The following is a 110,690-nucleotide window of genomic DNA, read 5'->3' as shown; positions in this document are numbered from 1 at the left end:
TGCTTGCCGTTGACGTACCAGGTGGAACCCGGGTCGTCGCCGACGAGCAGCGTCCCGAGACCGGGAGTGACGCCGCGCTCGGCGAGCGCCGCGACCCTCTGGGCCAGTTCGGCCTTGATGGTCGCGGCGGTCGCCTTGCCGTCGAGTCGCTGTGCCGTCACGTTCTGGGGTGCCACTACTGCTGCAGCCCGTCGTACAACGGGAAGTTGTCGGCGAGGGTCTTGACCCTTCCGCGCAGTGCTTCGATGTCGGCCCCACCCTTCAGGGCGGTCGCGATCACCTCGGCGACCTCGGTGAACTCCTCGGCGCCGAAGCCGCGCGATGCGAGTGCGGGCGTGCCGATGCGCAGTCCAGACGTCACCATCGGCGGGCGCGGGTCGAAAGGCACCGCGTTGCGGTTGACCGTGATTCCCACCGAGTGGAGAAGGTCCTCCGCCTGCTGTCCGTCGAGCGGAGAGTTCCGCAGGTCGGCGAGCACCAGGTGGACGTCCGTGCCGCCGGTGACGACGGAGACGCCCGCCGCTGCCGCATCGGGCGCAGTGAGGCGGTCCGCAATGATGCGCGCACCCTCGATTACGCGCTGCTGGCGCTCCTTGAACTCGGGTGCGGCCGCAGCCTTGAGTGCCACCGCCTTCGCCGCGATCACGTGCATGAGCGGACCACCCTGCTGGCCGGGGAACACCGCAGAGTTGAGCTTCTTGGCAAGCTCGGTGTCGCGCGACAGGATCATGCCCGACCGCGGTCCGCCGAGCGTCTTGTGGATCGTGGTCGACACCACGTCCGAGTGGGGCACGGGTGAGGGGTGCAGACCGGCCGCCACGAGCCCGGCGAAGTGAGCCATATCCGTCCACAACTTGGCGCCGACCTCGTCCGCGATGGCGCGGAACGCCGCGAAGTCGATGTGACGCGGGTAGGCGGACCAGCCCGCGATGATCACGTCGGGGCGCTCGGCGAGGGCCTGCTTGCGGACCTCATCCATGTCGAGCCGGTGCGTGGTCTCGTCCACGCCGTACGCCGCGACCTCGTAGAGCTTGCCCGAGAAGTTGAGCTTCATGCCGTGCGTCAGGTGACCGCCGTGCGCGAGCGACAGGCCCATGATCTTGTCACCGGGGTTGATGAGCGCGTGGAGCACGGCCGCGTTGGCGGTTGCGCCGGAGTGCGGCTGGACGTTTGCGAACTCGGCGCCGAACAGCGCCTTGGCGCGGTCACGCGCAATGTTCTCGGCGACGTCGACCTCTTCGCAGCCGCCGTAGTAGCGGCGGCCCGGGTAGCCTTCCGCGTACTTGTTGGTGAGCACCGAACCTTGAGCCTGCAGCACGGAGCGGGGCACGAAGTTCTCGGAGGCGATCATCTCGAGGTAGGTCTGCTGACGTCCGAGCTCACGGTCGAGGACCTGGGCGATCTCGGGGTCGAAGTCCTGCAGGGTCGCGTTCATGACCGCTGCGGTGGCGCTGGAGTCGGTGCTCATCGGTGTCCTTGTCTGTGGCGGCACACAGGCCGCCGGTTGTCCGGTGACCTTGGCCCAGGCGGACGACCAACAGTCGATACGATTCGGTGCCGCTCCCCCGTGGTGACCCACTTCGCCAGTCGCGACGGGCGTCAGTCTAGCAACGCGGCACGGCGGCGCGCGAGCGGCTGGGGGCGCTAGCCCGTCAGCTGCGGCGGACGCGTCGCTCCCACCAGCGCGCGTCCATCAACGGCCGGGACAGCCGGATCGCCGTGCCGCGCGTCACCAGCCACGCGAAGCCCAGCGCACCTACCGCCAGCACGCCGAGCCACGCGGCCTCGGGCATCACGTCGGGCAGCCCATGCACCCGGCTGGGGTAGAGCACGAGGGGATGGAGGAGGTAGACCGGCAGGGTCGCTGCGCCCACGCTTGCGAGCCATGGCTTGGCGAGCCCCGTCAGTGACAGCACGCTCACGGTGAGCGCGCCGCCGATGGCGAGCACCAGCGCGCGTTGGGCCAGCCCCAGCGGCTCCCAGACGCCCAGATCCTCGTACCCGGAGCTCAGGAACAAGGTCGAACGGTTGAGGTCCTCCTGCGTGCGCCACGACCAGGCGAAGGCCACGGCGAGCGCAGTGGCGGCGGCGACCCGCACCCCTGTCCGCCGCAGCTCGGGCCACCAGGAGTCTCGCCACGTCAGGCCGGCGACGAAGAACGGCAGGAACGCGACGATCCGGGACAGCGACAGCTCGCTGCCGACCCAGCCGACCATGCCGATGAGCAGAGATCCGGCCACGGCAAGGCCGACTGCGGCCGCCACCGGGATCTTCTGCAGCGCGGGAGCGGCGATGCGCCACACGAGCAGCGCCATGAGGTACCACAGAGTCCAGGCCGGAGTCAGCAGTGACAGCGTGAAACCGCCGTCCGTCAGCACCGCGCGCCACGCCGCGTGGAGCAGCGAGAAGATCACGTACGGCAGCAGCAGTCGCAGCACGAGGTCGCGCGGCGACCACCGCGTCGAGTAGCGCGTCACATACCCGGATACGAAGACGAACGCGGGCATGTGAAACAGGAACACCCATTGCAGCACCGTCTCGGCCAGGTGCCCCTCGAGCGGCTCTATTGCATGGCCGAACACCACCAGGACGATGAGGATGCCGGCGGCGGTATCGATTCCCGCATCCCGCTTCGAGGCAGGGGTGCGGTCGGGTTGAACGCTCGGTCCCGTCATGGCAGTGAGCGCACCTCCCTCGTCCCCGGCTCGCGCGGACCGGACCTCAGGCACGCTGCGGCGTCAGTTGTCGCCGCGCACCGCGTTGTCGTCGAGCTCGTCCGAGACCACGGCACCGGCCTCGAGCACCTTCTTGAGGTACGCGTACGTGAGGTCGCCAGCGACCTGGTCGAACTGATGCTCGTAGCCCGCCTTGTTGTAGAGCGCGATGTTGTGCTTGGAGTTCTGGCCGGTGAAGACCCAGACCTCCTTGGTCGTGTCAGGCAGGTGACCGAGCACGGCGAACAGCAGCTGAGTGCCGATGCCCTGACCTTGCAGATCGGGAACCACGGCGAGCCGTCCCATTGTCGCCTTGTCGCCTTCCAGCCCTACGCGGATGGAGCCGATGAGGCGGTGGCCCTGCCACGCGCCGAGCGTCACCACGTCCTCGGACTCCAGGTCGACCTGCAGCTCCTCGACGGTCTGGGTGAGGGCGGGGATGTTGGGGTCGTCGTACAGCTGCGCCTCCGTGACGAAGGCGGCACGCCGCACCGTGAGGAGCTCCCCCACGTGCTCGACCCCGATGACGTCTATGCGCACTCCGTCTGACTCAGCCATGGGTCAATCGTGGCATGCCCGGCAGTGCACGGCTCACCCGACTCGCACTCTCGTTCAGTACTTGGCCGTGAAGGACCAGATCCACGGGGACTTGCCGCCGACGACCTTGCTGCGAATGGTCTCGGCCCCGGTGATGGACTTGGTCTGGCCGGTCGACGAGGTGGCGGTCACCTTGGTCGCGGCCGCCATCGACGAGCCAGAGGTGCGCGAGGTCACCTTGATCGACACCACGTTGCTCATCCCGAACATGCTGCTGGCCTGTGCCTGGGTCAGCGTGCGCGTCCACGCCTTGTTCGGGTTGCGAGACTCGAGCGACCACTTGTCGTCGACTGCCTTGAGATACCCGGGCTGCGAGACCCAGATGTCATCGGAGTTTTCGGTGCGACCTCCGGACGAGGAGAAGTAGTACGTGGTGGCGATCGCGCCGCCGTACTTCAGCACCTTGCCGTCCCTGCCTGAAGATGATGTGGTCGCGTTCACCGCGCTCATCCACCGCTTGCCGTAGTAGGCATCGGTGCCCTCGTTCTCCTTGCGCCAGCCTGTGAAGTTCTGGCTGCGGGTGTCGTCGTAGAGGTGGCAGACGCAGTTCTCGCTGTAGGACTGCATCTGGCGAAGCGCGTAGCCGCGGGCGACGATCGCCTGCGCCTGCAGCGCGTCGGGGTCCCACGAGGACGGCATCTCCGCGATCCCGTACAGGTACTCGGAGTTGAGCTCGGTCCAGTTGGACACGATGAGCCGCGGGTAGGTCTCAGACGGCACCCGGATCACCATCCGGCCGTGCCGGTAGTCGCCGTGCGTCGCCCTGTCCCCGTTGGTCTTCAGCAGCTGGACGTAGGGGTTCTCGCTCGAGGTCGACTGGTAGAAGTCCGTGGCCTCCCACTGGAACTGGAGCTGGCGGGTGGCGCGCTGCCGCGAGCCGTCAGCCCGTTCGACGACGATCTCGTTGTCTCCATTGGGGCGGACATCGCGGATGATCGTGAGCTTCTCGCCCTTCTTGCCCGTCCACGTGTCGTGGGAGCCAGCGTCACCCTCGTTGTAGAACATGAGGCGCCACTGGCCGCCGGTGGTGGAGCTCGAGCCGGGTGAGTTCACCACGAGGACCACGCGGTCCCGGCTGTCCGAGCCGGACCCGAAGATCTCCGTCTTGACTTCCTTGTCGGAGTTGACGGTCGCCACAGTGGTGCCCTGGTAGTAGTGCCTGAGGATGTCCCCTGCGCTGCGGCCGTCGACGGCCATGCCCTGGGCCCCGTACTGGGACATGCCCACGCCGTGGCCGAAGCCGGCACCCTTGATGGTGAACGACTTGGGGATGTTGGCCGGCACCACCACGTCGGGGCTTCCCGACAGGCGGTAGAAGAACGCGGCCGTCGCCTCGCGCGTGACGCCGTCGTACGGCCGGAAGGTGCCGTCGCTCCATCCGGTGGAGATCCCGGTCTTGTCGAGCCACACGATCTCCTCGTAGAAGTCCGTGTTGGTGGGCGTGATGTCCTTGAATGGCGACTTCGCCGGGAGCGTGACCGTCGGCTCGCCCTCGTAGCGGTACAGGAAGGCGGCCATCGCGTCGCGTGTGATGGTGTTGAACGGACGGAACTCCGTTCCCCCGCTCACCTCCCAGCCGTTGGTGATGCCCTGCTTCTCGAGCCACACGATCGCCTCGTAGAAATCGGTGTTGGTGGGCGTGATGTCCTTGAACGGCGACTTCGCCGGGAGCGTGACCGTCGGGCTGCCCTCGAGCCGGTACAGGAACGCGGCGAATGCGTCGCGAGTCACCTCGGCCCGGGGCCGGAACGTGCCGTCCGAGTACCCCGTGGTGATGTCTTCCTGAGCCAGCCAGGTGATCTCCTCGAGGAATGCGTGCGAATCCGGCACGTCCTTGAACCTTGCGGGCGCCGCAGCGGACGCGGCAGACGCCATCGCAGGCACCAGCAGGACGGCGGCGACGGCGGCCGCGACGGCACGACGGAGTCGACGGGGAGTGGGTGAGGTCACGGATACCACCTTGCACAACGCGGTTCAGGGGACGCCCCCAAGACGAGGCGCACTCTCAAACAGTTCCCGTCGACGCGGGATTGCGTGACAGATGTGACCAGTGTGACACGTGAACTCGAAAGCGCAAGGGATCGGCTGCACGGGGCGGCAAGTGCAGATCAGTAGTCTGGGGCCCATGGAATCCACGGATACGCGCTACGTGCTGAGCCTGTCGTGCCCCGACGGGCCCGGAATCGTCCACGCGGTGTCCGGCATGCTGGCCGAGCACGGTGGCAACATCACCGAGTCGCAGCAGTTCGGCGATCCGGACACTGGGCTGTTCTTCATGCGTGTCGAGGTCTCGAGCCCCGCCGACCGCGGTGCGCTCTCCGATGCTGTTGCAGCTCTCGCGGACACGTTCGGCATGTCCTGGAAGCTCGATGTGGCCGGCCGGAAGATGCGTACCCTCCTGCTGGTGTCGAAGTCGGCGCACTGCGCGAACGATCTGCTGTTTCGCGAACGAGCGGGAACGCTGCCCGTCGATGTCGTAGGCCTTGCGGGCAACCACACGACGCTCGCCGACCTCGCCTCGTTCTACGGCAAGCCCTTCCATCACATCCCAGTGAGCGCCGAGACCAAGCCCGAGGCCGAGCAGCGATTGCTCGCGCTCGTCGACGACCTGGACGTCGAGCTGGTGGTGCTCGCCCGCTACATGCAGATCCTCTCCCCCGCGCTGTCGGAGCAGCTCCATGGCCGCGCCATCAACATTCACCACTCGTTCCTGCCCAGCTTCAAGGGCGCTCGCCCCTACTTCCAGGCCCATGACCGCGGCGTGAAGCTGATCGGTGCGACAGCCCACTACGTGACGGCGGACCTCGACGAAGGGCCGATCATCGAGCAGGAGGTGGACCGCGTGGACCACTCCCACACGCCCGAGACGCTCACCGCCGTGGGGGCCGACGTGGAGCGGCGAGCGCTGGCTCGGGCCGTCCGCTGGCACGCCGAGCACCGGGTGCTGCTCGACGGCCACCGCACCATCGTCTTCAACTGACGCCTCCGGACGCCACGCGTCTACCAGGGACCTCGGTCCCGGGACGCGCCGCTACGCGCCGTCGCCGGCGCCACGCGGAGTGATGCGGCATTCCTCACACTGGGTTGACCGGCGTTCGCCGCGCTCCGCAGACTCTCGGAACAGAAGCCCTCCGCGGGCACATGGACCGAGCAGCAAGGGATGGCGACCAGCGTGAACACCACACAGCTCCGACGGCGAGGCCTCGCGACGACTGCAGTGGTACTCGCGTTCGCACTGACCGGCGTGACCGCGCCGGCGGCGCATGCCGCGACGGGCGCCACCGCCACCGGCGGCGAGGTCATCCTCGAGGCGACCAACGACTACCGTGCCGACGCTGGCCAGCCTGGCCTGACGCGGGCCGGGCTCATCGACAACGTCGCACAGCGCTGGGCGGAGCGGCTGCGCGCCGACCGCAAGCTGGCCCACAACCCCTCGTACTCGTCGCAGATGCCCTCGACTGGGCGCTGGGCGGCTGGCGAGAACGTCGCGATGGCATGCGGGCAGGGTGGAGCCAAGCAGGCCGCGGAGACCATGATGCGCGGCTGGTTCAAGTCCGACGGCCACCGCAAGAACATGGAGAACTCCCGCTTCACGCACATCGGGATTGGCTTCGCCTACAACGCCAGCACCGACTGCGGCTACGGCGTGCAGAACTTCGGCGGCTACGCGCAGAACTTCTTCGACGTGCCGCGCACGCACTTCTTCTACGACGAGATCGAGTGGCTCGCGGAGAAGCGCATCACCACCGGGTACGCGAGCGGCGAGTTCAAGCCGCGTGACGATGTCTCCCGCGAGGCCTTCGCGGCGTTCCTCTACCGTCTGGCCGGCAGCCCGAGCGTCTCGCTGCCCTCACGCTCGCCTTTCAAGGACGTCTCGCCGAGTGCGCCGTTCTACAAGGAGATCGTGTGGCTGTCCCGCGAGGGGATCACGACGGGCTGGTCCGACGGCACGTTCCGGCCGCGATCTGACATCTCTCGCGAGGCCATCGCGGCCTTCCTCTACCGCTTCGAGGGCGAGCCCACGGTGCGTTCCACGACGGCGACGTCCTTCGCGGACATCAACAGGCGCTCGGCCTTCCTCAAGGAGATCAGCTGGCTGGCCGAGTCCGGCATCACGACCGGGTACTCGGACGGAACCTTCCGGCCGTTGGCTCCGGTGACGCGAGAGGCCACCGCGGCCTTCCTCGAGCGCGCGGCGAGCTAGCAGACTCGCACGAGCTCCGGTCAGGCCAGGCCGATGGCCGTCCGCGCCGTCGTGCTGGCGGCTGACACTGCCTGATCGCGCGGCACGCCGGCGCTCACGCACACCTCGATCGCGCGTCGCAGCGTGAGGGTGGAGCCGGCAAGGGTGTCGGTGCCGGCGAGCACCGCGCGTCCGTCACGCACCTCGACGTCGCGCGACCCGAGCCGATACTCGCCGTCGGCTGCCGCCGCAGCGGCCATGGCATCGGTCACGAGCACCATCCGGCCGGGCGCGGCCCGGAACAGCGCGGCGACCAGCGAGGGATCCACGTGGACGCCATCGGCGATCACCTCGATCCTCACGCGTTCGTCGGCCAGGGCTGCGCCGACGGGGCCGATCTCACGAGCCGCCACTGCAGGCATCGCATTGAAGGCATGGGTCACCAGCGTCGCTCCCCGATCGAACGCGTCGCGAACCAGCGCCGCGCCGGCGTCGGTGTGACCGATCGCCACCGTCACGCCTGCCTCCACCAAGGTCTTGATCGCGTCGAGGGCGCCGGGAAGCTCCGGTGCGAGCGTGACCTGCCGCAGATCTCCGCCGGTCGCATCCAGGAGCCACCGCACCTCATCGGGAGTGGGCAGTGCGAGGCTGCCCGGGTCGTGAGCACCCTTGCGCGACGCCGCAAGGAACGGCCCTTCGAGATGGATCCCCAGGATCCCTGGGTCCTGCTCCATGGCCCGGCGCACGACGCCGATCTGGCGCGCCGACTCGTGCCGCGGCAACGACACCAAGGACGCCACCAACGTACCCGTCCCCGCCTCCCGGTGGGCGGCCGCCGCGGCGAGGGTGCCGTCGACGGTGTCCCCGAACGCGTGCCCTCCGCCGCCGTGGCAGTGAATGTCGGTGAGGTCGGTCATGGTGCTAGATCCCCTGCCAGTCGGGCTTGTGGCGCTGCGCCCAGCGGTAGTAGTCGAGGTGCCTGAGAGACGCGGCTGCCGCCTCGTCGAGGATCACCGTCACCCGTGCGTGGAGTTGGATGGCCGAGCCGGGCATCGACGCCGTCACCGGACCCTCGACCGCGGCCGCCACCGCATCGGCCTTGCCCTCGCCGAAGGCGAGCAGCACCAGGTGCCCGGCTCGCAGGATGGTGCCTAGCCCCTGCGTCACGCAGTGCATCGGCACGTCGTCGGGTGAGTCGAAGAACCGTGCGTTGTCGCGGCGCGTGCGCTCGGTCAGGGTCTTGACGCGGGTGAGCGACGCGAACGATGAGCCCGGCTCGTTGAAGCCCAGGTGCCCCGTGGTGCCGATGCCGAGCAGCTGCAGGTCGACGCCGCCATGGCTCAGCAGCTCATGCTCGTAGCGGTCGCCAGCGGTCGCGATCCCCGTAGCGCCGCCGTCTGGAACGTGCACGCGGGCGCGGTCGAGTCCGAGCGGCACGGTGACCTCGCGGTCGATGACCTCCGCGTACGACTCGGGGTGTCCGACCGGCAAGCCGACGTACTCGTCGAGAGCGAAGGCGGAGACCTGCGAGAAGTCGACGCCAGCGGCGCGGTGCTGGGCGAGCGCCGCGTACACCGACAGCGGCGTCGACCCGGTGGCCACCCCGAGTGTGAAGGCGGGCCGGGCGCGCACCGCTGTGGCGATGTGGTCAGCGATGACCTGTGCGCCCTCCTCCTTGGACCCGAACACTAGTACCTCAGCCACGACCCACCTCGAGCTTGGCGGCGCCGATGGCCGCGATGGGCTCGCCGTGCGGCGCGAGGACTATCCGCGCCCCCATGTCGAGCGAGGCCAGGAACGGCGATGACGCCTCCCAGCCGCGAATCACCCTGCGGGCGCCATCGAGCAGCTCGTACCGCAGGCCCGTGAGCCCGCCTCCGAGCATCACGCGGTCCACGTCGAGGGTCAGCACCAGCACGCGTACCGCGGTGGCGACACCGTGCATGAGGCCGGCGCGGATCTGCTGCGCGCGAGCATCTCCGGCGCGGGCGGCCGTGAGCACGTCCACGGCGGCGGCACCGTCGCGTCCCCATTGGAGCACCATCCCGCTGCCGGAGGCGTAGGTCTCGAGACCCCCGGGCAACCCGTCCGCTCCGACGGGGCCGGACGGATCGATCGAGATGTGCCCGATCTCGCCCGCCGCGCCTCTGCCGCCCCGCCAGAGCCGGCCGTCGAGGATGAGCCCCGCTGCCAATCCGGTGCCCACGTTGAGGTACGCGATCGAGGTGGTCGCCCCTCCCAGCAGGTGCCACGCGCCGAGAGCCGCAACGTTCACGTCGTTCTCGACGGCCACGGGCACCCCCCACCGCTCGCCCAGCACGTCGGCGAGCGCTAACCGCTCGACATCGAGATTCAGGGCGTGCTCGACAACTCCGCCTCGCACCGCCCCCGGGATGCCGATGCCCACGCCGGCGGCGTCCGCGATGCTTACCCCGGCATCGGCCGTGACGGCGTCCACAGCCGCGCAGGCGGAGGCGACCACGCCCTCCGCGCCCCGTATGACGGGCAGGCGGCGGCGCGCGAGAAGAGCGTCATCGTCTCCGAGCAGCACGGCGTCCACCTTGGTGCCGCCGATGTCGAGGCCGATGCGTGCAGTGCTCACGCGAGCACCTCCACCAGCGCCGCGCCCACGAGTCGTGACGCTCCGAAGGTCGCGATGTCCGCGAGGTCTCCGTCGAGGTCCGGCCAGCCCATGTCGACCACGAGCGGGTCACGAGCCCGGAGCTCGCCCACCACCTCGCGGATCCAAGGGTGGCGATGATTGTCCTTGCCGACCACCACGACCAACGCCTCGGGTGGGACCGCGTCCACCGCAACCTTGTCGTGCGGACCGAGGACGGCGTCCGCCGTGACCCCGGCCGCGAACGGCCCCCACGGGGCGTCGCCGACCGCGATGTTCGCGACCGGCTCGAGCCGAATCCAGTGCACGGGCCCTCCCTGCTGTGCTCGCGCGGCGATCCGCGCCCGTGCCCGCTCGGTCAGACGGAAGGCGCGTCGCAGGGTGCTGCTGTCCACCACTGTGCTGCTGTCCACTACTGTGCCGTAGTCCAGGCCCGCTGACGTGCTCGGAGGACCCCCCGCATCGGCCTGCCGGGCATCGAGGGCTCCCACCATGGCGCCGATGCGCGCGCAGGCGTCCACCAGCCGCTCAGCGGGGAGGACGCGCTGGGCGATCGCTTGGTCGATGGCACGGACGATCGCTTCGACCTCATCATCAGTGTTGGCCGTGCCGAGGCACAGCAGGTCGCAGCCGGCCGCGAGCGCACGGACGGCCGCGGCGGGGATGCCGATCTCTCCGCAGGCGCCGACCATGTCCAGAGCGTCGGTGACGATCACTCCGTCGAAACCCATCTCGCCCCGCAGCAGGTCCTCAAGGATGCGCGCCGAGAAGGTCGCCGGATGGTCGGGGTCGAGCGCGGGCATCATGATGTGCGAGGTCATGATCGCCACCGCTCCCGCGTCGATCGCGGCCGCGAAGGGTGCGAGCTCGCGCGCCCGGATGGTCGCGAGGTCCGCGGGGACGGTCGGCAGCGTGACATGGGAGTCCTGCCCCGTGTCCCCGTGGCCCGGGAAGTGCTTGGCGCACGCGGCGATGCCCGCCGCCTGTGCACCGCGGGTCCACGCGGCCCCGTGGCGACCCACCAGCGCCGCGTCCGCTCCGAAAGAGCGCACCCCGATGACGGGGTTGCGGACGTTCGAGTTGATGTCGACATCCGGCGCGAGCGTCAGGTTGACGCCGGCCGTGCGTAGCTCCTGCCCCACCCGCTCTCCGACCGCGTGCGTGAGCGATTCGTCGTCCAGGCGTCCTAGCACCGCGTTGCCGGGGAACGGAGACCCTTCTCGCTGGTGGAGCCGCGAGACGTCGCCGCCCTCCTCGTCCATCGAGATCACTGCGTGCGGATTCGCCGCGCGGATGCGCGACGTGAGGGAGCGCAGCTGCTCGGGCGACCCGACGTTGGTGGCGAACAGGCACACCCCGCCCATGCCGTCGCGCAGCCGCCTCTCGACCCACGCGGGCAGATCGGTCCCCTCGAAGCCGGGCATCAGCGTCGCCAGTGCGCTCACCCCTTCACCGCCCCGCTGACTGCCATCGCGAGCCTCCGCCGGGAACCGGCACCGGTGCCTACAGCAGGCCGAGCTCTCGCACGGTATCGCGCTCCTGCACGAGCTCCGCGACCGAGGCATCGATCTTCTCGCGAGCACCGGGCGCGATGTCCAGACCCTGGACGACCTCCCACGCGCCATCCTTGGCCACAGCCGGGAAGGACGAGACGAGACCTTCCGGGACCCCATACGACCCGTCGGACGGGAGCGCGACCGAGGTCCAGTCACCCTCGGGCGTGCCGTTGACCCAGTCGTGCACGTGCTCGATCGTCGCATTCGCGGCGGACGCGGCGGATGATGCGCCGCGGGCCTCAATGATGGCGGCTCCGCGCTTGGCGACGGTGGGCACGAACTCGTCGGCGACCCATGCATCGTCGCTCACGACCTCGGCCGCAGGACGGCCGCCGATCGTGGCGTGCGCGATGTCGGGGTACTGCTTGGCCGAATGGTTGCCCCAGATGGCGACCTTGCGAATCTCGCTGACGGGCGTACCGGTCTTGGCGGCGAGTTGCGCAAGCGCACGGTTGTGATCCAGGCGCATCATCGCGTTGAAGCGATCAGCCGGGACGTCCGGAGCGTGAGCGGATGCGATGAGGGCGTTGGTGTTGGCGGGGTTGCCCACCACGAGCACGCGAACATCGTCTGCGGCCCCTGCGTTGATCGCGCTCCCCTGCGGACCGAAGATGCCTCCGTTGGCCGCGAGCAGGTCGCCGCGCTCCATGCCCGGGCCGCGGGGACGAGCGCCCACCAGCAGGCCCACGTTCACGCCGTCGAACGCCGCCGTCGGGTCGTCGAAGATGTCCACGCCAGCGAGCAGCGGGAACGCGCAGTCGTCGAGCTCCATCGCCGTGCCCTCGGCAGCCTTCATCCCCTGGGGGATCTCAAGCAGGTTCAGCTTGACGGGCACGTCCGCGCCGAGCAGCTGGCCCGAAGCGATGCGGAACAGCAGGGCGTAGCCGATCTGGCCGGCGGCGCCGGTGATGGTGACGGTGACGGGTGTGGTGCTCACTTCGGTGTGACTCCTTGGGGTGAAGAGGTGCGGTGCCTACTTGAGGCGGGCCGCAAGGTTCTGGTCGAGGGTCGCGAGGAACTCCTCGGTGGTCTGCCACCCCTGGTCGGGGCCGACGAGCGCAGCGAGGTCCTTGGTCATGGCGCCGGACTCGACCGACTTCACGATGACGTCCTCGAGCGCCTCGGCGAAGCCAGTGACCTCGGGCGTGCCGTCGAGCTTGCCGCGGTGCCGCAGGCCCCCGGTCCACGCGAAGATCGAGGCGATGGGGTTGGTGGAGGTGGGCTTGCCGGCCTGGTGCTGGCGGAAGTGGCGGGTCACGGTGCCGTGCGCGGCCTCCGCCTCCACCGTCTTGCCGTCGGGCGTCATCAGCACGGACGTCATCAGGCCCAGCGACCCGAACCCCTGTGCCACGGTGTCCGACTGGACGTCGCCGTCGTAGTTCTTGCAGGCCCAGACGTAGCCGCCCTCCCACTTCATGGCAGCAGCCACCATGTCGTCGATCAGGCGGTGCTCGTAGGTGAGTCCGGCCTTCTCGAAGTCGGCCTTGAACTCGCGCTCGAACACGTCCTGGAAGATGTCCTTGAACGCGCCGTCGTACTGCTTGAGGATCGTGTTCTTGGTCGACATGTAGACCGGGTAGTTCCGCTGCAGTCCGTAGGCGAACGAGGCGCGGGCGAAGTCCTCGATGGACTTGTTGAAGTTGTACATGCCCATGAGCACGCCGCCACCCTCGGGCATCTTCACGATCTGGTGCTCGATGGGCTCCGAGCCGTCGTCGGGCGTGAAGGTGATCATCGCGGTACCGGCGCCGGGGACCTTGAAGTTGGTGGCCTTGTACTGGTCGCCGTGCGCGTGGCGGCCGATGATGATCGGCTTGGTCCAGCCGGGCACCAGGCGGGGGATGTTCGAGATGATGATGGGCTCGCGGAACACGACGCCACCGAGGATGTTGCGGATGGTGCCGTTGGGGCTGACCCACATCTTCTTGAGGCCGAACTCCTCGACGCGGGCCTCGTCGGGCGTGATGGTCGCGCACTTGACGCCCACGCCGTGCTTCTTGATGGCGTTGGCCGCGTCGATGGTGATCTGATCGTCGGTCGCGTCGCGTGACTCGATGCCGAGATCGTAGTACTCGAGGTCGACGTCGAGGTAGGGGTGAATCAGCCGGTCCTTGATGAACTGCCAGATGATCCGCGTCATCTCGTCGCCATCGAGCTCGACGACCTTGCCTTCGACCTTGATCTTCGTCATACGTGTGCCTCACGGGTTCTTGGGAGTGGGGTATCTGCTCTCCAGGCTAGTACATGGGGTTCTCACGGCCCGCCGGTATCGCTCCGCGCCGCCCTCGTGCCAGGATGCGCTTGGACGCACAAGCCAGCCCCTATCGACGGAGGACAAGACATGACAGATCCAGAATCGCGCCCGGGCAGCCCCGACCCCACGGCCGACGCGGCGGCAGAGCCCGTCGACCACCAGTTCGAGCAGGAGCTCGAGGACGATTCCTGGCTGGAGGAGCCGGCGGGCGCGGGACTCGTGACCCGCATGCTCGCCGAGGCCGCGGGCACCTTCATCCTGGTCTTCCTCGGTGTCGGCGCCGCACTGTTCGCCAATGCGCTGGGCTGGGGCCCGCTCGGAATCGCCCTCGGCTTCGCGGTCGCCGTCGTCATTGCCATGGTCGTGTTCGGCGGCGTCTCGGGTGCCCACATCAACCCCGCGGTCACCGTGGGCATGTGGATCAGCGGCCGCTTCCCGGGCCGCGACGTGGTCTCGTACGTGATCGCCCAGATCGTCGGCGGGATCGCGGCAGGCGCGGTGCTGGTCGCCCTCAGCTCCTCGCACCCCGAGATCGCCAATGGACGAGAGTTCATGAGCACGGCCGCGAACGGCTACGGCGAGAACTCGCCGATCGGCTTCGGACTCGTCGCCGGCCTCGTCGTGGAGGTCATCATCGCGGCCCTGCTCGTCGCGGTCGTGCTGGCGGTCACGTCACTGCGCTCGGGCGCGAGTGCGGGCGCCGCCCCGTTCTCGATCGGACTCACCTTCGGCCTGCTGGTGATGCTCGCCATTCCGTTCACCAACGGTGCCCTGAACCCTGCCCGAGCCACCGGAGCCGCGCTGTTCGCGGACGCCTGGGCGCTGCAGCAGCTGTGGGTCTTCTGGGTGGCTCCACTCGCGGGAGCCGCGATCGCCGGACTCCTGTTCCGCGCGTTCGGCCCCGAGGAGGACCTCATCATCATCGAGAGGGTCGAAGAGATCCACGTCATCGAGGACTGACAGCGGTCACTCTTCACGGCCCGGTCGCGCACGGCGCGGCCGGGCCGTTCGTCTGCCCGATGCGGTCGCCGGGTTCGCCCGCCGGCTCCGATGGCAGCGCTGCAGCGAGGCTGGCGCAGCGGTGCGGCTATCCCAGCGGCGTCGTGAGCCCCAGGAACACGAGCGCCATCGCGAAGGCCACGAGCACCATCACGTCCACGTAGCGGCGCCTCACCGAAAACGAGCGTCCGGCCCGCAGCGTGAGCCGGGTGACGGCCCCCACGAGAGCGAGCACAGCGAGCATCAGCACACCCGCCTGGACATCGATGAGCGCCCCCACGCCGACGACGACGACCGCCGCGACGAGCGCGACACGGGCCGTCCGGCTGGAGGCGAGCTCGGTGCCCGGCATCAGTGAAAGAAGTGCCGGGTGCCGGTGTGATAGAGCGTGATCCCGGCCTCGTGAGCGGCGTCGATGACCTCGCCGTCCCGCATCGAACCGCCGGGCGAGACGACAGCCCGCACGCCAGCATCGGCCAAGACCTGCAGTCCGTCGGCGAAGGGGAAGAAGGCGTCGGAGGCCGCGACCGAGCCGCGAGCACGCTCGGCCCCCGCACGCTCCACGGCAAGCCGGCACGAGTCGACCCGGTTGACCTGCCCCATGCCGATGCCCACGGCGGCGCCGTCGGTGGCGAGCAGGATGGCGTTCGACTTGACCGAGCGGCACGCGATCCACGCGAACTCGAGGTCCGCCAAGGTGGCCTCGTCCACGGCGGGACCTGCCGCCAGCGTCCACTTGTGGGGTGCGTCTCCCGTCGTGAAGTGGTCCGCCCACTGGACGAGCAGCCCCCCGCTGATGCGGCGCCATTCCTGGTCGAAGCCGCTGTGATCCACTTCAAGCACGCGCAGGTTCTTCTTGGCCTGCAGCACCTCGAGGGCCCCGTCCTCGTAGGCAGGCGCGGCCACGACCTCTGTGAACACCTGTGAGATCTGCTCGGCCGCCGCGACGGTAATGGGGCGGTTCGAGGCGATCACGCCACCGAAGGCGGAGACGGGGTCGGTCTTGAGTGCGCTGGCGTGAGCTTGCGCGATGTCCTCACCCACGGCGATACCGCACGGGTTGGCGTGCTTGATGATCGCGACGGCGGGGCGGTCCTGGTCCCAGGCCGCACGCAGCGCAGCGTCGGCGTCGACGTAGTTGTTGTACGACATCTCCTTGCCGTGGAGCTGGCGGGCGTTCGCCAGGCCCGTCCCCCGCGCGGTTCGGTCGCTGTACACCGCCGCTCCCTGGTGCGGATTCTCGCCGTAGCGCAGCGTGCTCAGGCGCTCGAAGGAGGCGGCCGTCCACACGGGCAGGTCAGTCTCCTCGTCGCCCACGACCTCGGTGGTCATCCAGGAGGCGACGTGGATGTCGTAGTCCGCCGTGTGTCGGAACGCGGCGGCCGCGAGCGACTGTCGCGCGGCGAGGGTGAAGCCACCGCCGCGCACCGACTCCAGAGCGGAGTCGTAGCCCGCAGGATCCACGAGCACCGCCACGGAGGCATGGTTCTTGGCGGCCGCGCGCACCATCGATGGCCCGCCGATGTCGATCTGCTCGATCGTGGCGTCCTGGCTCGCGCCCGATGCGACGGTCGCGGCGAACGGGTAGAGGTTCACCGCGACGAGGTCGAAGGGCTCAATGTCGAGCTCCTCGAGCTGCGCTCGGTGAGTCTCGAGGCGGCGGTCGGCGAGGATGCCGGCGTGGACCCGAGGGTGCAGGGTCTTCACGCGCCCGTCGAGGCACTCGGGAAAGCCGGTGAGGTCCTCGACGCGCGTGACCGCGACGCCCGCATCGGCGATCCGCGTCGCGGTGGAACCGGTGGAGACGATCTCGACCCCCGCATCGACCAGGCCCCTGGCAAAGTCCTCGATGCCCGTCTTGTCGTAGACGGAGATCAGTGCCCGCCGTACCGGCTGCTGGTCGCTCATGCGTCGCCCTTCGTGTCTTTCAATGTTGCAGTGCCTACAGTCACCCGTCGTCCCTCGACGGTCCATCCCTCGCGTGCCATCCGCCCCACCGTGACGGTGACGAGGCCGCGCTCGACGTTCTTGATGCGCTCGTGGAGGGTCGATTCGGTGTCATCATCCCAGACCTCGACCGCCGCCTGCGCGATGATCGGCCCGGTGTCCACGCCCTCGTCGACCAGCATGACGGTGCAGCCGGTGACCTTCGCGCCGCCGACGAGCGCGTCGCGCACCCCGTGCGCGCCCGGGTAGGAGGGCAGCAGCGCAGGATGGGTGTTGACGATGCGTCCGCCGAACCGGGCGAGGCTCGGGGCCCCGATGAGTCTCATGAATCCTGCCAGCAGCACCAGGTCAGGCTCGTGCCGCGCCACCTCGTCGGCGAGTGCGCGGTCCCAGGCCTCCCGATCCGGGAAGTCCGCGAGGGCCACCACCGAGGTGGGAACGCCCCACTCGGCTGCGGCCACCAGACCCGCCGCGTCTGCGCGGTCCGAGATCACGGCCACCACGCGAGCGCCGTACGACGCGTCTTGCTGTGCGTCGAGGACCGCGCTCATGGTGGACCCGGCCCCGGAGATCAGCACGACCAGGCGCGCGGGAGTGGGCGGGTTTGTCACGGGCCGAGCCTATCGGCATGCTTAGGGCACAACCATCAGGAGGACCGCCGTGGCCGAGGACCAGACCCGCGAGAGCCGCCTGCCCCCGGGGGCACGGCGGGACAGTGGGGTGTTCATGGCGCTGCTCGCCGCAACCGTGCTGCTGTACATGATGTCGATCCCGATCGCCTTCGGCGTGATCGGCACCAGCATCGCTGCCGCGTTCTTCGGCCTCCGCGCGCTCTACCGGTCGCGGGCGACGTCTGAGATCACCACCTTCCGGTGGGCGATGAGCTCGGGAGTGGTCCTGTGCGGCTTCGCAGCCTTCATGGGACTGACGCTGGTCCTGTTCCGGGAGCCAGTGCAGGAGCGCCAGGACTGCATGGCGCGCGCCCTCACTCAGGCTGCGGAGAGCGCATGCGACCGGGAGTACGAGGAGGGCGTCGAGCAGACCGTCCAGGACGCGTTCGACCGCGTGGGCATCACGCGACCGTAGTCGCCTCCCGGCGCGACCGCTGTCGCCCGCGGGCGCGCCGCTCCAGCAACGCTGAGGGCACGCGCAGCGCGAGCGTCCCCGTCACCAGGCCCGCAATGGTGAGTGCGGCTACGGCCGCGGTCGCCACGACGACGTCGGGCCCCACCGTCTCGAGCCGCGCGGGTCCGGCCGCGCCGCTCGTCGCCGCGAAGGCGACCGCGGCTGCCGCGCACACGAGGCCAGCCGCGACCGCATCGGCCGCCGCATCCTGTCGCCACGACAGCGCCGGCCGTCGCACCGTCAGGCGCGCGAGCAGTGCCGCGAGCGCCAGCAGCACCGGCGCCCACACCAGCAACCCGCCCGCCGTGGAGGGCAGCGCCCCGAGCACGGGGAAGGCGGGCAGCACGTCCACGCTGATGACGCTCGGGGAGTACGCGGTGTCGAGCCCCACCGCGAAGCCCGGGCCCGCGAGCCACGCCACCATCCACACGATCATGGTCGGCACGTACGCGAGTTGGGCGATCGCGAGCACCACCGCGCTCACCAGGTCAAGGTCGAGGCTCGTGGCGACATCGCCGATCGCGTGCCTGCCGGCGACGCCCCAGACCGCCCCGGTCACCGCAGCCAGCATGATCATCACGAGAGCCGACCCCGCCCCGCGCCGCGCACCCGCCCGGGCCCAGACGGGCACCCGTGCGAGCCACGCCAGCTGCACGCCGTGAGCCCTCCAAATGCCCACGGCGGTGCCGACCGCCGCGACGACGACGGCCACGACCGTCGCCCCCACGACGTGGGTGCGCTGCGAACCGTCGACGAGGGACGCGATGGTCCCCACCCCGGCGGCGTAGGTCGCGACCGCGAGCGCCCAACTTCCCCACGTACGTGCCGCGAACCGGCGCGCGAGGGCCGCCAGGATCGCTCCGCACAAGAGCGTCAGCCCCAACGGGACCAGGCCCACGACCGCGTCTCCCACGTGGACGGGCACCCCGTGACCGAGCAGCCACAGACCCGTCGCCACTGAGGTCGCACCGCTCCATTCGGCCCCGCCCACGCCGTCGGAGGGCGCGGAGGCCGCCACCGCGAGGCTGGGGGCGAGCAGCGCGAGGTACGACAACGCCAGACCCTGGAGGCCCGTGAGTATCCCCCCGAGCCACGCGGGTGCGGCGCGCACTGCCGCCACCGCGCGGCCCGCGAGGACGCGCAGATCTGTGGCGAGGGAACGGGTCGACATGTGTCAATGGTCGCCCGGCGCCACGGCGAAACCCCGGACCGGCTCGCGGAATCCCGCGAGCACGGCGCGCTGCGTGACCTTCCCGCGTGCGCTGCGTGACCTCCCCGCGCGCGCTGCGTGACCTCCCCGCGCGCGCTGCGTGACCTCCCCGCGCGCGCTGCGTGACCTCCCCGCGCGCGCTGGAGGGACATGAGTGCAAGAAGTCCGCGTCTGGCGACACTCATGTCCCTCCAGGGCACGCCGCTGCAAGCCAACACTCCGCGCGGGCGTGGACACGCCAACGGCCCGGGCCGCCATCACATGGATGGCCGCCCGGGCCGTTCGGCCAAGCCTTACGCCTTACGAGGCCGTCAGGATCTGCCTCATGAGCTCAGCGGTCTCGGTAGGCGTCTTACCTACCTTCACGCCCGCGGCCTCGAGGGCCTCCTTCTTGGCCTGCGCCGTGCCGGCCGAGCCGGAGACGATCGCGCCGGCGTGGCCCATAGTCTTGCCCTCGGGGGCCTCGAAGCCCGCGACGTAACCCACGACCGGCTTGGTGACGTGGCTCTTGATGTAGTCCGCCGCGCGCTCTTCCGCGTCGCCGCCGATCTCGCCGATCATGACGATCGCGTCCGTGTCCGGGTCGTTCTCGAATGCTTCGAGGCAGTCGATGTGGGTGGTGCCGACGATGGGGTCGCCGCCGATTCCCACGCAGGTCGAGAAGCCCAGATCCCGCAACTCGAACATCATCTGATAGGTCAGCGTGCCGGACTTCGACACGAGTCCCACGCGACCGGAGCCGGTGATGTTGGAGGGGGTGATGCCCACGTTGGACTGGCCGGGAGTGATGAGCCCGGGGCAGTTGGGCCCAATGAGCTGTGTGCCCTTGGACTGCGCATAGGCGAAGAACTCGGCGGTGTCGGCGACCGGCACGCCCTCGGTGATGATGACGGCGAGACGGATGCCGGCGTCAACTGCCTCGACGACCGCACTCTTGGTGAACGCGGGCGGGACAAACAGGACGGTGACGTCCGCGCCCGTCTCAGCGATCGCATCGGCCACCGAGCCGAACACCGGGATCGAGCGCGAGTCGCCCTCGATCTCGAAGTCGACTGTGGTGCCGGCCTTGCGCGGGTTGACACCCCCGACGATCTGCGTGCCGGAAGCCAGCATGCGCGCCGTGTGCTTGGAACCCTCGGAGCCGGTCATGCCCTGGACGATGACCTTGGAGTCAGAGTTGATGAAGATCGACATGCTCAGTCCTTTACGCGTTGGCGAGCTCGGCGGCCTTGGCCGCGGCTCCGTCCATGGTGGGGGCGATGGTCACGAGCGGGTGGTTCGCAGCGGCGAGGATCTCGCGGCCCTCGTCGACCGAGTTGCCGTCGAGCCGCACCACGAGTGGCTTGGTGGCGGTGTCGCCCAGCTGGTCGAGGGCGCCCACGATGCCGTTAGCGACCTCGATGCAACTGGTGATGCCGCCGAACACGTTGACGAAGACGCTCTTCACCTGGGGGTCGTTCAGGATCACGTCGAGGCCATTCGCCATGACGGCCGCCGAGGCGCCGCCGCCGATGTCCAGGAAGTTCGCGGGCTTGACGCCGCCGTGCTGCTGGCCCGCGTAGGCGACCACGTCGAGGGTCGACATCACGAGGCCCGCACCGTTGCCGATGATCCCGACCGAGCCGTCGAGCTTCACGTAGTTGAGGTTCAGCGCCTTGGCCTTCGCCTCGAGCGGGTCGGCTGCGTCCTTGTCCTCGAGGGCGTCGTGGTCCTCGTGGCGGAATCCCGCGTTCTCGTCGAGGGTCACCTTGCCGTCGAGCGCGACGATGTCGCCGTCCTCGGTGAGCACCAGCGGGTTGACCTCGACGAGGGTCGCGTCCTCCTCGGCGTACACGGTCCACAGCTTCTGGATCGCCGATGCGACGGGCTCCTTGAGGTTCTCAGGAAAGCCGGCGGTGTCCACGATCTCCTGGGCCTTCGCGGCGTCGATCCCGACCAGCGGGTCCACTGCGACCCGGGCGAGTGCCTCGGGGCGCTCGACCGCGAGGACCTCGATCTCCACGCCGCCCTCCACGGAGCACATCGCGAGGTAGCGGCGCTCGGAGCGGTCCAGCAGCACGGAGAAGTAGAACTCCTCGGCGATCTTGGCCCCGGCCGCGACCATCACGCGGTGAACGGTGTGACCCTTGATGTCCAGCCCCAGAATCGACTCGGCAGCCACCTCGGCCTCGTCGGGCGAGTGGGCGAGCTTGACGCCGCCAGCCTTGCCACGGCCACCGATCTTGACCTGAGCCTTGACGACGACGGTGCCGCCGCCCAGCTTCTCGGCGGCGGCCTTGGCCTCCGCGGGGGTCTCGGCGACGATGCCGGGCAGCACGGGCACACCGTGCTTCTCGAACATGTCGCGCGCCTGGTACTCGTACAGGTCCATGTGCGTCCTTGCTTTCGCGATGGGCGCGCGCACAACGCGCGCGGTGGTTCGGTGGTGCCCAGCCTAACGGCCGCGTGTGTCCAGCCCGTAACGTCTCCCGCCTGGTGAGGCCGGCGACGGAGCCCGAAAACGACCCTCGTCGGACGTGACGCGTTCTGGTAGCGTTCCCGCCGTACGAGGTACGACACATCATTCAAGGTGAGGGCCCATGCCGATGACCCGATTCCCGATGTCGCACCGCGCGACCCCAGTGCTATCCGTGGCGGGGCTCGGGCTGCTCGTCGCAGCGCTCGTCGTCTCCCCCGCATTGGCCGCCGTCGACTGCGACGGCCTCGCGGCCGACGCCGCGGACTACGAAGCGGAGCTGGGCTGCGCGTCCCAGGCGATCGAGGGCACGCAGACCATCACACTTACCGACAGCTTCACCGTGCCGGTGACCGCGCTGAACCGGTACGTCGGCAGCCAGCCGCTCACTGTCGAAGGTGAGGGCGAGGGCATCACCATCACCGGACCTGGTCGGGACAGCGGCGATGCGCCCGATGGAGCGGCCACGTTCCTCGAGGTAAGCACGGGCGTCTCCGGCCCGGTGCTTCAGGACGCACCGCTCGACGAGGTCATCCCCGCGCCGTCAGGAACCGACCCCGACATCACCGTGCGCAACCTCACGATCACCGACTTCTCCGGCGCAGGCACGATCGCCCACACGTCCTACGGGACGCTGCACCTCGTCGACGTCGACGTGGTGGGCAACGGCTTACTCGCCACGCCGGGCGGCCAGGGCGGGTTCCCGGCCGGCGCGGCCGTCGCCGCGCTCGGGGACATCGTCATCTCGGACTCCCTGTTCCAAGACAACTCGGGTGCGCTGGGGGGTGCCGTGAGCAACTGGCCCGTACTCGTGTCTCCTGGTCCGGGCCAGGACGACCCGCAGGGACCGCCGACCATCACTGCCTCCGGCTCGGTCTTCACCGGGAACGAGGCGGTGGCCGGCGCCGCGATTTTCTCCTTCGGCAATACCGACGTATCCGACTCGTCGTTCTCCGACAACGTCGCGGAGACCGGCGGCGCGGTCGCATCCTTCGGGACGTCCGCAGTGATCTCCGACTCCACGTTCCGCGACAACGTCGCGACGACGCTGAGCGCGTCCGAGGGCTACATCGAGGGCGGCGCTCTGGCGGTCGACGGCAAGGTGACGATCTCCACCAGCGAGTTCACCGGCAACGCCAGCGAGGGAATCGGCGGCGCGATCGCCTTCAGCGTGGGTGCCGATAACGACGGGACGTCGCTGACGATCACCGACAGCCTGCTGGCCGGCAACGCGGCCGTCTCCGCCGGCGGCGCCGTCTGGTTCGAGGGCGCCACTGAGGTCACCGGCTCCACCTTCATGGACAACACCTCCGAGGAGGGGCCGGGGGCGATCGCGGTGATGGCCGACGGTCAGGACGTCTCCGTCGCCAACTCGACAATCGTCAATAACGCTTCGGATGCCGCCGCGCCCGCCGTGGCTGTCGACGGAGCGGGCACCGTCGGCGTGACCCACGCGACGTTCGTCGCCAACAGTTCCGCGGGAGACGCCACCCATCTGGGCGTGCGCGACGCCGCGAGCACCACGCTGACGGCCAGCCTGTGGGTGCCCGCCGGCGAAGTGCCTGCCTGCGACATCGCCGGCGAGCTCGACACGGCCGCCAACTTCGATCAGGACGGGACCTGCACCGCAGGCTGGTCCGGCCAGGGCGACGTCGGCGAGGGGCTCGTCCTCGAGCTGGGTGAGGCCCTAGACAACGGTGGGCCGACGCCGACGGTATTGCCTGCGGCCGACAGCCCGGTGGTGGACGCGGTGCCGGCCGGCGTCACCGCCGCGTTGGTCGACCAGCGCGGCGTGACCCGGCCGCAGGGCGCGGCCAAGGACATCGGGGCCGTGGAGCTCGAGACCGACGCGTCGACCCCAGCGTCGCTCATCGAATTCCAGATCCCCACCGATGGGGGAACTCTTCACGGGACGGCGGGCCCCGCCCTCGCGGTCACCGACATCGTGGCGATCCCCACGGGTGACCTGGACGTCCCGCCGCCGCCCGACACCGCCCTGCCTTACGGTGCCGCCGGATTCACGGTCGCAGTGCCCGAGCCCGGCGACTCAGTGACCGTCACGCTCACCGCGCCGCGGCCATTCACGACTCTGCTGAAGTCCACGGACGGCGCATGGAGCGAGGTCAACGGCGCGGCCTTGAGCGACGACGGCACCACCGTGACCTACACCCTCACCGACGGTGGCGAGCTCGACGAGGACGGCGAGGCCAACGGTCTCATCGTCGATCCGGTCGCGCTGGCTCTTCAGGCCACGTTCACGGGCTGACAGCGGACACGCGACCTTCCCGCCGACGTCCCACCCGGGGTCACTCCCCGCGGGTCACTCTCCGCGAGTCACTCCCCGCGAGTCACTCCCCGCCGTAGGCGTCTCCGCGGCGCACGAAGCCTGCCTCGTAGGCCGCGATCACTGCTTGAGTGCGATCCCGCACGCCCAGTTTGGTGAGGATCGCGGCGACATGGGACTTCACTGTCTCCGCCGAGACGAACAGCCGCGCGGCGATCTCGGAGTTCGACAGGCCTCGGGCCAGCTCCCGCAGCACGTCCTGCTCGCGGTCTGACAGCTCCGGCAGCTCGCCGTCCGCCGAGTGGGCGAACTTCTCGATCAGCGCGCGGGTCGAGGAGGGAAAGACCAATGACTCCCCCGCCGCCACCACGCGCACTGCCTCGATCAGCTCTGCAGGGGGGACTCGCTTGAGCACGAATCCCGCAGCACCCGCCCTCATGGCCTCGAAGACGTAGTCGTCGACGTCGAACGTCGTGAGCACCAGTACCTTGGCGGACGCTCCAGACTCCACGATGAGCCGGGTGGCCTCGAGACCGTCCATGCCGGGCATGCGCACGTCCATCAGCACCACGTCTGGGGCAGCGCGCCGCACCTCATCGACAGCCTCCGATCCGTTCGCCGCCTCGCCCACGACCTCCCAACCGGGCTCGGACCTGAGCACGGCCCCCAGGCCCATGCGCACGAGCGGGTCGTCGTCGACGATCAGGATCTTCATGCGCCCACCCTGGCACGCACCCTCGACCACCGGCAGCACGCCTCGCTGCCGTCCACGGCGTCCTCAGGCGCGGCGAGCGCTATCCCGAGCGGCAGCAGCACCATCACCTCGTAGCCGCCGTCCTCGGAGGGGCCGATCAGGCTAGCGCCACCCACGAGAGCTGCCCGGTCGCGGATGCCCGCGATCCCGCGTCCCATCGCGGAGCTCGGCGGTCGCAGCGCCGCGAGCGGTGCCGCACCCGCCGCTCCGGGCCCGTTGCGCACCGACACTGCCAGAGCATCCGGCAGGGTCGCCACGTGAAGGTGGATGGCCGCTCCGGGCGCGTGCTTGGCCGCGTTCGTGACCCCCTCGCGCACGATCGCGTACGCGGCACGGGACAGCGCTGCCGACACGGGCTGGGCGTCCAGGCGCAGGTCCACGGTCAGTCCGGCTCCGCGAGCCTGCTCGACGAGTCTCGGCACGTCTTCCAGAGTCGGCACCGGCGCGCGCGACTCGGCCTGGTTCCCGCTGATCGCAGCGATGATCCGGTCCAACTCGCCCATCGCCGCGCGGCCCCGCTCCTCGATGTTGCGCAGCGCCTGCCGTGCGAAGACGGGATCGGTCTCGAAGACGTGTGCTCCCGCTCCCGCCTGCACAATGTTCATGGTGATCATGTGGCCGATGCTGTCGTGGAGCTCCTGGTCGACCCGCACCTGGGTCTCGGCGAGCTCGGCTCGTTCGGTGGCCGCGGCCATGCGCTCGCTCAGGCTGGGGCCGAGCACCGCCCGGGCCAGCACGGCGACGAGGCTCGCGTAGTGATGTGACGCCCAGGCGAACATCGGGACCGCAAGCGCCACCACGGGGGTCCCGGCCAGCAGCCAGAAGGCCGCCGTGTCGACCACGGCGCGTCCCGAGGGGTCCTCGGAGCCCGGACCGGCCACCATGCCGAGCGAGTACGCGGCGGCGGTCAGCCACGCGGCCACGAGGGTAGCGGGCACCACGATCGCAGAAAGTGCGAGGACGAATCCGACGGGACCGAGCACGATGCGCATCATGAGCCACGCGAGAGTGCGCCACCCCTGTGAATCGTGAAGCAGCGCGAAGCCCCAGTTCCCAGCGCCGGTCAGGGTGGGCGCCTTGCCGGGCTCCCGCAAGCGGTACAGGCGCGGCGGCGGCTCGGCGATGTCCGCACCGAGCAGGGAGTTCGCAGTCGCCCTTTCGAAGTCGCCGATGGGTCGCAGCGTCCACTGCACCACGGCGGCGATCGCCACGCCGATCCAGATGACCGCAAGCGCGACGCTGGCCAGGTACATGGTGACGGTGTAGGTGAACCACACGATCGCCACGGGCAGGCCCAGCAGCAGGTACGTGATCTCTCGCCACGTGCGAGCCCGCCACGTGAGCGCGAAGTAACTGCGGATGAGGGCCATGGCCCCATGGTGCCCGCCGCGGGCCTTGGATGCCGACAACGGCGCGGCGACGGGCGCGGCCGCGGCCCCTACCCTGGTGTCCGTGCCCGCTCCCGACTCCGCACCGCCGCAACCGGCTGCCAGCCCGCGCCACATCGGCACCGGTCCTTCGCGCCGCGCCCGCCGCTGGCAGTGGGCCGCCGCCGTCGGGTCGCTCGTCGTCGCCGGTGTCGCCGCCACGTATGCACTCAGCGGCGGAGGCGACCCACAGGCCTCGGGCCCTCCGGCATCGTCCCCGGCAAGCTCAGCCGCCGCTGAGTCGGCCACCCCGACGCCCAGCCCGTCTGCCGGCACCGAGGTCACACCGGGCGAGATCGTGGTCACGGCGCCCTCCGAGGGCATCGCGCTGTACGACGCCGCAGGCGCCGCCACCCCGTCCGACGAGCTGGGTCCGTGGACGCCGCTCGGATCCCCGACCACCCTGCTCGGCTTCGACCGCGAGGTCGTCGCCGGCGAGGAGTGGATCCAGGTCGAGTTGCCCGGCACACCGAACCATCGCACGGCCTGGGTACGAGCGGCCGATGCGTCGGTCACCTCTAGCGATGCACGCATCGACGTCTACCTGGCGGAGCGCGAGGTCGAGCTCACGGTCGCCGGTGAGTCATCAGTGATCGCCGAGGCGGTGATCGGTCAGGACGCCTCGCCGACTCCGCTCGGCGTCTTCTGGGTCACCGATGCGCTCGATTTCACCGCCAACCCCACCGGTGTCTACGGCGCGTACGCGCTGGGGCTCAACGGATGGTCGGAGACCCTCGAAGAGTTCGATGGCGGGCCACCGCAGATCGCGGTGCATGGCACCAACGAGCCCGGCCTGCTGGGACAGGCCGTCTCCAACGGGTGCGTGAGGCTCACGAACGACACCATCACCGAGATCGCCCGCGCCGAGGGCGTGGGCGTGGGCACGCCCGTCGTGGTCCACACCTCCCGCGCGCCCTAGCGCGTGTCAGATCGCGCCGAACCGCTCCGCGGTGTCGCGAATCGAGCGCGCCGAGGCCTCCAGCGCCACCCGCTCCGATTCGTCCATGGGGGTGTCGGCATGGTGCTCGATGCCGTGACGGCCGATGACCGCGGGGAGCGACATGCACACCTCGCCCACACCCGGGTAGTCGATGAGGGTCGACACCGGCATGATCCGGCGCTGGTCACCGAGCACCGCCTCGACGATGCGGGCCCCAGCGACCCCTATGGCGTAGTTGGTCGCACCCTTGCCCTCGATGATCGTGTAGGCCGAGCGCATCACATCGTGATGGATCTGCTCGCGCCTCTCCGGGGTCATGACGATGTTCCCGGCACGGTCGCGCCACTGCCCGAGGGGTTGGCCCCCGACGGTCGCGGAGGACCACAGCGCCACCTCGGAATCGCCGTGCTCACCCGCGATGTAGGCGTGCACGTTGCCCACCGCGACGTGGCATGCCTGCGCCACCTGGTGACGCAGGCGTGACGTGTCCAGGGCCGTTCCCGAGCCGAACATGCGCGCAGGGTCCATGCCCGTCTTCTTGATCGCCGCGAGAGTCACGACGTCGACAGGGTTGGTGACGAGGATGTAGATCGCGTCGGGCGCCACCCGCATGAGCGGAGGCAGCACCTTGTCCATGAGCGAGATCGTCGCCCCCGCGAGGTCCATGCGGGACTGTCCGGGCTGCTGCTTGGCACCGGCCGTGACGACCACCACGTCGGAACCCTCGACCACGCCGACGTCGTCCGAGCCGAGCACTGTGGCCTCGGGCATGAACTGAATGCCCTGCGCGAGGTCCAGCGCTTCCGCCTCGACCTTGGCCTTGTTGATGTCGTACAGGGCGACGGTCCGGGCGAATCCGCGCATCAGGCCGGCATACGCGAGCGTCGCGCCCACCGCACCCGCGCCGACGATGGACACCTTCGAGGTCTTGGCTTCCACTGACTTCTCCATCCGTTGGGGCATCACGGTCAGCGTAGCGACACTGGCGACGCCCGTCAGGCGGCGTCCAAGTCCACGCACCAAGCGGCTCCCACCGGCTCGGGGTTGAAGCCCTCGGCGAAGACCTCGACCCCATCGGTCGCGTGGACCTCGAGCCAGTACTCGGTGTCCAGGCACCACTTCCCAGGGTTCATGACGAGGCGTCCTCCGAGCTCCTCGCTGGGGCCCCAGTACGTGCCCGTCTCGAGGGGATCCCCTTCGAGAGTCCGCACCATCATGGCGATCGCGGCCCCGTCGCAGACCCGCACAAGGCTCGCACCCGACCGGGCACGTGCGCGCTCGAACATTGTCCGTTCGCTCTCAGACATCTCGTTCGCGTTGTCGCACCGCGGGTGGGACAGCACCACACCACCGGCCACATAGTCGACGTCCTCGCACCCATCGGTGGCACCGCTGTCGAGTCCGGGGTTGACCAGCGCAGCATTGACACGGACGAGCAGGCCGAGGTCGATCAGCGGAACCGTGCGATCCACCTCCAACCGGCCGTGTGATGTGAGCTGGCCGCAGGCGCCCTCTTGGGAGGCGACCTCGGTGGCATCCGCGGTGACGGATCCATCGGATCGGAGAGGAACCGTCAGCGCCGCGATCAGCGCCACTAGCGCGATCGCGCCGCCCAGCAACCACCAACGCCTCATGATTCCCCCTCGCCCGTGTGAGGGAACCGTAGTGCCTGCGTCGGGCGGCCCGCTAGAGCTTGTCGAGCTTGTTGAAGCGCAGCACCAGGCGTTTCACGCCCTCGGAGCCAAAGTCGACCTTCGCCACCGCGTTGCGTCCGCTGCCCTCGGTGCCCACCACCTTGCCCATGCCGAACTTGTCGCTGATGACGCGGTCGCCGACCTCGAAGCCCACGTCGGAGGCGCCGCCGGGCGGGCTCGGCGGGATGCTGCGTGTCTGCACGGCACCTGCACGCGAGTACGCGTTGCCGTCCTCGCGATCCTGCGATGCGCCATAGCCCATCGACGACCACCCGCCGGAGCCGCGCCGCTCGGTCCGCGCGCGCAGCGACGCCATCGACTGCTCGGAGCGCGACCACTCGATCAGCTCGGCGGGAATCTCGTCCGCGAAGCGGGACACTCCGAAGTACTGCGGCGCGCCCCAGCTCGAGCGCACCTCGGCGCGAGTCAGATACAGCCGCTCGCGGGCGCGAGTGAGGCCCACATAGGCCAGGCGGCGCTCCTCCTCCATGTCCTTCGGCAACCCGGACTCGATCGAGCGCATGTGTGGGAACGTGCCGTCCTCCATGCCAGTGATGAACACCACCGGGAACTCGAGTCCCTTGGCGGTGTGGAGCGTCATCAGCGTCACCACTCCCCCGCTGCCATCAACGTCCGGGAGTTGGTCCGCGTCCGCCACCAGCGCGACCTTCTCGAGGAACTCGGGAAGCGTGCCCTCGGGGTTCTCCTCCGAGAACTCACGTCCCACTGACACGAGCTCCATGATGTTCTCGATGCGGGACGCGTCCTGAGGGTCTTCCGATGCGCGATACGCCGAGATCATCCCCGAGCGATCCGCGATCGCATCCAGGACGCCAGCCGGTCCGTTGTCCGCCGCGAGCGCGCGCAGGTCGTCCATGAGCGACACGAAGCTGCCGATCGCGCGCACCGCCCGCGCCTGCAGACCCGCCTCGTCCGCCCACCGCAGCGCAGCGCCAAAACTGACGGGCACATCGGCCGTGGTGCGCTCGCGCCGCAGGCGGTCGATGGCCTCGACGGCGGTGTCGCCGATGCCACGCTTGGGGGTGTTGATGGCGCGCCGCATCGCGACGTCGTCGTCCTCGTTCACGACCGCGGAGAGGTACGCAAGGGCGTCCTTGACCTCCTTGCGGTCGTAGAACCGGGTGCCGCCCACGATCTTGTACGGGACGTCGGCAGCGGCCAAGCGCCCCTCGATCGCACGGGACTGAGCGTTGGCGCGGTACATGATCGCGACATCGGCAGGCGCCACGGCATCTTCGCGAATCAGCCGGGCGATCTCGTCGGCGATGTACTTCGCCTCCTCCTGCTCGGTGTCCCCCGCGAAGGCGCGGATGCGCGCGCCCGCGCCGGCGTCGGTCCACAGATTCTTGGGGGGCCGGCCCTGGTTGTTGGAGATCACCGCGTTGGCGGCGGTGAGGATGTTCTGCGTCGAGCGATAGTTCTGCTCGAGTCGCACGATGTGCGCGTTCGGGTAGTCCTTCTCGAACTCCAGGATGTTGCGGATCGTCGCGCCTCGGAAGGCGTAGATCGACTGGTCTGCGTCACCCACCACGGTGAGCTCGCCGGGAGGTACTCCGCCGTCGTCCTCGCGGCCCACGAGCTCGCGCACCAGCACGTACTGCGCGTGGTTGGTGTCCTGATACTCGTCGACGAGCACATGGCGGAACCGCTCCCGGTAGCGCTGCGCGATGTCCGGGTGGCGCTGCAGCAGGTACACGGTCTTGACGATGATGTCGTCGAAGTCGACGGCGTTCGCGGCCTCCAGGCGGCGCTGGTACTCGCCGTACGCGCGGCCCGCGGCGTGCTCGATGCTGAACTTGCTCGCCATCTCGGTCGCGGCCAGCGCGGTGGCCGGGTCGATCAGCTCGTCCTTGAACGTCCCGATGCGGTTCAGCAGCGCCTTTGCTGTGAACTTCTTGGGGTCGATGTCCTGCTCCTTCATGACGAGCTTCATGAGGTTCTGGGAATCGGCGGAGTCGTAGATGGAGAACGAGGACTTGAGACCAGCCGCCTCGTAGTCGGCACGCAGGATCCGCACACACGCGCTGTGGAAGGTCGCGACCCACATGCCGCGGGCCTCTGGTCCCACGAGCGCAGCGACGCGCTCGCGCATCTCGCCCGCCGCCTTGTTCGTGAACGTGATCGCGAGGATCTCGTGAGGGCGAGCGCGCCCGGCCTCGAGCAGGTAGGCGATGCGGTGCGTCAGCACGCGCGTCTTGCCGGAGCCGGCGCCGGCGAAGATCAGCAGCGCGCCGCCTTCGTGCAGCACCGCCTCCGCCTGGGCAGGATTCAGCCCCTCCACGAGGGGGGAGTGAGAACGGTCGGCAATATCGAAGAGCGCATCCATGACCCGACGAGTCTAGGGCGTGGCACCGACTGGCGAGGCCGGGCGCAAGACACCCGCGACCGCTATCGTGCCGTCATGCGATTCGTCGGCACGGCCGCGCTCCTGTTGGTGCTGGTCGGCTGCTCATCGGCCCCCATCATCGACACTGACGGATGGGCGCCACCACAGTCGGACGTCACCAAGGTGGAGTGCGGGGACCTGCTGGACGAGTGGGGCGCCGGCGAGGAGGAGTCGCCCGATGTGTGCTGGACTTTCGAGGAGAGCACGGGCCTCGACGACCGCTTCGCCGCCATGGTCGACGACTTCTCGGACCACGCAGGCGCGGAGCCCTCCGGCGCGCCAGAGTGCATGAGCAGTTCGGATGTCGACGTCAGCGCGGTGGGCTGCCAGGCCCAGTGGGACAACGACGGCGGCGTGGTGGTGCTGAGCACCAGCCTGACGCTCAACGGGTTGATCGCGGAGATGGAGGCCGGAACAGACGTCGACGCCTCGACCCCCCGGCTGTATGAGATCACGCTGTGGACCTCGGAGGAACCGCTGGAGTCCGACCCGGCGATCGGCGACTTCTATGAGCCACTCGCCGACTGACGGGGCAGGCCCGGGTTAGCCCCGGCAGGGGGCGGCGACCGCGCCGTGACGCTCGAGCGCCACCAAGGCGGTATCCGCCGCGCTCCTCACGTCCGCGTCGTCGTCGTACTTCGCCAGCCCCAGCAGCAGCCGCCACACCTCTCGATCGGCCGGTGCGCGGCCGGCCGTCGCGAGGATCGCGAAGCACCGCGCCGCCGTCGCCCGCACCGGGGCGCGAGGGTCGCAGGCGAGGCGCTTGAGCTCCGGCACCATGAGCACGAGCTCGCCGATGCGGCGGGACCGCATCGCGTCGCGCGCCGCGCGGTCCTGCTCGGGCGAGGGGCCGATGCGGGGGGCCGGCTCGGTCGCTTGGTGATGGCCGACCCAGAACGCCAGCGCGCGCAGCCGTAACTGGGACTCGTCGTGTCGCGTGCTCGCGCTCGCCGTCATCCGTCTCGCCATCGCCATGTTGGGCCTGCGTCCCCCGGGGTGCGCCGTCGGGCGCTCCTGTGGGGCAGACACTACTTTCGAACCGCATCGTTTTCAAGAGGTGAAGTACTTCCCCTGCGAGCGGCCGATGCGGGGTCAGGCGGTGAGCGGACGCGCTTCGGCCCGGCCCGCGAACTGCGGCAGCACGTGCCGCTTCATGCTGGCAAGGAGCTCGGCCGCGACCGGGGTCGGGTCGACTGCAGCACGCACCGTCCATCGGCGATCGAGTCCATCGCGCTGGAGCTCACCCAGCCGAGCCATGAGCCCGCCGCCGTGGACGAAGTCGTGCGCGTAGTACATGCCGGCGTCGGGCTGATCGGGCAGGGCGGGCTCGCTCGCGCGCCACTGCTCCCACTGGACCCGGCTCACCGCCACCACGTTGACGTCGAACTGGTATCGGCCGACGGTGTTCCAAGCGGCGGGCACGAAGGCCAGTCGCAAGTGCCACACGCGGCTGGGATAGTCGAAGCGACCGTCGCCGCCCTCGAGGCCCCATTCGCGCAGCGTGGGTGCCACCTGATGCTCCATCATCGCGCCGTAGGTCTGACGCGCGCTGGCAGCGGTCTCGACTGGCGGGAGGGAATCCCGCACCCGTCGCGCGACGCTGCGCTGCACCTTGGGCAGGCTCATGGTTCTCTTTCTACACAACACAGACGAAAGCCGCATGTCGGGCTATGCCCGACATGCGGCCTCGCAGTGGATTGACCTAGGCGCTGTACCCCGCGCGCTGGGTTCCGGACCGGCGCGAGCGACCGCCGCCACCGCCGCCACCGGAGCGGCGCGCGGCACCGCCAGGCGCGCTGGTGCGTCCGCCCTGGCTGCGTCCGCCTTGGCTGCGGGTGCCCTGGCTGCGGGCGCCCTGAGGCTGGCGGATGGGCGTCGCCGTGGGCTTCACGAACGGGGCGACCTCACCCACGAGCTTCACCACGGCATCGGTCGTCGCGGAGACGGACTGCGGCTCTGCGGTGATCTTGGCACGGCGCATGAGCTGCTGCGAGTCGCGGCGCTGCTCCGGAAGCACGACGGTGACGACGTCGCCGTCGCTGCCGGCCCGAGCGGTGCGGCCCGAGCGGTGCAGGTATGCCTTGTGCTCGGTGGGCGGGTCCACGTGCACCACGAGCTCGACCCCGTCCACGTGCACGCCGCGGGCGGCGACATCCGTGGCAACGAGCACGCGGTGCGTGCCCTCGGAGAAGTGCGCGAGGTTCTTGTCGCGCTTGGCCTGCGACAGGTTGCCGTGCAGGTCGACCGCCGGAATACCCGCATCGGACAACTGCTTGGCCAGTCGCTTGGCGTGGTGCTTGGTGCGCATGAAGAGGATGCGACGGCCGGTGCCGGAGGCGAGTGCGTGCACGACGTCCCGCTTCGCATCGGCCGAGGCGACGTGGAAGACGTGGTGGGTCATGGCCGCGACGGGCGACTCGGCCGAGTCCACCGAGTGGGTGACCGGGTTGGAAAGGAACCGGCGCACGAGCTTGTCCACGCCGTTGTCGAGCGTCGCAGAGAACAGCATGCGCTGACCCTTGCTGGGCGTGGACGTCATGATGCGGGTGACACCGGGCAGGAAGCCCAGGTCCGCCATGTGGTCGGCCTCGTCGAGAACGGTGATGTCGACCGAGTCGAGCTTGACATGACCCTGCTTCATGAGGTCCTCAAGGCGGCCGGGGCAGGCCACCACGATGTCGGCGCCGCGGCGCAGCGCGACCTCCTGGCGGTGCTGCTTGACGCCGCCGAAGATCGTGGTGGTGGTGAGGCCGTATGCGGCCGCGAGCGGAGCGATGACCGCTTCGATCTGCGTCGCGAGCTCACGAGTCGGGGCGAGGACAAGGCCACGCGGCCGGTTGGGCTGGGCCCGTCCGCCCTTCTCTCCCAGGCGCGCAGCCATGGGGATCGCGAAGGCGAGGGTCTTGCCGGAGCCGGTGCGGCCGCGGCCCAGGACGTCGCGCCCCGACAGAGTGTCGGGCAGGGTGTCGACCTGGATGGGGAAGGCGTTCTTCTTGCCCTCCGCGTCGAGGAGATTCGTGATTTTGGTGGGCACGCCAAGAGTGGCGAAGGTGGTGTCAGACAAAGCGGGTGCCTTTCGGGCAGTGCGCCAGTGCTTGCCGCGCGACAGCGCGACGGGTCCGTGAAAGTCACGGCACCAGCGTTGGTGGCGAATCGCGCGGGGTCGCGCGTCCGTTCGCCGAAGAGATTTTCTACGAGCCACGCTGCCGTGTCCACAAGTGGGACCGGCTGCGGCGAGAAGGAGAAGCCATCTGCGACGCAGGAGGACCGGGGATGGTCCTGCAAGTGACACCAGCATAGCAGGCCCGACGCCCGAACCCCAGCAGGCCCTTAGACGATGCGGCGTTGGGCGGCCCAATGGGCGAGTTCGTGGCGGTTGGTCAGCTGCAGCTTGTGGAGCACCTTGCCCACGTGCGTCTCGACGGTCTTGATCGAGATGAACAGCTTCTCCCCCACCTCGCGGTACGTGTAGCCGCGGGCGATCAGCCTCATCACCTCCTGCTCGCGCGCGGTGAGCTTGTCGAGGTCCTCATCTGCATGAGCCACCTCGCCGCCCGCCGCGCCGAAGGCATCGAGCACGAACCCCGCAAGGCGAGGTGAGAACACCGCGTCGCCCGACGCGACGCGCCTGACTGCGTCGGACAGGTCCGGGCCGGAGATGGACTTGGTGACGTAGCCGCGCGCGCCGGCGCGGATGACGGACACCACGTCCTCGGCAGAGTCGGACACGGACAGCGCCAGCACCCGGGTGCCGTCGATGCGGCCCTTGAGATCCGCGAGCACGTCGAGCGCGCCGCCGCCCTGGCCACCTGGCAGGTGCACGTCGAGGATCACCACCTGGGGTCGTGCGTCGAGGACCTCCGCGACGGCCGAGTCCACGTCGTGGGCCTCGCCCACCACCTGGATGTCGTGGTCCAGAGACTCACGCACCCCCACACGGATCACGTCATGGTCGTCCACGATCACCACTGTCACGCTCATCGGGAATCTCCTCTTGGCATCACGATCATCACCTCTGTCTTGCCGCCGGGCGTGCTGCGCACCTCGGCCCCGCCTCCGTGGCGGGCCACCCTGCCCACGATCGACTGGCGGATGCCCAGTCTGTCCTCCGGGACGGCACCGGGATCGAACCCCGGCCCCGAATCGCGCACGAACACCTCATAGGAGTCGGCGGTGAGCTCCGCGTAGACACTGATGGGCTCCAGGCCGTGACGCGCGGCGTTGGTGATGGCCTCTCGTGCTGCCTGCACTGCGGCCCCCAGCCACTCGTCGGTGGGCGCATCGCCCACGCACACCGTATCGATAGCGACGCCGTGAGCGTCCTCGACCTGAGCTACGGCGTCCTTGATCGCGCTCGCCACAGACTCCTCGACGCTGGGGCGGTCCTGGTACAGGTACGCGCGCAGATCCCGTTCCTGCGCACGCGCGAGCCGAGAGACGGAGTCGGGGTCGCTCGCCCGGGCGCGGATCAGCGTGAGCGTCTGGAGCACCGAATCGTGCAGGTGCGCGGCGATCTCAGCGCGCTCGTGCTCGCGGATGCGCTCGTCGCGCTCGATCCCGACCTGCCGGATGAGCCGCAGCCACCATGGTGCCAGCAGCAACGCCCCGCCCGCCGCGATGACGAGCGGCGTCACGATCGCCCTCACCACGCCGTTGTCGGTGAAGTCCCACATGGCGAACCACCACATCGCGCCGATGCCCAGCAGCAACCCCACGAGCAGCCGCAGCCACGCGTCGCGGCGGAAGATCCCCGCGACGTCGAGCCGGCGAGCATCCTGTCCGAACACCCCGTCGAGAGGGCTCCACACCACTCCGAGTCCCGCGAGGTAGACCACGAGCGGCACCGCCCACGTGGGGAGGTCCTCGGTGCCCCACCGCCCCGCCGCCAGCACGGCCGCCACGGTGAGCAGCGCGAGGCCTCCCAGCACCTTCCATGCGGTCGGCACGCCCTGGTGGCGCGCGAGTGGCGCGGCCACCGGGCGGTGCGCCTGGGTCGTCATGGAGTCATCGTCACACAAAGTGCCCTCGCGCGGCCCCGGCTGACGCGCATCTCAGGGTCGCTCCCTCACGAGGATCAGGGGCACAGTCAGGGGGGTACCTCATAGCGCCGCGGCAGCTCGAAGAGAAGACTGGAACCAGCAGCGACGTCCACGACGTCACGACCACACGAGGAGAGACATGACCGAGCAGCCGCAGCCTCAGAAGGAGGCAGCGTTCTTCACCGCGATCCGCCAGTGGGGCCTCACCCGCGGCCAGAACGGTGTGGTGGGCGGAGTCGTCGAGGGTCTCGGCGCCCGCGTGGGGATGGCAGCCGTTCCCGCACGTCTGATCGTGGTGCTGGCATGGTTCCTGATGTCGGGGTTCGTCATGCTCGCCTATGCAGCGGCATGGGGATTGCTGCCCGACCGGCGCGGCAACATCATCATCCAGAACTTCGGCAGGGGCGTCACCAATGTGGGCGCACTGCTGGGCATCGCGGTGCTGACGCTGTTCGGCTTCGGCTCGCTCAGTAGCGGACCGCTGATCGGCCCGTTCGGCGGGGGCGCCGACCCGTGGATCTGGGACAACGTTCTCGGCAACGGCGACGTGCCTGGGTTCGCACGGGTGCTCGTGGTGCTGCTCGCCATCACCATCCCGCTGCTCGTGCTCTCCGGGGTCATCGTGCTCATCGTGTGGCTCGTCAAGCGCTCCAAGAGCGACCCGCCCTCCGGCGGCACGCAGGGCTGGGCCGCCATGCCCGATGCGCCCGCCGGCTCGGGCGCAGCAGGCGCGGCCGATGCGGGGGTCGCGGCCGGCACAGCAGGCGCCGCCGGCGCAGCAACGACTCCGCCCCCAGCTCCCACGCCCGCCGAGGACGGCGGGACCGGTACGCCGTCTGCCGAGCGAGCCCGCGCATCGGCCGCCGGAGATGCCTCCACCTACTCTCCGCAGCCATGGGAGCCCGCCCTCACGCCGGGTGACCCGCGCCTTGCGGGCGGTCCCGCCACTGCCTCATTCCCCACGGCAGAGCGGGTGCCGCCGGTCCCGCCTGCTCCGCCCGTGCCCCCGGTGCCACACGCGCCGTACAGCCCTCCCCGCCCCCGCGTACCGGGACCGGGCAAGGGCGGCTACCTCGCCTTCCTGGGGGTGCTGCTGGTCTCCGCGGCCGTCGTCATCGGCGTCGACAGAGCGGACCGGCTCGCCGTCAACCCGGTGCTCGCGTGGGGCGCCGTCGTGACCGTGGGCCTCGGCGCCGTGCTGATCGTCGTCGCGCTCACGGGACGCAAGCTCGGCTTCCTAGGGTTCCTCTCCGTCGTCGCCGTGGTGGCGGGCGTCCCGCTCGCGGCGAACGCTGCGGAGATCCGCTCCGCCTATGACGAGCCGTGGGGATGGTGGGAGGTCGAGATGGCGATCAGTGAATCCACTGCGGAGCCGACCGAGGAGGCCGTCCCAGTCGAGCCGAGCGCGGACCTGACCGAACCCTTCGCAAGCGACTACACCCAGGTATCGATCCCCTCCGGGTGCTGGGCCCTGTCGTCGTCCGACGATCCCGGCGGGGCCAGTGATCCGCAGTGGTGGAGTGACAACGGCCAGACCAGCATCCGCCTGAACGATGTCATGGAGGACGAGACCCTCGAGATAGGTGAGGGCGCGACCAGGATCACCGTCCCGTCAGGAACCAGCGTCGAGGTCTCGCAGACGGACGACGTGTACCTGGTGTGGGAGGAGCGCGACCTCGTGTGCGACCTTCAGTACGCGTTCTCGGACGTCACCGGCGACTGGCTGTCAGCGACCAACCCGGGAGACCCGGTGGTCACGATCGAGCCCACCGGCGCAGGTGCCGCCGTCTTCATCCAGGAGGAGCAGTCATGATGACCATCGCCGATCCCCGCCGGCGCGCGGGCCAGCGCATCTCCAGCGCCCTGTGGGGGCTGCTCGTGGCCGGAGTGGGAGTGATGTTGATCGCGTCGTACTCCGGGTACGACATCGACCTTGAGCTCGCGGCCATCATCGTGCTCGCGGCCATCGGAGGTTGGCTGCTGCTGTCAGCGGCCGTGTCCGGCATCGGCCGCAAGCGCGAGATCTCCCGTGCGACCGCCCCGACGGTCGAGGAACGGGTCGATCCCGCTCCCTCGTCCGAGGTCCGTGCCGCGGAATGGCACGGGGATGCGTCGCGCCCGGATGACAAGGCGGACCGCGACGACAGCGAGAGCCAAGGTGACGCTGCGGACACGGAGGTCGACACGACTGCCGAGCTCCCCACGGACGGCGAGCCCCCGCGCGCGTGAACGCGACACTCAGCGCCCGCTAGGAGCCGCGGACCGTCCGGATCCGACACTCAGCACCCACGAGGGCGCTCAGACAGAGTGGGCGCTGGGGCGCGGACCTACTCCCACTCGATGGTGCCCGGCGGCTTGGACGTCACGTCCAGCACCACGCGGTTGATCTCCGCCACGTCGTTGGTGATGCGGTTCGAGATGTGCGCGAGCGTCTCGTAGGGCACGCGAGTCCAGTCGGCTGTCATCGCGTCCTCGGACGAGACCGGGCGCAGGACCACGGGATGCCCGTACGTGCGGCCGTCGCCCTGGACGCCCACGGAGCGCACATCGGCGAGCAGCACAACGGGGCACTGCCAGATGTCCTGATCAAGCCCGGCCTTGGTGAGCTCCTCGCGCGCGATCGCGTCCGCGCGACGCAGGATCTCGAGGCGGTCCCACGTGACCTCGCCGATGATCCGGATCCCCAGGCCGGGACCGGGGAAGGGCTGGCGGCCCACGATGTCCTCGGGCAGGCCGAGCTCGCGGCCCACGGCGCGCACCTCGTCCTTGAACAAGGTGCGCAGCGGCTCGATCAGCGAAAACTGCAGGTCGTCAGGAAGCCCACCTACGTTGTGGTGGCTCTTGATGTTCGCCGCGCCCTCGCCGCCGCCCGACTCGACCACGTCGGGGTAGAGCGTGCCCTGAACCAGGAACTCAACCTGCTCGCCGTGCGCGCCAGCCTCCTCGACCACCTGGCGTGCGGCGTCCTCGAACACTCGGATGAACTCCCGGCCGATGATCTTGCGCTTGGTCTCCGGATCGGAGACGCCCGCCAGGGCGGTGAGGAATCGCTCCTTCTCGTCGCGAATGATCAGCCGCACTCCGGTCGACGCCACGAAGTCCTTCTCGATCTGCTCGACCTCGCCTGCGCGCATGAGGCCGTGGTCGACGTGGATGCAGGTGAGCTGGTCACCGACGGCACGTTGAACGATCGCGGCGGCAACTGCGGAGTCCACGCCCCCCGACAGCGCACAGATGACGCGCTTGTCGCCCACCTGAGCGCGGATCAGCTCGACCTGCTCGTCGATCACGTGTCCGCTGGTCCAGTCGGCGCGCAGGCCCGCGACGTTGAACAGGAAGTTCTCGATGGCGCGCTGGCCGAGCGGGGAGTGCTTAACCTCGGGGTGCCACTGCATGCCGCACATGCGCCGCTCGAGATTCTCGAAGGCGGCCACGGGTGCACCCTCCGTCGTGGCGAGCACCGTGAATCCCGCCGGGGCTTCCTGCACCGAGTCGCCGTGGCTCATCCACACCTCTTGGGACTCGGGGCTACCCGCGAGCGCCGTGCCCGCGACCGAGACCGAGGCCTGCGTGCGCCCGTACTCCCGCAGACCCGTCTTGGCGACCGTCCCGCCCAACGCGCGAGCCATCTCCTGGAAGCCGTAGCAGATGCCCATCACCGGCACGCCGGCCTCGAACAGCGCGGGGTCGATGCGTGGGGCGCCCTCGGCGTACACCGATGCGGGCCCGCCCGACAGGATCACGGCCCGTGGGTCCTTCGCGAGCATGTCGGCGGCGCTCATGGAGTGGGGAACGACCTCGGAGTAGACGTCGGCCTCGCGCACTCGGCGCGCGATGAGTTGCGCATACTGCGCACCGAAGTCGACGACGAGGACGGGCCGATGCTGGGTGTCGGGCATGGGTCAGACCTCCTGTCCGGCGCGCACCTCGCGGGTGACCCGGCTCTCGATGAAGAAGGACAGCAGCGGGACCACGCCGCCCAAGAACAGGGTCGCGAGGCGGCCGTAGTCCCAACGCGCCCGCGACCACAGCTGCCACACGGTCACCAGGTAGACGATGTAGATGAAACCGTGCACCTGGGCGAGCGCGGAGAAGTAAGGGTCCCAAGACTCGGGAGTCGCGAGCGCGGGGATGTATCGCAGCATGGCGAGGAAGACGATGATGAGCAGGGTTCCGGTGATGAAGGCCATCACCCGGTAGCGAAGAAGGACGCCGGGCGTCACCTCCGTCACGGTCGCCTGGGTCGCCCTGGGCTCAGTTGCGGGATCGGTCACGTGTGTCCTCCGTGGGGCTCGTCCGCCGCGCTGGCCGAGTCGAGGGCCTCGCGCGCACGGAAGCCATTGTCCCGTATCCACCGCGCCGCGATGAACGCGAAGAAGGCCCCGAACAGCCACCACTCGAGCGCGTAGGCCAGGGACCGGAAGTCCACCGAACGCTCAACCTCGGGAGCCGGCAGCGCACGCAGCCCCTGCTCGGGCGCATCGGCGTTCAGCAGGGTGCCGTACAGCGGCGCCTCCCAGGCTTGAGCGAAAATGGCGGGTGACAACCGGTCGGCCCAGAACGCCCCCTCGGGAGCGGCCTCGTCCGGATCCGGCGCGGGCGCAGCACCTTCACCCGAGCGCAGGTATCCGGCAACGCGCCTGTCAGCGGGCGCACGCGAATCGAAGTCGGCGACCTCGTCGGGCGACAACCAGCCCACGACCACCGGCAGAGTAGCGGGCTCCCCTGACCCCGTCGCGTCCGCCGCGACGGTGAAAGGCCGCACCACGATCACGGCGGGAACGCCGTCGATCTCGCGGTTCGGGATCAGGGCCGCATCGTCGGCGGCGAACTGTCCGTCAGCCCAGACCGCTCGGCCCTGCTCGGAACCGGGAGTCGTGGCCGGGGCGGCGACCTCCGCGATCGCCACCGCAGGGTCGGGCTGGCGCACCTCCCCCTGCTCCGAGGCTCGGCCCCACTGCCACCACCCGAGGACGCCGCAGACCACGATGGCTGCCATCGCGAACGCCGCCACGGGGACCACGCGAGCCCAACGAATCCTGCGCACCACCGTTACGAAGGCTCGCGAGTCTCGGCGTGCACGAGCGCGGCGTCAGCGGCCGTGGGCGAACCGGCCTCGATCACGCTGACCCGGTCGCGGCCACCTGCCTTGGAGGCATAGAGGGCCTCGTCCGCCCTCCGGATGGCGTGGTGCGGGCTGCCGTCGTACTCCCCTTCGGTGAGGCCGATCGACACGGTGATCGAGTGCTCATGGCCCATGCATGCGACGGAGACGCCGCCGATGGCCGCGCGCACCCGCTCCATCGACACCAGCGCGTCGGGCAGTTCCGCATCGGTGATCACGAACACGAACTCCTCACCGCCCCATCGTCCCACCGAGTCGGTGACGCGCACGCTCGCGCTGAGACGGGACCCGATATCGGCGAGGACGCGATCCCCGCATGCGTGTCCGTACCTGTCGTTAATGTCCTTGAAGTGATCCAGATCCGCGATCGCGAGGCAGTACGGCTCTCCTCCCTCTACCGACAGCCGCTCGAGGCGCTCCATCACGGGCCGGCGGTTCGCCAGGCCCGTGAGCACGTCGGTGTTCGCGAGGTACTCGGCACGCGCGGCCAGCTCGGCTGCGCGCCGGCGTGCGCGCTCGGCCCGGAAGTGGCTGAGCGCCGCCAAGATGAACAGGATGCTCGAGGTGAGCAGAGCATTGACCGAGAACAAGGCGTTGAGCAGAACGGGCGGCATCTGCACGATCGCGCTCGACGCCGGCAGCAGGAACTGGCATGCAAGGAACCCGAAGAGCGCGACGAAGGCCCAGACCCACCGCAGCACCCGCTGCGCCTCGGTGAACACCATGAACACCAGCTGCGCGCCGAGCAGCATGAACAGGTGCAGGCCGGCGTCCCAGCCCACGTACGCCGAGGCCACCAGGAGCTGCACGACGGCGGCGCCCAGCGTGAGCAGCGCCGCACCGAGCTGGCGCCCGAGCCTCGCCAGCAGGATGCACAGCACGTAGATGACGCCCATGGCGAGGTTGAAGACGATGAGCGGCGCGAAGGTCGACAGGTCATAGGTGATGAAGAACGCGGCATAGGACAGCGTCAGCAGCAGAGCGAGCAGGGCGATGCCGTGCGTCGTCGACACCGAGCGGCCGGGTTCACCGGTGAGCCGCCCGACGCGGCGGTCGAGCAGCCGCTCCACCGCATCGCTCAGATGCCGGCCCCGTGCCCTGCGCTCACGGTCCCCACCCATGGATGTCCTCCCGATCGTCTGCGACTCGCTCCGCCGGCGATCGCCTGGTACGAGCGCAGAGGCCTTAGCCTACTTCGCGTGATCGGCTAGCTCCAGGGGACGGCACGAACGCGAGGCCTCAGTCCCGCGCCGTCACCGCGACGCTCGCACCGAGCACCCGATTGCGCCCGGACTCCTTGGCCTCGTACAGCTTCGCGTCGGCGAGGCGCAAGGTCTCCTCCTTGCCGGCGTGGCGGCCCGCATGGGCCACGCCCGCAGAGATCGTGACGGGCTCGAGGAATGCGTCCGCCCCGTACTCGTCCGCCATCGCCCGCCGAGCATCCTCGATCACTCCCACCGCAGCGCCGAGGGACATGTGAGGCAGCACCACGAGGAACTCCTCGCCGCCCCACCTCGCCACGGTGCCGCGAGAGCCCACCGCATCCACCAAGGTCCTCGCGACGTTCGACAGCACGACGTCGCCGGCGCCGTGCCCCAGGCGATCGTTGATGCGCTTGAAGCGATCGAGGTCCAGGAGAGCGAGCGCGTACTCCCCTGAGCGCACCGCGTCCGAGAGGAACGGCCCGATGCCGCGACGGTTGTAGACCTCGGTCAGCGCATCCGTGCGAGCCGCTACGTGTGCCTCGGCGAGGAGCTCGTCGTTGCGCCGCCTCTCGCGCACGAAATAGTGGTTGTTGAACAGCGCCAGCACGGAGACGATCATCACGACCACGAGCACGTTGCCAACCGAGGCCCCCGTCAGCCAGTTGTCGCTCACCGCGACCTCCGGCACCTCGAAGTCCGCTGCGAGGTACATGCGCACCAGCACGAGCGCGGCGACGGCCGTGATCGCGGCCGCGACCCGCCACTGGCGCGGAGGGAAGAGCACGAACGCGAGCGCGCCGACGGTCAGCAGCGGCAGGGAGAACCCTGCCTCGGTAGAGAACAGCCACGACAGGTACCCGAACTGGACAATCGGCAGCACGAGACCCGTGATGGAGGCGGCAATGTAGTGGCGGCGTCGATTGAGGTCCACGCACACGATCCAGCCGCACACCATCGCCAGGTGTGTAAGAGCGGGCACGAGGGTGGCGGGCGGGTGCGCCACGGCGATCGCGACCACCCACGGAAGACACACGGCTGCGCTCATCAGGAAGAACCGGTTGGCGCCCATGACGGACCGCGACCGCACGGGGTCCAGTCCACTGACGCCCGAGTTCAAGATGATGTTGAAGGCGCGCCGCCAGGGCCGCCGACCCAAAGTGCCCGTCATCTACCCGCCTCAGCTCCCGGTTCACGACAGGCCGATGCCACGGCGCAACCCCCGTCACGTGCACCGCTGTGTCGGCCGCGGTCGGTGGCCCGAGTGTAGGCGAGCACCGCGACACGGGAGGGTGGACGTGTGGCGTGTTGCACATCGTCGTTCCTGGCAAGCATATGTGCGGGACCTCAGTCGCACGCGCGCATTCGACATGCGTGGAAGGATGGAAGCCGTGTCCACAAGCATCTACATCGCATCCGCCGAGGGCCACACGGGCAAGTCCACGATCGCCCTCGGGATCACGGCCCTGCTCGCGCGCACGGTAGGACGAGTGGGCGTGTTCCGCCCGGTCGCACGCGTCGCGGACGGTTCCGACTACGTGCTCGACCTCCTGCTGGGTCACGACGGCGTCGATCTCACCTACGAGGACAGCGTGGGTGTGACGTACGACGACGTGCACGCCGACCCCGAGAAGGCACTCGCGTCCATCGTCTCGCGTTTCCACGAGGTGGCGAAGAAGTGCGACGCAGTGGTGATCGTCGGCACCGACTACACCGACATCTCCGGTGCGGCGGAGTTCGAGTTCAACGCCCGTATCGCCGCAAACCTCGGCTCTCCAGTCGCTCTCGTGGTGCACGGGCTCGACCGCACTCCCCACGAGATCGCCCAGGTGGTCGAACAGTCACGCGCCGAGCTAGAAGAGCATCACGCGAAGGTCGCAGCCGTCTTCGCGAACCGCTGTAACCTGGAGCAGCTCGACGAGGTGCGCGCGGTGCTGCCCGCAGATGTGGGCGTGAGCGCGCTTCCCGAGGAGCCCGTGCTGGTCGCCCCGTTGCTCTCGGCGCTTGTCGAGGCGGTCGACGGCACTCTCGTGGTCGGCGACGAGTCGATGCTGTCACGCGAGGTGCGCGACGTGATCGTCGGCGCAATGATGCCCGAGCATCTGCTCGAGCGGCTGCGCGAGGGAGCCGTCGTCATCACCCCCGGTGATCGATCCGACGCCCTGCTCGCGCTGCTCGCCGCACACTCCGCGGATGGCTTCCCCGCCCTCGCGGGCATCATCCTCAACGGGGGGTTCGAGTCCTCGACGGCCATCCGCAGACTTGTCGAGGGCCTCGGGTCGTCGCTGCCCATCATCGAGACCGACCTCGGCACCTACGAAACGGCGCGGCGCGCCTGGTCGACCCGTGGGCGCCTCGCGAGGGAGTCGACTCTCAAGGTCGACACGGCACTGTCCATGTTCGAGCGCTACGTCGACTCGTCCGCGCTGATCGACGTCCTCGACGTCGCCCGCACTGACGTCATCACCCCGTTGATGTTCGAGTACGACCTCCTGGACCGCGCGCGAGCTGCCCGCCGGCACATCGTGCTTCCCGAAGGCTCGGACGACCGGATCCTGCGCGCAGCGTCGACCCTGCTGACCCGCGGGGTCGTCGACCTCACGATCCTCGGCACGGAGGCCTCGATCCGCGCGCGAGCGTCGGAGCTCGGCCTGGAGATCGACGATGCCCGCATCGTCTCGACGGACGACGAGGAGCTGGTCAGTCGCTTCGCGGACATCTACGCGGATCTGCGCTCTCACAAGGGAGTCACCGTCGAGCAGGCGCGAGAGATCGTGCAGGACGTGAGTTTCTTCGGCACGATGATGGTGAGCGAGGGTCTCGCGGACGGCATGGTCTCCGGCGCGGCCCACACCACCGCCCACACGATCACCCCTTCGTTCCAAGTGATCAAGACAGCACCCCACGTCTCCATCGTCTCGTCCGTGTTCCTCATGTGCCTGGCCGATCGGGTGCTCGTGTACGGCGACTGCGCCGTCAACCCGGACCCCACTGCGGAGCAGCTGGCCGATATCGCGATCTCCTCGGCCGAGACCGCCCGCCAGTTCCACATTGAGCCTCGGGTGGCAATGCTGTCGTACTCCACGGGTTCCTCGGGCACCGGCTCCGACGTCGACAAGGTCAGGGAGGCTACCCGCATCGTGCGCGAGCGCCGGCCGGACCTGCTGGTCGACGGCCCCATGCAGTACGACGCGGCGGTCGAACCGTCCGTCGCCGCCAAGAAGGCGCCCGACTCTCCGGTCGCGGGGCGCGCCACCGTGCTGGTGTTCCCCGATCTCAACACCGGCAACAACACCTACAAGGCCGTCCAGCGATCCGCCGGCGCGGTCGCGATCGGGCCTGTCCTTCAGGGCCTGCGCAAGCCGGTCAACGACCTGTCCCGCGGCGCTCTCGTCCAGGACATCGTCAACACCGTCGCGATCACGGCGATCCAGGCCCAAGAAATGGACAGCGAGGAGACAGACGCGTGAGCGTGAACTACGAGGGGACCGCGCTGGTCCTCAACTGCGGCTCGAGCTCGGTGAAGTATCAAGTGGTCGACACCACCGTCGAGGAGCCGCTCGCCAGCGGGCTCGTCGAGCGCGTCACAGACCACTCCGAGGCAATTACCCAGATCATCGAGTCGCTCTCGGCATCGGATTCGGCGGTGGACATGGACGCCCTCACCGTCGTGGGGCACCGCGTGGTCCAGGGGGGAGCGGAGTTCTCGGCACCCACCATCATCGACGACGACGTCGAGCGCGAGATCGCGAAGCTGTCGACGCTCGCACCGCTGCACAACCCTCCGAACCTGGCAGGCATCACCGCGGCACGGAAGGTCTTTCCCCAGCTTCCTCACGTGGCGATCTTCGACACCGCCTTCCACTCCACCCTCCCCGAAGCCGCATACACGTATGCCATCGACCGCAGGGTCGCCAAGGAGCATGGCGTGCGTCGCTACGGCTTCCACGGGACGTCGCACAGCTACGTCACGCGCGAGACGGCTCGGCTCATGGACCGCGGCGTCCACGACCTCTCGCTGATCGTGCTGCACCTCGGCAACGGAGCCTCCGCGGCGGCCGTCCAGGGCGGCCGGTCGATCGACACGTCGATGGGCCTCACTCCGCTCGAGGGCCTGGTCATGGGCACGCGCTCAGGAGACATCGATCCCGCCGTGACGCTCCACCTGGCACGCACCGCCGGAATGTCGATCGACGAGGTCGACGCGCTGTTGAACCGCCGTTCCGGCATGCTGGGCCTCACCGGCTACTCGGACATGCGGGATGTCTGGCGCGTCGCCGACGAGGGCTCACATGATGCGCGGCTGGGGCTCGACGTCTACTGCCGTCGGATCCGCGGGTACGTAGGCCAGTACTACGCCCAGCTGGGACACCTCGACGCCGTCGTCTTCACCGCGGGCGTGGGCGAGAACGATGAGGGTGTGCGGCGCGAGTCCCTCGCGGGCCTCGCGGAGCTCGGCATCGAGATCGACCCCGAGCGCAACGCCGGACGCAAAAAGCAGCCGACTCTGATCAGTCGTGATGGCTCTCGTGTCCAGGTGTGGGTCGTGCCCACCAACGAAGAGCGCGAGATCGCGCTGCAGTCCGTCGCTGCGGTGACCTGACACCAGCCCCCCAAGGTCCCGCCTCCGGAGAGGAGTGTGGGCCATCTCACACGTCCATGCACGTGTGCCGTCTTGTCGCTCCCCTAATCTGAGAAGACAGATGCCGGCTCCCGGATGGAGCGCTGAGAAATCGATGTCTGCCTGCACCCGGGGCATCGAGACGGAGGACCCTTGATCGACGTCAGTACGTGGACCGCACACGCGAGCCGCATACCCTCCGATGACTTCCTCGCCGGCCTCGACCGCCGCTGGCGCGAGAGCCTCGCGCACGAGCCCGGCCCTTGCGTCTGGGGCAACTCTCCTCTGCACGCGCTCGTCCTGGCCCACGCGGACCGCGCCACGCACAGGCGTCGGCTGCGCACCGTCTTCGTCGGTCACGGCGAGTGCGAGCGAGGAGGCGAGGGTCACGGCTTCTCGCCCATGTCTGACCTGATCCCGCACGACCGGTACTCGCCCGAGGTCGTCGCGGCGCGGCACACTGGCGTCGAGTCTCCGCTCGCACAGGCGCTGATCACGGCGAAGGGCGACCCCAACTTGACCGCCGTCACCGTCTTCACGGAAGAGCAGTTCACGTCGGTCGACTCCTACGACGAGCACTCGACCTCAAGCCTGCAGCCCGAGAGTCACGGCGTGGTGATCCCGTTCCTCTACGCCTCCGAGGATGAGTCCGAGGACGACGCCTACGAGCGCGAGGACCTGCTGCGCGCGAACGGCTTTGCGAGCTACACAGTCGACGTGACAAGGATCGACAAGGACCCCGTGGGCACGCACCGTGCGCTCGCCGTGGTGCTGGAGGACGTGTTCGACGAGATCGCGCAGCTCAAGGCGGATGCCGCAGCTCTCATCCTCACCCAGGACCCGCTGTGGCCCGTGGTGGTCGTGCGAGCCCCGCGCGCATGGGATCCGCTCGCCACCGCATCAACCGGACGAGGCCGAGGCTTCGCTGCGGCGTAACGCCGCCATCCGCTGACGGGCCGCGGTCGGCAATCCCGGGGCTGGAGCACCGCTGAGCTCGGCGTCCCGCGGGGTCAGCTTGTCCAGCCTCATGGAGCTGCGCGAGGTGCGAGCGGAGAGCGGACGGCGCCAGCGCGACTACCCTTGACGGGTGGCTCATCTCCTCGGCGCTCAAGCGCTTCACGTCGACTTCGGAACGGGTACGGTGCTCGATTCCGTGACCGTGGGCCTTGACGACGGCGATCGAATCGGCATCGTCGGCTCCAACGGCGCTGGCAAGTCCTCCCTCATGAAGATCCTCGCTGGCCGTCTCGAGCCGCACGAAGGCATCGTCACCACCTCGCGGGGCACCCGCATCGGCGTTCTCGACCAGTCCGACCACGTCGACCCACAGATCACGGTCGCGCAGGCGATCGTCGGCGACGCCGACGAGCACGAGTGGGCCTCCGATCCGCGCATTCGCGACGTCATGGCAGGGCTCGTGCCCGACCTTGCGGCCGATGCGGTGGTGGGCGACCTTTCTGGCGGCCAGCAGCGCCGGGTCGCCTTGGCGCACGTGCTCGTCGACGATCACGACGTCGTCTTCCTTGACGAGCCCACGAACCACCTGGACGTCGACGGCGTCGCGTGGCTCGCTGAGCACCTGAGTCGCCGGTGGGCGCGCGGCCGCGGTGCACTGGCGGTGGTCACCCACGACCGGTGGTTCCTCGACGCAGTGACCACTCGCACATGGGAGGTCCACGACGGTGAGGTCGAGGTCTACGAGGGCGGCTACGCCGCATACATTCTTCAGCGCGTCGAGCGCGACCGCATCGCCTCCGCGACCGAGTCCAAGCGCCAGAATCTGCTGCGCAAGGAGCTCGCGTGGCTGCAGCGTGGTGCCCCAGCCCGCACCACCAAGCCCAAGTTCCGCATCGACGCCGCGAACGAGCTGATCGCGGACGTCCCGCCCATCCGCGACTCCATCAAGCTGAACCGCATGGCCGCCTCCCGGTTGGGCAAGGACGTCGTCGAGCTTATCCGCTGCACCGTGCGCTACCCAGCGAACGACGGCAGCGCCGATGCGGACGGCACGGGCGGCGGCGAGGTCGAGGTCCTCACGGAGATCGACTGGAACATCGGCCCCGGCGAGCGCACCGGCATCCTGGGCGAGAACGGAGCGGGCAAGTCGACGCTGTTGAAGCTCATCACGGGCGACCTTGAACCCACCTCGGGCCGGGTCAAGACCGGCTCGACCGTCAAGGTCGCCACTCTCTCGCAGCAGCTCGCGGAACTCGAGGAGCACTCGGGCGAGCGGGTCTCTGCGGTAGTCAAGCGGTTCTCTTCCGTCTCTCTCGCCGATGGCAACGAGATGACGCCCACGCAGCTGCTCGAGCGACTGGGTTTCACGCCTGTGCAGCTGAAGACGCAGGTGGGACGGCTATCCGGGGGCCAGCGCCGACGGTTGCAGCTGCTGCTCGTGCTGCTCACGGAGCCCAACGTGCTGGTGCTCGACGAGCCCACCAACGACCTCGACACCGACATCCTCGCGGCGATGGAGGACCTGCTGGATTCGTGGCCGGGCACCCTCATCGTGGTGAGCCACGACCGTTACCTCATGGAGCGCGTCACCGACCAGCAGTACGCGGTGATCGATGGTGGGCTGCGCCACCTGCCCGGCGGCGTCGACGAGTACGTCGAGCTGTCGCGCGAGCGCCGCGCCAAGACGGGCGGCGTGGGGTCTTTCGGAGGCCAGACCTCGGCGACGGGATCGGGCGGAAGCCCGGCCCCCGCATCGGCCTCCTCCCCCGCTCTCGATGGAGCGGAGAGGCGAGTGCTCGAGAAAGAGCTCGCCGCCGCCGAACGCCGCCTGGGCAAGCTGATGCGCGACACCAAGGATGTGCACGCGAAGATGGCCGATCACGACCAGGCTGACTTCGAGGGGCTCGCGAAGCTCACCGAGAGGCTGCGCAGCAACGCGGTCGAGACGGCCGCGCTCGAGGAGCGGTGGCTCGAGCTGGGCGACCAGCTGGCCGAATAGCGCTGCCCTAGCTTCGCGCCATCGCGCGCATCGCTGGCGCGCTGGCCGCGCCCAGCTCACGCCACCATCCGTATGCCTCGTCGTAGCGCTCGACCAGAGCGGTCGCGGGTTCGATGGTGTCGCCGCTGGTGACGTAGTCGCCGATGCGGTGCCAGCCATCGACCGATGCGTGCGACAGCGCCGCCGCGAAGGCGGCGCCGTATGCCGCCCCTGGGTGGCCGCGCAACGTGCGCAATGGTTCTCCCAGCACGGACGCCAGGATCTGCTTCCACAGCAGCGATGTCGCGCCGCCGTTCGTAACCGAGGCACGCTCCAACGCGATGCCGCGCTCGGCGAAGACGTCCGCGTTGTGGCGGAATCCGAACGCGATCCCCTCGAGGGCACCCCTGAAGATGTCGGCGCGCTCGTGACCGAGGTGCAGGCCCGCGATGACGCCGCGCAGGTCGGGATCGTTGAGCGGGGACTTCTCGCCGAGGAAGTACGGCAGCACCAGCACCTCGGCCGGTCGCCGCGAGGCGGCCAGCGCGTCCATGGCGGCAAGATCGTCAACCTGCACCATGCCCTGTACCCAGCGCACCAGCGAGCCGCTCGCAGCCATGCAGCCATTCGGCAGCCACAGCCCGGGTGCGGCGTGTGTGTCCAGATAGAAGCGCTCGTCCGTCACGGCGTCGCGAGTCACTGCGAGGATGTCCCCGGCGCCCCCGAGCTTGACGAGCCAGTCGCCGGGAGTGGCCAACCCGGCACCCACAGCAGACAGCACGTGGTCCGCGCCGCCGACCACGAGCGCGATGTCCGTCGACAGCCCGGTGCTCTGCGCGGCGTCATCGGACAGCGTGCCCACGACGTCGCCGGCAGTCCTCACCGGGGCGAGGACGCGCTGCGCATCAGCAGCCTGCACCGCTGGCTCGTACATGTCGCCCTCGAGGGTGAACAGTCCCGATTCGATCGCCCAGTTCAACTCGACGTGTGGCTGCGCACCCAGCGACATCAGCACCCAGTCGTAGGAACCGACCACGTGGCGAGTCGCGTCCCACACCTCGGGCTGATGCCAGCTCAGCCATCGCAGAGTCGGGGCGACCGACTGCTGCGTGACGGGCGACCCGGTCCGCAGCAGTGTCGCGACCGGATCGAGCTCGTCCTGGAATGCGCTCACCTCGAGCCTGGCGCGCGCATCGTTCTGAAGTATGGCCCGCCGCAGCGGGGCGCCGGTGGCGTCGACTGCGACCACGGCAGGCACCATGCCGGTGGTCGCGATGGCTCGAATCGAGGCGGGCCCCACCTCGGCCGACAGCTGGGCGACCAGCGTGAGCGCGTGCTCACGCCACTGGTGGGGATCCGCCTCTGCCCACCCGGGCTGATCGCTCCACAGCTGGTTCGGCGCGTGGGCCTGGGCGATGATGCCCCGGTCCGGGTCGAAGACCACTGCCTTCATGCCGGTGGTGCCGATGTCCAGGCCGATGGTGCGGTATCCGCTCATGAGCGCCGTGCCCGCTTCATGAGGGGGTTCGCACTCGCGCCCGCGCGGCGTCGACGAATCGGAAGGCGCGGTCGCGGTCGACCGCGTTCCAGGTGTAGCCGTCCACCTTGAGCGACGACCCCACGATGCAGCCATCGGCGATGGTGAGCATCTGGGCGATCGTCTCGGCACGTGCGCCGGTGTTCAGCAGCACCGGCGCGGCGCCGTCGACCGCGTCGACGACGGCGCGCAGCGTCGAGGCGTCGGGCCCCTCGCCCGCCATGGGGCCGGAGACGAGGATCGCGTCCGCGAGGGACGAGACAACGGTCGAGCGCGCTACCTCCGGCGCCGTGCGGCTTCCGATCGGTGAGGCGAACTCGGGGGTCACGTTCATGAGCACCGCGATGTCGCTCGCATCCAGGCGCCGGCGCTCCCGCAGCACGGCCGCGGCGTCGGTCTGCCACAGCCCCATGTCGGACTCCCACACCCCGGTGACGACCTCGCGTAAGAACGCCGCGCCGGTAGCCACGGCCGCCGCGAGGGCGATTCGGGGGTCCCATAGGAAGTCGACGCCGAACGGGATCGTTGCGGGGCGGCACTCGGTGACGATGCGCGCCATCACTGCGGCCGATTCGGGGCCGGCGTGCAGCTCGTACGGCCGGTCGTTTTCGTTACAGAACATCACCGCGTCGAAGCCCGCGTCGACGAGCACATCGACGTCGCGGTGCACGTGCTCGACCATCCGTTGCACGCCGCCATCGGCGTCGTACAGAGGAGTCCCCGGCAGCGCGGGCACATGCGCCATCGCGATCAGGGGCTTGCCCACGTCCGGGAAGATCGAGGAAAAGCGTGATGCGGTCATGACGGAGCTCCATTCAAGTGATGGTCGCCGTCGGAATCGACGGTGACGACGGTCACGCCGGCCTCACGCGCGGCGTCGAGGGTCGGGTGGGACGATGCGTCGGTCACGATGAGGGCGACGTCGGCCAGATCGGCGACGCACACCAGGAGCACCTGACCGAGCTTGGTCGAGTCTGCGCCCACGATCACGCGGGACGAACGGGAGACCGCGGCGCGCTTCACGCTCGCCTCCTGCGGGTGATACTCCGTGAGCCCGCGGACAGCGTCCACGCCTGCCACGCCCGCCACGTAGGTGTCGCAGTTGTAGCGGGCGATCATCTGCTCCGCGTCGTGGCCGATGATGCTCAGCTCGCCCGCCCGTACCTCACCCCCGAGGAGGATGACGCGGGTATCGGGCTCGTCCGCGAGCGCGGTCGCCACCACGATCGAGGGTGTCAGCACGGTTAGCTCCAACCGGCGCCCCCGCAGCGCATACGCCACGGACGCGACGGTCGATCCGGAGTCGAGGAACACGGTCTCGCCAGGACGCAGGGCATCGGCGATCGCGTGCCCGATGCGCCCCTTGGATCCCACGGCGTGCCCCGCCCGCTCAGGGTAGGGCGGCTCGAAGCCGGTGCCGCTCGCAGCGATGACGCCCCCGAAGATGCGCCGCACGAGGCCCGCCTTCTCCAACGCCTCGACGTCGCGGCGAATCGTCATCTCGGAGACGCCAAAGTCAGTGGCGAGCGTGGCGAACGCCGCCTCGCCCTGCTCGGCCACGATCTGCCCGATGCGCGTGCGCCTGGCGTCGACATCCATCACTGCCCCCTTGCCCCTTGGTTGACGCCGACGGCATCGGCGATCCGTGAGGTCAGGATGTCGTAGTCCGCCTGCTGACGGGACAACGCGCCGGGAACATCGAGCGTCAGCACCCCGCGCTCGGCCATCAGCCACCGGCCCGCCACCATGGTGTGGGTGACGGAGGCACCGCTCGTGCCATAGACGAGAGCGGCCTCAAGCGACTGCGCGCCGACGGGGCCACGGGCGATCTCTTGTGTGGGAACGGCGATCAGGTCCGCGACCGCCCCGGGCATGAGGCTGCCGTCGGACTTGCCTCCGGCGATGGCGCGCTGCCCACCCAATGTCGCGATCTCGAGGATCTCCCGTGGGGTGACCTGGTTGGGAACTTGGGAGGCGAAGGCGGCCAACTTGCCCAGCGTGCGCATCTCCTCGAACAGGTCCGCATTGGTGTTGTTGCACACGTTGTCGGTGCCGAGCGCGACGGTGACACCGTGATCGAGCGCCTCCCGGACTGGGGGCGCACCGACGCCCGACTGCATCGCCACCGAAGGCACCAGCGCCAGCGCCGCGCCCGTGCCGGCCAGCAGGGAGAGGTCCTCCACGCGCAAGGAGGTGCAGTGCGCCAGGATCGTGGGGACGTCGAGCATTCCCATCTCGACCAGCCGCTCGACCGCGCTGCCGCCGCCGTTCTCCGCGCACCACCGGTCCTCCTCGCTGGTCGTGGAGAAGTGGGCGTGAAGGCCCGCGCCAAGGCGCTTCGCGGTGGCCAGCTCCGCCAGCATGGCCTCCGGTTGGTTGTCCACGAAGAAGGCGTGCGGCCCCAGCCACCCCTGCACCACGCCCGAAGCGTCCACGATCGACTCGGCGAACGCCTCAGCGGCGGCGAGCTCTCGCTCGCGGGCGGCGTCGTCGCCGAGCTCGACGATGCCCCATGCAAGCCGGGCACGCAGGCCCGAGTCGACCACGACCGGGGCGATCTCGTCGGCGAAGAAGTACTGGTCCGCGAAGGACGTGATGCCGTGGCGAATGAAGTCGGCGCACGAGACCGCGACCGATGCGGGGACCAGCTCGGGCGTCAGGAACGCCTCACGTGTCCTCAGCACCTGGAGAAAGCCCTCCATGGTAAGCAACGAGGTCCCCTCGGCGACGCCGCGCATCAGGGACATCGGCGTGTGCGCGTGAGCATTCACCAGCCCAGGCATCACCAGCGCGTCGCCGAGGTCGACCACGTGGGGGCCACGGGGCCGGGCGCCCGCGATGGCGCTGACGTCGACGATTACCCCATCGCGTATCTCGACGGCACCGCGGGATAGGACAGTCCCCTCGCCGTCGTTGACCCATACGTGGTCCGCGACGACCGTTCGTGTGCTCGTGTCTCGGGTGATGGCACTCATGCCGCTTCCTCTCCGCCCGCCATGATGCGGCCGATTCGATCTCGGGTGGCCTCGCTCCGGTCGAAGGGGCCCACGAGCCTGCCGTCGTACATCACGGCGATCCGGTCGCTCAGCGCGAGCACCTCATCGAGTTCGGCAGAGACGAGAAGGATGCCGCAGCCCTCGTGTCGCGCTGCGGACAGTGCCGAGTGCACAAACTGGATCGAGCCGACATCAAGCCCACGCGTGGGCTGGTTAGCAATTACTACCCGAGGAGAGGCGTCTAGTTCCCGCCCGATGACAACCTTCTGCAAGTTGCCGCCCGACAGGGAGCGCACGGGATTGGCGGGCGCGCCCCCGCGCACTTCGTAGTTGTCGATGATGCGGCGTGCCAACTGTCGGCGGTTGGCGCGCCGAATTGCACCGCGGCGACTGTACTCGCCGTCCCTGAAGTGGGTGGCGACGGCATTCTCTTCGAGAGTGGCATCGAGATTGAGACCCACGTGCATGCGGTCGGAGGCGATATGCGCTAGCCCGGCTCCTCGCACCGCGGCGGGCGTCTGCTTGGATATGTCCTGGCCACACACCACGATGCGGCCCGCCTCGGGGCGCGTCAGGCCGGCGATCGTGTCGACAAGTTCGTCCTGACCGTTGCCGTCGACACCAGCGATGCCGACCACTTCTCCCGCGCGAAGTTCGAGGTCGACCCCCACGAGCCCGGTACTGCCCTGCACCGATGGTGCCCTACTGACGCCCTGGACGGCGAGCACGACATCACCTGGCGGCTCATCGGCCAGGTCGGTCTCCAACAGGACCTCGCGACCCACCATCATTCGGGCCAGTTCGGCGTTCGACGTCTCACGTGCTCGCACCTCGCCGACAATCCGTCCGCGGCGCATGACCACGATGCGGTCGGCGACCGACTGAACCTCGGGAAGCTTGTGCGAGATGAATACAACAGACCGGCCCTGCGCGGCGATGGTCCGCACCATGCCGATCAGCTCCTCAGCCTCCGCTGGCGTGAGGACCGCCGTCGGCTCATCGAGAATCAGCAATTGGGCGTCGGCTGCGAGCGCCTTGAGGATCTCCACCCGCTGCTGTGCTCCGACGGGAAGGTCCCTGACGGGTGACCTGGCGTCGAGTCGCATGCCGGAGTCGTCAATGAGCTGCTGGACGCGTCGGACAGCGCTCGCATCGTCATAGAAACCCCGGTGCCGGGGCTCGCGCCCCAGCAGCACGTTCTGCGCAACCGTGAAGCCTGGGACAAGCGCGAAATGCTGCTGGACCATGCCTAGCCCCGCGTCGATCGCGTCCTGCTGGCTACGAATCGTGACCGGTGCGCCGTCGACCAACACCTCGCCTGCATCGGCGTCGTGCACGCCAAAGAGCAGGTGCATCAGCGTGGATTTGCCGGTGCCGTTCTCCCCGATGAGCGCGACGACCTCGCCAGGTGCCACCTCAAGCGAGACGTCCGCGACGGCGAGCACGCCGGAGGCGGCGAAGTACTTCCGCATCCCCCGAAGCTCGAGCCGGGGCGTATCGCTTGAGGTGGCTGACATGGTGTGTCTCCCGTTCCTAGCCGGCCGTTTAGCCCGAGACGCCGAGTTCGGCGCAGATTTCGCTGGACGCGTCGTTCAAGGCGTCGCACACCTCGAGCTCGCCGCTGACGATGTCATCCTGCAGCGACGTGATCTCTTGCATCAGGTCGGGGACCTGCGATGCCATCGCCTCTGGTCCCTCATCTGCGAACGTCGTCGAGCCATCGAGCCAGCTCAAGCCGGAGAATCCTTCGCCAATGCCCGCCTGCACGAATCCGGGCGTGAACGCGTCGTTCATAGCGGACTCGATGAGCGCATACGTGGTGACGTCCACGCGCTTCATGACAGAGGCGATCACGGTGCCGGGAGCGTCGTCGTCCTGGTTGAGGTCGACGCCAATCGCGAAGTTTCCGGTCTCTTCGGCCGCCGTGAAGACCCCCTGACCGGATAGCCCCGCGACGGCGAACACGATGTCGGTACCGCCCTGGAACAGCCCCAGCGCGGCTTCTTGGCCGACAGCGGGGTCTCCGAACTCGCCATTCAGGTACGTAGGAGTGACCTCACACTCAGGACATGCATCGAGCACCCCCTGCCGGTACCCGTAGTAGAACTGGTTGAGGCCGGGATTGTCGATTCCGAGTACGGCACCTACTTCGCCAGTCTCGGTGAGGCTTCCGGCCGCATACCCACCTAGATAGCTCGCGTCCTGCATGTTGATCGAGTAGGCCTGGACGTTGTCCGGCAGCTCGCCTACGTGAATGTCGCTGGGCACGCCGAACAGCTGGTCCGGGTTCTCTTCGGCCACCGCGAGCAGAGATTCCGTGTCGAGCCCCGGCGCGAGGATGATGTCAGGCCGCGTCGCGACAGTCGAACGCAACACGCTCTCCTGCTGCGACACTGACTCGGCCTCGACCACCGCACCGGTGACACCGAGTTCGGACTCGGCTCGTTCGGCGCCGGCGATCGCGGTATCAATGAATGAGCCGTCGCCTGCCGCACCGGGCGTCACGAGGGCATAGGTGAAGTCGGCAGGTGTGCCTTCTTCAGAGGGGCTGGACTCTGGTGTAGCGGAACTGCTGGCACAGCCGGCGACAAACGCGAGCGCAGCTGCGCCAGCGAGGGTGGTGATCAGTGGGCGTGACGTTCTCATGGTTGTTCTCCTTGTCGGGTGGGCGCCGGCGGGGCCGGCTCGGAATTTCCCTCCGCTGGTTGGGTTGGAGGTCTGGTGCGCCACCGGATGCGGCTCGAGTGACGCCAGAGGTGGAGAAGCGATTGGCGTGAGGTAGTGCGTACGCCCACGAGGATCAGCGCCACTAGGGCCGCGCCTTGAGGGATGAACTGGGTGACGCTGCCGGGGACGCCGAACTCTTGGAGTCGGATCGACGCGGCAGCGGCAAAGCCGAACACCATTGCCGCCGGCGCGATGTAGGCCGCCATATTGACCGCGAGCAGCGCCGCTGTGATACCGATCCACCCGCGGTCGGAGCTCATATTTCGCGTGAACAGTCCCAGGTCGCCCACCGACAGGTAGGCGCCTTCCAGTCCCGCAATCGCGCCCGCCGCCAGGAGCGTCCGCAACTGCGTGCGCTTGACGTTGATGCCTGCGCTCGCCGCCGCAGCCGGGGCGTCTCCCACGGCGACAACGTGGCGGCCCGCGCGCGTCCGTAGGAACAGCACGACCGCTAGCGCCACCAGGAAGGCGCCGTACACCAACACGTTCATGCCGCCGAGCATGCGGCCCAATAAGGGCAGGCTGGAAAGAACTGGGATCTCCACCGCCCCGAGCGTCTCAATGTCTGGGTTGTAGGTGCCCACCCCGTCGAGGAACGCCCTCATGAAGAAGACCGTCGCTTGTAGCAGCAGCATGTTGAGGCCAATGGCGAGCACCACCAGGTCGACGCCGAGGCGGTCCGCCATCGCCATGACGAAACCGATGAGCGACCCGAATGCTGCCGCGGCGACGACGCCGACCACTACGTTGCCCGTAGCCGCCGTCACCAGGATGGCGACGAAAGCCCCACCCAGCACTTTTGCCTCGATGGCGAGGTTGAGTATCCCTACGCGCGCCGAGAGCAATGAGGCGATCGCCGCGAAGAGGATGGGCGTTGTCAGGCGCAGGCCGGAATTCATGAAGTCTGCCCACCAGCTCATGGCTGTGCCTCCGTTCGGGTGGCGCGTGGCTTCCCGTTGTCAGATGGCGCACGGTCGGGTGTGCCGACGCCGGACGACGAGCCATCCGGTGGCTCGCTGCGCGGAGACACGCCCGCGACAAGTGCTTCGGCTCTACCCTCGTCGATGAGCTGATTCGCTCTTCGTCTGTCCCGCCATCGTTCGATTCGCGTCAGCAGCGGGTGCTGCGCGGCGACAAACACGATCATGAGCGCCAACACCGTCGAGCCGATCTCGCGAGGCACGCTCAGCTGAATCTGCAGGCCGTTGACTGCTCCCACGGTGATCCCCGCATAGAGGGTGCCGACGATCCCGGCGCCAATCGCGCTGACGCCGCCCAGGATCGCAGCAGTCAGACCGGTGAACCCGGTGCCATCGCTGAAGCCTTCGATGACCCGGTAGTTGACGCCGAGCACTTGGACGCCGCCGCCCAGACCCGCCAATGCACCGCCGATCAGCCCTGCACGCAGCACCGCCTTCTTGGAGGACATCCCGACATAGTGTGCGAACAGCGGAGCCTCGCCGCTCATGCGCTGCTCGTAGCCCGCGGGAGTGCGGTTGAGATGGAACCACACGGCGCCGCACGCGATGATCGCGAGCACGAAACCGAGACCGAACTTGGTGGAGGTATCCCAAACGGGAAGCCTGGCACTCTCTGCGATCGACGGGGTGTAACCGACGCTGGAGGCCTCGGCGCGCAGAGGATAGTTGACAAGGAAGTTCAGCAGCAAGCCAGCCATGGTATTGAGCACGATGGTGACAATGAGCTCGTTCACGCCCAGGAAGATGCGGAGAACGGCGGGGATCAATCCCCACAGTGCGCCGGCGGTAGCCGATGCTATGAGGGCAAGGATCGGGTGAATGCCGCCTGGAGCGTTCACCCACGCGCCCACCACTGCTGCGGCGAGCCCACCGAGCGCGTACTGACCCTCCTGTCCGATGGAGAACAACCCTGCTCGCAATACCACTACGGCGCCCAGCGCACAGAAGATGATGGGGGCGGCGAGGCTGAGGGTCGAGCCGAGGTTGCAATATTCAGTTGTGCAACTGAAACCCGCGTCGACGACTGTGCGTGCGGCGGCCCAGGGAGACTCTCCGAGTGCAGCAACCCCGATGGCACCCACGAGCAGCGCCGCGATCGTGGCGAGCATAGGCATGCCGACGCGGCGGGCTGCTCTCGCGAGATGCTCTCGGCTCAGGTGGAACATGTGAAGGATTCTCACAGTCCCGTGTTGCGGATTCACGCACTGCGCGTTACTGGCGTGTAAATCTTCGACGGCCGCCCACGAGAGCCCGGCGTCAGCGTGTCAGTAGGTCAATCAACTCCTGCGCAGCGCCTCCCGCAACTTCATCCGCCCGCCGGTGTTCAGCACGGCCCCGGCGTACACCCGGCCCGCGAGCCACGTCAGCGCCGGGATCGTGATGAGGCACAGGCCCACCGCCAGCAGGATCTCCCACGTCTCGATCGCACCGAACGCGGAGCGCATGGGCACCAGGAACGGCGCGAAGAACGGCACCTGGGTCAGGACCGTCGTGACCGTGCCGTCGGCACTGCTGGGCACCAGGTAGATGGCCAGATAGAGCGGCACCATCAGCAACAGAATCATCGGCGTCGAGATCGATCCGATGTCCTCCTGGCGGGAGACGAGCGCGGCAAGCCCCCCGAACAGGATCGTGAACAGCGCGAAGCCCAGCACGAACCACACTCCGAAGTTCACGAGCAGCTGGCCCACTCCGAGCTCGAGCTGGTCGAGGAACTCCAAGTACCAGGCCGCGAAGAGCAGGGGGATGACCATCGCCGCCGCCTGGGCCAGCGAGTAGAGCCCCACGCCCAGAATCTTGCCGCCCAACAGGGTGGAAGGCCGGACGGTCGCAAGCAGGATCTCCACCACGCGCGAGGACTTCTCCTCGACCACGCCCATCATGATCACGGATGCACTCTGAACGAGCACGAAGAACAGCACGAAGACCACCGCGAGCCCCGAGAAGAACGCGCCCGGCTCGAATCCGCCGTCATCGTCGCCCAGGGTAGTCACCGTTGGCGTGGCCTGCGCGAGCGCCTGGCTCACAGCGTCGGGGTCGCCTCCGAGATCCGTCACCTGCGCGTCAAGCGCCGCAGCCTGGGTCGCCGCAGTCAACACCGCCTCCAGCGACTCCTGCATGCTCTCCACGAAGAGCTCGGGAGACTCGGGCGGCCCCACGATGAGCCCCACGGCCTCATCCGTCACCTGCGGCTCGGCCGGCGCTTCGACGGCGTCGAACACCGCATCGAAGTCCTGAGCCGCGGCCGCAGCCTCGAGGTGCGGGATCAGCTCGCTCGCGGTCGCGGAGTCCACCTCGACCACGTCGGGCCCGTCGTCGCCACCCACGATGAAGGGCTTGAGGATCAGCGCGGCCGCCACGACTACCACGAGTATCAGGCCGGACGAGATCAGGTTCGCCTTGGACAGGGTTCGGGTGCGGAACTCGCGCTTGGCGATCAGCCACAACATGCTCACGCCGCCTCCTCTGGGGCACTCACGACATCGCGGAACAGGTCGGTCAGGGTGGGGCGTACTGGCGAGAACTCCGTCACGGTGCCGGCCTGGACGGCGGAGGCGAGCACGGCCTGAGCAGCCTCCGCCGACTCGGCCTCGACCAGCCAGCGACCCGGTGCAAGCTCGCTGACCTTCGCTCCTGGCGGCACGACCGGCGATCCGCTGCCGGGGGAGAGCCCGAGCGTCCATTGGCTCGTGTCGGTGGACCGCAGGTCGTCGATAGCGCCGGAGGCCACCATGCTTCCGCGCGCGACGATTCCCACGCGATCGCTGAGCTTCTCCACGAGCTCGAGCTGATGCGACGAGAAGATCACGGGCACGCCCTGGTCGGCCTGACCCCGCAGCACGTCGCTCATGACGTCCACGGCCACCGGGTCGAGGCCCGAGAACGGCTCGTCGAGCACGAGGATCTCTGGCTCATGCACCAGGGCCGAGGCCAGCTGGACGCGCTGCTGGTTGCCCAACGACAGCTTGTCAACCTCGTCGCCGCGGCGCTCGTCGACCCCGAGCACCTGCGTCCAGTGCTCCATCGCGGCGGTGGCGCGTTCACGACCGAGGCCATGGAGGCGCGCCAGGTAGACGAGCTGGTCGCCGACCTTCATCCGGGGATAGAGTCCGCGCTCCTCGGGCATGTAGCCGATGCGCCGGCGCACTGCAGCATCGACCGTCTTGCCCTGCCACCTCACCTCACCGGCATCGGACCTCAACACCCCGAGGATGATGCGCATCGCGGTGGTCTTGCCCGCCCCATTGGAGCCCACGAAACCGAAGATCTCACCAGCGGGCACATCGAAGGAGACCTCGTTCAGCGCCCGCAGCGGGCCGTAGTACTTGGAGAGGGAATCGATCTCCAGTGCGCTCACTCGTGCTCCTCGGCTGGTGTGGCGGGGCGGGTTCCACCATAAACGAGAACGATCATGCGAGCAGGCTGACAGGTGAACGTCGCGCGATGTAGGACCTTTGACCGCGCGCAGCGCGCTCGCCGATGCAATGCTGGAGACATCAGTCACCCACACGGAGGCCCCATCATGACTCATCACGCCTGGCACGCCCGGACCAACGAGGAAGCATCGCCTGAGGAGATCGGCGCGATCGACCGCTGGTGGAGGGCCACCAACTACCTGAGCGTGGGGCAGATCTACCTGCTCGACAACCCGCTGCTGCGGCAACCCCTGCACCGCGACCACGTCAAGCCGCGCCTGGTGGGCCACTGGGGCACCACCCCGGGGCTGAACTTCCTCTACGCGCACCTGAACCGCATGATCAAGGCGCGCCAGCAACCGACCATGTACATCATCGGTCCGGGTCACGGCGGGCCCGGACTGGTTGCCTCAAGCTTCCTCGACGGCACCTACACGGAGACCTACCCCGACATCTCGTACGACGAGGCCGGCGTCAAGCGTCTCTTCAAGCAGTTCTCGTTCCCGGGCGGGATCCCCTCCCACGTAGCCCCCGAGACCCCTGGCTCGATCCACGAGGGAGGAGAGCTCGGCTACGCGCTGAGCCACGCCTACGGGGCGGCGTTCGACAACCCGGACCTGCTGGTCGCAGCGATCGTGGGAGACGGCGAGGCCGAGACCGGCCCGCTGGCCACGAGCTGGCACTCGAACAAGTTCATCAACCCCGCCTCCGATGGCGTGGTACTGCCGATCCTGCACCTCAACGGCTACAAGATCGCGAACCCCACGGTGCTCGCCCGCATCGGAGAGGACGAACTGGACGCGCTGATGCGTGGCTACGGCCACAAGCCACACGTGTTCACTGCTGGCTTCGACGACGAGTCGCACGAGTCGATCCACGCGCGCTTCGCCGCGATCCTCGACAACGTCATGGACGAGATCGCTGCCATCAAGGCCGAGGCTGCGGACAACCCGGACATGGACCGCCCGATGTGGCCCATGATCGTGTTCCGCACTCCCAAGGGCTGGACGTGCCCCGATTCGATCGATGGCCAGAAGACCGAGGGCTCGTGGCGCTCGCACCAGGTGCCGCTGTCCAATGCGCGGGATACCGATGCGCACCTGAGCACCCTCGAGAGCTGGCTTCAGTCGTACGGCCCAGACGAGCTCTTCGGCGAGACGGGGGCCCCGCTGCCGGAGACCTGCGAGATCGCGCCGGAGGGTGAGCTGCGCATGTCCGCGTCGCCCCACGCGAATGGAGGCTTGCTGCTCAGAGACCTGAAGATGCCCGACTTCCGCGACTTCGGGGTCGACGTGCCCACCCCGGGGTCAGGCCCGGCCGAGGCCACCAAGCAGCTCGGCCTGTTCCTCAAGTCGGTGATCGAGAACAACCCAGACAACTTCCGCATCTTCGCTCCGGACGAGCTCGCCTCGAACCGCCTGCAGTCGGTGCTCGAGGTCACGGACAAGGTGTGGAACGGTCGGCGCGAGGACGACGACGGTGCCAACACCGCGTCCTCAGGACGGGTGATCGAGATGCTCTCCGAGCATCAGTGCCAGGGCTGGCTCGAGGGCTACACGCTCACCGGCCGGCACGGCCTGTTCACCTCGTACGAGGCGTTCATCCACATCATCGACTCGATGTTCAACCAGCACGCGAAGTGGTTGAAGACGGCGAACGAGCTGCCGTGGCGACGGCCCATCGGTTCGCTGAACTACCTGCTGTCGAGCCACGTGTGGCGCCAGGACCACAACGGGTTCTCGCACCAGGATCCGGGGTTCATCGATCACGTGATCAACAAGAAGGCCGAGGTAGTCCGCGTCTACCTGCCCGCAGATGCGAACACGCTGCTCAGCACCTACGACCACTGCTTGCGTTCGCGCGACTACGTCAACGTGGTCATCGCGGGCAAGCAGCCTCAGGCCCAGTGGCTGACCATGGACCAAGCGATCGACCACTGCACGCGTGGACTCGGCATCTGGGAGTTCGCCTCCAACGTGCCTGTCGGCGAGGAGCCAGATGTGGTGATGGCCGCCGCTGGCGACGTGCCCACCATCGAGATCCTCGCGGCGATCGACATCATCCGGCGTGAGCTCCCCGAGCTGAAGGTGCGCATGATCAACGTGGTCGATCTGATGCGCCTGCAGCCGGAGGAGGAGCACCCGCACGGCATGACGGACCGGGCCTTCGATCAGCTGTTCACCACCGACAAGCCGGTGATCTTCAACTACCACGGCTACCCGTGGCTGATCCACCGCCTCACGTACCGCCGCACGGGTCACGCGAACCTGCACGTGCGCGGCTACAAGGAGGAGGGCACCACGACCACGCCCTTCGACATGGCGATGATGAACGACATCGACCGTTATCACCTGGTGATGGACGTCATCGACCGCGTGCCGGGTCTCGGCACCCGGGCGGCGTCGTTGCGCCAGGACCTGTTCGATCGCCGTCTCGCTGCCCGTCGGTACGCACGCGAGCACGGCGCGGACCTGCCCCAGGTAGCGAACTGGACCTGGCCGGATGCTGACGAGGAGAGCAAGAAGGCCATGGCCGCCGCCGACTCGACCGGTGGCGACAACGAGATGGACTAGCGGTTCCCGCACGATCTGCTTGATCCGCGCATCGGCCGGTGCCCTCTGGCGCCCGGCCGATGCGCGGGCCCCGTCTCCTCGCGACGCGCCCTAGTCTCGCGCAGCGGGTCTATAGCAGCGTGAGTTCCGCTTCTGGTTCTGGCTTTGGTGGGACCACCTGTTGTTGGTCCCGGGGCGGCGCGGGATCAGCGCGATGCTCCCGGGCCGAAAGTTCCCCACCTGTCTCCGTTTGGGGCCGTGCGTGGTCGCTGGCCGACTCCTTGTGCGACGCCGCCTCATCGGGCGGTCCCGTATCGGCTGTTCCGGCGTTGTCGAGTTCGCGTTTTTCTTGGTCGGTGATGCCGTATCTGGCTCTGCCACCCAGGCGGGGCTTTCGTGCCGGGTCGACGGAAGTGGGCGGGATGAACCACACCTGGTCGTGGCTCGCTTTGATGTCCCAGGCGCCCCACTTGTCGCGATGAATAGTGTGGTGACAGGCGACACACAGCATCACGCCGTTGGATAGGTCCGTGGGGCCGCCGTCCCTGTCCCACCACTTGATGTGGTGGGCCTCGCAGTGACTCGGCGGTGCCCCACACATCGCACAACCCCCGTCCCTCTCGAGCAGGGCCACACATTGCGCGGGGCTGAAGCGGCGCTTCTCCTGGCCCACGTCCAGCTTCTGGCTCTCACCGCCGAGCACGACCGGCACATATTCGGCGTCCACTGCCATTCGACGCAACTCGGACACGGGAATCGCAGCCGCAGCCCCGTCGACGCTCGCCGCAGTGTCGCCACAGTTCTCGAGCAACTGGTCCAGGGTCATGCGCACAATCACCTTGGTGGTCGCATGAGCGATCGGGGCCTGATCACAGCCGAGCATGTGACGCGCGAACGTCGCCAACGCATCGGCACGGATCTGACCGGGCATACGCGTGTCATCGGCGAGCGGGTCGCCCTCGCGACGGCGACGCAGAGTGGCCTTCACCACCGACTCCAGCGCCGCACGGATCGGTGCGGCGGTGACGGGGTCCAGAATCCCGGAGATCCGCACTGCACCATCGGACTCGTCCTTAATCACCAGATACCGCGCCTTCGCCAAACGCTTCTGCCTCTCCTCGGCATCCCGGGAGACCATTCCGTCACGCCAGCGCATCACGATCGGCGCGAACTGCTCCGCGCTGAGGCCCGGCGCGCGCTCCGCCAGCCTCCGTTCCGCCAACGCCACCTGATCACGGCTTGCCGCATCAGCTACCGAGTCGAGCATCCGGGTGATCTGCGCGGCGTGATCGACACTGATCCGCCCCGTCGCCAACGCTTCAGCGACGACCGGATACGTCGGCTCCTCCGGCTCCGGGGCCGCCGCCCCGGTCACTTTGGCCTCGTCCTCGCGGCGCTTCTGCTGCTGCGCGTCGGCCATGGCCTGCCCGGCACGAATCAACCGTTCGGCCTCACGCCTGGACCCGCCCGTGGCCGCAGCGATCTGCTTAGCCGGATCAGGAAAGCCCTGCTTGCGTGCTAAACCCGTGGACCCGAGCTCCGGGCCCGACAGCCGCGCTATCTGCGCACACGCCGCCGCCAACAACAGATCCGCATCCCGCTTCACATCCGTCGCGCACGCTTGCATGGCCAACGCCGCCTGCTCCGACAACACCTGACCGGCCATCAGCGACCGAGCCTCACCCAACGCGCCGCGCGCCCGCTCAAGGGCGTCTACCAACCCAGCCGGCGCATCGGCCGACTGCAATGGAGACTGCCCGTTCGAGGTCATATGGCAAGCAAATCAGCGCCCTCTGACATTCCAAAACCCCTGGCAGATATCTGTGGATGGACCACGGACACCGCCCGCGCAGAGGTGCGCACGCCCAACTAACCCGCGCTATCCACAGGCCCCAGCCCGCGCACGTACTCGCGAATGAGTAACACGCCAGCAACGGTCGCCTCGTCACCGTGCTCGTGCGCGGAGGCGCGCAGCTCGCGCGGGTCGATGCCCCAGTTCTCGAGATCTCCCGAGTGGCCGATGAGCCAGCGCTCGACCGCCTCGGGATCTGCCTCCGGGTGAAACTGGATGCCCAACGAATTGCCGTACGCGAAAGCCTGATGCGGGGTGGCCGCGGTAAAAGCAAGGCTCGTCGCACCATCGGGCAGAGTCACGATGTCGCGGTGCCAATGGAGCGTGGGCGCCCCTTCCAGGTGCCGGAGCGGAGTGTTCCGTGCCTCCCGGGTGAGCGTCACTGACGCGAACCCGACCTCTCGCTCGCCACGGCGAACCGTCGCACCCAGCGCGAGCGCCATGATCTGTGCGCCCAGGCACACGCCCACAGTGGGACGCCCCTCCCGCAGGCGCACATATACCAAGTCATGCACCTCGCTCAGAACTGGGTACCGCGAGACATCCGCTGCATCGATTGGCGCGCCCAGCACGACGACAAGGTCCGCCGTGGCCGCAGGAGCGAGGTCGTCGACGCCCACCTCGAGGTACCGCAGCTCGTACCCGTGGGCTGTGATCTCCGGCTCCCACACGCCCAGATCCTCGAACGCCACGAACCGGATCACGTCGCATCGCATGGCGTCACTGTAGCGAGCCGCCGGATGGCCAATGCGGTTGCCCGGTTGCCCAGCGGCGCGCCGCACCGCGCCTTGCGCCGTCCGCTTGCGAATTCGCGAGACGGGACGGACCGGCAGACAATGGTGTTGTGAAGTTGAAAACAGACCGCGGGGCCCTGACCCCAGCAGCGTGCACCGAGGTCGAGAGGTGAGGCGGAGTCCGTCGTTCCCCCGCTCAGGCACGACCGAGCGGGCGAGGACGAGTGTGCGTGAGCCATACCGGCACGGGGCGCTGACCTTTCGGACGATCCGCGACCTCCCTCACCGCTCCTCGACGTCGCCCACCTTCCTACTCGTGCATGGGATTGGCATGTCGCATCGGTATCTGTCGCGGCTGCACGGTGCGCTCGGTGCGAAGGCGACCACTGTCTCTCTCGACCTGCCAGGCCACGGGGGCTTGCCCAAGCCGGGGTTGGACGTCGATGTCCCCCTCATGGCACGCGGAATCGCGGGAGCGATCGAGTCTCTCGACGTGGGCCCCGTCGTGGTGATCGGCCACTCGATGGGTGCGCAATGGGTCGCCGAGCTGGCTCATCAGCGTCCCGATCTCGTCAAAGCGGTGGTGCTCATCGGTCCCGTGGTCGACTCGCGGCGCCGGACTCTGCCCGCCCAAATGGCGGCACTCGCTCGTGACACGTTCGGCGAGTCTGCGCGCGTCAACGGGATCGTCGCCACCGATTACTTCCGCTGCGGTGTCCCCTGGTACCTGGCCCAGGCTCGGCACATGCTCCGCTACGCCATCGAGGACACTTTGGAGCAGCTCACCGCGCCGGTGCTCATCATCCGCGGCGCCCGCGACCCCATCGCAGGATCCGAGTGGTGCAGACAGCTCGGCGATCGGGCGGCCGGCTCGCGCCTCGTGGAGATCCCGCGCCACCACCACGTGGTTCAGGAGAGTGCACCGCGCGAGGTGGCCGCCGCGATCCAGTCCTTCGTCACGGACCTGGCCCCGGCCCCGAGCGAGCCCCGGCCATGACCGGCGTCGTGCGATCAGGCGCGTGGTGGGCGCGCGACTACCTGTATGCCCTCGCGTGGCAGTCACGCGCGCTCGTCAATCGGACCGATCCGCGGTCCTTCCTGACCGGCACACGCACACCAGTCGTGGTGCTTCCGGGCATCTACGAGACGTGGAAGTTCATGCAGCCTCTGATCGAGCGGCTCCATGAGCGTGGCCATCCGGTGCACGTCGTGAAGAAGCTGCATCGCAACCACCGGCCCGTCGAGGATGTGGCCGAGCACGTGGCCGCCTACCTCGAGGATCACGGGCTCCGCGACGTCATCCTGGTCGCGCACAGCAAGGGCGGACTCGCTGGCAAGCTCGTCATGGTGAGCGCGGGCGGCGAGCGCGTGCGCGGGATGCTCGCCATCGCGACGCCGTTCGGCGGCTCTCGCTACGCCCGCATGATGCCGGTGGCCTCGCTGCGTGCCTTCTCGCCGCGCAACCCGTCCATCACCGAGTTGTCCCAGCACGAGTCCGTGAACTCGCGGATCGTGTCCGTCTACGCGGCGTTCGACCCTCACATTCCCGAGCGCAGCGAGCTTCCGGGCGCCCGGAACGTCTCCCTCGACACCGGCGGCCACTTCCGGGTGCTCGCGCACCCCGGGGTGCTTGCCGCATTCGCGGCGCTCGAAGAGTGACGAGCATCGTCTTCGCACCTTCATCGTCGCCCGGACGGCCGATGCGTGGGCGGAGGAGGGCCGGCACGTCACCCCCGGCGAAGCCCGAGTCCGCTACCCCTCGGCCCTGCGCGTGTGGATCCGCTCGCCCTCCTCGTTGAAGATGCTGATCACCCGCGCCGGCTCGTCACCAGCAGCCATCATGGTGTGCGGCACGCGCGTGTCGAACTCGGCCGCCTCGCCGGGCTCGATCACCAGATCCTGCTCGCCCAGCAACAGGCGCAGCCGCCCCGACAGCACGTAGAGCCATTCGTGCCCGTCGTGCACGCGCTGCTCGGGCGGCGCGTCCACTGGCGCGTAAGTGATGCCGTACGCGCGCATGGAGGAGGATTCGGGCGCGAGCGGCACCATCACGTGGCCCTCCCGCCGGATGGCCGGCCGCCGCACCCGCGGGTCGCGATCGGCGGGCGGCAATAGGTCGTCAACCCGGATCCCCAACTGGCGAGTCAGCGGCACCAGCAGCTCGAGGGACGACTGTCGCTTGCCGGACTCGAGCCGCGACAGCGTGCTCGCCGAGACCGATGCGCGCACGGCCAGGTCATCCAGCGTCCATCCGCGGGCCTGGCGCGCGGCGCGCAGCCGCGGACCTACTTGCGCGAGCTCATCCATGCCAACACTCTTGCACATTCCGCAAGGAGACTTGCACGTCGGCCTCGCGCAAGCGAGGCTCGGACCATGACACCACCACTGCCTTGGGACGCCATCGTGATCGGCGGCGGCGCCGCGGGACTGAGCGCCGCGCAGATGCTCGGCCGTTCCCGCCGACGCACCCTCGTGATCGACGCGGGCCGGCCCCGCAACCGCTTCGCCACTCACATGCACGGCATCTTGGGCCACGACGGCCTCGACCCGGCTGACTTGCTCGCCAAGGGCCGTGTCGAGGTCGAGCGCTACGGCGTCGAGGTCCGGACGGGCTCCGTTGAGACGGTCAAGGACGAGGGCGACACCATCGCCGTGACCCTCGACGGCACCGCCACCATGGACAGCACAGTCGAGCACACCCGCGCCATCGTGTTCGCCACCGGAATCACCGACGTCCTGCCTGACGTCCCTGGTCTCGCCGAGAGGTGGGGAACCACCGTGGCGCACTGCCCGTACTGCCACGGGTGGGAGGTGCGAGACCGGCGAATCGGCGTCTTGGTCGCCCATGCCGGCCAGGTCCACCTCGCGTACATGGTGCGCCAGTTGAGCGACTCGGTGATGGTCTTCGCCCAGGACCCGGGCCTCGTCGACCAGTCCGAGCGCGAACGGCTGGCCGCCCGGGGCGTCCAGGTCATCGACTCGGCGGTCACCGGCCTTCACGGCACCGCCGCCGGCAGCCGCGTCGCCACGGCTCCCGACCTGACCCACGTCACCACCGCCGACGGCGCTACCCACCAGGTCGACGCGATCTTCACCGCTGGCGTGCCCCACCCCCACGACCACGCCCTCAACCCGCTTGGCCTGAAGCGCACCGACGGACCGGGCACGAGCGTGATCGCCACGGAGCTCGACGGCGCCACCAGTCACCCGCGCGTCTGGGCAGCAGGCAACGTGGTCAATCCGATGGAGAGCGTTCCGATGGCAGCGAGCGCCGGCGCCGTGGCGGGCGCCCGCGTGAACGCCTTCCTCGTCACCGAGGACTTCGACATCGCCCTCGGCTCTCCCGACATGGACCCTTCCGCCTTCTGGGAAGGCCGCTATGCCGATTCCGAGCGCTCCTGGTCGGGGAGCGTGAACCCAACCCTCGCATCGGCCGTCGCGGACCTCCCGCCTGGCTCGGTCCTCGACCTCGGCTGCGGCGAGGGCGCCGACGTGATCTGGTTCGCCCGCCAGGGCTGGGACGCGCGTGGCCTCGACATCTCCCCCACGGCGATCGCCCGGGCGCGGGCGGCGGCGGCCGATGCGGGGGCTGAGGCATCCTTCGAGGTCACCGACCTCGCGGGCTGGCAACCGGCGCAGGCTTACGACCTCGTCACCGCATCCTTCTTCCACTCCCCCGTGGAGCTGCCACGCACCGAGGTGCTGACCCGCGCATCGGCCGCCGTGAAGCCCGGAGGCCACCTGCTGCTCGTGACGCACGTCGCACCACCGCCGTGGGCCGAACCCGAATGGACGCGTCACCACACGTTCCTATCGGCACGGCAGGAGGCCGATGCGCTCGGTCTCGACGCGGACGAGTGGGACGAGGTGCGAGTCGAGGAGGTCGAGCGCGAAGTCACCGACCCCGACGGCCGGCCTGCGACGCTCGCCGACGGCGTGGTGCTGATGCGTCGACGCTAGCCGGCAACCGAGCGACCGGATCAACCATGTTGCTGGCGGTCGCTGCCGCGTGGCCACATGCGAGGCCCTCAGTTGGTCCGGCTGTTCGGCGCGAGCACCGACGCGTTGGCGCTTCTCAGGAGGCGAAAGCAGAGACCGGCACTACCGCGCGAGAGTGAGAATCTCCGCGCCGTCCTCCGTGATGGCGATGGTGTGCTCCGTGTGAGCGGTCATGCCACCGGTCGAGCTGCGCAGCGTCCACCCGTCGTCGTCGACCACCAGCTCGTCGGTGTCGGCCATCACCCACGGCTCGAGCGCGAGCATGAGCCCCGGCCGCAGCTTGTAGCCGCGCCCTGCACGCCCGGTGTTCGGCACATGCGGGTCCTGGTGCATGCTGGAGCCGATCCCATGGCCACCGAACTCCCTGTTGATCGGGTAGCCCGCCTCGCTCAGCACGGTCCCGATGGCGTGCGACAGGTCGCCGATGCGCGCCCCTGGGCGCGCGGCCGCGATACCCGCCGCCAGCGCGCGGCGGGTGGCCTCGATCATCGCGAGTGTCTCGGGCGGCTGAGTCTCGCCGACCACGAAGCTGATCGCGGCGTCTGCCGCCACCCCTCGCAGCAGCACCGCGAGGTCCAGAGTCAGCTTGTCGCCGTCCGCGAGCACGTAGTCGCGCGGCCGGGCGTGCAGCACCGCGTCGTTCACTCCCGTGCAGATGTAGTAGCCGAATGGCCCGCGACCGAAGGACGGGGCGTAGTCGACGTAGCAGGACTGGGCGCCAGCGTCGAGGATCATCTGCTTGGCCCACTGGTCGATCTCCAGCAGGTTCGTGCCGACGGAGGCGCGCTCGCGCAGCGCCTCCAGGATGCTGCCCACGAGCGCGCCGGTGTCGCGGGCGCGAGCGACCTCGGCGGGGCTCATGATCTCGATCATGCGGGGCGGCTCACGCGGGGTTGTAAGGAGACACCACGATGTCCACGCGCTGGAACTCCTTGAGGTCCGAGTAGCCCGTGGTCGCCATCGAGCGGCGCAGCGCACCCATGATGTTGGTGGTGCCGTCGGCCCGGTGACCGGGCCCGTTGAGGATCTCCTCGAGGGTGCCCGCCGTGCCCACCTCGACGCGCTCACCGCGAGGAAGCTCATCGTGGTACGCCTCTTGACCCCAGTGGAAGCCCCCGCCGGGAGCGTCCGAGGAGCGAGCGAGCGCAGCCCCGATCATCACCGCATCGGCCCCACATGCGAACGCCTTGACCAGGTCGCCGGACCGCCCGAGCCCACCGTCCGCGATCACGTGGACGTAACGGCCGCCCGACTCGTCCAGGTAGTCACGGCGCGCGGCCGCGACGTCGGAGACCGCGGTTGCGAGCGGAGCGTGAATGCCCAGCGTGGTGCGCGTGCGCTGCGCCGAGCCACCACCGAATCCGGCGAGCACGCCCGCGGCTCCGGTGCGCATGAGGTGCAGCGCGGCCTGGTACGTCGCGGCTCCACCCACGATCACCGGCACGTCAAGGTCGTAGATGAACTTCTTGAGGTTGAGCGGCTCGGACTCGGCCGAGACGTGCTCGGCGCTCACGGTGGTGCCGCGGATCACGAACAGGTCCACGCCGGCCTTCAGAACTGTCTGGTAGTGCTCCTGGGTGCGCTGCGGGCTGAGCGCCCCAGCAACAGGCACGCCGGCCGCACGGATCTCCTGGAGGCGCGCGGTGATCAGCTCGTCCTTGATGGGCTCGGCGTAGATCTCCTGCATGCGCGCAGTGGCCTCGTCGGGACCAAAGCCGGCGATCTGCTGGAGCAGTCCCGTGGGGTCCTCGTAGCGGGTCCACAATCCCTCGAGGTCGAGAACGCCCAGTCCGCCCAGTCGCCCCAGCTCGATCGCGGTCGCTGGGCTCATGACGGAGTCCATGGGCGCCGCGAGCACGGGGATGTCGAACTGGAACGCGTCGATCTGCCAGCTCAGGCTCACCTGCCGGGGATCGCGCGTGCGCCGCGAGGGCACCACCGCGACGTCGTCGAAGGAATATGCGCGCCGGCCTCGCTTGCCGCGTCCGATCTCGATCTCATTGCTCACCGGCACAGCCTATCCGGCCTGCCGTGTCAGTCGAGCGTGGGAGAGTGATGACCATGAGCTGGCTAGACGCGACCATGGTGGGCTTCGACACCGAGACCACTGGCATCTCCACCGAGCGCGACAGGATCGTGAGCGCCGCGATCATCACGCGCACAGGCGAGGAGGTCAGCGCGCGCGACTGGCTGATCGACCCCGGCGTCGAGATCCCCGCGCGCGCCACCGAGGTCCACGGCATCACCACCGAGCGGGCGCGCTCGGAAGGCATCCAGCCGGCCGATGCGCTCGAGGAGATCGCGTCGGCTCTCGCCCAGGCGCTGGTCGCCCGGGTACCGGTGGTGGGCTTCAACGTCCAGTACGACCTATCGATCCTGGAGGCCGAGCTGGCACGCCATGGACTGCCGTCGCTCGCGTCACGAGTGCCCGCCGGGGTGCGGCCCATCGTGGACCCGTACGTGCTCGACCGACACCTGGATCGCTACCGCAAGGGCAAGCGCAAGCTCATCGACCTGTGCACGCTGTATGCCGTGCCTGTCGTGGCAGACGATCTCCACTCCGCAGACGCGGATGTGCTCGCCACCCTCGAACTGGTGCACGCCCTCGCCGCCGCGTACCCGACCATCCGCGAGGTCGACCTGGACGCTCTGCATGAGCAGCAGCAGTCGGCGCATCGGGAATGGGCGGTGGGCTTCGCCGCGTGGCTCAAGTCACGCGGCCGCACGGACGACCTGCCGCGGCCCGATTGGCCGGTGGCCATGTCTGCTGCCCCCGGGGACACCGCCGTCCCGCTCGACCTGACTCCCTCGGCTGAGACGGCTCCTGCCCCGCCCGCTCCTGCGGCCCCGTCTGAAGCGGCGGCGCCCGCGGTCGCCAGTGCGCCCGAACCCCGCAGTGCCCCCGAACCGCGCAGCGCCCCCGAACCGCGCAGCGCCCCCGAACCGCGTCGTGCGCCCGCCATCCCCGCATCGGCCCCACCGCAGGCGGGCGACGAATCGCTCTTCTAGGCACCTGACCTCCGCGGGCCTCGCCCCGAGATAGCGTGGGTCACAAGCCCATGGAGGTGGCGATGACGCCTACGGACACGAACCACGGACCGCTCGCAGACGCGAAGGCACAGCTGGCCCAGGCGGTCGAGCACCTGGGCTGCGAACCCGGCGTCCATCGGATGCTCGCGACCAGCCGCCGCGAGATGGCGGTCTCGGTGCCGCTGCGCCGCGACGACGGCACCGTCGCCGTCTACGATGGCTTCCGAGTGCAGCACAACTTCTCCCGCGGCCCCGCGAAGGGCGGCCTGCGGTTCTCCACCGCAGTCGACCTCGACGAGGTGCGGGCCCTTGCGATGTGGATGACATGGAAATGTGCGCTCGTCGACCTGCCGTACGGCGGCGCAAAGGGCGGCGTGGCGATCGAGCCGCGCGACCACTCGCTGTCCGAGCTCGAGCGGGTGACGCGCCGATACACGTCGGAGATCCTGCCCATCATCGGACCGGAGATCGACATCCCCGCGCCCGACATCGGCACCGACGAGCGCACCATGGCCTGGATCATGGACACCTACTCGGCCTCGGTGGGCCACACGGTCCCTGGCGTCGTGACCGGCAAGCCCATCAGCCTGGGCGGCTCGCTCGGGCGTGCCACCGCCACGTCTCGCGGCGTCGCGCATATCGCGCTCATGGCCATGTCCCTGCGAGGCATCGAGCCCCAGGGCGCGACGGCGGCGATCCAAGGCTTCGGCAAGGTGGGCCGCGGTGCCGCGCGGTTCCTCGCCGATGCCGGGGTGCGCGTGCAGGCCATCAGTGACGTCGACGGTGCCGTGTGGGCCGAGCAGGGCCTCGACGTCCAGCGGCTCGGCGCACACGCGGACGAGACGGGAAGCGTGGACGGTTTCGAGGGCGGCGAGCAGATCGATCCGGCAGGTCTCGTGATGCTCGACGTCGACCTCCTGGTGCCCGCCGCCGTGGAGGGCGTGATCACCACCGCGAACGCAGACCGGGTGCGCGCCAAGGTGCTGGTGGAGGGCGCCAACGGCCCGACCACCTCCGGTGCGGACGCGATCCTCGGCGACAGCGATGTGCTCGTGGTCCCCGACATCCTCGCGAACGCGGGCGGCGTGATCGTCTCCTACTTCGAGTGGGCGCAAGCGAATCAGGCCTATCGATGGACCGAGCGTCAGGTGAGGGACCGGCTCGAGGAGCGGCTCACGCGCGCATGGCACGACGTCGTCGAGTACTCCGGCGTGCACCGCATGTCCTATCGACAGTCGGCGACAGCACTGGCCGTGGAGCGAGTGATCGAGGCTCACGAGCTGCGCGGCCTCTACCCCTAAGCGCTGCGCGCTGGAGGGACATGAGTGCTCTCGCTGGGCCAGAACCTACACTCATGTCCCTGCAGGGCGACAAGTGCGGGTCAGGAGACCAGCACGCGCCACAGCATGGTGAGCGACACCAATACGATCAGCACGCGCAGCACCATCGGGTGGACCCGCAGCAGGATGTGCGAGCCGACATAGGCGCCGATGAGTTGCCCCGCGATCATCACGCCGCCCACGAGCCACAGCACCTGGCCAGCGAAGATGAACACGATGAGCGAGGCCACGTTGGTGGCGAAGTTGAGCGTCTTCGCGATCGCGGTCGACCGCCGCAGCGGCAATGCGCGTAGCGCCACGCCTGACAGGGCGTACAGCGACCCGGTCCCGGGCCCGAAGGCGCCGTCGTAGGCACCGATCGCCGGCACGATCGTCGCGTCATACGTTGCCGCGCTCATCCGCTCGTGCGCGGGTGGCCGGTGCGAGCGAGGCACGAAGAGGAAGTAGGCCGCGACGAGCGCGAGCACCACGATGATGACGACCTCGAGCGAAGAGACGGGCACGAACAGGATCGCGATGGTGCCGAGCACGGATCCGACGAACGCCCACAGCATGGGCCATCGAACGTCTGCCCATCTCACGCCGTGGCGGCGTATCACCTGATAGGTCGCCATCCCAGTGCCGGCCGGGGCTTGCAGCTTGTTGGTGCCGAGCGCCTGCAGGGGAGGCACTCCCGCGAGCAGCAGCGCGGGGACGGTGATGAGCCCGCCGCCACCCGCGAGGGTGTCGAGGCATCCCGCGAGGAGCGCCACCACCGCGAGAACGACGAGCGCCTGCCAGGTGATCTCCACCGGCTAGCGCTGTGTGCTCAAGCGCGGCCCTGGTAGTTCGGCGCAGCGACGGTCATCTGGATGTCATGGGGGTGCGACTCCTTGAGCCCCGCCGGGGTGATGCGCACGAACTTGCCGCGCTCGCGCAACTCGTCGATGGTGCGCGCTCCGACGTAGAACATCGACTGGCCGAGCCCGCCCACGAGCTGGCGAGCGACGTCGCCGAGCGCCCCCTTGAACGGCACGCGGCCCTCGATGCCCTCGGGGATCAGGTCGTCGTCGCTGGGCGAGTCCGACTGGAAGTAGCGGTCCTTGGAGTACGACACGCGGCCGCGCGAGGCCATGGCCCCCATGGAACCCATCCCCCGGTAGCTCTTGAACTGCTTGCCGTTGACGAGCACCAGGTCGCCGGGGGCCTCCGCACAGCCGGCGAACAGCGACCCCAGCATCACTGACTCCGCTCCCGCCACGAGCGCCTTCGCGATGTCGCCCGAATACTGCAGGCCGCCGTCGGCGATGACGGGTACCCCTGCGGGGCCGGCGGCCTTGTACGCCTCGTAGACCGCCGTGATCTGCGGCACTCCCACGCCGGCGACCACACGTGTGGTGCAGATCGATCCCGGACCCACGCCCACCTTGATCGCGTCGACGCCCGCGTCCACCAGCGCCTGCGCACCGTCGCGGGTCGCGACGTTGCCGCCGATGACCTGCACGCGGGATGTGGCGGGATCTGACTTGAGGCGAGTGATCATGTCGATCATGGCCTGCGCGTGGCCGTGAGCGGTATCCACGACAAGCGCGTCAACGCCCGCCTCGACCAGGGTGACCGCGCGCTCCCACGCGTCACCGAAGAACCCGACGGCGGCCGCGACGCGGAGTCGCCCGTGCTCGTCCTTGGTCGCCTTGGGGTAACGCTCGGTCTTGACGAAGTCCTTGACCGTGATGAGCCCAGTGAGGCGCCCGGCGTCGTCCACCAGCGGCAGCTTCTCGATCTTGTGCTCACCCAGCAGGTGCGCGGCCTCGTCATTGCTCATGCCCTGGCGGCCCGTGACGAGAGGCATGGGCGTCATGGCCTCGTGGACCTTGCGCGACTCGAACTCGCGCGGGTTCACGAATCGCAGGTCGCGGTTGGTGATGATGCCCAGCAGCGTGCGGTCCTCGTCCACCACCGGCAGGCCCGAGACCCGGTACTTGCCGCACAACGCGTCGAGCTCGGCCAGCGTGGCGTCCGGACGCACCGTCACGGGGTCCAGGATCATGCCCGACTCGGATCGCTTGACGATCTCGACCTGGTGAGCCTGGTCCGTGATCGACAGGTTGCGGTGAAGCACGCCGATGCCGCCGTGGCGAGCCATCGCGATCGCCATGGGCGCCTCGGTGACGGTGTCCATGGCTGCGCTCAGCAGTGGAAGCTCGATCCGGATGTCACGCGTGAGGCGCGTGGACGTGTTCACCTCGGACGGAATGACGTCGCTCTGCCCCGGCAGCAGCAGCACGTCGTCGTAGGTGAGTCCTGTGAATGCAAAGGGGTCGTGATCAGCGCTCGCCATGGGCAAAGTCTACGGCTCGTGCCGACGCTGCCGCGCACGCGCCTTCACGTGAACGTGCTCATCTCATCCGGTGTCGACCCCGTCACCCACCCCCCATCGTCGCCCCGCGATCTCGGGGGTAGCCAAGCGGCCCGGCGAGGGGTATGAATGGAGGTAACTAGCACATCGTTATCAGTTTGTTATCGGGGCTTGACGTTTCCGATTCGTCCGGATTACGGTGATTGCACCAGTCGCATTCGGCTCAAGGACGAACCGGAGTGAAGACACGACCCGAGGTAGGAGCGCCATGGACAACGTCGCCAAATTGCCGGCACCGACTCAAGATCAGTGGGAGTGGCAGTACGAAGGTGCGTGCCGCGACGCGGACACCGACCTCTTCTTCCATCCCGAGGGCGAGCGGGGTGCGGCGAGGCGCCGCCGGGCCGAGGCGGCCAAGGAGTACTGCCAGCGCTGCCCCGTCCTCGACACGTGTCGCGAGCGCTCGCTCAAGGCGCGCGAGCCGTTCGGCGTGTGGGGGGGACTCAGCGAGGACGAGCGTCACGCCATCCTGGCCGGCCGTCTCAAACAAGCCAGCTAGACGCGCAGTTCACCCGCGCATCGGGTAAGACATGAGAAAAGGCCCCGGGGAATCCCCGGGGCCTTCTCTTGTGTATCCGACGTCTAGGAGACGACGCCCAGCAGGTCGCGCGCCGACAGGATGAGAACATCCTCGCCGGCGTACTTGACCTCGGTGCCGCCGTACTTGCTGTAGATGACCTTGTCACCTACCGCGACGTCGATCGGAATGCGGTTGCCGTTGTCATCGACACGACCCGGGCCCACCGCGAGGACTTCACCCTCCTGGGGCTTCTCCTTGGCGGTTTCCGGGATCACGAGGCCAGAGGCGGTGGTCTGCTCGGCTTCTGCCGGCTTGACCACGACCTTGTCCTCAAGAGGCTTGATAGAGACCGACACGCGGACCTCACCTTCCATTCATCCAAGTTCGATACGTGGATCGCGGCCCTCATCGCTCCCTGCCGTCGCGGGGGTCAAGGTGCGGTTCGGGTGCCACGTACTCCGTTCGGAGCAATCTCAGATTAGCACTCGCACTTGGCGAGTGCTAACTCTGCGACGTTCGCCTCGCGAGAAGCACAGCGTGACAGGATCGAGCCATGGACGCCGCCACCGCACGCCTGCTCGTGTCGCCCGAGGGGCGTGCGCTGATCGACTCCCTGCCGCCCTATGACAGTGCCCGCTCAATGTCCCTCGGGGCCGAGCTGCGAGCACAGGGGGCGGACGCAGCACTGGTCGCCGCCGCGCTCACACAGTCTCGCCTGAGGGCCGATGCGCGGGCCAAGTTCGGCGACTTCGCGTCCGGCATGCTGTTCACTCAGGACGGCCTGGAGCAGGCCACCAGGCTCCGGGTGGCGGCCGAGCACGCACGCCGCTACCGCGACGCCGGCGCGCACCGCGTGCTGGACCTGACGGCAGGCATCGGTGCCGACGCGATGGCACTGGCCGCGATCGGCCTCGACGTGACGGCCTTCGAGATCGACGAGGCCACCGCGCTGATCGCCGATCACAACCTGCGCCACTGGGGCCCTACTCGTGTGGTGCTCGGCGATGCCATGGAGCTCGCGCCGCAGGTCGATGCCGACGGAGTGTTCGCCGATCCCGCCCGGCGCACCGCGCGGGGACGCCGACACGATCCACGCGACTACGCGCCGCCGCTCGGGCAGGTGCTGGCGCTGCGCGAGCGCTTCCCGGCGCTGGGCGTGAAGGTGGGACCCGCGATCGGCCACTCTCACGTCCCGGCCGGGGTCGAGGCCCAGTGGGTGAGCGTGGACGGCTCCGTCGTGGAAGCAGCGTTGTGGTGTGGCCCCCTCGCCCAGCACCCGGGCCATGCGGCGCTGGTGATGTCCGCAGAGGGCATGCACCGGATCGCCGGCACCACCGAGCGCGCCGACGCCGGGCCCCTCGCCGAGTTCGTGTACGAGCCCGACGGTGCGGTGATCAGGGCCGGTCTGGTCGGCGAGCTCGCCACGCGCATGGACGCCTGCCTCCTCGACCCGACCATCGCGTACCTGACCACCGGCTCCCCCGCCGAGACCCCCTTCGCTCGCGGCTACCGGGTGCTCGAGTCGATGCCGTTCAAGGTCAAGGGGCTCGCGGCAGCGCTGCGCGTGCGCGGCGTGGGCACGGTCGATATCAAGAAGCGCGGGGTCGACGTGACGCCCGAGCAGCTGCGTCCCCAACTGAGGCTCAAGGGCGACGCACGCATGACGGTGATCATCACGCGCGTCGCGGGACAGCGGACGGCGCTGCTCGCGGAGCCCGTCTAGCAGGTTGGATGAGGCACGTCGACCGCAACGGGCCACTCACCGCCCGGCGGGGCGGCCCCCACGAGCACGTCGGCCAGTCCGTCCAGAGCCGAGGAGCTGCGGCCGTACAGACCCACGTAGACGTCGGCCTGGGAGTCCGTCAGACCCCACGGCCCGCCCATTGCGACCACCACGTCGGCGCTGCCGCGGGCTTCGTCGCCACCCAACAAGAAGACTGTCGTGCCGCCGTCGCCGACACTCACTCCGTGCGCCTCAAGTGCCCGCGCGAGAGTGGCGCGGTCGTGGTCGTAACCGCCTGAGATCGTTACGGTGTCCCCCAGCCACGCGGCTGAGCAGTCCTGTGCGGCCACGGTCGCGCCCTCAGCCGACAGCGCGCGCGCATAGTCGGCTCCGTCATCGGGCTCCGGCTCGAGTCCCGACTGCCATCGGGCCAGCAGGATCGTCCGCGCCGCGGCCTCGTCCAAGCGCTCCCGCGGCACAGTCCCATCCTCGACGGCAGTCACGATGGCGTCACGCGCCACGCGAGCGTCGGGCGGCATGAGCAGCAGGTCCGCCCCGGCGGCCAGCGCCGCGACGGCCGCCTGGCCCGGCCCATGGGTGTCCTGGATCGCACCCATGTTCAGCGCGTCCGTGACCGCGACTCCGTCGAAGCCCAGCTCGTCGCGTAGATACGCGTACGCGGCGGGCTCCAGCGTTGCCGGGCCCGCTCCCCATTCGGGCAGCGCGACGTGCGCCATCATCACGGCAGGCGCGCCAGCGTCGACTGCGGAGGCGAACGGCGCAAGGTCACGCTCCTCCAGGCCAGCCAGCGTCTCCCGTTGCACGGGCAGCACCTGGTGCGAATCCTGCGCCACCGAGCCGTGTCCCGGGAAGTGCTTCACGACCGGCACCAGGCCGCCGTCGATGAGACCCGCGAACGCCGCGTTGACCGTCGCGGACACGCGGGCCACGTCCGACCCGGCCGAGCGTGCGCGGATGGTCGGATCCGCCAGCCCGACGGTCGCATCTGCCACCGGGGCGAAGTCCACGGTGAAGCCCATGGCGCCCATGTCGACCCCCGCCTGACCGAAGGCGCTGCGGACCGCGTCCTTGTCGCTCGCGGCCCCCGCAGCCATGAAGCTCGGGAGGTCGGGCATCAGCCCCCGTAGCCGCGACACCGTGCCACCCTCCTGATCCACGCCGACCAGCGCACCCCAGTCGCGGCCTTCCGCGGCCGCGCCGGCCTGCGCGGCCGCCGTGACGGCGCGCACTCCGTCGCCGTCCGTCACGGCATCGGCCATCACGATGACCCCGCCGAGAGCAAGGTCGGCCACCAGCGTCTCCGTCGCCTCCGGGGAGGGCGACGACACTGACGCGACGATAACCTGGCCGGCCGCGTCCGCGAGCGACAGTCCGCTGGCCGTCGCGAGCGCGGCGTCCCACTCCGCGTCCGTGGGACCCCAAGCGATGTCGGGCTCGGAGGGGGTGGGCGAGGGCCGGGGGGCGGCCGATGCGGTGGGCGACTCGGTCGTCACCGCTGGGGGGTGGGACGGTGTGACGCTGGCGAAGCTCTCCTTGAGCTGCGCCGCGGGCCACCACGCGACGGAGATCAGGCCCGCCGCCACCAGCGCGGTGGCGGCGGCCACGATCAGGGCCGGCCGTCGCGAAGGCACTGCACTACACGGTGACGGTGGTGAGGGGCATGGACGAGTCGACGCCGACGCCGAGAGAACTCGGGGCGCCGCCACGGCGCGCCACCGCGGACCCGAGCGCCGCGATCATCGCGCCGTTGTCGGTGCAGTAGCGGATGGGAGGGATGCGCACGTCGATGCCGGCGGCCTGGCCTCGAGAGGTCGCCATGTCCCGCAGCTGCGAGTTGGCGCTGAAGCCGCCGCCGATCACCAGCGTGTCGACGCCGTGCTCGCGGCAGGCATTCAGGGTCTTCATCATGAGCACGTCTGCGACCGCGTCCGCAAACGAGGCTGCGACGTCCGCGAGCGGGATCTCGCGGCCGGCGTCGCGCTCGGCCTCGACCCACCGCGCCACGGCCGTCTTGAGGCCGGAGAACGAGAAGTCGTAGGCGTGCGTGGTCTTGAACTTGGGCGCCGTGAGCGCGCGGGGGAAGGGGATGGCCGTGGGGTCGCCGTCTCGGGCCAGGCGATCGATGTGCGGGCCGCCCGGGTAAGGCAGGCCGAGCAGCCGGCCCACCTTGTCGAAGGCCTCCCCCGCGGCGTCGTCGAGGGTGTGTCCCAGTTCGCGCACCGTCACGGCCGAGCCCTCGATCAGCAGCAGCGACGTGTGACCACCGGATACGACGAGCGACATCACGCGGTCAGGGAACTCGCCATGCACGAGCTCGTCCACCACGGCGTGGCCGATCACGTGGTTGACCCCATACAGCGGGCGCTCGAGCGCGAGAGCGAGGGCTTTGGCCGCGGCGTTGCCCACCATGAGCGACCCCACCAGCCCTGGTCCGGCCGCGACCGCGATGGCGTCCACGTCCGCGAGGGTACGATCCGCCCGCGTCAGCGCCTGCTCCAGCGTGGGCAAGAACGCCTCCAGATGCGCGCGCGATGCCACCTCGGGGATGATCCCGCCGTAACGCGCGTGCTCGTCCATGGAGGACGCGGTGACGTCGACGAGCAGGTCTGTGCCCTCGACGAGGGCGACCCCCGTCTCGTCGCATGTCGACTCGATTCCGAGCACCAGTGGATTCACGCGAACAGCCTAACCGCGGTCGTCGGCACCGCCGGGCCTGGGAGACAATCGAAGGCATGCCCTCCACCTTCTTGCTGGATGCCGACGCGCGCTCGCTGTTGTTCCTCGACGCCCGATCCAACGTCAACTTCGCCGCGCAACCCGTGCCGGTGGAGGTGGTGAGCGAGGTGTGGGAGCTGGTGAAGTGGGGACCCACCGGGAACAACACCGTGCCGCTGCGCCTGCTCGTCGCCGAGTCCAAGGAGGCTCGCGCCGCGGTCATCGCCAACGCCCTGGAGGGAAACCGCGCTAAGCTCGCTCAGGCGCCGCTGCTCGTGGTCGCCGCTCACGACGAGAGGTTCCACGACACCTTCCACGTGACCGGGGCGGGGACCTCCTCGACGTACGAGCGGCTCGAGGCGGACGCGGACCGGCGCGCTTCGATGGCGCATTCGGGCGCCATGCTGCAGGCCGGCTACCTCATCCTCGGCCTGCGCGCTGCTGGGCTCGCGGTGCGCCCATACGGCGGCTTTGACAAGGCGGGCATGGATGCAGCGCTGTTCGGAGAGTCGTCGTGGCGATCCGAAGTGCTGTTCGGCATCGGCTACCCCCACGAGGACGATCACGGCGCCGGCGAGCGCCGCGGACGGCTCGGGGCGGATCAGGCGGTGAGGGTCGCGTGAGCGTGCCCATGCCGACCGATCGCATCGGCCGCGCGTTCGTGACGGTCGCCATCGTCGAGGCCGTCACGTGGAGCGGACTGCTCGTGGGCATGCTGCTCGAGCACGTGCTGGACGTGACCGAGTGGGGGGTCACCATCTTCGGCCCGCTGCACGGTGCCGCCTTCCTGATCTACCTGGGAATCGCCTTGCTGGCCGCGGTGAGGTTCCGCTGGCCCTTGCGCGTCTGCGCACTCGCGGGGCTGGCCGCCGTGCCTCCGCTCACGACCATCCCGCTCGAGCGCTGGCTGCGGCGCACCGGACGGCTCACTGTCAGTCCTCGTCGGTGAGGCGCACGCGCATCACCAGCGCGTCGACGTCCTCCGGCTGGTAGTAGCGCCGCCGTACTCGCACGTCCTCGAAGCCGTGTGCGCGATACAGCGCAAGCGCCGCATCGTTCGTGACCGCGACCTCGAGCCACGCCTCGGTCGTACCGAGCCGTCGCGCCTCACCGAGGAAGTCCCGCATCAGCGCCAGGCCAAGGCCGCGGCCGCGCGAGGCCGGCTCGACGGCCAGGTTCATCAGGTGGAAGGCGTTGCCCTCGAAGCCGTACACCGCGTACGCGACGAGGTCGGAACCGGTGTCGATCGCGTGATCGCTGTCGATCCCGCGCCAGCGGGAGGCTCCGTAGCGGAACTCCTCCCGGATCAGCCCGGGCGACCACGCGGACCCCGCGAAGATCTCCCGCTCGAGCGCGGCGACACGGTCGAGATCCCGGTCGCCGAGATCTCGCACGCGGGCGGCCGATGCGCGGGCCGGGTCCGCGCTCGAGGTGTCACTCATCGCAGGCACCCTTGTCGGCTAGGGCACGCGCAGGTCCCCGACGCCGTGGACGTCCGGGCGGCGCAGGTACATGGGTTCGAGCGGCAACTCCGCCTCGCCGGCAGCCAAGCGCTCTCGCGCGACGCGGACGAGCCAGGCCGGATCGGGGTCAGCGGCCACGGCCTCCGGGAACACGCTCGGGTAGAGGGCCGCGCCCCGCCCGACGACTGCGCCGGGCGGCACGACAGACTCGGGCGCGCCGACCTCGGGCCCCTCGACGCGCCGACCGTCCCGGTAGCGCGCCCAGTAGATCTCCTTGCGGCGGGCGTCGGCGATCACCGTCACGTCCCCGTGCTCGGCGCCCAAGGCGTCCAGGGAGCACACGCCGTGCACTGGCACGCCCCACGCGAAGCCGAGGGTCCTGGCCGTCACCAGGCCCACGCGCAGCCCGGTGAACGGCGCTGGGCCCGTGCCCACGACGATTCCATCCAGATCGCCGCCTGCCACACCCGCATCGGCCATCGCGTCGCGCACGAAGGAGCTCAGCAGCTCGGCATGGCCGCGCGGCGCGAACTCTGCGCGGGAGGCAAGCACGCGCTCGCCGTCGACCACGGAGACGGCCACGGCTGCGGAGGTGTCGATCGCGAGAATCACGCAGTCCAGCCTAGAGGCCGGGGAGGGCCACGCCCTCCCACCGATCGCCGTGCGAGGTGATGCGCACCGACCTGACCCCGCCGGCGGGGTCGTCCATGTCCACGGCACCGCCGCGGGGCCGCTGAATCGTGACGTGCAGCCGGTCCTCGGACAGCGCGGCGGCGCCTTCGCCCCACTCCACCACCGTGACGGCCTCGTCGAGCGAGGTGTCGAGGTCAAGGTCATCGAGCTCCGCGAGCGAGCCCAGCCGGTAGGCGTCGACGTGCACGAGGTCCGGTCCGTCGCCCAGACTCGGGTGCGTGCGCGCGATGATGAAGGTGGGGCTCGCGACGTCGCCCCGCACCTCGAGCGCCCCGCCGAGCCCCTGAGTGAACGTCGTCTTGCCCGCCCCCAGGTCGCCGGTGAGGATGACGAGGTCTCCGGGCCGCAGCATCGGCGCGATGACGTCCGCGCCGAGCGCGCGCATCTGAGCCGCGTCGGCGGCCTCGAGCGTGACGTCGATCATGCCGTGCTCTTGTCGCGCAGCGCGCCGAACCGGCACACCACCTCGTAGTCGATCGTGTCGATCGCGTGGGCCCAGTCTGTGGCGCTGGGACCGTCCTGGCCGAACAGGGTCACCGGATCGCCCACGCACACCTCGGTGGCGGGTCCGAGATCGACCACGAACTGGTCCATGCACACGCGGCCCGCGATGCGGTAGCGCCGGCCGCGAATCGCGACCTCGGCGCAGTTGCCGGCCGAGCGGAACACGCCGTCGGCGTAGCCCGCGCTCACCAGTCCCAGAGTGGTCGGGTAGGGCGTCACATACTCGTGGCCATAGCTCACCCCGTGACCCTTCGGCACGTCCTTGACGAGGATCACCTCGGACCGCACGGTCATCGCGGGAGTGAGGCCGAACCTCTCGCCGCTAGGGTCCACCACCGGGGGCAAGCCGTAGATTGCGATGCCCGGACGCACGAGGTCGAAGTGCAGGTCGGGCCGGGTCAGCGTGCACGCCGAGTTCGCGAGGTGGCGCACCTCGAGCCCCACGCGGCGCTCTTGCGCGAGTGCGAGCGCCTCGCGGAACACGTCCGCCTGAGCATCGATGGTGGGGTGACCCGGCGCGTCCGCCCAGGCAAGGTGCGACCACATGCCGACGATCCGCACGAGCCCCTCGGCCTGCGCCGCGATCGCGAGGTCGAGCAGCGCGGGCAGGTCGTGGGGCGCGACGCCCTCGCGTCCCAGTCCGGTGTCGACGCAGATGTGAAGGCGAGCCGGGACCTCGTTCTCACGGGACACGGCGACGATCTCGCCGAGCACCTCGGGAGACGACACTGACAGGTCCACGTCCGCGGCGATGAGAGCGCGGGCCGGCACACCAGGGCCGTACAGCCAGGTGAGGATGCGGCCCGAGTCGCCGGCAGCGCGCAGCGCGAGCGCCTCGTGGGGCTGCGCGACACCCAGCCAGGTAGCGCCGCCCACTCGTGCCGCAGCCGCAGCGCGCGCGAGTCCGTGGCCGTACGCATCGGCCTTCACGACTGCCATGACATCAGCGCCCGCTGCGTGGCCGCGCAAGGTCTCCACATTACGCGAGATGGCGCCGTAGTCGACGCTCACCTCGAGGGCGCTCATCGGTCACCCTCGGCGACGACGACAGCAGAGGCTATCCCCGCATCGTGCGACAGCGACAGGTGGAACCTGTCGATTCCCAGCTCGGAGGCGCGAAGGGCTACCGTGCCGCGGACCTCGAGCGTGGGGCGTCCGTCGTCTCCGCGGTGGACCTCCGCATCCTGCCAGCTCAGCCCTGCGGGCGCGCCGAGCGCCTTCGCGAGCGCCTCCTTGGCGGCCCACCGTGCGGCAAGGCTGTGCTTGCCGAGCTCACGCTCCGCCGGGGTGAAGACGCGCTCGAGGAAACCTGGCGAGCGATGAATCGCCAGCTCGAATCTCTCGATCGCCACCACGTCGATGCCCAGCCCCAGGACGGCCATCTCTACTCGACCGTCACCGACTTGGCGAGGTTGCGAGGCTGATCCACGTCGAAGCCCTTGGCCGAGGCCAGCTCGTGGGCGAAGATCTGCAGCGGGATCACGCTGAGCAGCGGCGTCATCAGCACGGGGGCCTCGGGCACGTAGAAGATCTCGTCCGCATGCTTCGCGGCCTCCTCGTCGCCCTCGACTGCGACCACCAGCGTGCGTGCTCCACGAGCGCGGACCTCCTGCACGTTGGAGAGCACCTTCGCGTGCAGCGACTCGGGGCCGCGCGGGCTCGGAACGATGATGAAGACCGGCAGGTCCTGCTCGACCAGCGCGATGGGACCGTGCTTGAGCTCGCCTGCTGCGAAGCCCTCGGCATGGATGTACGCGAGCTCCTTGAGCTTGAGCGCTCCCTCGAGCGCAACGGGGTAGCCCACGTGGCGGCCCAAGAACAGCACGGTGCCGTTGTCCGCCATCGCTCGCGCCACCTCGCGGATCGGCTCTGCGGTGTCGAGCACGCGCTGGATCTTGGCGGGCATCGCGTCGAGCTCGCGCAGCAGCGCCTCGATCTCGTCCGGGAACTTGTTGCCGCGTAGCTCGGCGAGGTAAACGCCCAGCAGGAAGGAGGCGGTGATCTGCGCGAGAAAGGCCTTCGTCGAGGCGACCGCGATCTCAGGCCCGGCCCGGGTGTAGAGCACCGCGTCGGCCTCGCGCGCAATGGTCGAGCCCTGCGCGTTGACGATGCCGATGACGGCCGCGCCCTGCGCCTGCGCGTGGCGCACCGCCATGATCGTGTCCATGGTCTCGCCGGACTGGCTGATGGCGACCACGAGGGTCTTGATGTTCACCACGGGATCGCGATAGCGGAACTCGTGAGCGAGCTCGACCTCCACCGGGATGCGGGTCCAGTGCTCGATCGCGTACCGCGCCACCAATCCCGCGTAGCTCGCCGTTCCGCACGCGACCACGATGATCTTGTCGATCGACTTGAGGACGTACTCGTCGATCAGGCCCTCGTCCAACTTGAGCCGGCCGCTCTCGTCCACGCGTCCGCGCAGGGTGTCCGCGACCGCCGTCGGCTGGTCGTGGATCTCCTTGTCCATGAACGTCGCAAAGCCGCCCTTCTCGGCCGCCTCCGCGTCCCAGTCCACGTAGTAGGGCTCCCGCTCGACGATGTTGCCCTTGATGTCGGTCACGACCACCGAGTCCGGGGTGATCTCGACGATCTCGTCCTGGCCGAGCTCGAGCGCGGTCCGGGTGTGCTCAATAAACGCGACGACGTCGGAGCCCAGGAAGTTCTCTCCGTCGCCCAGCCCCACGACCAGCGGTGAGTTGCGTCGGGCACCGACGACGGTGCGAGGCTCGCGCGAGTCGACCGCGAGCAGCGTGAAGGCTCCTTCGAGACGCTGGGCCACGGCGCGCATCGCGTCCGCGAGCCCAAGGCCGCCATCCACTTGGCGAGCCAGCAGATGGGCCGCGACCTCGGTGTCGGTGTCCGACAGGAAGTCCACGCCCTCCGCCGCGAGCTCGTCGCGGAGCCGGTTGTGATTCTCGATGATGCCGTTGTGGATCAGGGCGACGCGTCCACCAGCCGCGAGGTGGGGGTGTGCGTTGGCGTCGTTGGGTGCGCCGTGAGTGGCCCACCGCGTGTGACCGATCGCCGCCGTGGACGGCGGGAGGGGCTGCTCGGCGATCGCCTTGGACAGGCGCACGAGCTTGCCTGCGCGCTTGACCACCGCGACCCGGCCCGGGTCAGAGCCCACCAGCGCGATCCCCGCGGAGTCGTACCCCCGGTACTCGAGGCGGGCGAGCCCGCCCATGATGACGCCCTCCGGGCGCGCTCCCGGCTCGCCAGAGCCCACATATCCCACAATTCCGCACATGGGACATGAGTCTACGGGCCCGCGCCCCTGTCGGCGGCGGACCCTGCTGTGCGGACTCGCCGCACCCATGAGGTTCAATGGGCGAGTGAACGAGCGCTCATTCGTCGACGAAGCCAGTCCCTTCGTGACATTCTCTCGCCGCGAGTGGGCGGCCCTTGCGGACACGACCCCGCTCCCGCTTCGCGAGGAGGACATCGCGCGAGTGCGCGGGCTCGGCGATCCGATCGACCTGGCGGAGGTCGACACCATCTACCGGCCGCTGTCGCGGCTGCTGAACCTGTATTCGGGCGCTACGGGAGAGCTCCACGCGGCGACCAGCGCGTTCCTGGGCGAGCGTGCCTCGCGCACCCCGTTCGTGATCGGCATCGCCGGCTCTGTCGCGGTAGGCAAGTCCACCACGGCGCGAGTGCTGCGGGAGCTGATGGCACGGTGGCCGGAGACACCCCGGGTGTCACTGGTCACGACCGACGGGTTCCTGTACCCGAACTCTGTCCTGAAGGCACGCGGGATCCTCGACCGCAAGGGATTTCCGGAGTCCTACGACCGCCGCGCGCTGCGCCAGTTCATCGCAGACGTGAAGTCAGGCCTGCCCGAGGTGCACGCCCCCGTCTATTCGCACATCACGTACGACATCGTGCCCGGGGAGCGGATCACCGTGAATCAGCCCGACGTGCTCATCGTCGAAGGTCTCAACGTGCTGCAGCCCGCGACGCCCCGCGACCTGGACGACACCGCGCTCGCTGTGTCCGACTACTTCGACGTGTCCATCTACGTCGATGCGCGGCCGCACCACGTGCGGCGCTGGTACATCGAACGATTCCTGCAGTTGCGCGCGACGGCGTTCACCCGGCCGGAGTCGTACTTCCAGTCGTACTCGGACCTTTCCGACGAGGAGGCGACGGCTCGCGCGAGCGAGATCTGGGATGCGATCAACGCGCCGAACCTGGCCCGCAACATCGCGCCCACCCGCTCGCGCGCCACGATCATCCTCGCCAAGGGCGCCAATCACCAGGTCGAGTCCGTGCGCATGCGCAAGTTGTGAACTGCTGAGCCGGCCGGGCACCAGGCATCAACCGCCGGCCTCGCTGGCCGTCAGCCCGCCGCGCCGTCGCGGTCGCCCGTACCTCGGGAAGACGTCTCGTCATGGCGCTGCTCCCGCGGTTCCGCGCGGCGCTCGATCCTGTGGTCGTGACGCGCCTCGCGCTCGGCACCATGGCGCTCCGCCTCTTCACGTTGCTCGTCGGTGAGTGACTCCTCGATCTCGGCGGCAAGGTCCGGCATCTCGGGCTCGCTCAGCCCGAACCACGACAGCACCTTGTCGACGAACAGCCCAAGCACGACGCCCGCCGCGACCCCCACGACGATCGAGAGTAGGAGGTTGTCTTCGGGGAAGAGCGCGCCCGCGGCGGATCCGAGCGCGATGCTCCACGCGGCCCAGATCGTCACCGCGATCGCGTCGACCCCCATGAAGCGACGATGAGGGAACCGCAGCGCTCCCGCCGAGAGGTTCACCAGCACCCGACCCATGGGCACGAACCGCGCGGCGATGATGAAGGTGGGGCCACGCCTCTCCAACTGGTGCTCCGCCCAGTCCAGACCGCGGCGCCACCGGTCACGCTTGAAGATCCGCCAGCGCCGCACGTCAGCGCGGGCGCCAATGAGATAGGCGATCTGGTCGCCACCCCATGCACCCACCGCGCCGCACAGGAAGATCAGCACCAGCAGCGGACTGCCGGTCTGCAACGAGGCCGTCGCGGTCGCGATGATCACGGACTCGCTGGGCACGACCGGGAAGAAGCCGTCGATCACCGACAGCACGAAGACTCCCGGATAGATCCACAGCGACTCGCTGAGCTCCAGCACGTACTCCTCGGTGCGTGAGGAGAACTGCAGGAACCAGTCGATGAAGGGGGTGTCTTCCACGGATTCAGTGTTCCAGCACTTGGAACCGTGCGCGATGGGGCATCACCCTGACAGGGGGCGGTGCGGACGGCCGATGAACTCGCAGCCTCGCAACGTCCGTCGCCCCGCCCACGGCTACAGGGTCAGGCGTTCGCGGACCACGCCCGCCAGCGCATCGGCGTGACGCTGTGCGTCTTCGGCCGTGGTCGCCTCGACCATCACCCTGACCAGATTCTCGGTGCCAGAGGGGCGCAGCAGCACCCGACCGGAGTCACCCAGTGCGGCTCGCGCACCTGCGACTGCCTGCTGAACCGCGTCGTCGCTGTACACGCGGGTGCGATCCGCTCCGGAGACGTTGACTAGCACCTGCGGCAGTGTCGTGATGCTGGCGCACTGATCGCGCAGGGACTCCCCTGCCGCCACCTGTGCACCCACCAGCAGCGATGTGAGCACGCCGTCGCCAGTGGTCGCGTACTCCGCGACGATCACGTGCCCCGACTGCTCACCACCGAGCGAGAAGCCGCCGTCGCGCATCGCCTCGAGCACGTACCGGTCTCCCACTGCGGACTCGACAATCGTGATGCCTGCGGCAGTCATCGCGTGGTGCAGGCCCAAGTTGGACATCAGGGTCGCGACCAAGGTGTCGTGGTACAGCGCGCCGGAGCGCTGCATCGACAGCGCGAGCAGCCCCATGATCGAGTCGCCATTGACGATGGCACCGGTGTGATCCACGGCAAGGCACCGATCCGCGTCACCGTCGTATGCGACGCCCATGTCGGCGCCGCGCTCTACGACGGTCCTGCTGAGTCCGTCGAGGTGAGTGGAGCCGACCCCGTCGTTGATGTTGTGACCGTCGGGGGCCGCGTTCATGACGTGCACGTCCGCACCCGCCGCGACGAGCGCGCGGGGACCGAGAGCGCTGGCAGCCCCATGCGCAGCATCGACCACGATGGACAGCCCTGCGAGCGGCATGTCCGTACCCGCGAAGGAACGCGCCGCCGACACCACGTGCTGGACGTAGTCCTCCGCGAGCTCTGCGGATGGCGAAATAGAGCCCACGGCCGCGCCGGTGGGACGGTCCCAGTCAGCGCCGAGCCGCTCCTCGATCGCCTGCTCGACCGCGTCGTCCAACTTGTGGCCGCCGCGGGAGAAGAACTTGATGCCGTTGTCTGGCATCGGGTTGTGCGAGGCGGAGATCACCACGCCGATGTCGGCATTGGTGGATGCCGTGAGATAGGCCACGCCGGGGGTCGGGAGCACTCCGACGTCCAGGACGTCGACACCCGCAGACGCGAGCCCTGCGGCGACGGCCGAGGACAGGAACTGGCCCGAGACACGCGTGTCCCTGCCGAGCACCGCGCGAGGCCGATGACCGGCGAACTCGCCACGCTCGGCGAGCACGAAGGCTGCGGCCACGGCGAGGTCCACGGCCAGCTCAGCCGTGATGTCACGGTTGGCAAGGCCACGGACCCCGTCCGTGCCGAAGAGTCGCGCCATGCGCGGTCGGTTAGCGCTTCGAGTACTGGGGGGCGCGACGGGCCTTCTTGAGACCCGCCTTCTTGCGCTCGACCACGCGGGCGTCACGGGTCAGGAAGCCCGCCTTCTTGAGCGCCGCACGGTTGGTCTCTTCATCGATCTCGTTGAGGGCACGAGCCACGCCCAGGCGCAGTGCGCCGGCCTGACCCGAGGCGCCGCCGCCGGTGATGCGGGCGTGCACATCGAACTTGCCGTCAATGTCGAGCAGCGTGAACGGATCGTTCACGAGCTGCTGGTGGACCTTGTTGGGGAAGTAGGTCTCGAGGTTGCGGCCATTGATCTTCCACTCACCGGTGCCGGGCACCAGGCGAACTCGGGCGATGGCCTGCTTGCGGCGACCCAGGCCAGCGCCGGGGGCGATGGTCGATGAGCCCTTGCCGCGCTCGGGAGCGGACTCGGAGGTGTACTCGGTGGGCGTGTCGTTCTCGACGGTCTCAGTCACGTTGATTCAGTCCTTGATGCCGGGCGCTACTGCGCCACCTGCGAGATCTGGAACGCCTGCGGCTGCTGCGCGGCGTGTGGGTGCTCAGGGCCTGCATAGACCTTGAGCTTGGACAGCTGGGCGCGGCCGAGCTTGGTGTGGGGCAGCATGCCCTTCACCGCGTTCTCGATGACCCGCTGCGGGTTCTTCTCGAGAAGCTCGCCGATCGGGACGGCCGACAGGCCGCCCGGGAAGCCCGAGTGGCGGTAGACCATCTTGTCGGTGGCCTTGGTGCCGGACAGCGACACCTTTTCCGCGTTGATCACGATGACGAAGTCGCCGTTGTCGACGTGGGGGGCAAAGGTCGCCTTGTGCTTGCCGCGGATCAGCGAAGCAGCCTGTGAGGCCAGACGACCGAGAACCACGTCAGCAGCATCGATGACGTACCAGTTGATGGTCACGTCACCCGGCTTGGGAGAATACGTACGCACTGTGAAGCCTTCTAACTCGTTAACGATGGGCGGGGCCTGAGGCACCGCAAGGGTTCGGTCGGCGGGTCCGGCGGAGGCGAGTGGGAGGCACCATTCCACGTGGAACGCACAACGACAGGCGAGTCTACCGGGACGCAGACGACATGGTCAATTCCAGTCCTCGCCCCGGTCCCCCACCTCGGCCTGGCGACGGGCCCGAGTGACCTCAGCGCGGCTCGCCAGGTGCTCATCCGCAGGGTACGTGACCTTCTCCAGAGTGAGCCCCCGAGCCGCAGCGACCTTCACGGCACCGGACCGGCCCGTGGTCGCCGCAGCGCGAGCCAGCCACGACAGGTCCCGCCGGCCCTCACCCACGGCGAGCAGCGCCCCGACGAGCGAGCGCACCATGGAGTGGCAGAAGGCGTCGGCCCGCACGGTGGCCACCACCAGTCCGGCATCCGCCCCCTCGTGCGCGCGCTGCCACGACAGCTCGGTCAGGTCTCGAATGGTGGTCGCGCCGTCGCGGGCACGGCAGAACGGTGCGAAGTCCCGCAGACCGATGAGCGTCGCGGACGCGGCATTCAGCTCGTCGACGTCAAGCGCCCGTTCGTGCCACGTCACGAAGCGTCGCGTGAGCGGGTCGCGCAACTGGACGTCGTCGCACACGCGGTAGGCGTAGCGCCGCTCCGTCGCGGCGAACCGGGCGTCGAAGCCCTCCGGGGCGACCGCAGCGTGCCTGATCGCGATGTCGTCGCTCAGGACCCCATCGAGCCGATCCCGAAACCCTTGTTCGGGCGTGCGCGGAGTCCGACCTGGCATCCGCGACCACGAACTCACCGGCACGTCGATGTGTGCGACCTGCCCACGGGCGTGGACGCCCGCATCGGTCCTACCCGCGACCGTGGTGCGCACAGCCACCGGACTGCCCTCATCGTCGCGCAGAATGCGCGACAGGGCCTGCTCCACCTCGCCCTGCACCGTGCGCAGGCCTGGCTGCACTGCCCAACCCGCGAACTCGGTGCCGTCGTAAGACAAGTCGAGGCGGACCCTCACGACCTCACTGGAATCCAGCCTGGTCATGAGAGCCCGCCTCGTACGTGCGCATCAGCGCAGGCCCGTGGCCCGCGCATCGGCGGAATTACTTGTCGTCTGCCTTCTCGGCGGAGGAGTCGTCAGCGCCCTCGGCCGGAGCCTCAGCGTGCGCGCCCTCGGTCTCATCGGGCTTGACCTCGGCCTCGGGGGCCTCGGCGGCCGGCTCATCGGCCTTGGCGGCCTTCGCCTTCGGGGCGGCCTTCTTGGTCGCCTTCTCGGCCTCGTTCTTGACGGCCTTCTTGGGCGGCGCGCCGAACTCTACGAGCTCGATGACCGCCATGGGTGCGTTGTCACCCTTGCGAGCGCCGATCTTCGTGATGCGGGTGTAACCGCCCTCGCGCTCCGCGAAGCCGGGGCCAATCTCGGTGAAGAGCGCGTGAACCACGCCCTTGTCCGAGAGCAGTCCGAGCACCTTGCGGCGCGAAGCGAGGTCGCCCCGCTTGGCGAAGGTGACGATGCGCTCGGCGTACGGGCGCAGGCGCTTGGCCTTGGTGGCGGTGGTGGTGATGCGGCCGTGCTCGAAGAGGCTCTGCGCAAGGTTCGCCAGGATCTGACGCTCGTGGGCAGGACCGCCGCCGAGGCGCGCGCCCTTAGTGGGGGTAGGCATTTTGCTTCAGGTCTCCTTGGTTATTCTTCGCTGCCCGAGAAGTACACGCCCGCTGAGGAGCCGTCGTACTCGGTGCCGCCGTCCTTGAGGGAGAAGCCGAGCTCAGCGAGCTTCTCCTTGACCTCGGTGATCGACTTCTGCCCGAAGTTGCGGATGTCCATGAGGTCCGCTTCCGAGCGAGCAGTCAGCTCGCCAACGGTGTGGATGCCCTCGCGCTTGAGGCAGTTGTACGAGCGCTGCGTGAGGTTCAGCTCCTCGATGGGCTGGTTGTAGTCCTCTTCGAGCGACTCGTCGGTGTCCGACGGGCCGATCTCGATGCCCTCAGCGGCCTCGTTCAGGCCCTTCGCGAGCGAGAACAGCTCCACCAGCGTCGAACCTGCCGACGCGAGAGCGTCACGGGCAGAGATCGAGGACTTGGTCTCGACGTCGATGATCAGCTCGTCGAAGTCAGTACGCTGCGCCACTCGCGTGGCCTCGACCTTGTAGGTCACCTTGAGGACCGGCGAGTAGATCGAGTCGACCGGGATCTGACCGATCTCGGCGTCGTAGCTCTTGTTCATCGCGGAGGGTACGTAGCCGCGCCCGCGCTCGACCGTGAGCTCGACCTCGAACTTGGCCTTCGAGTTGAGCGTCGCAATGTGCAGGTCCGGGTTGTGAACCTCCACGCCGGCAGGCGGCGCGATGTCGGCGGCGGTCACGGCGCCAGCGCCGGACTTGCGCAGGTACATCACGACCGGCTCGTCGTGCTCGGAGGACACGACCAGGTTCTTGAGGTTCAACATGATCTCGGTCACGTCCTCCTTCACGCCCTCAATGGTCGTGAACTCGTGGAGGACGCCCTCGAACCGCACCGAGGTGATCGCTGCGCCCGGGATGGACGACAGCAGGGTGCGGCGCAGTGAGTTGCCGAGCGTGTAGCCGAAGCCAGGCTCGAGCGGCTTGAGGGAGAACTGCGAACGGTTGTCCGAGATGACCTTCTCGGTCAGGGTGGGACGCTGTGCAATGAGCACTGTTCAATTCCTTTCCGAGCACCCGCTATTTGATGCTCGCAAGATCCGACGGCATGGGGACCGGCGGGGTCACGGTTCTTCAATTGGTCGTCCGCGCCCAGCGCCGATGCGGGCGCTGGGGGCGGGCGTGTGGCGTCAGGACGACGCCGGCTAGTACTAGTTGCGGCGACGCTTGGGCGGGCGGCAACCGTTGTGCGCCTGCGGGGTGACGTCCTTGATGGAGGTCACCTCGAGGCCTGCAGCGGTCAGTGAACGGATCGCGGTGTCGCGACCCGAGCCCGGTCCCTTGACGAACACGTCGACCTTGCTCATGCCGGCATCCTGCGCGCGGCGGGCGGCCGATTCGGCGGCCATCTGCGCGGCATACGGAGTCGACTTGCGTGAGCCCTTGAAGCCCACCTGGCCCGACGACGACCACGACACCACGGCACCGGCAGGGTCCGTGATCGAGATGATCGTGTTGTTGAACGTTGACTTGATGTGCGCCTGACCGTGAGCGACGGTCTTCTTGATCTTCTTGCGCGGCTTGCGGGTAGGAGCTGCCATGGCTTACTTCTTCTTTCCGGCGACGGTCTTCTTGGGGCCCTTGCGCGTGCGGGCGTTGGTCTTCGTGCGCTGGCCACGGACCGGCATGCCACGACGGTGACGCAGTCCCTGGTAGTTGCCGATCTCGACCTTGCGGCGAATGTCGCCCGTCACCTCGCGGCGGAGGTCGCCCTCCACCTGGAAGTTCGCCTCGATGAAGTCGCGGATCGCGACCAGGTCAGTGTCCGCCGCGTCCTTGACGCGGAGGTCCGGGCTGATCCCGGTGGCGGCGAGGATCTGAGCCGAACGAGTCCGGCCGATCCCATAGATATAGGTGAGCGCGATCTCCATGCGCTTGTCGCGCGGAAGATCGACTCCTACGATGCGTGCCATAAGTGCTGTTTCTACTCCTCAGTAGTCGGAGGTCTGACGCTCAGGCCTCCCGCGTGGTGGATGCGGGCCCCGGCCTCCGAGCCGGGGGCTACCTCTCGGTTGCCTGAACGCGTTTCTTGGTGTGTCTAGCCCTGACGCTGCTTGTGGCGCAGGTTGTCGCAGATGACCATGACTCGGCCGTTACGACGAATGACCTTGCACTTCTCGCAGATCGGCTTGACGCTGGGCTTAACCTTCATTTTTCTTCCTTCGCCGTCGGCGCTGGTGACGCAGATGCGCGCCGGCGACGACTCACTTGTAGCGGTAGACGATACGGCCGCGGGACAGGTCGTATGGGCTCAACTCGACCACTACGCGGTCCTCGGGGAGGATCCGGATGTAGTGCTGTCGCATCTTGCCTGAGATGTGTGCGAGGACGAGATGACCATTGGTCAGCTCCACTCGGAAGGAGGCGTTGGGAAGTGCCTCCACGACCGAGCCCTCGACCTCGATGACGCCGTCTTTCTTGGCCATGGACTCCACTCACATTGGTTGACAGTTTTCCGGGCGCGCGAAAACGCCCGACGCACCACTATACGGGAGTTCTGGGGGGTTCTCAACCGCGCGACCGAGAGACGGGTCGGGCCGGGCTCGAGCCGGTTCAGCGGTAGCTGTTGCGCAGCCGCTGGACCGCCGCGCCCGAGATCTTCTCGTTGCGGCTGTCCGCCAGGTTGCGGATCACGGACGACGGCGTGCGGGGATTGGCGATGAGCGCCTCGAGCACCTCGACCGAGTGATCGTGACCCAGGGAGATCAGGGCTCCTGCAGGACAGTCGTGGCGGCTTGCCACGGCCGCGCGAACCGGAGGCTCGCGGTGCACGGCGAGGCGGAGCAGGTCCCCGCCGGTGACCTGCGGGTCGAGCGCCTTCACCACGTCTTCAGAGGCCCCGCGAGCAGAGGAGAAGCTCACCTGCACTCCCCCTTCGGTCCGGTCCTTCACTGCCGCCATTCTAGGACCACGCCGGACCGGCCGCGATGCCCTGTGAAGAACACGACAGCTCGGCGAGTCTCATTCAGCAGGTGGCTGCACTTGAGGGAGCCGCGCGGTGAGGGGAGGGCGCCCGGGGGGAGCGGGCTCGGGCGCGACCGGCCAGTCGGTGGCCGCGCCGACCTCGTCCGCGCCGTCGACCCCGCGCGTCCGCTCGGTCATCTCCGGCGCGCGCGAAGCCAACGTCACGGGGCCCCCGCGTGAGGTCGTCGGGGACGGTTCGACGCCTGGCCCGCCGCCGCTGCCGGCGTCCCCGTTCATGCGCTGGGCCGCAGCAAAACGGATCTGCGACTTGCGGTGGAAGGCCAGCCGTTCGACCACCGCGGGCGGTGCTGCGGGGTTCGCAATGAGCGCCGTGAGGACGGAGGCTTGCCGGTCCTCCGCCAGGTGCTCCAGGACTGACTGTGCCGCGGCAGGGTTCGCTGCAAGGGCACCCCTCACCTCGGTGGACCTGTCGTGGGCCAAGGTCACCATCTGCCCGAGGGCGAGGTCCCCTCGCGCGGCGAGCACCTCACGCACGACGGAGTTGCGGCTCTGGGCGAGGGCGGAGATCTGGGCGCGCTGCAGGGTCGGGGAGCCGGCGATCTCCACCTCGTCGGCGGCGCCGGGTGCATAGTTGAATCCGCGTGCCATCGCAGCTGTCCCCCATGTCGAGCGGACCGGTGCGGCCCGTCCTGGTCATGAGCCTAGTGGCGGCATGTTGCGCCTGAACGGCTCGCCAGTAACAACCCGGTTACCCGGCGTGGACTGGGTCACACGGCGGCCTACGGCAAGGTCAGTCGAGAGGAGCTGGCTCGATGCCGTGCGGGGCCAGTCCCGACCGGCCGCCGTCGCTGGCGGTCAGCACCCAGATGCCTCCGTCGTGCACGGCGATCGAGTGCTCCCAATGCGCGCCGCGCGACCCGTCAGCCGAGACCACGGTCCAGTCGTCTTCCAGGACCCTCGACTCGGACGTTCCCTGCACGAGCATCGGCTCGATCGCGACGCACAGGCCGGGTTTCACGCGGGCGAGCCGGCCCCGTGTGCGGTAGTTCATGACGTCCGGCGCCTGGTGCATGGCGGTGCCAATGCCGTGGCCCACGTATCCCACCAGGGGGTGGAGACCCGCGGCCTCGGTGACGTCCTCGATCGCCGCGCCCACACCATCAAGCCGAGACGCCGTCGCGAGAGCGGCGACTCCTGCCCACAGCGACCGGCGTGTGTTCTCGACCAGACGGACATCATCATCGGATCTCGGAGTGCCGGCAATCAGGGAGATAGCCGAGTCGCCGTGCCAACCATCGACGATCGCGCCGCAGTCGATGGACACGACATCGCCGTCCTCGATCACCCGGTCGCCTGGGATGCCGTGGACAATCTCGTCGTTGACAGACACGCACGCGGTCGAGGGGAAGCCGTAGTACCCGAGGAAGTTGGAGGTGGCACCCGCATCGGCGATCACGGCCGCAGCCGCCGCCTCGATGTCACGAGTGGTGGCGCCCGGCACTGCCGCTGTCTTCGCAGCGGCCAGCGCGCGCTCGACGACCAGGCCGGCGCGGGCCATCACCCGCATCTGCTCGCGGGTCTTGTACTCGATGCGGTCGCGCACGCGTCAGCGGGAAGCGACGGCGGCGATGATCGCCTCCGTCACGACATCGATCTCGCTCATCCCATCAACCTGGACGAGCAGACCGCGACCGTCGTAGTACGCGGCGACCGGGGCGGTCTGCTTGGCATACACCTCGAGGCGCTTGCGAATCACCGGCTCGGTGTCATCCGCACGGCCCTCGATCTCGGCGCGCTTGAGGAGGCGGTCGGTGACAGCCTCCTGGTCGACCGTGATCTCGATCGCCACGTCCAGTTCGACCCCAAGCTCGGACAGCATCGTGTCGAGCTCGACCGCCTGGTCTGGGTTGCGGGGGTACCCATCGAGCAGGAACCCGCCCGCCACATCCTCCTGCGCGAGCCTGTCGCGCACCATGGCGTTGGTGATCTCGTCCGGGACGAGGGCACCTGCGGACATGTACTCCTGGGCACGGCGACCCAGCTCCGTCTTGCCCTGCACGTTGGTGCGGAAGATATCGCCGGTCGAGATGGCGGGGACGCCCCAGCGGTCAGCGAGGCGGGTGGCCTGAGTACCCTTGCCCGCTCCAGGCGGGCCGAGGAGAACGGTGCGCATTACTTGAGGAACCCTTCATAGTGACGCTGCTCCAGCTGCGACTGGATGCGCTTCACGGTGTCGAGACCCACGCCCACCAGAATCAGGATGGAGGCGCCACCGAACGGGATCGACGTGTCGAGCCCGAGCACGATGAACGTGATCGTGGGAATGAGCGCCACCGCGGCCAGGTACAGCGAGCCGGCGGCCGTGATGCGGGACAGCACGTAGGCGAGGAAGTCGGCGGTGGGCTGTCCCGGCCGGATGCCCGGGATGAACCCGCCGTACTTCTTCATGTTGTCTGCGACGTCGTTCGGGTTGAACGTGATCGCCGTGTAGAAGTAGGCGAAGAAGACGATCAGCAGGATGTACAGCGCGATGTTGAGCGGTGCGGACGGATCGGCCACGTTGTCGCGCAGCCACACGATCACATCGTTCGGGTCGTTGCCAGCGAACTGGCTGATCACCTGCGGCAGCATCAGCAGCGACGAGGCGAAGATCACGGGGATGATGCCCGCCATGTTGATCTTGATCGGAATGTAGGTCGAGGAGCCGCCCAGCATCCGACGGCCCACCATGCGCTTGGCGTACTGCACGGGGATGCGGCGCTGCGACTGCTCGACGAACACGACTGCCGCGATCACGATCAGCACGATGATTCCGACGATGATCGAGTTCTGCAGTCCGTTGGACGAGTTCCAGATCGCGGAGCCGACGCCCGGGAAGGAGGCTGCGATCGACGTGAAGATCAGCAGCGACATGCCGTTGCCGACACCGCGCTCGGTGATCCGCTCGCCGAGCCACATGATCAGCACGGTGCCGGTGGTCATCGTCAGGATCATCACGGCGATCGTGTACCAGGAGTCGTCCGGGATAATCGGCACGGCACAGCCGGGGAAGAACAGATCGTTGCGCGCCATGGTGATGTACGAGGCGGACTGCAGGACTGCGAAGCCGACGGTGATGTAGCGCGTGTACTGCGTCAGCTTCGCCTGCCCCTCCTGGCCCTCCTTGTTGAGGGCCTCGAAGCGGGGGATCAGCACGCGGAGCAGCTGCACCATGATCGACGCGGTGATGTAGGGCATGATGCCCAGCGCGAACACCGAGAGTTGGAGGAGCGCTCCACCTGAGAAGAGGTTGAGCACCTCGAACGCGGTGTTGGTGGTGGTCTGGCCTGCACACAGCTGGACGTTGGCGTAGTCGACACCAGGCGTGGGGATAGCTACACCCAGCCGGTAGATCGCGAGAATGCCCAGCGTGAAGAGCAGCTTCTTCCGCAGATCGGGCGTACGGAACGCACTCAGGAAGCCACTCAGCATTGATGTTCCTCCACTTATGCGCCGACGAATCGGCGACGAACGGGTACGGCGGCGGACAGCCGGAGCGGGCCGCACCTCACGTGCGACCCGCCCACGACTCTAGCTCTCGTTGACCGAGCCGCCAGCCGCCTCGATCTTGGTCTTCGCGGACTGCGAAACCTTGTCCGCGTCCACGATCTCGACCTTCACAGAAATATCGCCATCTCCCAGCACCTTCACGAGCTGGTTCTTGCGAACGGCTCCCTTGTCGACGAGGTCGGCCTTGGTGACCTTCCCGCCCTTGGGGAACAACTCGGCGATCTGCGAAACGTTGACGACCTGGTACTCGGTCCGGAACGGGTTCCGGAATCCGGGCAACTTCGGAATCCGCATGTGGATCGGCGTCTGACCGCCCTCGAAGCGCTCGGGAACCTGGTAACGGGCGCCCGTGCCCTTAGTGCCTCGACCTGCCGTCTTGCCCTTGCGGCCACCTTCACCGCGACCCACGCGAATCTTGCGAGCGTGTGAGCCTTCTGCAGGACGCAGGTGGTGCATCTTCAGCGTGGTCACCTTCGCGGCCTTGTCCGTGGACTCGGCCTCGGTCGCGGCCGCCTTCTTGGCGGCAGGCTTGCTCGCCGCGGTCGTCGAGGACGACGACTTCGCTGCGGGAGCCTTCTTCGCGGCCGATGCGGGGGCGGAGTCTGCCGCGGCAGACTCCGACTTCGCAGGCGCCTTCTTGGCAGCAGGCTTCTTAGCTGCGGGCTTCTTGGCGGCGGTCGTCTCAGACGACGCAGCAACCTTCTTCGCCGCAGGCTTCTTAGCCGGCTTGTCGGCCTTGTCGGCCGCGGCCTTCTTCTCGTCAGCCATCACTCCACCTCCTCGACGGTGACCAGGTGGTCGACCGCCTTGACCATCCCGCGAATCTCGGGACGGTCCTCCTTCATGACGATGTCGCCGATGCGCTTGAGTCCCAGCGAGCGAACAGTCTCGCGGTGCTGCGGCTTGGTGCCGATCGTCGACTTCTTCTGCTGGATCTTCAGGCGAGCCATCACTTCACCCCCGCAGCCTGCGCGCGGAGCATCGCGGCCGGGGCCACGTCCTCCACGGACATGCCTCGGCGAGCAGCGACTGCCTCAGGCAGCTCGAGCGACTTGAGCGCGGCCACCGTGGCGTGCACGATGTTGATCGAGTTCGAGGAGCCCAGCGACTTCGACAGGATGTCGTGGACGCCAGCGCACTCGAGCACGGCGCGGACGGGTCCACCCGCGATCACACCAGTACCTGGAGCGGCCGGGCGCAGGAACACGACACCGGCGGCTGCCTCACCCTGCACGACATGCGGGATGGTGCCCTGGATGCGCGGAACGCGGAAGAAGTTGCGCTTCGCCTCCTCGACACCCTTGGAGATCGCGGCGGGGACCTCTTTGGCCTTGCCGTAGCCCACGCCCACGTTGCCCTCGCCATCGCCCACGACGACCAGCGCCGTGAAGCCGAAGCGACGGCCGCCCTTGACGACCTTGGACACGCGGTTGATGGTCACCACGCGCTCGATGAACTTGTTGTCAGGCTCGTTGCCGCGGCGATTGTCGCGGCGGTTGTTGTCAGCCATACGAATTCCTTATCTGTGTCCCGGCCTACAGGGCCAGGCCACCCTCTCGAGCGCCCTGGGCGACCGCAGCCACACGACCGTGGTACTGGTTACCGCCGCGGTCGAACACCACGGTGTCGACGCCGGCAGCCTTTGCGCGCTCTGCGACGAGCTCGCCGATCTTGGTCGCTTTCGCGGTCTTGTCGCCGTCCATCGCACGGAACTCGGCCTCGAGGGTCGACGCCGATGCGAGGGTCTTGCCAACCGTGTCGTCCACGATCTGCGCGACCATGTGGCGGGAGGAACGGGTCACGACCAGGCGCGGACGCGCGGGCGTACCCGAGATCTTCTTGCGCAGGCGGAAGTGGCGGCGCTTGCGCTGAACCGTCTTCCCCTTGCCTCTAATTGAGATAGCCATGGCTTACTTACCCGTCTTTCCTGCCTTGCGGCGCACCTGCTCGCCCGCGTAGCGAACGCCCTTGCCCTTGTAGGGCTCCGGCGGCCGCACCTTGCGGATGTTCGCGGCGGTCTCGCCGACCTGCTGCTTGTCGATGCCCGCGACCGCGAACTTGGTCGGACCCTCGACGGAGAACGTGATGCCCTCCGGCGGAGTGATGACGACTGGGTGCGAGAACCCGAGCGCGAACTCGAGGTCGGATCCCTTGAGCGCGACACGGTAACCCGTGCCGACGATCTCGAGCTTCTTCTCGTAACCGTTGGTGACGCCCTCGACCATGTTGGCGATGAGCGTGCGGGTCAGCCCGTGAAGAGACTTCGCGATGCGCTCGTCGTTCGGGCGCTTCACCTCGATCTCCCCTTCACCCTTGTGCACGGTGATGGGCTCGGCAACGCTCAGTGACAGGGTGCCCTTGGGGCCCTTGACCATCACCTGCGCGCCGTCAATCGTGACGTCCACTCCGGTAGGAACCGGAACGGGGTACTTGCCGATACGTGACATTGTCTCGCTCCTTCCCTTACCAGACGAACGCGACGACCTCGCCGCCGACGCCCTTCTTCTCGGCCTCGCGGTCTGTGAGCAGACCCGAGGAGGTGGACAGAATTGCCACACCCAAGCCGCCGAGAACCTTCGGCAGGTTGGTGGACTTCGCATAGACGCGGAGGCCGGGCTTGGACACGCGGCGCACGCCCGCGAGCGAACGCTCGCGGTTGGGGCCGTACTTCAGGGTGAGCGTGAGGGTCTTGCCCACCTCGGCGTCGGTGGTCTCCGAGCCAGAGATGTACCCCTGGGCCTCCAGGATCGTGGCGATGTTCGCCTTGAGCTTGGAGTGCGGCATAGACACGGTCTCGTGGTACGCCGAATTCGCATTGCGCAGACGCGTCAGCATGTCTGCGATGGGATCAGTCATCGTCATGAGTTGTGAACTCTTCCTCGCCGTGGTTTCCCCAATGGGGGGACCTGCGGCGTCGTGGATTTACCAGCTGCTCTTGGTGATGCCGGGAAGCTCACCTGCGTGAGCCATCTCCCGGAAGCACACGCGGCAGAGGCCGAACTTGCGGTACACCGAGTGCGGACGTCCGCACCTCTGGCACCGGGTATAGGCGCGTACGGCGAACTTCTGCTTGCCGGCCGCCTTGTTCTTCAGCGCAGTCTTGGCCATGTCTTACTTCTCCTTGAAAGGGAAGCCCAGCTGCTTCAGCAGCGAGCGGCCCTCGTCGTCGGCAGACGCGGTGGTGACAATGGTGATATCCATGCCGCGCACGCGGTCGATCCGGTCCTGGTCGATCTCGTGGAACATCGACTGCTCGTTCAGTCCGAACGTGTAGTTGCCGTTCCCATCGAACTGCTGGGGGCTGAGGCCCCGGAAGTCGCGGATACGCGGCAGCGCGAGCGACAGCAGGCGGTCGAGGAACTCCCACATCCGGTCGCCACGCAGAGTCACGTGGGCGCCGATGGGCTGGCCCTCACGAAGCTTGAACTGCGCGATCGACTTGCGAGCCTTCGTGACCTGAGGCTTCTGCCCCGTGATGGCCGTGAGGTCCGAGATCGCGCCGTCCATGAGCTTAGAGTCCTTGGCCGCGTCGCCCACACCCATGTTCACGACGACCTTGGTGAGACCGGCGACCTGGTTGATGTTCTCGTGGCCGAACTCCTCCTGGAGCTTGGCGATGATCTCGCTGCGGTACTTCTGCTTGAGCCGCGGCTGAGCCGTTGCAGTGCTCATTCGACGTCCTTACCCGAGCGCTTGGCGACACGCACGCGCTTGATGCGTGTGCGGCCGTCCTGCTCGACCTCCTGCGTGCGGTAACCCACACGAGTGCCCTTCTTGGTCTCCGGGTCGACGAGCATGACGTTCGAGATGTGCAAAGCAGCCTCGGTCGTCACGATGCCACCGGACTGGTTGTCGCGGCTGGTACCCGGCTTCACGTGCTTGGTGACACGCTGGACGCCCTCGACGATGATCCGATCGTTCTCGGTGTTCACCTCGAGCACGCGGCCCTGCTGGCCGCGGTCGCGCCCGGCGATGACGACCACCAGGTCGCCCTTCTTGATCTTCGCCATCAGATGACCTCCGGTGCGAGCGAGATGATCTTCATGAACTTCTTGTCGCGAAGCTCGCGGCCCACGGGCCCGAAGATGCGAGTGCCGCGCGGTTCCGCGGTCTCGCCCTTCAGGATCACGGCAGCGTTCTCGTCGAACTTGATGTACGAGCCGTCGATGCGGCGGCGCTCCTTCGCGGTGCGGACGACGACCGCCTTGACGACCTCGCCCTTCTTGACATTGCCGCCCGGGATCGCGTCCTTGACAGTGGCGACAATGGTGTCGCCGATGCCGGCGTAGCGGCGCTTGGAGCCCCCGAGCACGCGAATGACAAGGATCTCCTTGGCACCCGTGTTGTCGGCGACTCTAAGCCGCGACTCCTGCTGAATCATGTGTCTCTCCTGTCGTCTGGTTCTCGCCGGGCCTAGCCGAGCGAGCCTGGTCGAACGTTAGTTACTTGGCCTTCTCGACGATCTCGATGAGTCGCCACCGCTTGGACGCGGACAGCGGCCGGGTCTCCATGACGACCACAAGGTCGCCGATACCGGCGGTGTTGAGCTCGTCGTGCGCCTTGATGGTGCTGTTGCGGCGCAGAACCTTGCCGTAGAGGGGGTGCTTGACGCGGTCCTCCACCGACACGGTGATCGTCTTGTCCATCTTGTCGCTGACGACGTAGCCGCGGCGCGTCTTGCGATACGCGCGGTGCTCGGCCGTGGCCGTCGCGTGCTTCTTGGTCGACATTTCGTCTTTCCTTACTCGGCCGACGCCGAGGGCGCCGTCCGGATGCCGAGCTCACGCTCGCGCAGGATCGTGTAGATGCGGGCGATGTCTCGCTTGACAGCCTTGAGGCGGCCGTGGTTCTCGAGCTGGCCGGTGGCCGACTGGAAACGCAGGTTGAACAGCTCTTCCTTGGCCTTCTTGAGCTCTTCAGCGAGGCTGTCGTTCTCCATGGCGTCCAGTTCGGTCGGCATGAGGGACTTGGTACCGATAGCCATCAGATGTCACCACCCTCACGGGTCACGAAACGGGTCTTCATGGGCAGCTTGTGCTGGGCACGACGGAGCGCCTCGCGGGCGAGGCTCTCGTCGACTCCGGCGAGCTCGAACAGGATGCGTCCGGGCTTCACGTTGGCGACCCACCACTCGGGGGATCCCTTACCGGAGCCCATGCGGACCTCGGCGGGCTTCTTCGTCAGCGGGCGGTCCGGGTAGATGTTGATCCACACCTTTCCACCACGCTTGATGTGGCGGGTCATCGCAATACGAGCGGCCTCGATCTGACGGTTGGTGACGTAGGCGGGCTCGAGAGCCTGGATGCCGTAGTCGCCAAACGAGACCTCAGTGCCGCCCTTGGCAGCGCCGGACCGACCGGGGTGGTGCTGCTTGCGGTGCTTGACACGACGGGGAATGAGCATGTCTTAGCCTTCCTTCCCTGCGTCGGCCTTGGGAGCCTCAGCAGCGGCAGGCGCCTCGGCCTTGGGGGCCTCAGCGGACTGACGGGGGGGAGGACCATCACGACGGGGTCCGCGAGCATCGCGGCCACGGCCGCGCTGCGGACGAGGAGCCTTCGCCTGCTCGGCAGCCCACTCCTTCTCCGTCATGTCGCCCTTGTAAATCCACACCTTCACGCCGATCTGGCCGAACGTGGTGCGGGCCTCGAAGAAGCCATAGTCGATGTTCGCGCGCAGAGTGTGCAGCGGGACGCGGCCCTCGCGGTAGAACTCGGAACGCGACATCTCGGCGCCGCCGAGACGACCCGAGCACTGCACGCGGATGCCCTTGGCACCGGCGCGCAGCGAGGACTGGATGCCCTTGCGCATGGCACGACGGAACGCGACGCGCGAGGTGAGCTGCTCGGCAATGCCCTGAGCCACCAGCTGTGCGTCCATCTCGGCGTTCTTGACCTCGAGGATGTTGAGCTGAACCTGCTTGCCCGTGAGCTTCTCGAGGTTGCCGCGAAGCTTGTCGGCCTCCGCACCGCGGCGGCCGATCACGATGCCGGGGCGCGCGGTGTGGAGGTCCACACGCACACGCTCGCGGGTACGCTCGATCTCGACCTTGGACACACCGGCACGCTCGAGTCCCTTGGACATGAGCTTGCGGATCTTGACGTCCTCGTCCACGTAGTCGCGGTAACGCTCACCGGTCTTCGTGGAGTCAGCGAACCAACGCGAGCGGTGGTCGGTGGTGATTCCCAGGCGGTAGCCGTGAGGATTGATCTTCTGACCCATTACTTGGCCCCTTCCTTCACGGCACCCGTGCGGGTGGCCACGGTCACGGACATGTGGCTCGTGCGCTTGAGAATGCGGTTGGCACGCCCCTGAGCGCGCGGGCGAATGCGCTTCATCGTCGGGCCCTCGTCGACCGTGATCGCAGTGATCACGAGCTCGGACTCGTCGAAGCGCTCCCCTGCGGCCTCGGCCTTGACGCGGGCATTGGCTACGGCCGAGGCGACGAGCTTGCGCACGTCCTCCGCGGCTGCCTGCGGCTGAAACCGCAGCGTGGAGATCGCCTCGACGGCGTTCTTGCCACGAACCAGGTCCACGACACGGCGAGCCTTCTGGGCGGTCACGCGAACGTATCGCGTCTGCGCCTTGGCTTCCATCTTAAACTCCTCTTACCTTCGCTCGGGCCGCGTTAGCGGCGGCCCTTGCGGTCGTCCTTCACGTGGCCCCTGAACGTGCGCGTCGGAGCGAATTCACCGAGCTTGTGCCCGACCATCGCCTCAGTCACGAACACGGGAACGTGCTTGCGACCGTCGTGCACTGCAAAGGTGTGTCCCAGGAAATCCGGGGTGATCACGCTACGGCGCGACCAGGTCTTGATGACGTTCTTCGTTCCCGCATCGTTCTGGGCGTCCACCTTCTTCTGCAGGTGGTCGTCGACGAAGGGGCCCTTCTTCAGACTGCGTGGCATAAGTCAGGCTCCTTAACGCTTGTTCTTGCCAGTACGACGGCGGCGGACGATGAGCTTGTCGGACTCCTTGCCCGGGGTACGCGTGCGCCCCTCGGACTTGCCCCATGGCGAGACCGGGTGCCGACCACCGGAGGTCTTGCCCTCACCGCCACCGTGCGGGTGGTCGACCGGGTTCATGACGACACCGCGAACGGTCGGGCGCTTGCCCTTCCAGCGGTTGCGGCCTGCCTTGCCCCAGTTGATGTTGGACTGCTCGGCGTTGCCCACCTCGCCGACGGTCGCGCGGCAGCGCGAGTCGACGTGGCGAATCTCGCCCGAGGGCATACGCAGCTGAGCGAAGCGACCCTCCTTGGCAACGAGCTGCACCGATGCGCCCGCGGAGCGAGCGATCTTGGCGCCACCGCCCGGCTTGAGCTCGATCGCGTGCACGACCGTACCCACCGGGATGTTGCGCAGCGGCAGGTTGTTGCCGGGCTTGATGTCAGCATCGACCCCCGCCTCGACAGCGGCGCCCTGCGAGAGGCGGTCGGGCGCGATGATGTAGCGCTTCTCGCCGTCCGCGTAGTGAAGCAGCGCGATGCGTGCGGTGCGGTTGGGGTCGTACTCGATGTGCGCGACGGTTGCGGGCACGCCGTCCTTGTCGTGGCGACGGAAGTCGATCACGCGGTAGGCACGCTTGTGGCCCCCACCCTGGTGACGGGTCGTGATGCGACCGGTGTTGTTCCGGCCACCCTTCTTGTGCAGCGGACGCGTCAGCGACTTCTCCGGCTGCGAACGGGTGACCTCGGCGAAGTCGGCAACAGACGAGCCACGGCGGCCCGGCGTTGTCGGCTTGTACTTGCGAATAGCCATGTCGTTTCCTGTTCCTTGCCTAGCCCACGTGGCCGGAGAAGACGTCGAGTGCGTCGCCCTCGCCCACGGTGACGATCGCGCGCTTGACATCCTTGCGCTTGCCCATGCCGAAGCGTGTGCGGCGCGTCTTGCCCTTGCGGTTGATGGTGTTCACGGAGACGACCTTCACGCCGAAGATCTGCTGGACCGCGATCTTGATCTCGGTCTTGTTGGCGCGAGGGTCGACCTCGAAGGTGTACTTGCCCGCATCCATGAGCGAGTAGCTCTTTTCCGACACGATGGGTCGGATCAGGATGTCGCGGGGGTTCTTGTTGAGCGTAGTCACGTCAGTTCTCCTTACGCCTCGGACTCGGTGGCGACTGCGGTCGCCGACTTGCCCTTGGCCGGGCCCGCGAGGAACGTCTCGAGGGATCCCGACGTGAAGACGATGTCGTCGCTCACGAGCACGTCGTAGGTGTTGAGCTGGTCAACAGCGAGCAGGTGAATGCCGGCCGCGTTGCGCAGCGACTTCCACGACACCTCATCGGCCCGCTCCAGCACGACCAGGGCGCTGCGGCCCGACGTCGCATTGGCGATGGCCGCGAGAGCGGTCTTGGTCGACGGCGCGTCCCCGGTCACGACGCTCTTCAGCACGTGAACGCGGCCCGCGCGAGCGCGGTCCGAGAGGGCACCGCGCAGTGCGGCTGCCTTCATCTTCTTGGGGGTGCGCTGCGAGTAGTCGCGCGGCTGCGGGCCGTGCACGATTCCACCGCCGGCGAACTGCGGGGCCCGGATCGAGCCCTGACGAGCGCGGCCGGTGCCCTTCTGGGCGTGGGGCTTGCGGCCACCACCCGAGACTTCGCCTCGGGTCTTGGTGGAGTGCGTCCCCTGGCGGGCGGCGGCACGCTGAGCGACCACCACCTGGTGGATCAGCGGGACGTTGGTGACGACATCGAACACCTCGGCGGGAAGCTCGGCGGTGCCGGCCTTCTTGCCTGCGGCGTCGACGACGTCGACGGTCTGGGTCTCAGCCATGGTGTCACGCACCCTTCGCTGCGGAGCGGATCAGCACGACGCCGCCCTTGTTGCCAGGAACAGCGCCCTTGAGGAGCAGCAGGCCCTTGTCGGCGTCGATCGAGTGGACGGTGAGGTTCTGGACCGTCTTGCGGTCGTTACCCATGCGGCCGGCCATCTTGAGGCCGCGGAAGACGCGCGAAGGCGTCGAAGCGCCTCCGATCGATCCAGCCTTGCGGTGATTGCGGTGAGCACCGTGGGAAGCTCCGACGCCGTGGAAGCCGTGACGCTTCATCACACCGGCGGTGCCCTTGCCCTTGGTGGTGCCGGTGACGTCGACCTTCTGGCCGGCCTCGAACACCTCTGCGCTGAGCTCCTGGCCCAGCGAGAAGTCGGCGGCGTCTGCGGTGCGAACCTCGGCCACGTGGCGGCGCGGCGTGACGCCGGCGGCCTCGAAGTGGCCCTTGAGGGGGTCGGTCACGCGGCGAGGGTCAACGGTGCCGAAGGCGAGCTGGACGGCTTCGTAGCCGTCCCTTGCCGCGCTACGCACCTGGGTCACGACGTTGGTGTCTACCTGGACGACGGTCACGGGCACGATACGGCCCTCGTCATCCCACACCTGCGTCATGCCCAGCTTCGTACCAAGCAGCGCACGCGTGGTGCGCTGGGCATTGGAAGTCGTGGGGGTCATGATGCTTATGTCCTTAACGGTTGCTTAAAGCTTGATCTCGATGTTGACGTCCGCCGGCAGGTCGAGACGCATGAGCGAGTCGACGGCCTTGGGCGTCGGGTCCACGATGTCGATGAGGCGCTTGTGGGTGCGCATCTCGAAGTGCTCGCGGGAGTCCTTGTACTTGTGAGGAGAACGGATCACACAGAACACGTT

119 protein-coding genes and 1 riboswitch (2 of these 120 running past the window's edge) are annotated in these 110,690 nt (G+C 68.6%); of the genes, 24 read left to right on the top strand and 95 right to left on the bottom strand.

Annotated features, from left to right (window positions below):
* The 5 genes from ACNI3K_RS04745 to ACNI3K_RS04725 form a co-directional block, all read right to left on the bottom strand.
* On the bottom strand, positions 1–161 hold the 5' portion of the coding sequence (locus ACNI3K_RS04745) for a bifunctional methylenetetrahydrofolate dehydrogenase/methenyltetrahydrofolate cyclohydrolase (protein ID WP_419391101.1). Its footprint begins 727 nt before the window's first position; the window shows 161 of its 888 coding nt (coding positions 1–161); the start codon lies at positions 159–161; its stop codon lies off the left edge, out of view.
* A 14-nt stretch (positions 162–175) separates the two neighbouring features.
* Positions 176–1,468, bottom strand: a complete 1,293-nt coding sequence (gene glyA / locus ACNI3K_RS04740; RefSeq protein ID WP_419390697.1) for a serine hydroxymethyltransferase — start codon at positions 1,466–1,468, stop codon at positions 176–178.
* Positions 1,469–1,513: 45 nt separating this feature from the next.
* Positions 1,514–1,601: riboswitch (ZMP/ZTP riboswitch) on the bottom strand.
* 51 nt (positions 1,602–1,652) lie between these two features.
* Positions 1,653–2,675, bottom strand: a complete 1,023-nt coding sequence (locus tag ACNI3K_RS04735) for an acyltransferase family protein (RefSeq protein WP_419390696.1) — start codon at positions 2,673–2,675, stop codon at positions 1,653–1,655.
* A gap of 63 nt (positions 2,676–2,738) precedes the next feature.
* Entirely contained in the window at positions 2,739–3,272 is a 534-nt protein-coding gene (locus ACNI3K_RS04730; RefSeq protein ID WP_419390695.1) for a GNAT family N-acetyltransferase, read from the bottom strand.
* A 54-nt stretch (positions 3,273–3,326) separates the two neighbouring features.
* Positions 3,327–5,261, bottom strand: a complete 1,935-nt coding sequence (locus tag ACNI3K_RS04725; RefSeq protein ID WP_419390694.1) for a SpoIID/LytB domain-containing protein — start codon at positions 5,259–5,261, stop codon at positions 3,327–3,329.
* Positions 5,262–5,436: 175 nt separating this feature from the next.
* On the opposite strand from ACNI3K_RS04725, the gene purU reads away from it, so the two are divergent.
* Together purU and ACNI3K_RS04715 are read left to right on the top strand one after the other, a co-directional pair.
* Complete coding sequence (gene purU, locus ACNI3K_RS04720; RefSeq protein WP_419390693.1) at positions 5,437–6,291, top strand: formyltetrahydrofolate deformylase; 855 nt, start codon at positions 5,437–5,439, stop codon at positions 6,289–6,291.
* 192 nt (positions 6,292–6,483) lie between these two features.
* A complete protein-coding gene (locus ACNI3K_RS04715) occupies positions 6,484–7,515 on the top strand; it encodes a CAP and S-layer homology domain-containing protein (protein WP_419390692.1) in 1,032 nt (343 codons plus the stop codon).
* Positions 7,516–7,535: 20 nt separating this feature from the next.
* Here the strand turns inward: ACNI3K_RS04715 and ACNI3K_RS04710 are convergent, their stop codons facing one another.
* From ACNI3K_RS04710 to ACNI3K_RS04685, 6 genes are read right to left on the bottom strand one after another with little or no spacing between them, the layout of a single operon-like run.
* Positions 7,536–8,411, bottom strand: a complete 876-nt coding sequence (locus ACNI3K_RS04710) for an N-acetylglucosamine-6-phosphate deacetylase (protein ID WP_419390691.1) — start codon at positions 8,409–8,411, stop codon at positions 7,536–7,538.
* Between the two features lie 4 nt (positions 8,412–8,415).
* On the bottom strand, positions 8,416–9,198 hold the full coding sequence (locus tag ACNI3K_RS04705) for a glucosamine-6-phosphate deaminase (protein WP_419390690.1): 783 nt from the start codon (positions 9,196–9,198) through the stop codon (positions 8,416–8,418).
* Entirely contained in the window at positions 9,191–10,096 is a 906-nt protein-coding gene (locus ACNI3K_RS04700) for an ROK family protein (RefSeq protein ID WP_419390689.1), read from the bottom strand. Before ACNI3K_RS04700 ends, ACNI3K_RS04705 begins: the two co-directional genes overlap by 8 nt.
* On the bottom strand, positions 10,093–11,559 hold the full coding sequence (gene nagZ, locus ACNI3K_RS04695) for a beta-N-acetylhexosaminidase (RefSeq protein ID WP_419390688.1): 1,467 nt from the start codon (positions 11,557–11,559) through the stop codon (positions 10,093–10,095). The genes ACNI3K_RS04700 and nagZ overlap by 4 nt, the downstream gene beginning before the upstream one ends.
* A gap of 58 nt (positions 11,560–11,617) precedes the next feature.
* Positions 11,618–12,607 carry a malate dehydrogenase gene (locus tag ACNI3K_RS04690; protein WP_419390687.1) on the bottom strand — a complete coding sequence of 330 codons (990 nt, stop codon included), beginning with the start codon at positions 12,605–12,607 and terminating at the stop codon, positions 11,618–11,620.
* 36 nt (positions 12,608–12,643) lie between these two features.
* Positions 12,644–13,861 (bottom strand): NADP-dependent isocitrate dehydrogenase, encoded by a 1,218-nt coding sequence (locus tag ACNI3K_RS04685; RefSeq protein WP_419390686.1) that lies wholly within the window; start codon positions 13,859–13,861, stop codon positions 12,644–12,646.
* A 150-nt stretch (positions 13,862–14,011) separates the two neighbouring features.
* Here ACNI3K_RS04685 and ACNI3K_RS04680 point away from each other — a divergent pair, with 150 nt between their 5' ends.
* Entirely contained in the window at positions 14,012–14,884 is an 873-nt protein-coding gene (locus ACNI3K_RS04680) for an aquaporin (RefSeq protein ID WP_419390685.1), read from the top strand.
* 127 nt (positions 14,885–15,011) lie between these two features.
* Here ACNI3K_RS04680 and ACNI3K_RS04675 read toward each other — a convergent pair whose 3' ends face one another.
* The 3 genes from ACNI3K_RS04675 to purN are packed head-to-tail and all read right to left on the bottom strand — an operon-like array spanning position 15,012 to position 17,481.
* Entirely contained in the window at positions 15,012–15,275 is a 264-nt protein-coding gene (locus tag ACNI3K_RS04675) for a hypothetical protein (protein ID WP_419390684.1), read from the bottom strand.
* Positions 15,275–16,831, bottom strand: a complete 1,557-nt coding sequence (gene purH, locus ACNI3K_RS04670) for a bifunctional phosphoribosylaminoimidazolecarboxamide formyltransferase/IMP cyclohydrolase (RefSeq protein ID WP_419390683.1) — start codon at positions 16,829–16,831, stop codon at positions 15,275–15,277. The genes ACNI3K_RS04675 and purH overlap by 1 nt, the downstream gene beginning before the upstream one ends.
* On the bottom strand, positions 16,828–17,481 hold the full coding sequence (gene purN / locus ACNI3K_RS04665) for a phosphoribosylglycinamide formyltransferase (protein ID WP_419390682.1): 654 nt from the start codon (positions 17,479–17,481) through the stop codon (positions 16,828–16,830). Before purN ends, purH begins: the two co-directional genes overlap by 4 nt.
* Positions 17,482–17,530: 49 nt before the next feature.
* Between purN and ACNI3K_RS04660 the strand changes: the two genes are divergently transcribed.
* Positions 17,531–17,956: a hypothetical protein gene (locus ACNI3K_RS04660; RefSeq protein ID WP_419390681.1), complete on the top strand. Its 426-nt coding sequence runs from the start codon at positions 17,531–17,533 to the stop codon at positions 17,954–17,956.
* Here the strand turns inward: ACNI3K_RS04660 and ACNI3K_RS04655 are convergent.
* The 3 genes from ACNI3K_RS04655 to sucC all read right to left on the bottom strand — a co-directional run bounded on the left by ACNI3K_RS04655 (position 17,943) and on the right by sucC (position 21,576).
* On the bottom strand, positions 17,943–19,166 hold the full coding sequence (locus ACNI3K_RS04655; protein WP_419390680.1) for a cell division protein PerM: 1,224 nt from the start codon (positions 19,164–19,166) through the stop codon (positions 17,943–17,945). The genes ACNI3K_RS04660 and ACNI3K_RS04655 overlap by 14 nt on opposite strands.
* A gap of 339 nt (positions 19,167–19,505) precedes the next feature.
* A complete protein-coding gene (gene sucD / locus ACNI3K_RS04650) occupies positions 19,506–20,399 on the bottom strand; it encodes a succinate--CoA ligase subunit alpha (RefSeq protein WP_419390679.1) in 894 nt (297 codons plus the stop codon).
* Positions 20,400–20,409: 10 nt separating this feature from the next.
* Positions 20,410–21,576 (bottom strand): ADP-forming succinate--CoA ligase subunit beta, encoded by a 1,167-nt coding sequence (gene sucC, locus ACNI3K_RS04645; protein WP_419390678.1) that lies wholly within the window; start codon positions 21,574–21,576, stop codon positions 20,410–20,412.
* Between the two features lie 208 nt (positions 21,577–21,784).
* Between sucC and ACNI3K_RS04640 the strand changes: the two genes are divergently transcribed.
* A complete protein-coding gene (locus tag ACNI3K_RS04640; RefSeq protein WP_419390677.1) occupies positions 21,785–23,926 on the top strand; it encodes a choice-of-anchor U domain-containing protein in 2,142 nt (713 codons plus the stop codon).
* An 82-nt stretch (positions 23,927–24,008) separates the two neighbouring features.
* On the opposite strand, the gene ACNI3K_RS04635 is transcribed toward ACNI3K_RS04640, so the two are convergent.
* Complete coding sequence (locus tag ACNI3K_RS04635; RefSeq protein WP_419390676.1) at positions 24,009–24,659, bottom strand: response regulator transcription factor; 651 nt, start codon at positions 24,657–24,659, stop codon at positions 24,009–24,011.
* Positions 24,656–26,068, bottom strand: coding sequence for a sensor histidine kinase (locus tag ACNI3K_RS04630; protein ID WP_419390675.1), 1,413 nt, complete (start codon positions 26,066–26,068; stop codon positions 24,656–24,658). Before ACNI3K_RS04630 ends, ACNI3K_RS04635 begins: the two co-directional genes overlap by 4 nt.
* Here ACNI3K_RS04630 and ACNI3K_RS04625 point away from each other — a divergent pair.
* Positions 26,067–27,044 (top strand): L,D-transpeptidase, encoded by a 978-nt coding sequence (locus ACNI3K_RS04625; RefSeq protein ID WP_419390674.1) that lies wholly within the window; start codon positions 26,067–26,069, stop codon positions 27,042–27,044. The two genes, ACNI3K_RS04630 and ACNI3K_RS04625, sit on opposite strands and share 2 nt — an antisense overlap.
* Positions 27,045–27,050: 6 nt before the next feature.
* On the opposite strand, the gene ACNI3K_RS04620 is transcribed toward ACNI3K_RS04625, so the two are convergent.
* Genes ACNI3K_RS04620 through ACNI3K_RS04610 form a run of 3 tightly spaced genes read right to left on the bottom strand, consistent with a single transcriptional unit; the run spans position 27,051 to position 31,106 of the window.
* Positions 27,051–28,028, bottom strand: a complete 978-nt coding sequence (locus tag ACNI3K_RS04620; protein WP_419390673.1) for an L-lactate dehydrogenase — start codon at positions 28,026–28,028, stop codon at positions 27,051–27,053.
* Positions 28,029–28,060: 32 nt separating this feature from the next.
* A complete protein-coding gene (locus ACNI3K_RS04615) occupies positions 28,061–28,699 on the bottom strand; it encodes a hypothetical protein (RefSeq protein ID WP_419390672.1) in 639 nt (212 codons plus the stop codon).
* A 52-nt stretch (positions 28,700–28,751) separates the two neighbouring features.
* Positions 28,752–31,106 carry a UvrD-helicase domain-containing protein gene (locus ACNI3K_RS04610; RefSeq protein ID WP_419390671.1) on the bottom strand — a complete coding sequence of 785 codons (2,355 nt, stop codon included), beginning with the start codon at positions 31,104–31,106 and terminating at the stop codon, positions 28,752–28,754.
* Between the two features lie 75 nt (positions 31,107–31,181).
* Between ACNI3K_RS04610 and ACNI3K_RS04605 the strand changes: the two genes are divergently transcribed.
* Positions 31,182–31,694 carry a hypothetical protein gene (locus tag ACNI3K_RS04605; protein ID WP_419390670.1) on the top strand — a complete coding sequence of 171 codons (513 nt, stop codon included), beginning with the start codon at positions 31,182–31,184 and terminating at the stop codon, positions 31,692–31,694.
* A gap of 15 nt (positions 31,695–31,709) precedes the next feature.
* Here the strand turns inward: ACNI3K_RS04605 and ACNI3K_RS04600 are convergent, their stop codons facing one another.
* The 5 genes from ACNI3K_RS04600 to ACNI3K_RS04580 form a co-directional block, all read right to left on the bottom strand.
* On the bottom strand, positions 31,710–32,123 hold the full coding sequence (locus tag ACNI3K_RS04600; RefSeq protein ID WP_419390669.1) for a hypothetical protein: 414 nt from the start codon (positions 32,121–32,123) through the stop codon (positions 31,710–31,712).
* A 135-nt stretch (positions 32,124–32,258) separates the two neighbouring features.
* Positions 32,259–32,792 (bottom strand): hypothetical protein, encoded by a 534-nt coding sequence (locus ACNI3K_RS04595; RefSeq protein ID WP_419390668.1) that lies wholly within the window; start codon positions 32,790–32,792, stop codon positions 32,259–32,261.
* 76 nt (positions 32,793–32,868) lie between these two features.
* Positions 32,869–34,230 (bottom strand): DEAD/DEAH box helicase, encoded by a 1,362-nt coding sequence (locus ACNI3K_RS04590; protein WP_419390667.1) that lies wholly within the window; start codon positions 34,228–34,230, stop codon positions 32,869–32,871.
* A gap of 266 nt (positions 34,231–34,496) precedes the next feature.
* Complete coding sequence (locus ACNI3K_RS04585) at positions 34,497–35,147, bottom strand: response regulator (RefSeq protein ID WP_419390666.1); 651 nt, start codon at positions 35,145–35,147, stop codon at positions 34,497–34,499.
* The gene (locus ACNI3K_RS04580; protein WP_419390665.1) at positions 35,144–36,166 is read right to left on the bottom strand and encodes a sensor histidine kinase; all 1,023 of its coding nucleotides are present in this window, start codon (positions 36,164–36,166) and stop codon (positions 35,144–35,146) included. The genes ACNI3K_RS04585 and ACNI3K_RS04580 overlap by 4 nt, the downstream gene beginning before the upstream one ends.
* A 178-nt stretch (positions 36,167–36,344) precedes the next feature.
* Between ACNI3K_RS04580 and ACNI3K_RS04575 the strand changes: the two genes are divergently transcribed.
* The gene (locus tag ACNI3K_RS04575; RefSeq protein ID WP_419390664.1) at positions 36,345–38,018 is read left to right on the top strand and encodes a PspC domain-containing protein; all 1,674 of its coding nucleotides are present in this window, start codon (positions 36,345–36,347) and stop codon (positions 38,016–38,018) included.
* Complete coding sequence (locus tag ACNI3K_RS04570) at positions 38,015–38,434, top strand: ABC transporter permease family protein (protein WP_419390663.1); 420 nt, start codon at positions 38,015–38,017, stop codon at positions 38,432–38,434. Before ACNI3K_RS04575 ends, ACNI3K_RS04570 begins: the two co-directional genes overlap by 4 nt.
* Before the next feature lie 98 nt (positions 38,435–38,532).
* On the opposite strand, the gene guaA is transcribed toward ACNI3K_RS04570, so the two are convergent.
* The 5 genes from guaA to ACNI3K_RS04545 form a co-directional block, all read right to left on the bottom strand.
* Positions 38,533–40,104: a glutamine-hydrolyzing GMP synthase gene (guaA, locus tag ACNI3K_RS04565; protein ID WP_419390662.1), complete on the bottom strand. Its 1,572-nt coding sequence runs from the start codon at positions 40,102–40,104 to the stop codon at positions 38,533–38,535.
* 3 nt (positions 40,105–40,107) lie between these two features.
* Complete coding sequence (locus ACNI3K_RS04560; RefSeq protein ID WP_419390661.1) at positions 40,108–40,479, bottom strand: DUF3817 domain-containing protein; 372 nt, start codon at positions 40,477–40,479, stop codon at positions 40,108–40,110.
* Complete coding sequence (locus tag ACNI3K_RS04555) at positions 40,476–41,255, bottom strand: SURF1 family protein (protein WP_419390660.1); 780 nt, start codon at positions 41,253–41,255, stop codon at positions 40,476–40,478. Before ACNI3K_RS04555 ends, ACNI3K_RS04560 begins: the two co-directional genes overlap by 4 nt.
* Positions 41,256–41,257: 2 nt before the next feature.
* Complete coding sequence (locus ACNI3K_RS04550) at positions 41,258–42,451, bottom strand: GGDEF domain-containing protein (protein WP_419390659.1); 1,194 nt, start codon at positions 42,449–42,451, stop codon at positions 41,258–41,260.
* Positions 42,452–42,569: 118 nt separating this feature from the next.
* Positions 42,570–43,703 (bottom strand): GGDEF domain-containing protein, encoded by a 1,134-nt coding sequence (locus tag ACNI3K_RS04545; RefSeq protein ID WP_419390658.1) that lies wholly within the window; start codon positions 43,701–43,703, stop codon positions 42,570–42,572.
* A 211-nt stretch (positions 43,704–43,914) separates the two neighbouring features.
* On the opposite strand from ACNI3K_RS04545, the gene pta reads away from it, so the two are divergent.
* The 4 genes from pta to ACNI3K_RS04525 all read left to right on the top strand — a co-directional run bounded on the left by pta (position 43,915) and on the right by ACNI3K_RS04525 (position 50,109).
* Positions 43,915–46,002, top strand: coding sequence for a phosphate acetyltransferase (gene pta / locus ACNI3K_RS04540; RefSeq protein WP_419390657.1), 2,088 nt, complete (start codon positions 43,915–43,917; stop codon positions 46,000–46,002).
* Positions 45,999–47,135, top strand: coding sequence for an acetate kinase (locus ACNI3K_RS04535; protein WP_419390656.1), 1,137 nt, complete (start codon positions 45,999–46,001; stop codon positions 47,133–47,135). Before pta ends, ACNI3K_RS04535 begins: the two co-directional genes overlap by 4 nt.
* A gap of 171 nt (positions 47,136–47,306) precedes the next feature.
* Positions 47,307–48,089 carry a phosphoketolase family protein gene (locus tag ACNI3K_RS04530; RefSeq protein WP_419390655.1) on the top strand — a complete coding sequence of 261 codons (783 nt, stop codon included), beginning with the start codon at positions 47,307–47,309 and terminating at the stop codon, positions 48,087–48,089.
* A gap of 151 nt (positions 48,090–48,240) precedes the next feature.
* Positions 48,241–50,109 carry an ABC-F family ATP-binding cassette domain-containing protein gene (locus ACNI3K_RS04525; RefSeq protein WP_419390654.1) on the top strand — a complete coding sequence of 623 codons (1,869 nt, stop codon included), beginning with the start codon at positions 48,241–48,243 and terminating at the stop codon, positions 50,107–50,109.
* A 7-nt stretch (positions 50,110–50,116) separates the two neighbouring features.
* On the opposite strand, the gene ACNI3K_RS04520 is transcribed toward ACNI3K_RS04525, so the two are convergent.
* The 10 genes from ACNI3K_RS04520 to ACNI3K_RS04475 all read right to left on the bottom strand — a co-directional run bounded on the left by ACNI3K_RS04520 (position 50,117) and on the right by ACNI3K_RS04475 (position 61,686).
* Positions 50,117–51,586, bottom strand: a complete 1,470-nt coding sequence (locus ACNI3K_RS04520) for an FGGY family carbohydrate kinase (RefSeq protein WP_419390653.1) — start codon at positions 51,584–51,586, stop codon at positions 50,117–50,119.
* Positions 51,587–51,602: 16 nt separating this feature from the next.
* Complete coding sequence (locus tag ACNI3K_RS04515; RefSeq protein ID WP_419390652.1) at positions 51,603–52,427, bottom strand: BtpA/SgcQ family protein; 825 nt, start codon at positions 52,425–52,427, stop codon at positions 51,603–51,605.
* Entirely contained in the window at positions 52,424–53,224 is an 801-nt protein-coding gene (locus ACNI3K_RS04510) for a DeoR/GlpR family DNA-binding transcription regulator (RefSeq protein WP_419390651.1), read from the bottom strand. The genes ACNI3K_RS04515 and ACNI3K_RS04510 overlap by 4 nt, the downstream gene beginning before the upstream one ends.
* The gene (locus ACNI3K_RS04505; protein WP_419390650.1) at positions 53,224–54,600 is read right to left on the bottom strand and encodes an amidohydrolase family protein; all 1,377 of its coding nucleotides are present in this window, start codon (positions 54,598–54,600) and stop codon (positions 53,224–53,226) included. Before ACNI3K_RS04505 ends, ACNI3K_RS04510 begins: the two co-directional genes overlap by 1 nt.
* Entirely contained in the window at positions 54,597–56,138 is a 1,542-nt protein-coding gene (locus ACNI3K_RS04500; RefSeq protein ID WP_419390649.1) for an ABC transporter ATP-binding protein, read from the bottom strand. Before ACNI3K_RS04500 ends, ACNI3K_RS04505 begins: the two co-directional genes overlap by 4 nt.
* A gap of 28 nt (positions 56,139–56,166) precedes the next feature.
* Positions 56,167–57,267, bottom strand: coding sequence for a BMP family ABC transporter substrate-binding protein (locus tag ACNI3K_RS04495; protein WP_419390648.1), 1,101 nt, complete (start codon positions 57,265–57,267; stop codon positions 56,167–56,169).
* Positions 57,264–58,268: an ABC transporter permease gene (locus ACNI3K_RS04490; protein ID WP_419390647.1), complete on the bottom strand. Its 1,005-nt coding sequence runs from the start codon at positions 58,266–58,268 to the stop codon at positions 57,264–57,266. Before ACNI3K_RS04490 ends, ACNI3K_RS04495 begins: the two co-directional genes overlap by 4 nt.
* Positions 58,265–59,494, bottom strand: coding sequence for an ABC transporter permease (locus ACNI3K_RS04485; RefSeq protein WP_419390646.1), 1,230 nt, complete (start codon positions 59,492–59,494; stop codon positions 58,265–58,267). Before ACNI3K_RS04485 ends, ACNI3K_RS04490 begins: the two co-directional genes overlap by 4 nt.
* A 111-nt stretch (positions 59,495–59,605) precedes the next feature.
* Positions 59,606–60,778: an ABC transporter permease gene (locus ACNI3K_RS04480; RefSeq protein WP_419391100.1), complete on the bottom strand. Its 1,173-nt coding sequence runs from the start codon at positions 60,776–60,778 to the stop codon at positions 59,606–59,608.
* Between the two features lie 2 nt (positions 60,779–60,780).
* Complete coding sequence (locus tag ACNI3K_RS04475) at positions 60,781–61,686, bottom strand: ABC transporter ATP-binding protein (RefSeq protein ID WP_419390645.1); 906 nt, start codon at positions 61,684–61,686, stop codon at positions 60,781–60,783.
* Positions 61,687–61,851: 165 nt separating this feature from the next.
* On the opposite strand from ACNI3K_RS04475, the gene ACNI3K_RS04470 reads away from it, so the two are divergent.
* Positions 61,852–64,317, top strand: coding sequence for a phosphoketolase family protein (locus ACNI3K_RS04470; RefSeq protein WP_419390644.1), 2,466 nt, complete (start codon positions 61,852–61,854; stop codon positions 64,315–64,317).
* A gap of 109 nt (positions 64,318–64,426) precedes the next feature.
* Here ACNI3K_RS04470 and ACNI3K_RS04465 read toward each other — a convergent pair whose 3' ends face one another.
* Both ACNI3K_RS04465 and ACNI3K_RS04460 read right to left on the bottom strand, forming a co-directional pair.
* Complete coding sequence (locus tag ACNI3K_RS04465; protein ID WP_419390643.1) at positions 64,427–66,067, bottom strand: HNH endonuclease signature motif containing protein; 1,641 nt, start codon at positions 66,065–66,067, stop codon at positions 64,427–64,429.
* Positions 66,068–66,165: 98 nt separating this feature from the next.
* A complete protein-coding gene (locus tag ACNI3K_RS04460; RefSeq protein ID WP_419390642.1) occupies positions 66,166–66,864 on the bottom strand; it encodes a glutamine amidotransferase-related protein in 699 nt (232 codons plus the stop codon).
* A 244-nt stretch (positions 66,865–67,108) separates the two neighbouring features.
* On the opposite strand from ACNI3K_RS04460, the gene ACNI3K_RS04455 reads away from it, so the two are divergent.
* Entirely contained in the window at positions 67,109–67,879 is a 771-nt protein-coding gene (locus tag ACNI3K_RS04455) for an alpha/beta fold hydrolase (protein WP_419390641.1), read from the top strand.
* Positions 67,876–68,541 carry an esterase/lipase family protein gene (locus ACNI3K_RS04450; RefSeq protein ID WP_419390640.1) on the top strand — a complete coding sequence of 222 codons (666 nt, stop codon included), beginning with the start codon at positions 67,876–67,878 and terminating at the stop codon, positions 68,539–68,541. The genes ACNI3K_RS04455 and ACNI3K_RS04450 overlap by 4 nt, the downstream gene beginning before the upstream one ends.
* Positions 68,542–68,634: 93 nt before the next feature.
* On the opposite strand, the gene ACNI3K_RS04445 is transcribed toward ACNI3K_RS04450, so the two are convergent.
* A complete protein-coding gene (locus ACNI3K_RS04445) occupies positions 68,635–69,189 on the bottom strand; it encodes a helix-turn-helix domain-containing protein (protein WP_419390639.1) in 555 nt (184 codons plus the stop codon).
* Between the two features lie 66 nt (positions 69,190–69,255).
* Between ACNI3K_RS04445 and ACNI3K_RS04440 the strand changes: the two genes are divergently transcribed.
* Complete coding sequence (locus ACNI3K_RS04440) at positions 69,256–70,842, top strand: FAD-dependent oxidoreductase (RefSeq protein WP_419390638.1); 1,587 nt, start codon at positions 69,256–69,258, stop codon at positions 70,840–70,842.
* Positions 70,843–70,983: 141 nt separating this feature from the next.
* Here ACNI3K_RS04440 and map (ACNI3K_RS04435) read toward each other — a convergent pair whose 3' ends face one another.
* On the bottom strand, positions 70,984–71,754 hold the full coding sequence (gene map / locus ACNI3K_RS04435; RefSeq protein ID WP_419390637.1) for a type I methionyl aminopeptidase: 771 nt from the start codon (positions 71,752–71,754) through the stop codon (positions 70,984–70,986).
* A 10-nt stretch (positions 71,755–71,764) separates the two neighbouring features.
* Positions 71,765–72,889, bottom strand: coding sequence for a GuaB3 family IMP dehydrogenase-related protein (locus ACNI3K_RS04430; RefSeq protein WP_419390636.1), 1,125 nt, complete (start codon positions 72,887–72,889; stop codon positions 71,765–71,767).
* Between the two features lie 53 nt (positions 72,890–72,942).
* Between ACNI3K_RS04430 and ACNI3K_RS04425 the strand changes: the two genes are divergently transcribed.
* Both ACNI3K_RS04425 and ACNI3K_RS04420 read left to right on the top strand, forming a co-directional pair.
* Positions 72,943–73,890 carry an exonuclease domain-containing protein gene (locus ACNI3K_RS04425; RefSeq protein WP_419390635.1) on the top strand — a complete coding sequence of 316 codons (948 nt, stop codon included), beginning with the start codon at positions 72,943–72,945 and terminating at the stop codon, positions 73,888–73,890.
* Between the two features lie 62 nt (positions 73,891–73,952).
* A complete protein-coding gene (locus ACNI3K_RS04420) occupies positions 73,953–75,212 on the top strand; it encodes a Glu/Leu/Phe/Val family dehydrogenase (protein WP_419390634.1) in 1,260 nt (419 codons plus the stop codon).
* A gap of 80 nt (positions 75,213–75,292) precedes the next feature.
* Here ACNI3K_RS04420 and ACNI3K_RS04415 read toward each other — a convergent pair whose 3' ends face one another.
* A complete protein-coding gene (locus ACNI3K_RS04415; RefSeq protein WP_419390633.1) occupies positions 75,293–76,042 on the bottom strand; it encodes a TSUP family transporter in 750 nt (249 codons plus the stop codon).
* Between the two features lie 17 nt (positions 76,043–76,059).
* A complete protein-coding gene (gene guaB, locus ACNI3K_RS04410; RefSeq protein ID WP_419390632.1) occupies positions 76,060–77,571 on the bottom strand; it encodes an IMP dehydrogenase in 1,512 nt (503 codons plus the stop codon).
* Positions 77,572–77,857: 286 nt separating this feature from the next.
* Here guaB and ACNI3K_RS04405 point away from each other — a divergent pair, with 286 nt between their 5' ends.
* Positions 77,858–78,148, top strand: coding sequence for a WhiB family transcriptional regulator (locus ACNI3K_RS04405; protein WP_419390631.1), 291 nt, complete (start codon positions 77,858–77,860; stop codon positions 78,146–78,148).
* Positions 78,149–78,231: 83 nt separating this feature from the next.
* Here ACNI3K_RS04405 and groES read toward each other — a convergent pair whose 3' ends face one another.
* On the bottom strand, positions 78,232–78,525 hold the full coding sequence (groES, locus tag ACNI3K_RS04400; protein WP_419390630.1) for a co-chaperone GroES: 294 nt from the start codon (positions 78,523–78,525) through the stop codon (positions 78,232–78,234).
* 197 nt (positions 78,526–78,722) lie between these two features.
* Between groES and ACNI3K_RS04395 the strand changes: the two genes are divergently transcribed.
* Positions 78,723–79,892, top strand: coding sequence for a THUMP-like domain-containing protein (locus ACNI3K_RS04395; RefSeq protein WP_419390629.1), 1,170 nt, complete (start codon positions 78,723–78,725; stop codon positions 79,890–79,892).
* Here ACNI3K_RS04395 and ACNI3K_RS04390 read toward each other — a convergent pair.
* Both ACNI3K_RS04390 and tsaD read right to left on the bottom strand, forming a co-directional pair.
* Positions 79,889–81,544 (bottom strand): glycoside hydrolase family 3 N-terminal domain-containing protein, encoded by a 1,656-nt coding sequence (locus ACNI3K_RS04390; protein WP_419390628.1) that lies wholly within the window; start codon positions 81,542–81,544, stop codon positions 79,889–79,891. The two genes, ACNI3K_RS04395 and ACNI3K_RS04390, sit on opposite strands and share 4 nt — an antisense overlap.
* A gap of 4 nt (positions 81,545–81,548) precedes the next feature.
* Positions 81,549–82,589, bottom strand: coding sequence for a tRNA (adenosine(37)-N6)-threonylcarbamoyltransferase complex transferase subunit TsaD (tsaD, locus tag ACNI3K_RS04385; protein WP_419390627.1), 1,041 nt, complete (start codon positions 82,587–82,589; stop codon positions 81,549–81,551).
* Between the two features lie 56 nt (positions 82,590–82,645).
* Here tsaD and ACNI3K_RS04380 point away from each other — a divergent pair, with 56 nt between their 5' ends.
* Positions 82,646–83,251, top strand: coding sequence for a malonic semialdehyde reductase (locus tag ACNI3K_RS04380; protein ID WP_419390626.1), 606 nt, complete (start codon positions 82,646–82,648; stop codon positions 83,249–83,251).
* Positions 83,248–83,577 (top strand): DUF3817 domain-containing protein, encoded by a 330-nt coding sequence (locus ACNI3K_RS04375; RefSeq protein ID WP_419390625.1) that lies wholly within the window; start codon positions 83,248–83,250, stop codon positions 83,575–83,577. Before ACNI3K_RS04380 ends, ACNI3K_RS04375 begins: the two co-directional genes overlap by 4 nt.
* Here the strand turns inward: ACNI3K_RS04375 and rimI are convergent.
* The 6 genes from rimI to glmS are packed head-to-tail and all read right to left on the bottom strand — an operon-like array spanning position 83,561 to position 88,538.
* Positions 83,561–84,070: a ribosomal protein S18-alanine N-acetyltransferase gene (gene rimI / locus ACNI3K_RS04370; protein ID WP_419390624.1), complete on the bottom strand. Its 510-nt coding sequence runs from the start codon at positions 84,068–84,070 to the stop codon at positions 83,561–83,563. The genes ACNI3K_RS04375 and rimI overlap by 17 nt on opposite strands.
* A gap of 18 nt (positions 84,071–84,088) precedes the next feature.
* Entirely contained in the window at positions 84,089–84,703 is a 615-nt protein-coding gene (gene tsaB, locus ACNI3K_RS04365; RefSeq protein WP_419390623.1) for a tRNA (adenosine(37)-N6)-threonylcarbamoyltransferase complex dimerization subunit type 1 TsaB, read from the bottom strand.
* 10 nt (positions 84,704–84,713) lie between these two features.
* Complete coding sequence (gene tsaE / locus ACNI3K_RS04360) at positions 84,714–85,208, bottom strand: tRNA (adenosine(37)-N6)-threonylcarbamoyltransferase complex ATPase subunit type 1 TsaE (protein ID WP_419390622.1); 495 nt, start codon at positions 85,206–85,208, stop codon at positions 84,714–84,716.
* Positions 85,205–86,314 (bottom strand): alanine racemase, encoded by a 1,110-nt coding sequence (gene alr / locus ACNI3K_RS04355; protein ID WP_419390621.1) that lies wholly within the window; start codon positions 86,312–86,314, stop codon positions 85,205–85,207. The genes tsaE and alr overlap by 4 nt, the downstream gene beginning before the upstream one ends.
* Positions 86,311–86,670, bottom strand: coding sequence for a holo-ACP synthase (locus tag ACNI3K_RS04350; protein ID WP_419390620.1), 360 nt, complete (start codon positions 86,668–86,670; stop codon positions 86,311–86,313). The genes alr and ACNI3K_RS04350 overlap by 4 nt, the downstream gene beginning before the upstream one ends.
* Positions 86,671–86,672: 2 nt before the next feature.
* The gene (gene glmS, locus ACNI3K_RS04345; RefSeq protein WP_419390619.1) at positions 86,673–88,538 is read right to left on the bottom strand and encodes a glutamine--fructose-6-phosphate transaminase (isomerizing); all 1,866 of its coding nucleotides are present in this window, start codon (positions 88,536–88,538) and stop codon (positions 86,673–86,675) included.
* A 67-nt stretch (positions 88,539–88,605) separates the two neighbouring features.
* Here glmS and coaA point away from each other — a divergent pair, with 67 nt between their 5' ends.
* A complete protein-coding gene (gene coaA / locus ACNI3K_RS04340; RefSeq protein ID WP_419390618.1) occupies positions 88,606–89,580 on the top strand; it encodes a type I pantothenate kinase in 975 nt (324 codons plus the stop codon).
* A 50-nt stretch (positions 89,581–89,630) separates the two neighbouring features.
* Here the strand turns inward: coaA and ACNI3K_RS04335 are convergent, their stop codons facing one another.
* The 37 genes from ACNI3K_RS04335 to rpsJ form a co-directional block, all read right to left on the bottom strand.
* Entirely contained in the window at positions 89,631–90,461 is an 831-nt protein-coding gene (locus ACNI3K_RS04335; protein WP_419390617.1) for a DedA family protein, read from the bottom strand.
* A 114-nt stretch (positions 90,462–90,575) separates the two neighbouring features.
* Positions 90,576–91,937, bottom strand: a complete 1,362-nt coding sequence (glmM, locus tag ACNI3K_RS04330) for a phosphoglucosamine mutase (protein WP_419390616.1) — start codon at positions 91,935–91,937, stop codon at positions 90,576–90,578.
* A gap of 10 nt (positions 91,938–91,947) precedes the next feature.
* Positions 91,948–92,418 carry a 30S ribosomal protein S9 gene (rpsI, locus tag ACNI3K_RS04325; RefSeq protein WP_419390615.1) on the bottom strand — a complete coding sequence of 157 codons (471 nt, stop codon included), beginning with the start codon at positions 92,416–92,418 and terminating at the stop codon, positions 91,948–91,950.
* 26 nt (positions 92,419–92,444) lie between these two features.
* Positions 92,445–92,888 carry a 50S ribosomal protein L13 gene (gene rplM, locus ACNI3K_RS04320; RefSeq protein ID WP_419390614.1) on the bottom strand — a complete coding sequence of 148 codons (444 nt, stop codon included), beginning with the start codon at positions 92,886–92,888 and terminating at the stop codon, positions 92,445–92,447.
* A 147-nt stretch (positions 92,889–93,035) separates the two neighbouring features.
* The gene (gene truA, locus ACNI3K_RS04315) at positions 93,036–93,947 is read right to left on the bottom strand and encodes a tRNA pseudouridine(38-40) synthase TruA (protein WP_419390613.1); all 912 of its coding nucleotides are present in this window, start codon (positions 93,945–93,947) and stop codon (positions 93,036–93,038) included.
* 58 nt (positions 93,948–94,005) lie between these two features.
* Positions 94,006–94,566 (bottom strand): 50S ribosomal protein L17, encoded by a 561-nt coding sequence (gene rplQ, locus ACNI3K_RS04310; protein WP_419390612.1) that lies wholly within the window; start codon positions 94,564–94,566, stop codon positions 94,006–94,008.
* 20 nt (positions 94,567–94,586) lie between these two features.
* Entirely contained in the window at positions 94,587–95,576 is a 990-nt protein-coding gene (locus tag ACNI3K_RS04305) for a DNA-directed RNA polymerase subunit alpha (protein ID WP_419390611.1), read from the bottom strand.
* A gap of 156 nt (positions 95,577–95,732) precedes the next feature.
* A complete protein-coding gene (gene rpsK / locus ACNI3K_RS04300; protein ID WP_419390610.1) occupies positions 95,733–96,122 on the bottom strand; it encodes a 30S ribosomal protein S11 in 390 nt (129 codons plus the stop codon).
* A gap of 3 nt (positions 96,123–96,125) precedes the next feature.
* Entirely contained in the window at positions 96,126–96,494 is a 369-nt protein-coding gene (rpsM, locus tag ACNI3K_RS04295) for a 30S ribosomal protein S13 (protein ID WP_419390609.1), read from the bottom strand.
* Between the two features lie 125 nt (positions 96,495–96,619).
* Positions 96,620–96,733 carry a 50S ribosomal protein L36 gene (gene rpmJ / locus ACNI3K_RS04290; RefSeq protein ID WP_009679193.1) on the bottom strand — a complete coding sequence of 38 codons (114 nt, stop codon included), beginning with the start codon at positions 96,731–96,733 and terminating at the stop codon, positions 96,620–96,622.
* Between the two features lie 52 nt (positions 96,734–96,785).
* Positions 96,786–97,007 (bottom strand): translation initiation factor IF-1, encoded by a 222-nt coding sequence (gene infA / locus ACNI3K_RS04285; protein WP_061963594.1) that lies wholly within the window; start codon positions 97,005–97,007, stop codon positions 96,786–96,788.
* A gap of 127 nt (positions 97,008–97,134) precedes the next feature.
* Positions 97,135–97,473, bottom strand: coding sequence for a hypothetical protein (locus tag ACNI3K_RS04280; protein ID WP_419390608.1), 339 nt, complete (start codon positions 97,471–97,473; stop codon positions 97,135–97,137).
* Positions 97,474–97,542: 69 nt separating this feature from the next.
* A complete protein-coding gene (locus ACNI3K_RS04275; RefSeq protein WP_419390607.1) occupies positions 97,543–98,154 on the bottom strand; it encodes a hypothetical protein in 612 nt (203 codons plus the stop codon).
* 142 nt (positions 98,155–98,296) lie between these two features.
* The gene (gene map, locus ACNI3K_RS04270; protein ID WP_419390606.1) at positions 98,297–99,109 is read right to left on the bottom strand and encodes a type I methionyl aminopeptidase; all 813 of its coding nucleotides are present in this window, start codon (positions 99,107–99,109) and stop codon (positions 98,297–98,299) included.
* A gap of 3 nt (positions 99,110–99,112) precedes the next feature.
* Entirely contained in the window at positions 99,113–99,679 is a 567-nt protein-coding gene (locus ACNI3K_RS04265; protein WP_419390605.1) for an adenylate kinase, read from the bottom strand.
* Complete coding sequence (gene secY / locus ACNI3K_RS04260; protein WP_419390604.1) at positions 99,679–100,977, bottom strand: preprotein translocase subunit SecY; 1,299 nt, start codon at positions 100,975–100,977, stop codon at positions 99,679–99,681. Before secY ends, ACNI3K_RS04265 begins: the two co-directional genes overlap by 1 nt.
* A 99-nt stretch (positions 100,978–101,076) precedes the next feature.
* Positions 101,077–101,823: a 50S ribosomal protein L15 gene (gene rplO / locus ACNI3K_RS04255; RefSeq protein ID WP_419390603.1), complete on the bottom strand. Its 747-nt coding sequence runs from the start codon at positions 101,821–101,823 to the stop codon at positions 101,077–101,079.
* A complete protein-coding gene (rpmD, locus tag ACNI3K_RS04250; RefSeq protein WP_419390602.1) occupies positions 101,823–102,005 on the bottom strand; it encodes a 50S ribosomal protein L30 in 183 nt (60 codons plus the stop codon). Before rpmD ends, rplO begins: the two co-directional genes overlap by 1 nt.
* Entirely contained in the window at positions 102,005–102,565 is a 561-nt protein-coding gene (gene rpsE / locus ACNI3K_RS04245; RefSeq protein WP_419390601.1) for a 30S ribosomal protein S5, read from the bottom strand. Before rpsE ends, rpmD begins: the two co-directional genes overlap by 1 nt.
* Positions 102,566–102,590: 25 nt before the next feature.
* Positions 102,591–102,962 (bottom strand): 50S ribosomal protein L18, encoded by a 372-nt coding sequence (rplR, locus tag ACNI3K_RS04240; protein WP_419390600.1) that lies wholly within the window; start codon positions 102,960–102,962, stop codon positions 102,591–102,593.
* 3 nt (positions 102,963–102,965) lie between these two features.
* Positions 102,966–103,502 (bottom strand): 50S ribosomal protein L6, encoded by a 537-nt coding sequence (rplF, locus tag ACNI3K_RS04235; RefSeq protein ID WP_419390599.1) that lies wholly within the window; start codon positions 103,500–103,502, stop codon positions 102,966–102,968.
* Positions 103,503–103,518: 16 nt separating this feature from the next.
* Positions 103,519–103,917 (bottom strand): 30S ribosomal protein S8, encoded by a 399-nt coding sequence (gene rpsH / locus ACNI3K_RS04230; protein WP_419390598.1) that lies wholly within the window; start codon positions 103,915–103,917, stop codon positions 103,519–103,521.
* 60 nt (positions 103,918–103,977) lie between these two features.
* The gene (locus tag ACNI3K_RS04225; RefSeq protein ID WP_061960963.1) at positions 103,978–104,163 is read right to left on the bottom strand and encodes a type Z 30S ribosomal protein S14; all 186 of its coding nucleotides are present in this window, start codon (positions 104,161–104,163) and stop codon (positions 103,978–103,980) included.
* A gap of 3 nt (positions 104,164–104,166) precedes the next feature.
* Positions 104,167–104,727 (bottom strand): 50S ribosomal protein L5, encoded by a 561-nt coding sequence (rplE, locus tag ACNI3K_RS04220; RefSeq protein ID WP_419390597.1) that lies wholly within the window; start codon positions 104,725–104,727, stop codon positions 104,167–104,169.
* Positions 104,724–105,065, bottom strand: a complete 342-nt coding sequence (rplX, locus tag ACNI3K_RS04215) for a 50S ribosomal protein L24 (protein ID WP_419390596.1) — start codon at positions 105,063–105,065, stop codon at positions 104,724–104,726. The genes rplE and rplX overlap by 4 nt, the downstream gene beginning before the upstream one ends.
* Positions 105,065–105,436: a 50S ribosomal protein L14 gene (rplN, locus tag ACNI3K_RS04210; RefSeq protein ID WP_419390595.1), complete on the bottom strand. Its 372-nt coding sequence runs from the start codon at positions 105,434–105,436 to the stop codon at positions 105,065–105,067. The genes rplX and rplN overlap by 1 nt, the downstream gene beginning before the upstream one ends.
* Before the next feature lie 61 nt (positions 105,437–105,497).
* The gene (gene rpsQ / locus ACNI3K_RS04205) at positions 105,498–105,785 is read right to left on the bottom strand and encodes a 30S ribosomal protein S17 (RefSeq protein WP_419390594.1); all 288 of its coding nucleotides are present in this window, start codon (positions 105,783–105,785) and stop codon (positions 105,498–105,500) included.
* A gap of 11 nt (positions 105,786–105,796) precedes the next feature.
* The gene (gene rpmC, locus ACNI3K_RS04200; protein ID WP_419390593.1) at positions 105,797–106,039 is read right to left on the bottom strand and encodes a 50S ribosomal protein L29; all 243 of its coding nucleotides are present in this window, start codon (positions 106,037–106,039) and stop codon (positions 105,797–105,799) included.
* On the bottom strand, positions 106,039–106,458 hold the full coding sequence (gene rplP, locus ACNI3K_RS04195; RefSeq protein WP_419390592.1) for a 50S ribosomal protein L16: 420 nt from the start codon (positions 106,456–106,458) through the stop codon (positions 106,039–106,041). Before rplP ends, rpmC begins: the two co-directional genes overlap by 1 nt.
* A gap of 3 nt (positions 106,459–106,461) precedes the next feature.
* Complete coding sequence (rpsC, locus tag ACNI3K_RS04190) at positions 106,462–107,274, bottom strand: 30S ribosomal protein S3 (protein WP_419390591.1); 813 nt, start codon at positions 107,272–107,274, stop codon at positions 106,462–106,464.
* Positions 107,274–107,648, bottom strand: coding sequence for a 50S ribosomal protein L22 (rplV, locus tag ACNI3K_RS04185; protein ID WP_419390590.1), 375 nt, complete (start codon positions 107,646–107,648; stop codon positions 107,274–107,276). Before rplV ends, rpsC begins: the two co-directional genes overlap by 1 nt.
* A 32-nt stretch (positions 107,649–107,680) precedes the next feature.
* Positions 107,681–107,959, bottom strand: a complete 279-nt coding sequence (gene rpsS, locus ACNI3K_RS04180) for a 30S ribosomal protein S19 (RefSeq protein ID WP_419390589.1) — start codon at positions 107,957–107,959, stop codon at positions 107,681–107,683.
* Between the two features lie 12 nt (positions 107,960–107,971).
* Entirely contained in the window at positions 107,972–108,811 is an 840-nt protein-coding gene (gene rplB, locus ACNI3K_RS04175; RefSeq protein WP_419390588.1) for a 50S ribosomal protein L2, read from the bottom strand.
* A gap of 19 nt (positions 108,812–108,830) precedes the next feature.
* Positions 108,831–109,136 (bottom strand): 50S ribosomal protein L23, encoded by a 306-nt coding sequence (rplW, locus tag ACNI3K_RS04170; RefSeq protein ID WP_419390587.1) that lies wholly within the window; start codon positions 109,134–109,136, stop codon positions 108,831–108,833.
* Positions 109,137–109,147: 11 nt separating this feature from the next.
* A complete protein-coding gene (rplD, locus tag ACNI3K_RS04165) occupies positions 109,148–109,825 on the bottom strand; it encodes a 50S ribosomal protein L4 (RefSeq protein WP_419390586.1) in 678 nt (225 codons plus the stop codon).
* A gap of 4 nt (positions 109,826–109,829) precedes the next feature.
* A complete protein-coding gene (rplC, locus tag ACNI3K_RS04160; protein WP_419390585.1) occupies positions 109,830–110,495 on the bottom strand; it encodes a 50S ribosomal protein L3 in 666 nt (221 codons plus the stop codon).
* A 24-nt stretch (positions 110,496–110,519) separates the two neighbouring features.
* Positions 110,520–110,690, bottom strand: partial view of a 30S ribosomal protein S10 gene (gene rpsJ, locus ACNI3K_RS04155; RefSeq protein WP_042213186.1) — the 3' portion only. The gene runs 138 nt beyond the window's last position; the window shows 171 of its 309 coding nt (coding positions 139–309); its start codon lies off the right edge, out of view — the gene reads right to left on this strand; it ends in the stop codon at positions 110,520–110,522.

It is taken from the genome of Demequina ureilytica (genome assembly GCF_048553575.1).
In the GTDB taxonomy this organism is placed as follows: Bacteria; Actinomycetota; Actinomycetes; order Actinomycetales; family Demequinaceae; genus Demequina.
This window is presented reverse-complemented; position numbering and strand designations above follow the sequence as displayed.

Bases quoted from the DNA above. Each gene is read 5' to 3' on its own strand.
- glyA (WP_419390697.1), bottom strand. From the start codon at position 1,468: ATGAGCACCGACTCCAGCGCCACCGCAGCGGTCATGAACGCGACCCTG.
- ACNI3K_RS04735 (WP_419390696.1), bottom strand. From the start codon at position 2,675: ATGACGGGACCGAGCGTTCAACCCGACCGCACCCCTGCCTCGAAGCGG.
- ACNI3K_RS04730 (WP_419390695.1), bottom strand. From the start codon at position 3,272: ATGGCTGAGTCAGACGGAGTGCGCATAGACGTCATCGGGGTCGAGCAC.
- purU (WP_419390693.1), top strand. From the start codon at position 5,437: ATGGAATCCACGGATACGCGCTACGTGCTGAGCCTGTCGTGCCCCGAC.
- ACNI3K_RS04710 (WP_419390691.1), bottom strand. From the start codon at position 8,411: ATGACCGACCTCACCGACATTCACTGCCACGGCGGCGGAGGGCACGCG.
- ACNI3K_RS04685 (WP_419390686.1), bottom strand. From the start codon at position 13,861: ATGACGAAGATCAAGGTCGAAGGCAAGGTCGTCGAGCTCGATGGCGAC.
- ACNI3K_RS04680 (WP_419390685.1), top strand. From the start codon at position 14,012: ATGACAGATCCAGAATCGCGCCCGGGCAGCCCCGACCCCACGGCCGAC.
- ACNI3K_RS04675 (WP_419390684.1), bottom strand. From the start codon at position 15,275: ATGCCGGGCACCGAGCTCGCCTCCAGCCGGACGGCCCGTGTCGCGCTC.
- purH (WP_419390683.1), bottom strand. From the start codon at position 16,831: ATGAGCGACCAGCAGCCGGTACGGCGGGCACTGATCTCCGTCTACGAC.
- ACNI3K_RS04655 (WP_419390680.1), bottom strand. From the start codon at position 19,166: ATGTCGACCCGTTCCCTCGCCACAGATCTGCGCGTCCTCGCGGGCCGC.
- sucD (WP_419390679.1), bottom strand. From the start codon at position 20,399: ATGTCGATCTTCATCAACTCTGACTCCAAGGTCATCGTCCAGGGCATG.
- sucC (WP_419390678.1), bottom strand. From the start codon at position 21,576: ATGGACCTGTACGAGTACCAGGCGCGCGACATGTTCGAGAAGCACGGT.
- ACNI3K_RS04640 (WP_419390677.1), top strand. From the start codon at position 21,785: ATGCCGATGACCCGATTCCCGATGTCGCACCGCGCGACCCCAGTGCTA.
- ACNI3K_RS04635 (WP_419390676.1), bottom strand. From the start codon at position 24,659: ATGAAGATCCTGATCGTCGACGACGACCCGCTCGTGCGCATGGGCCTG.
- ACNI3K_RS04625 (WP_419390674.1), top strand. From the start codon at position 26,067: ATGGCCCCATGGTGCCCGCCGCGGGCCTTGGATGCCGACAACGGCGCG.
- ACNI3K_RS04630 (WP_419390675.1), bottom strand. From the start codon at position 26,068: ATGGCCCTCATCCGCAGTTACTTCGCGCTCACGTGGCGGGCTCGCACG.
- ACNI3K_RS04620 (WP_419390673.1), bottom strand. From the start codon at position 28,028: ATGCCCCAACGGATGGAGAAGTCAGTGGAAGCCAAGACCTCGAAGGTG.
- ACNI3K_RS04615 (WP_419390672.1), bottom strand. From the start codon at position 28,699: ATGAGGCGTTGGTGGTTGCTGGGCGGCGCGATCGCGCTAGTGGCGCTG.
- ACNI3K_RS04610 (WP_419390671.1), bottom strand. From the start codon at position 31,106: ATGGATGCGCTCTTCGATATTGCCGACCGTTCTCACTCCCCCCTCGTG.
- ACNI3K_RS04605 (WP_419390670.1), top strand. From the start codon at position 31,182: ATGCGATTCGTCGGCACGGCCGCGCTCCTGTTGGTGCTGGTCGGCTGC.
- ACNI3K_RS04600 (WP_419390669.1), bottom strand. From the start codon at position 32,123: ATGACGGCGAGCGCGAGCACGCGACACGACGAGTCCCAGTTACGGCTG.
- ACNI3K_RS04595 (WP_419390668.1), bottom strand. From the start codon at position 32,792: ATGAGCCTGCCCAAGGTGCAGCGCAGCGTCGCGCGACGGGTGCGGGAT.
- ACNI3K_RS04585 (WP_419390666.1), bottom strand. From the start codon at position 35,147: ATGAGCGTGACAGTGGTGATCGTGGACGACCATGACGTGATCCGTGTG.
- ACNI3K_RS04580 (WP_419390665.1), bottom strand. From the start codon at position 36,166: ATGACGACCCAGGCGCACCGCCCGGTGGCCGCGCCACTCGCGCGCCAC.
- ACNI3K_RS04575 (WP_419390664.1), top strand. From the start codon at position 36,345: ATGACCGAGCAGCCGCAGCCTCAGAAGGAGGCAGCGTTCTTCACCGCG.
- ACNI3K_RS04570 (WP_419390663.1), top strand. From the start codon at position 38,015: ATGATGACCATCGCCGATCCCCGCCGGCGCGCGGGCCAGCGCATCTCC.
- guaA (WP_419390662.1), bottom strand. From the start codon at position 40,104: ATGCCCGACACCCAGCATCGGCCCGTCCTCGTCGTCGACTTCGGTGCG.
- ACNI3K_RS04550 (WP_419390659.1), bottom strand. From the start codon at position 42,451: ATGGGTGGGGACCGTGAGCGCAGGGCACGGGGCCGGCATCTGAGCGAT.
- ACNI3K_RS04545 (WP_419390658.1), bottom strand. From the start codon at position 43,703: ATGACGGGCACTTTGGGTCGGCGGCCCTGGCGGCGCGCCTTCAACATC.
- pta (WP_419390657.1), top strand. From the start codon at position 43,915: ATGGAAGCCGTGTCCACAAGCATCTACATCGCATCCGCCGAGGGCCAC.
- ACNI3K_RS04520 (WP_419390653.1), bottom strand. From the start codon at position 51,586: ATGAGCGGATACCGCACCATCGGCCTGGACATCGGCACCACCGGCATG.
- ACNI3K_RS04515 (WP_419390652.1), bottom strand. From the start codon at position 52,427: ATGACCGCATCACGCTTTTCCTCGATCTTCCCGGACGTGGGCAAGCCC.
- ACNI3K_RS04510 (WP_419390651.1), bottom strand. From the start codon at position 53,224: ATGGATGTCGACGCCAGGCGCACGCGCATCGGGCAGATCGTGGCCGAG.
- ACNI3K_RS04505 (WP_419390650.1), bottom strand. From the start codon at position 54,600: ATGAGTGCCATCACCCGAGACACGAGCACACGAACGGTCGTCGCGGAC.
- ACNI3K_RS04500 (WP_419390649.1), bottom strand. From the start codon at position 56,138: ATGTCAGCCACCTCAAGCGATACGCCCCGGCTCGAGCTTCGGGGGATG.
- ACNI3K_RS04495 (WP_419390648.1), bottom strand. From the start codon at position 57,267: ATGAGAACGTCACGCCCACTGATCACCACCCTCGCTGGCGCAGCTGCG.
- ACNI3K_RS04490 (WP_419390647.1), bottom strand. From the start codon at position 58,268: ATGAGCTGGTGGGCAGACTTCATGAATTCCGGCCTGCGCCTGACAACG.
- ACNI3K_RS04485 (WP_419390646.1), bottom strand. From the start codon at position 59,494: ATGTTCCACCTGAGCCGAGAGCATCTCGCGAGAGCAGCCCGCCGCGTC.
- ACNI3K_RS04480 (WP_419391100.1), bottom strand. From the start codon at position 60,778: ATGTTGTGGCTGATCGCCAAGCGCGAGTTCCGCACCCGAACCCTGTCC.
- ACNI3K_RS04470 (WP_419390644.1), top strand. From the start codon at position 61,852: ATGACTCATCACGCCTGGCACGCCCGGACCAACGAGGAAGCATCGCCT.
- ACNI3K_RS04465 (WP_419390643.1), bottom strand. From the start codon at position 66,067: ATGACCTCGAACGGGCAGTCTCCATTGCAGTCGGCCGATGCGCCGGCT.
- ACNI3K_RS04460 (WP_419390642.1), bottom strand. From the start codon at position 66,864: ATGCGATGCGACGTGATCCGGTTCGTGGCGTTCGAGGATCTGGGCGTG.
- ACNI3K_RS04450 (WP_419390640.1), top strand. From the start codon at position 67,876: ATGACCGGCGTCGTGCGATCAGGCGCGTGGTGGGCGCGCGACTACCTG.
- ACNI3K_RS04445 (WP_419390639.1), bottom strand. From the start codon at position 69,189: ATGGATGAGCTCGCGCAAGTAGGTCCGCGGCTGCGCGCCGCGCGCCAG.
- ACNI3K_RS04440 (WP_419390638.1), top strand. From the start codon at position 69,256: ATGACACCACCACTGCCTTGGGACGCCATCGTGATCGGCGGCGGCGCC.
- map (WP_419390637.1), bottom strand. From the start codon at position 71,754: ATGATCGAGATCATGAGCCCCGCCGAGGTCGCTCGCGCCCGCGACACC.
- ACNI3K_RS04425 (WP_419390635.1), top strand. From the start codon at position 72,943: ATGAGCTGGCTAGACGCGACCATGGTGGGCTTCGACACCGAGACCACT.
- ACNI3K_RS04420 (WP_419390634.1), top strand. From the start codon at position 73,953: ATGACGCCTACGGACACGAACCACGGACCGCTCGCAGACGCGAAGGCA.
- guaB (WP_419390632.1), bottom strand. From the start codon at position 77,571: ATGGCGAGCGCTGATCACGACCCCTTTGCATTCACAGGACTCACCTAC.
- ACNI3K_RS04405 (WP_419390631.1), top strand. From the start codon at position 77,858: ATGGACAACGTCGCCAAATTGCCGGCACCGACTCAAGATCAGTGGGAG.
- ACNI3K_RS04395 (WP_419390629.1), top strand. From the start codon at position 78,723: ATGGACGCCGCCACCGCACGCCTGCTCGTGTCGCCCGAGGGGCGTGCG.
- ACNI3K_RS04380 (WP_419390626.1), top strand. From the start codon at position 82,646: ATGCCCTCCACCTTCTTGCTGGATGCCGACGCGCGCTCGCTGTTGTTC.
- rimI (WP_419390624.1), bottom strand. From the start codon at position 84,070: ATGAGTGACACCTCGAGCGCGGACCCGGCCCGCGCATCGGCCGCCCGC.
- tsaE (WP_419390622.1), bottom strand. From the start codon at position 85,208: ATGATCGACGTCACGCTCGAGGCCGCCGACGCGGCTCAGATGCGCGCG.
- alr (WP_419390621.1), bottom strand. From the start codon at position 86,314: ATGAGCGCCCTCGAGGTGAGCGTCGACTACGGCGCCATCTCGCGTAAT.
- ACNI3K_RS04350 (WP_419390620.1), bottom strand. From the start codon at position 86,670: ATGGCCGTCCTGGGGCTGGGCATCGACGTGGTGGCGATCGAGAGATTC.
- glmS (WP_419390619.1), bottom strand. From the start codon at position 88,538: ATGTGCGGAATTGTGGGATATGTGGGCTCTGGCGAGCCGGGAGCGCGC.
- coaA (WP_419390618.1), top strand. From the start codon at position 88,606: ATGAGGTTCAATGGGCGAGTGAACGAGCGCTCATTCGTCGACGAAGCC.
- glmM (WP_419390616.1), bottom strand. From the start codon at position 91,937: ATGGCGCGACTCTTCGGCACGGACGGGGTCCGTGGCCTTGCCAACCGT.
- truA (WP_419390613.1), bottom strand. From the start codon at position 93,947: ATGACCAGGCTGGATTCCAGTGAGGTCGTGAGGGTCCGCCTCGACTTG.
- rplQ (WP_419390612.1), bottom strand. From the start codon at position 94,566: ATGCCTACCCCCACTAAGGGCGCGCGCCTCGGCGGCGGTCCTGCCCAC.
- rpsK (WP_419390610.1), bottom strand. From the start codon at position 96,122: ATGGCAGCTCCTACCCGCAAGCCGCGCAAGAAGATCAAGAAGACCGTC.
- rpsM (WP_419390609.1), bottom strand. From the start codon at position 96,494: ATGGCACGCATCGTAGGAGTCGATCTTCCGCGCGACAAGCGCATGGAG.
- rpmJ (WP_009679193.1), bottom strand. From the start codon at position 96,733: ATGAAGGTTAAGCCCAGCGTCAAGCCGATCTGCGAGAAGTGCAAGGTC.
- infA (WP_061963594.1), bottom strand. From the start codon at position 97,007: ATGGCCAAGAAAGACGGCGTCATCGAGGTCGAGGGCTCGGTCGTGGAG.
- ACNI3K_RS04275 (WP_419390607.1), bottom strand. From the start codon at position 98,154: ATGGCACGCGGATTCAACTATGCACCCGGCGCCGCCGACGAGGTGGAG.
- ACNI3K_RS04265 (WP_419390605.1), bottom strand. From the start codon at position 99,679: ATGCGCACCGTTCTCCTCGGCCCGCCTGGAGCGGGCAAGGGTACTCAG.
- secY (WP_419390604.1), bottom strand. From the start codon at position 100,977: ATGCTGAGTGGCTTCCTGAGTGCGTTCCGTACGCCCGATCTGCGGAAG.
- rplO (WP_419390603.1), bottom strand. From the start codon at position 101,823: ATGGCTGACGAGAAGAAGGCCGCGGCCGACAAGGCCGACAAGCCGGCT.
- rpmD (WP_419390602.1), bottom strand. From the start codon at position 102,005: ATGGCTCGCCTGAAGATCCAGCAGAAGAAGTCGACGATCGGCACCAAG.
- rpsE (WP_419390601.1), bottom strand. From the start codon at position 102,565: ATGGCTGACAACAACCGCCGCGACAATCGCCGCGGCAACGAGCCTGAC.
- rplR (WP_419390600.1), bottom strand. From the start codon at position 102,962: ATGGCTATCTCAATTAGAGGCAAGGGGAAGACGGTTCAGCGCAAGCGC.
- rplF (WP_419390599.1), bottom strand. From the start codon at position 103,502: ATGTCACGTATCGGCAAGTACCCCGTTCCGGTTCCTACCGGAGTGGAC.
- rpsH (WP_419390598.1), bottom strand. From the start codon at position 103,917: ATGACGATGACTGATCCCATCGCAGACATGCTGACGCGTCTGCGCAAT.
- ACNI3K_RS04225 (WP_061960963.1), bottom strand. From the start codon at position 104,163: ATGGCCAAGACTGCGCTGAAGAACAAGGCGGCCGGCAAGCAGAAGTTC.
- rplE (WP_419390597.1), bottom strand. From the start codon at position 104,727: ATGAGCACTGCAACGGCTCAGCCGCGGCTCAAGCAGAAGTACCGCAGC.
- rplX (WP_419390596.1), bottom strand. From the start codon at position 105,065: ATGGCGAAGATCAAGAAGGGCGACCTGGTGGTCGTCATCGCCGGGCGC.
- rplN (WP_419390595.1), bottom strand. From the start codon at position 105,436: ATGATTCAGCAGGAGTCGCGGCTTAGAGTCGCCGACAACACGGGTGCC.
- rpsQ (WP_419390594.1), bottom strand. From the start codon at position 105,785: ATGTCGACCAAGAAGCACGCGACGGCCACGGCCGAGCACCGCGCGTAT.
- rpmC (WP_419390593.1), bottom strand. From the start codon at position 106,039: ATGGCTATCGGTACCAAGTCCCTCATGCCGACCGAACTGGACGCCATG.
- rplP (WP_419390592.1), bottom strand. From the start codon at position 106,458: ATGCTCATTCCCCGTCGTGTCAAGCACCGCAAGCAGCACCACCCCGGT.
- rpsC (WP_419390591.1), bottom strand. From the start codon at position 107,274: ATGGGTCAGAAGATCAATCCTCACGGCTACCGCCTGGGAATCACCACC.
- rplV (WP_419390590.1), bottom strand. From the start codon at position 107,648: ATGGAAGCCAAGGCGCAGACGCGATACGTTCGCGTGACCGCCCAGAAG.
- rpsS (WP_419390589.1), bottom strand. From the start codon at position 107,959: ATGCCACGCAGTCTGAAGAAGGGCCCCTTCGTCGACGACCACCTGCAG.
- rplB (WP_419390588.1), bottom strand. From the start codon at position 108,811: ATGGCTATTCGCAAGTACAAGCCGACAACGCCGGGCCGCCGTGGCTCG.
- rplD (WP_419390586.1), bottom strand. From the start codon at position 109,825: ATGGCTGAGACCCAGACCGTCGACGTCGTCGACGCCGCAGGCAAGAAG.
- rplC (WP_419390585.1), bottom strand. From the start codon at position 110,495: ATGACCCCCACGACTTCCAATGCCCAGCGCACCACGCGTGCGCTGCTT.